The organism is Alcanivorax sp. REN37 (genome assembly GCF_041102775.1).
Classification (GTDB): Bacteria; Pseudomonadota; Gammaproteobacteria; order Pseudomonadales; family Alcanivoracaceae; genus Isoalcanivorax; species Isoalcanivorax beigongshangi.
Window position 1 is genome coordinate 1 of the sequence record NZ_JBGCUO010000002.1, and the last position, 113,172, is coordinate 113,172.

Annotated in this window: 102 protein-coding genes, 1 tRNA gene, 1 other RNA gene and 1 riboswitch (1 of these 105 only partly in view); of the genes, 57 read left to right on the top strand and 47 right to left on the bottom strand. The window is 63.9% G+C overall.

What is annotated here, in order from left to right:
- From AB5I84_RS11715 to qhpG, 5 genes are all read left to right on the top strand, one after another.
- Positions 1-827: AMP-binding protein (locus tag AB5I84_RS11715; protein ID WP_369456091.1), on the top strand; the 827-nt coding region annotated here is incomplete at its 5' end.
- Between the two features lie 241 nt (positions 828-1,068).
- Positions 1,069-2,970 carry a sigma-54-dependent Fis family transcriptional regulator gene (locus AB5I84_RS11720; RefSeq protein ID WP_369456092.1) on the top strand — a complete coding sequence of 634 codons (1,902 nt, stop codon included), beginning with the start codon at positions 1,069-1,071 and terminating at the stop codon, positions 2,968-2,970.
- Complete coding sequence (locus AB5I84_RS11725; protein ID WP_369456093.1) at positions 2,967-4,691, top strand: ABC transporter ATP-binding protein; 1,725 nt, start codon at positions 2,967-2,969, stop codon at positions 4,689-4,691. The genes AB5I84_RS11720 and AB5I84_RS11725 overlap by 4 nt, the downstream gene beginning before the upstream one ends.
- Positions 4,666-5,325, top strand: a complete 660-nt coding sequence (gene qhpE / locus AB5I84_RS11730) for a subtilisin-like serine protease QhpE (RefSeq protein ID WP_369456094.1) — start codon at positions 4,666-4,668, stop codon at positions 5,323-5,325. The genes AB5I84_RS11725 and qhpE overlap by 26 nt, the downstream gene beginning before the upstream one ends.
- A complete protein-coding gene (gene qhpG / locus AB5I84_RS11735) occupies positions 5,322-6,644 on the top strand; it encodes a flavin-dependent monooxygenase QhpG (protein ID WP_369456095.1) in 1,323 nt (440 codons plus the stop codon). Before qhpE ends, qhpG begins: the two co-directional genes overlap by 4 nt.
- A gap of 203 nt (positions 6,645-6,847) precedes the next feature.
- Here the strand turns inward: qhpG and AB5I84_RS11740 are convergent, their stop codons facing one another.
- Entirely contained in the window at positions 6,848-8,338 is a 1,491-nt protein-coding gene (locus AB5I84_RS11740; RefSeq protein WP_369456096.1) for an aldehyde dehydrogenase family protein, read from the bottom strand.
- Positions 8,339-8,797: 459 nt separating this feature from the next.
- Between AB5I84_RS11740 and peaA the strand changes: the two genes are divergently transcribed.
- The 6 genes from peaA (at position 8,798) to AB5I84_RS11770 (ending at position 16,517) form a co-directional block, all read left to right on the top strand.
- Positions 8,798-10,390 carry a quinohemoprotein amine dehydrogenase subunit alpha gene (peaA, locus tag AB5I84_RS11745; protein WP_369456097.1) on the top strand — a complete coding sequence of 531 codons (1,593 nt, stop codon included), beginning with the start codon at positions 8,798-8,800 and terminating at the stop codon, positions 10,388-10,390.
- Between the two features lie 54 nt (positions 10,391-10,444).
- Positions 10,445-11,878: a quinohemoprotein amine dehydrogenase maturation protein gene (gene peaB, locus AB5I84_RS11750; RefSeq protein ID WP_369456098.1), complete on the top strand. Its 1,434-nt coding sequence runs from the start codon at positions 10,445-10,447 to the stop codon at positions 11,876-11,878.
- A 1-nt stretch (position 11,879) separates the two neighbouring features.
- Positions 11,880-12,203, top strand: coding sequence for a quinohemoprotein amine dehydrogenase subunit gamma (gene qhpC, locus AB5I84_RS11755; RefSeq protein WP_369456099.1), 324 nt, complete (start codon positions 11,880-11,882; stop codon positions 12,201-12,203).
- Between the two features lie 21 nt (positions 12,204-12,224).
- On the top strand, positions 12,225-13,352 hold the full coding sequence (peaD, locus tag AB5I84_RS11760; protein WP_369456100.1) for a quinohemoprotein amine dehydrogenase subunit beta: 1,128 nt from the start codon (positions 12,225-12,227) through the stop codon (positions 13,350-13,352).
- Positions 13,353-13,432: 80 nt separating this feature from the next.
- Positions 13,433-14,761 carry an alginate export family protein gene (locus tag AB5I84_RS11765; RefSeq protein ID WP_369456101.1) on the top strand — a complete coding sequence of 443 codons (1,329 nt, stop codon included), beginning with the start codon at positions 13,433-13,435 and terminating at the stop codon, positions 14,759-14,761.
- A 94-nt stretch (positions 14,762-14,855) separates the two neighbouring features.
- Positions 14,856-16,517, top strand: coding sequence for an AMP-binding protein (locus tag AB5I84_RS11770; RefSeq protein WP_369456102.1), 1,662 nt, complete (start codon positions 14,856-14,858; stop codon positions 16,515-16,517).
- 62 nt (positions 16,518-16,579) lie between these two features.
- On the opposite strand, the gene metF is transcribed toward AB5I84_RS11770, so the two are convergent.
- The 6 genes from metF to AB5I84_RS11800 form a co-directional block, all read right to left on the bottom strand.
- Positions 16,580-17,410, bottom strand: coding sequence for a methylenetetrahydrofolate reductase [NAD(P)H] (gene metF, locus AB5I84_RS11775; RefSeq protein WP_369456103.1), 831 nt, complete (start codon positions 17,408-17,410; stop codon positions 16,580-16,582).
- A 47-nt stretch (positions 17,411-17,457) separates the two neighbouring features.
- Entirely contained in the window at positions 17,458-18,825 is a 1,368-nt protein-coding gene (gene ahcY / locus AB5I84_RS11780; protein WP_369456104.1) for an adenosylhomocysteinase, read from the bottom strand.
- Between the two features lie 20 nt (positions 18,826-18,845).
- Positions 18,846-18,912: riboswitch (S-adenosyl-L-homocysteine riboswitch) on the bottom strand.
- Positions 18,913-18,950: 38 nt separating this feature from the next.
- Positions 18,951-20,111 carry a methionine adenosyltransferase gene (metK, locus tag AB5I84_RS11785; RefSeq protein ID WP_369456105.1) on the bottom strand — a complete coding sequence of 387 codons (1,161 nt, stop codon included), beginning with the start codon at positions 20,109-20,111 and terminating at the stop codon, positions 18,951-18,953.
- 32 nt (positions 20,112-20,143) lie between these two features.
- Positions 20,144-21,130, bottom strand: a complete 987-nt coding sequence (locus tag AB5I84_RS11790; RefSeq protein ID WP_369456106.1) for a metalloregulator ArsR/SmtB family transcription factor — start codon at positions 21,128-21,130, stop codon at positions 20,144-20,146.
- Positions 21,131-21,248: 118 nt separating this feature from the next.
- On the bottom strand, positions 21,249-21,827 hold the full coding sequence (locus AB5I84_RS11795) for a PhnA domain-containing protein (RefSeq protein ID WP_369456107.1): 579 nt from the start codon (positions 21,825-21,827) through the stop codon (positions 21,249-21,251).
- A 114-nt stretch (positions 21,828-21,941) separates the two neighbouring features.
- The gene (locus AB5I84_RS11800) at positions 21,942-22,502 is read right to left on the bottom strand and encodes a hypothetical protein (protein ID WP_369456108.1); all 561 of its coding nucleotides are present in this window, start codon (positions 22,500-22,502) and stop codon (positions 21,942-21,944) included.
- Positions 22,503-22,785: 283 nt separating this feature from the next.
- Here AB5I84_RS11800 and AB5I84_RS11805 point away from each other — a divergent pair, with 283 nt between their 5' ends.
- Positions 22,786-23,796, top strand: coding sequence for a DUF481 domain-containing protein (locus AB5I84_RS11805; RefSeq protein WP_369456109.1), 1,011 nt, complete (start codon positions 22,786-22,788; stop codon positions 23,794-23,796).
- A gap of 6 nt (positions 23,797-23,802) precedes the next feature.
- On the opposite strand, the gene AB5I84_RS11810 is transcribed toward AB5I84_RS11805, so the two are convergent.
- Positions 23,803-24,585, bottom strand: a complete 783-nt coding sequence (locus AB5I84_RS11810) for a hypothetical protein (protein WP_369456110.1) — start codon at positions 24,583-24,585, stop codon at positions 23,803-23,805.
- A 227-nt stretch (positions 24,586-24,812) separates the two neighbouring features.
- Here AB5I84_RS11810 and tkt point away from each other — a divergent pair, with 227 nt between their 5' ends.
- From tkt to AB5I84_RS11830, 4 genes are all read left to right on the top strand, one after another.
- Complete coding sequence (tkt, locus tag AB5I84_RS11815) at positions 24,813-26,822, top strand: transketolase (RefSeq protein ID WP_369456111.1); 2,010 nt, start codon at positions 24,813-24,815, stop codon at positions 26,820-26,822.
- Between the two features lie 2 nt (positions 26,823-26,824).
- A complete protein-coding gene (locus AB5I84_RS11820; RefSeq protein WP_369456336.1) occupies positions 26,825-27,832 on the top strand; it encodes a type I glyceraldehyde-3-phosphate dehydrogenase in 1,008 nt (335 codons plus the stop codon).
- A 94-nt stretch (positions 27,833-27,926) separates the two neighbouring features.
- Positions 27,927-29,084 (top strand): phosphoglycerate kinase, encoded by a 1,158-nt coding sequence (locus AB5I84_RS11825; protein ID WP_369456112.1) that lies wholly within the window; start codon positions 27,927-27,929, stop codon positions 29,082-29,084.
- 42 nt (positions 29,085-29,126) lie between these two features.
- A complete protein-coding gene (locus AB5I84_RS11830; protein WP_369456113.1) occupies positions 29,127-29,780 on the top strand; it encodes a 4'-phosphopantetheinyl transferase family protein in 654 nt (217 codons plus the stop codon).
- A 13-nt stretch (positions 29,781-29,793) separates the two neighbouring features.
- Here the strand turns inward: AB5I84_RS11830 and AB5I84_RS11835 are convergent, their stop codons facing one another.
- Positions 29,794-30,132 carry a DMT family transporter gene (locus AB5I84_RS11835; protein WP_369456114.1) on the bottom strand — a complete coding sequence of 113 codons (339 nt, stop codon included), beginning with the start codon at positions 30,130-30,132 and terminating at the stop codon, positions 29,794-29,796.
- 246 nt (positions 30,133-30,378) lie between these two features.
- Here AB5I84_RS11835 and fba point away from each other — a divergent pair, with 246 nt between their 5' ends.
- The 5 genes from fba (at position 30,379) to AB5I84_RS11860 (ending at position 35,727) form a co-directional block, all read left to right on the top strand.
- A complete protein-coding gene (fba, locus tag AB5I84_RS11840) occupies positions 30,379-31,443 on the top strand; it encodes a class II fructose-bisphosphate aldolase (protein WP_369456115.1) in 1,065 nt (354 codons plus the stop codon).
- Between the two features lie 222 nt (positions 31,444-31,665).
- A complete protein-coding gene (locus AB5I84_RS11845; RefSeq protein WP_369456116.1) occupies positions 31,666-33,516 on the top strand; it encodes a DEAD/DEAH box helicase in 1,851 nt (616 codons plus the stop codon).
- Between the two features lie 83 nt (positions 33,517-33,599).
- A complete protein-coding gene (yghU, locus tag AB5I84_RS11850) occupies positions 33,600-34,454 on the top strand; it encodes a glutathione-dependent disulfide-bond oxidoreductase (protein ID WP_369456117.1) in 855 nt (284 codons plus the stop codon).
- A 7-nt stretch (positions 34,455-34,461) separates the two neighbouring features.
- Entirely contained in the window at positions 34,462-35,403 is a 942-nt protein-coding gene (locus AB5I84_RS11855) for an alpha/beta hydrolase (protein WP_369456118.1), read from the top strand.
- A 69-nt stretch (positions 35,404-35,472) separates the two neighbouring features.
- On the top strand, positions 35,473-35,727 hold the full coding sequence (locus tag AB5I84_RS11860; RefSeq protein ID WP_369456119.1) for a hypothetical protein: 255 nt from the start codon (positions 35,473-35,475) through the stop codon (positions 35,725-35,727).
- Between the two features lie 32 nt (positions 35,728-35,759).
- Here the strand turns inward: AB5I84_RS11860 and AB5I84_RS11865 are convergent, their stop codons facing one another.
- The 5 genes from AB5I84_RS11865 to serA all read right to left on the bottom strand — a co-directional run bounded on the left by AB5I84_RS11865 (position 35,760) and on the right by serA (position 40,731).
- Positions 35,760-36,992: a CsgG/HfaB family protein gene (locus AB5I84_RS11865; protein WP_369456120.1), complete on the bottom strand. Its 1,233-nt coding sequence runs from the start codon at positions 36,990-36,992 to the stop codon at positions 35,760-35,762.
- A 50-nt stretch (positions 36,993-37,042) separates the two neighbouring features.
- Positions 37,043-37,630: a penicillin-binding protein activator LpoB gene (lpoB, locus tag AB5I84_RS11870; RefSeq protein WP_369456121.1), complete on the bottom strand. Its 588-nt coding sequence runs from the start codon at positions 37,628-37,630 to the stop codon at positions 37,043-37,045.
- A 40-nt stretch (positions 37,631-37,670) separates the two neighbouring features.
- Positions 37,671-38,063 carry a YcfL family putative periplasmic lipoprotein gene (locus AB5I84_RS11875; RefSeq protein ID WP_369456122.1) on the bottom strand — a complete coding sequence of 131 codons (393 nt, stop codon included), beginning with the start codon at positions 38,061-38,063 and terminating at the stop codon, positions 37,671-37,673.
- Positions 38,060-39,415, bottom strand: a complete 1,356-nt coding sequence (locus tag AB5I84_RS11880) for a COG3014 family protein (RefSeq protein ID WP_369456123.1) — start codon at positions 39,413-39,415, stop codon at positions 38,060-38,062. Before AB5I84_RS11880 ends, AB5I84_RS11875 begins: the two co-directional genes overlap by 4 nt.
- A gap of 86 nt (positions 39,416-39,501) precedes the next feature.
- The gene (gene serA / locus AB5I84_RS11885; protein ID WP_369456124.1) at positions 39,502-40,731 is read right to left on the bottom strand and encodes a phosphoglycerate dehydrogenase; all 1,230 of its coding nucleotides are present in this window, start codon (positions 40,729-40,731) and stop codon (positions 39,502-39,504) included.
- A gap of 133 nt (positions 40,732-40,864) precedes the next feature.
- Between serA and AB5I84_RS11890 the strand changes: the two genes are divergently transcribed.
- On the top strand, positions 40,865-42,256 hold the full coding sequence (locus AB5I84_RS11890; protein WP_369456125.1) for a D-2-hydroxyglutarate dehydrogenase: 1,392 nt from the start codon (positions 40,865-40,867) through the stop codon (positions 42,254-42,256).
- Between the two features lie 12 nt (positions 42,257-42,268).
- Positions 42,269-42,928: a fumarylacetoacetate hydrolase family protein gene (locus AB5I84_RS11895; RefSeq protein ID WP_369456126.1), complete on the top strand. Its 660-nt coding sequence runs from the start codon at positions 42,269-42,271 to the stop codon at positions 42,926-42,928.
- A gap of 168 nt (positions 42,929-43,096) precedes the next feature.
- Here AB5I84_RS11895 and AB5I84_RS11900 read toward each other — a convergent pair whose 3' ends face one another.
- Complete coding sequence (locus AB5I84_RS11900) at positions 43,097-43,954, bottom strand: carboxylate/amino acid/amine transporter (protein WP_369456127.1); 858 nt, start codon at positions 43,952-43,954, stop codon at positions 43,097-43,099.
- 6 nt (positions 43,955-43,960) lie between these two features.
- On the bottom strand, positions 43,961-44,614 hold the full coding sequence (rpiA, locus tag AB5I84_RS11905) for a ribose-5-phosphate isomerase RpiA (RefSeq protein WP_369456128.1): 654 nt from the start codon (positions 44,612-44,614) through the stop codon (positions 43,961-43,963).
- Between the two features lie 137 nt (positions 44,615-44,751).
- On the opposite strand from rpiA, the gene ilvA reads away from it, so the two are divergent.
- Both ilvA and AB5I84_RS11915 read left to right on the top strand, forming a co-directional pair.
- Complete coding sequence (ilvA, locus tag AB5I84_RS11910) at positions 44,752-46,269, top strand: threonine ammonia-lyase, biosynthetic (RefSeq protein WP_369456129.1); 1,518 nt, start codon at positions 44,752-44,754, stop codon at positions 46,267-46,269.
- A gap of 266 nt (positions 46,270-46,535) precedes the next feature.
- Positions 46,536-46,697, top strand: coding sequence for a hypothetical protein (locus tag AB5I84_RS11915; RefSeq protein WP_369456130.1), 162 nt, complete (start codon positions 46,536-46,538; stop codon positions 46,695-46,697).
- On the opposite strand, the gene AB5I84_RS11920 is transcribed toward AB5I84_RS11915, so the two are convergent.
- The 4 genes from AB5I84_RS11920 to AB5I84_RS11935 form a co-directional block, all read right to left on the bottom strand.
- Positions 46,694-47,272, bottom strand: coding sequence for a 5-formyltetrahydrofolate cyclo-ligase (locus AB5I84_RS11920; RefSeq protein WP_369456131.1), 579 nt, complete (start codon positions 47,270-47,272; stop codon positions 46,694-46,696). The genes AB5I84_RS11915 and AB5I84_RS11920 overlap by 4 nt on opposite strands.
- Before the next feature lie 24 nt (positions 47,273-47,296).
- Positions 47,297-47,480: non-coding RNA, 6S RNA (ssrS, locus tag AB5I84_RS11925), on the bottom strand.
- Between the two features lie 44 nt (positions 47,481-47,524).
- Positions 47,525-47,845 carry a cell division protein ZapA gene (locus AB5I84_RS11930; protein WP_369456132.1) on the bottom strand — a complete coding sequence of 107 codons (321 nt, stop codon included), beginning with the start codon at positions 47,843-47,845 and terminating at the stop codon, positions 47,525-47,527.
- The gene (locus tag AB5I84_RS11935; protein ID WP_369456133.1) at positions 47,842-48,054 is read right to left on the bottom strand and encodes a TIGR02449 family protein; all 213 of its coding nucleotides are present in this window, start codon (positions 48,052-48,054) and stop codon (positions 47,842-47,844) included. The genes AB5I84_RS11930 and AB5I84_RS11935 overlap by 4 nt, the downstream gene beginning before the upstream one ends.
- A 173-nt stretch (positions 48,055-48,227) precedes the next feature.
- Between AB5I84_RS11935 and AB5I84_RS11940 the strand changes: the two genes are divergently transcribed.
- From AB5I84_RS11940 to AB5I84_RS11995, 12 genes are all read left to right on the top strand, one after another.
- The gene (locus AB5I84_RS11940; protein ID WP_369456134.1) at positions 48,228-48,821 is read left to right on the top strand and encodes a UPF0149 family protein; all 594 of its coding nucleotides are present in this window, start codon (positions 48,228-48,230) and stop codon (positions 48,819-48,821) included.
- Positions 48,822-48,832: 11 nt separating this feature from the next.
- Entirely contained in the window at positions 48,833-50,161 is a 1,329-nt protein-coding gene (gene pepP / locus AB5I84_RS11945; protein WP_369456135.1) for a Xaa-Pro aminopeptidase, read from the top strand.
- The gene (locus tag AB5I84_RS11950) at positions 50,158-51,348 is read left to right on the top strand and encodes an FAD-dependent monooxygenase (protein WP_369456136.1); all 1,191 of its coding nucleotides are present in this window, start codon (positions 50,158-50,160) and stop codon (positions 51,346-51,348) included. The genes pepP and AB5I84_RS11950 overlap by 4 nt, the downstream gene beginning before the upstream one ends.
- Positions 51,345-52,553: an FAD-dependent monooxygenase gene (locus tag AB5I84_RS11955; RefSeq protein WP_369456137.1), complete on the top strand. Its 1,209-nt coding sequence runs from the start codon at positions 51,345-51,347 to the stop codon at positions 52,551-52,553. The genes AB5I84_RS11950 and AB5I84_RS11955 overlap by 4 nt, the downstream gene beginning before the upstream one ends.
- 88 nt (positions 52,554-52,641) lie before the next feature.
- Positions 52,642-53,655, top strand: a complete 1,014-nt coding sequence (locus AB5I84_RS11960) for an extracellular solute-binding protein (protein WP_369456138.1) — start codon at positions 52,642-52,644, stop codon at positions 53,653-53,655.
- 4 nt (positions 53,656-53,659) lie between these two features.
- Positions 53,660-55,273, top strand: a complete 1,614-nt coding sequence (locus AB5I84_RS11965; RefSeq protein WP_369456139.1) for an ABC transporter permease — start codon at positions 53,660-53,662, stop codon at positions 55,271-55,273.
- 195 nt (positions 55,274-55,468) lie between these two features.
- Positions 55,469-56,812, top strand: a complete 1,344-nt coding sequence (locus tag AB5I84_RS11970) for an OmpP1/FadL family transporter (RefSeq protein WP_369456140.1) — start codon at positions 55,469-55,471, stop codon at positions 56,810-56,812.
- Between the two features lie 10 nt (positions 56,813-56,822).
- On the top strand, positions 56,823-59,804 hold the full coding sequence (locus AB5I84_RS11975; RefSeq protein WP_369456141.1) for an Ig-like domain-containing domain: 2,982 nt from the start codon (positions 56,823-56,825) through the stop codon (positions 59,802-59,804).
- Between the two features lie 294 nt (positions 59,805-60,098).
- Entirely contained in the window at positions 60,099-61,466 is a 1,368-nt protein-coding gene (locus AB5I84_RS11980) for an OmpP1/FadL family transporter (RefSeq protein ID WP_369456142.1), read from the top strand.
- A gap of 16 nt (positions 61,467-61,482) precedes the next feature.
- Positions 61,483-64,632: an Ig-like domain-containing domain gene (locus tag AB5I84_RS11985; RefSeq protein ID WP_369456143.1), complete on the top strand. Its 3,150-nt coding sequence runs from the start codon at positions 61,483-61,485 to the stop codon at positions 64,630-64,632.
- Between the two features lie 138 nt (positions 64,633-64,770).
- Complete coding sequence (gene gcvH / locus AB5I84_RS11990) at positions 64,771-65,160, top strand: glycine cleavage system protein GcvH (protein WP_369456144.1); 390 nt, start codon at positions 64,771-64,773, stop codon at positions 65,158-65,160.
- A gap of 116 nt (positions 65,161-65,276) precedes the next feature.
- Positions 65,277-66,062 carry an enoyl-CoA hydratase gene (locus AB5I84_RS11995; protein WP_369456145.1) on the top strand — a complete coding sequence of 262 codons (786 nt, stop codon included), beginning with the start codon at positions 65,277-65,279 and terminating at the stop codon, positions 66,060-66,062.
- Here AB5I84_RS11995 and AB5I84_RS12000 read toward each other — a convergent pair.
- Positions 66,046-67,128, bottom strand: coding sequence for an imelysin family protein (locus tag AB5I84_RS12000; protein ID WP_369456146.1), 1,083 nt, complete (start codon positions 67,126-67,128; stop codon positions 66,046-66,048). The two genes, AB5I84_RS11995 and AB5I84_RS12000, sit on opposite strands and share 17 nt — an antisense overlap.
- 4 nt (positions 67,129-67,132) lie before the next feature.
- Positions 67,133-67,789: a histidinol-phosphatase gene (locus AB5I84_RS12005; protein WP_369456147.1), complete on the bottom strand. Its 657-nt coding sequence runs from the start codon at positions 67,787-67,789 to the stop codon at positions 67,133-67,135.
- A 124-nt stretch (positions 67,790-67,913) separates the two neighbouring features.
- On the opposite strand from AB5I84_RS12005, the gene AB5I84_RS12010 reads away from it, so the two are divergent.
- From AB5I84_RS12010 to AB5I84_RS12020, 3 genes are all read left to right on the top strand, one after another.
- Entirely contained in the window at positions 67,914-68,423 is a 510-nt protein-coding gene (locus tag AB5I84_RS12010; protein WP_439650215.1) for an RNA pyrophosphohydrolase, read from the top strand.
- A gap of 19 nt (positions 68,424-68,442) precedes the next feature.
- Positions 68,443-70,713 (top strand): phosphoenolpyruvate--protein phosphotransferase, encoded by a 2,271-nt coding sequence (ptsP, locus tag AB5I84_RS12015; protein WP_369456148.1) that lies wholly within the window; start codon positions 68,443-68,445, stop codon positions 70,711-70,713.
- A gap of 126 nt (positions 70,714-70,839) precedes the next feature.
- Positions 70,840-71,514 carry a hypothetical protein gene (locus AB5I84_RS12020; RefSeq protein WP_369456149.1) on the top strand — a complete coding sequence of 225 codons (675 nt, stop codon included), beginning with the start codon at positions 70,840-70,842 and terminating at the stop codon, positions 71,512-71,514.
- Between the two features lie 3 nt (positions 71,515-71,517).
- Here AB5I84_RS12020 and AB5I84_RS12025 read toward each other — a convergent pair whose 3' ends face one another.
- Positions 71,518-72,258 (bottom strand): NRDE family protein, encoded by a 741-nt coding sequence (locus AB5I84_RS12025; protein ID WP_369456150.1) that lies wholly within the window; start codon positions 72,256-72,258, stop codon positions 71,518-71,520.
- 99 nt (positions 72,259-72,357) lie between these two features.
- On the opposite strand from AB5I84_RS12025, the gene AB5I84_RS12030 reads away from it, so the two are divergent.
- From AB5I84_RS12030 to AB5I84_RS12045, 4 genes are read left to right on the top strand one after another with little or no spacing between them, the layout of a single operon-like run.
- Positions 72,358-73,164, top strand: a complete 807-nt coding sequence (locus AB5I84_RS12030) for a sulfite exporter TauE/SafE family protein (protein WP_369456151.1) — start codon at positions 72,358-72,360, stop codon at positions 73,162-73,164.
- A 25-nt stretch (positions 73,165-73,189) separates the two neighbouring features.
- A complete protein-coding gene (gene lgt / locus AB5I84_RS12035; protein ID WP_369456152.1) occupies positions 73,190-73,990 on the top strand; it encodes a prolipoprotein diacylglyceryl transferase in 801 nt (266 codons plus the stop codon).
- Complete coding sequence (locus AB5I84_RS12040; protein WP_369456153.1) at positions 73,987-74,820, top strand: thymidylate synthase; 834 nt, start codon at positions 73,987-73,989, stop codon at positions 74,818-74,820. Before lgt ends, AB5I84_RS12040 begins: the two co-directional genes overlap by 4 nt.
- 10 nt (positions 74,821-74,830) lie before the next feature.
- The gene (locus AB5I84_RS12045) at positions 74,831-75,334 is read left to right on the top strand and encodes a dihydrofolate reductase (RefSeq protein WP_369456154.1); all 504 of its coding nucleotides are present in this window, start codon (positions 74,831-74,833) and stop codon (positions 75,332-75,334) included.
- Between the two features lie 15 nt (positions 75,335-75,349).
- Here AB5I84_RS12045 and AB5I84_RS12050 read toward each other — a convergent pair whose 3' ends face one another.
- Positions 75,350-76,066, bottom strand: coding sequence for a hypothetical protein (locus tag AB5I84_RS12050; RefSeq protein WP_369456155.1), 717 nt, complete (start codon positions 76,064-76,066; stop codon positions 75,350-75,352).
- Between the two features lie 157 nt (positions 76,067-76,223).
- Here AB5I84_RS12050 and AB5I84_RS12055 point away from each other — a divergent pair, with 157 nt between their 5' ends.
- On the top strand, positions 76,224-76,409 hold the full coding sequence (locus tag AB5I84_RS12055; RefSeq protein WP_369456156.1) for a hemin uptake protein HemP: 186 nt from the start codon (positions 76,224-76,226) through the stop codon (positions 76,407-76,409).
- A 177-nt stretch (positions 76,410-76,586) separates the two neighbouring features.
- Positions 76,587-77,606, top strand: a complete 1,020-nt coding sequence (locus tag AB5I84_RS12060) for a hypothetical protein (RefSeq protein WP_369456157.1) — start codon at positions 76,587-76,589, stop codon at positions 77,604-77,606.
- 6 nt (positions 77,607-77,612) lie between these two features.
- Here AB5I84_RS12060 and AB5I84_RS12065 read toward each other — a convergent pair whose 3' ends face one another.
- From AB5I84_RS12065 to dapF, 5 genes are read right to left on the bottom strand one after another with little or no spacing between them, the layout of a single operon-like run.
- Positions 77,613-77,945, bottom strand: a complete 333-nt coding sequence (locus AB5I84_RS12065) for a YqcC family protein (RefSeq protein ID WP_369456158.1) — start codon at positions 77,943-77,945, stop codon at positions 77,613-77,615.
- Positions 77,938-78,645: an HAD family hydrolase gene (locus tag AB5I84_RS12070; RefSeq protein WP_369456159.1), complete on the bottom strand. Its 708-nt coding sequence runs from the start codon at positions 78,643-78,645 to the stop codon at positions 77,938-77,940. Before AB5I84_RS12070 ends, AB5I84_RS12065 begins: the two co-directional genes overlap by 8 nt.
- 23 nt (positions 78,646-78,668) lie before the next feature.
- Complete coding sequence (xerC, locus tag AB5I84_RS12075) at positions 78,669-79,598, bottom strand: tyrosine recombinase XerC (protein WP_439650216.1); 930 nt, start codon at positions 79,596-79,598, stop codon at positions 78,669-78,671.
- 3 nt (positions 79,599-79,601) lie between these two features.
- Positions 79,602-80,312 (bottom strand): DUF484 family protein, encoded by a 711-nt coding sequence (locus tag AB5I84_RS12080; RefSeq protein ID WP_369456160.1) that lies wholly within the window; start codon positions 80,310-80,312, stop codon positions 79,602-79,604.
- A gap of 14 nt (positions 80,313-80,326) precedes the next feature.
- The gene (gene dapF / locus AB5I84_RS12085; RefSeq protein ID WP_369456161.1) at positions 80,327-81,181 is read right to left on the bottom strand and encodes a diaminopimelate epimerase; all 855 of its coding nucleotides are present in this window, start codon (positions 81,179-81,181) and stop codon (positions 80,327-80,329) included.
- 187 nt (positions 81,182-81,368) lie between these two features.
- Here dapF and AB5I84_RS12090 point away from each other — a divergent pair, with 187 nt between their 5' ends.
- Positions 81,369-82,241 (top strand): metal-dependent hydrolase, encoded by an 873-nt coding sequence (locus AB5I84_RS12090; RefSeq protein ID WP_369456162.1) that lies wholly within the window; start codon positions 81,369-81,371, stop codon positions 82,239-82,241.
- Here the strand turns inward: AB5I84_RS12090 and AB5I84_RS12095 are convergent.
- The 7 genes from AB5I84_RS12095 to lptM all read right to left on the bottom strand — a co-directional run bounded on the left by AB5I84_RS12095 (position 82,186) and on the right by lptM (position 90,903).
- Positions 82,186-83,337 carry an AI-2E family transporter gene (locus AB5I84_RS12095; protein ID WP_369456163.1) on the bottom strand — a complete coding sequence of 384 codons (1,152 nt, stop codon included), beginning with the start codon at positions 83,335-83,337 and terminating at the stop codon, positions 82,186-82,188. The two genes, AB5I84_RS12090 and AB5I84_RS12095, sit on opposite strands and share 56 nt — an antisense overlap.
- A gap of 80 nt (positions 83,338-83,417) precedes the next feature.
- Positions 83,418-84,404 (bottom strand): ArsA family ATPase, encoded by a 987-nt coding sequence (locus tag AB5I84_RS12100; protein ID WP_369456164.1) that lies wholly within the window; start codon positions 84,402-84,404, stop codon positions 83,418-83,420.
- Complete coding sequence (locus tag AB5I84_RS12105; protein ID WP_369456165.1) at positions 84,404-84,682, bottom strand: cory-CC-star protein; 279 nt, start codon at positions 84,680-84,682, stop codon at positions 84,404-84,406. Before AB5I84_RS12105 ends, AB5I84_RS12100 begins: the two co-directional genes overlap by 1 nt.
- Positions 84,679-86,343: a carbon starvation CstA family protein gene (locus AB5I84_RS12110; protein WP_369456166.1), complete on the bottom strand. Its 1,665-nt coding sequence runs from the start codon at positions 86,341-86,343 to the stop codon at positions 84,679-84,681. Before AB5I84_RS12110 ends, AB5I84_RS12105 begins: the two co-directional genes overlap by 4 nt.
- Before the next feature lie 120 nt (positions 86,344-86,463).
- Positions 86,464-89,367 carry a DUF748 domain-containing protein gene (locus AB5I84_RS12115; RefSeq protein ID WP_369456167.1) on the bottom strand — a complete coding sequence of 968 codons (2,904 nt, stop codon included), beginning with the start codon at positions 89,365-89,367 and terminating at the stop codon, positions 86,464-86,466.
- Positions 89,368-89,419: 52 nt separating this feature from the next.
- The gene (gene lysA / locus AB5I84_RS12120) at positions 89,420-90,661 is read right to left on the bottom strand and encodes a diaminopimelate decarboxylase (protein WP_369456168.1); all 1,242 of its coding nucleotides are present in this window, start codon (positions 90,659-90,661) and stop codon (positions 89,420-89,422) included.
- Positions 90,662-90,678: 17 nt separating this feature from the next.
- Positions 90,679-90,903 carry an LPS translocon maturation chaperone LptM gene (gene lptM, locus AB5I84_RS12125; protein WP_369456169.1) on the bottom strand — a complete coding sequence of 75 codons (225 nt, stop codon included), beginning with the start codon at positions 90,901-90,903 and terminating at the stop codon, positions 90,679-90,681.
- 182 nt (positions 90,904-91,085) lie between these two features.
- On the opposite strand from lptM, the gene rnk reads away from it, so the two are divergent.
- Complete coding sequence (rnk, locus tag AB5I84_RS12130) at positions 91,086-91,487, top strand: nucleoside diphosphate kinase regulator (RefSeq protein WP_369456170.1); 402 nt, start codon at positions 91,086-91,088, stop codon at positions 91,485-91,487.
- A gap of 62 nt (positions 91,488-91,549) precedes the next feature.
- Here the strand turns inward: rnk and argH are convergent, their stop codons facing one another.
- Positions 91,550-92,932: an argininosuccinate lyase gene (gene argH / locus AB5I84_RS12135; protein ID WP_369456171.1), complete on the bottom strand. Its 1,383-nt coding sequence runs from the start codon at positions 92,930-92,932 to the stop codon at positions 91,550-91,552.
- Positions 92,933-93,061: 129 nt separating this feature from the next.
- Here argH and AB5I84_RS12140 point away from each other — a divergent pair, with 129 nt between their 5' ends.
- From AB5I84_RS12140 to AB5I84_RS12150, 3 genes are all read left to right on the top strand, one after another.
- Entirely contained in the window at positions 93,062-94,108 is a 1,047-nt protein-coding gene (locus AB5I84_RS12140; protein ID WP_369456172.1) for a sensor histidine kinase, read from the top strand.
- A gap of 14 nt (positions 94,109-94,122) precedes the next feature.
- Entirely contained in the window at positions 94,123-94,860 is a 738-nt protein-coding gene (locus AB5I84_RS12145; RefSeq protein WP_369456173.1) for a LytR/AlgR family response regulator transcription factor, read from the top strand.
- Between the two features lie 112 nt (positions 94,861-94,972).
- Positions 94,973-95,395, top strand: a complete 423-nt coding sequence (locus AB5I84_RS12150) for an SRPBCC family protein (protein WP_369456174.1) — start codon at positions 94,973-94,975, stop codon at positions 95,393-95,395.
- A gap of 63 nt (positions 95,396-95,458) precedes the next feature.
- Here the strand turns inward: AB5I84_RS12150 and AB5I84_RS12155 are convergent, their stop codons facing one another.
- From AB5I84_RS12155 to yrfG, 4 genes are all read right to left on the bottom strand, one after another.
- Positions 95,459-97,003 carry a phosphoenolpyruvate carboxykinase gene (locus tag AB5I84_RS12155; protein WP_369456175.1) on the bottom strand — a complete coding sequence of 515 codons (1,545 nt, stop codon included), beginning with the start codon at positions 97,001-97,003 and terminating at the stop codon, positions 95,459-95,461.
- Between the two features lie 209 nt (positions 97,004-97,212).
- Positions 97,213-98,085: an Hsp33 family molecular chaperone HslO gene (gene hslO, locus AB5I84_RS12160; protein WP_369456176.1), complete on the bottom strand. Its 873-nt coding sequence runs from the start codon at positions 98,083-98,085 to the stop codon at positions 97,213-97,215.
- Between the two features lie 17 nt (positions 98,086-98,102).
- Positions 98,103-98,498, bottom strand: a complete 396-nt coding sequence (locus AB5I84_RS12165; protein WP_369456177.1) for an RNA-binding S4 domain-containing protein — start codon at positions 98,496-98,498, stop codon at positions 98,103-98,105.
- A complete protein-coding gene (yrfG, locus tag AB5I84_RS12170) occupies positions 98,491-99,159 on the bottom strand; it encodes a GMP/IMP nucleotidase (protein WP_369456178.1) in 669 nt (222 codons plus the stop codon). The genes AB5I84_RS12165 and yrfG overlap by 8 nt, the downstream gene beginning before the upstream one ends.
- A 50-nt stretch (positions 99,160-99,209) precedes the next feature.
- Between yrfG and nudE the strand changes: the two genes are divergently transcribed.
- From nudE to AB5I84_RS12185, 3 genes are all read left to right on the top strand, one after another.
- Positions 99,210-99,767: an ADP compounds hydrolase NudE gene (nudE, locus tag AB5I84_RS12175; protein ID WP_369456179.1), complete on the top strand. Its 558-nt coding sequence runs from the start codon at positions 99,210-99,212 to the stop codon at positions 99,765-99,767.
- Positions 99,758-100,567 (top strand): 3'(2'),5'-bisphosphate nucleotidase CysQ, encoded by an 810-nt coding sequence (gene cysQ, locus AB5I84_RS12180; protein ID WP_369456180.1) that lies wholly within the window; start codon positions 99,758-99,760, stop codon positions 100,565-100,567. Before nudE ends, cysQ begins: the two co-directional genes overlap by 10 nt.
- Before the next feature lie 607 nt (positions 100,568-101,174).
- Complete coding sequence (locus AB5I84_RS12185) at positions 101,175-102,605, top strand: MDR family MFS transporter (RefSeq protein WP_369456181.1); 1,431 nt, start codon at positions 101,175-101,177, stop codon at positions 102,603-102,605.
- A 9-nt stretch (positions 102,606-102,614) separates the two neighbouring features.
- Here the strand turns inward: AB5I84_RS12185 and AB5I84_RS12190 are convergent, their stop codons facing one another.
- On the bottom strand, positions 102,615-103,229 hold the full coding sequence (locus AB5I84_RS12190; RefSeq protein ID WP_369456182.1) for an HAD family hydrolase: 615 nt from the start codon (positions 103,227-103,229) through the stop codon (positions 102,615-102,617).
- A 258-nt stretch (positions 103,230-103,487) separates the two neighbouring features.
- Between AB5I84_RS12190 and AB5I84_RS12195 the strand changes: the two genes are divergently transcribed.
- Both AB5I84_RS12195 and AB5I84_RS12200 read left to right on the top strand, forming a co-directional pair.
- A complete protein-coding gene (locus tag AB5I84_RS12195; RefSeq protein ID WP_369456183.1) occupies positions 103,488-104,879 on the top strand; it encodes a trimethylamine monooxygenase in 1,392 nt (463 codons plus the stop codon).
- Positions 104,880-105,071: 192 nt separating this feature from the next.
- Complete coding sequence (locus AB5I84_RS12200; protein ID WP_369456184.1) at positions 105,072-106,598, top strand: aminotransferase-like domain-containing protein; 1,527 nt, start codon at positions 105,072-105,074, stop codon at positions 106,596-106,598.
- Positions 106,599-106,604: 6 nt separating this feature from the next.
- On the opposite strand, the gene AB5I84_RS12205 is transcribed toward AB5I84_RS12200, so the two are convergent.
- The gene (locus AB5I84_RS12205) at positions 106,605-108,776 is read right to left on the bottom strand and encodes a hypothetical protein (protein ID WP_369456185.1); all 2,172 of its coding nucleotides are present in this window, start codon (positions 108,774-108,776) and stop codon (positions 106,605-106,607) included.
- 385 nt (positions 108,777-109,161) lie between these two features.
- Between AB5I84_RS12205 and AB5I84_RS12210 the strand changes: the two genes are divergently transcribed.
- Positions 109,162-111,528: a DUF6351 family protein gene (locus AB5I84_RS12210; RefSeq protein ID WP_369456186.1), complete on the top strand. Its 2,367-nt coding sequence runs from the start codon at positions 109,162-109,164 to the stop codon at positions 111,526-111,528.
- 108 nt (positions 111,529-111,636) lie between these two features.
- Here AB5I84_RS12210 and AB5I84_RS12215 read toward each other — a convergent pair.
- The 4 genes from AB5I84_RS12215 to AB5I84_RS12230 form a co-directional block, all read right to left on the bottom strand.
- Positions 111,637-111,712 (bottom strand) — tRNA-Phe (locus AB5I84_RS12215).
- Between the two features lie 55 nt (positions 111,713-111,767).
- Positions 111,768-112,040, bottom strand: coding sequence for an oxidative damage protection protein (locus tag AB5I84_RS12220; protein WP_369456187.1), 273 nt, complete (start codon positions 112,038-112,040; stop codon positions 111,768-111,770).
- Positions 112,041-112,072: 32 nt separating this feature from the next.
- Complete coding sequence (gene mutY, locus AB5I84_RS12225; protein WP_369456188.1) at positions 112,073-113,143, bottom strand: A/G-specific adenine glycosylase; 1,071 nt, start codon at positions 113,141-113,143, stop codon at positions 112,073-112,075.
- Positions 113,140-113,172: the 3' end of an AsmA family protein gene (locus AB5I84_RS12230; RefSeq protein WP_369456189.1), read on the bottom strand. The gene runs 2,202 nt beyond the window's last position; the window shows 33 of its 2,235 coding nt (coding positions 2,203-2,235); its start codon lies off the right edge, out of view — the gene reads right to left on this strand; its stop codon occupies positions 113,140-113,142. Before AB5I84_RS12230 ends, mutY begins: the two co-directional genes overlap by 4 nt.

The window sequence follows — 113,172 nt, forward strand, 5'->3', positions numbered from 1 at the left end:
AAAAAGCGACCGCCTTGTACGGCGTGCCGACCATGTTCATTGCCGAGCTGGACCTGCTGCGCCAGCAGCAGTTCGACCTGTCGACGCTGCGCACCGGCATCATGGCCGGTGCCAACTGCCCGGTGGAGGTCATGCGCCGGGTGATCAGCGAAATGCACATGAGTGAAGTGCAGATCGCCTATGGCATGACTGAGACCAGTCCGGTGTCTACCCAGACCGGCGCCGAGGACCCGTTGGACGTGCGCGTGACCACCGTCGGCCGCACCCAACCGCACCTAGAAACCAAGATCGTTGATGAGTCCGGTTGCATTGTTGCACGCGGCGAAACCGGTGAGCTGTGCACCCGAGGCTACAGCGTGATGCTGGGCTACTGGGCCAATCCGGAGGCCACCGCCGCCGCTATCGACGAAGCGCGCTGGATGCACACCGGCGACCTCGCCACCATGGACGATGACGGCTATGTGCGCATCGTCGGCCGCAGCAAAGACATGATCATTCGTGGCGGCGAGAACGTGTACCCACGTGAGATCGAGGAATACCTGATTGCCCATCCGCAGGTGGCGGACGTGCAGGTGGTGTCGGTGTCCTGCCCGCGCTACGGCGAGGAAATCGTTGCTTGGGTGATGCCGTCTGCGGACCAAGATTTCGACGAAGAAGCGGTGCGCGCCTATTGCCGCGAACGCATGGCGCACTTCAAGGTGCCGCGCTACATCTTCACCATCGACGCATTCCCGATGACGGTGACTGGCAAGATCCAGAAGTTCCGTCTGCGCGAGCTGAGCGAGGAGCGCATCAACGGCTCCGAGCTGTCCCGCGCGGCCATGTGAGCGGCGACCGGCCGGGGGCGCTGACGCGCCGCCGGTCGGCACGCCCGCTCCAGTTAAAGCGCTTGGCGGAACCGCGCCCGAGCAGGTAGATTCGGATCAGTCACCAGTTTCGTCATGCCTCGGCATGGCTTTTTGAACGTGTTATCGCAGCGTTTCGGCGTCTGCGCACCATGACAATAAATACCTGCACCGGATGCCCCGACGGGCTCCGTGGAATTGGCAGCGATTCCGGAGAGCAGCGATGCAAATAAAAACAACGGCCGGCGATGAGCACCGCATCATGCGGGCCCGGGAAGTGGTCCACGCCGATGGCGCGGTACCGGCAGGCAGCCTGCGCGATGCCATTCAGGCCTCGTGGCAGCGCAGCATCAACCACGGCGTGCGCATGAACGCCGGTTGTGAAATCAATGGTGAGCGCCGCTACAGCAGCGACGACCTCTATGAAGCCAACCGCATCTTGGTGGATGCGGCGGTGCCGGTGCTGGAGCAATTGTCCGGCCACCTGCGCCAACGTCCTGAACGCAGCCTGCTGATCCTTGCCAACGCGGAAGCGCGGGTGCTGGCGATCGAAGGCCATTCCAGCACTCATCCGACGTTGCGTGATCTGGCGCCCGGCGTGTGCTGGAGCGAATGCCACCGCGGCACCAACGCCCTTGGCACCGCGCTGGTGGAGCAGAAGCCGACGCTGATCGGTTATGGCGAGCATTTCCTCGATCGGCTCAGCCCGTTCTCCTGCACCGCAGTGCCGATCCGCAAGCCGGACGGCAGTGTGCACGGCGTCATCGACCTGACTCAGATGGGGCCGTTGCCGCAGCCGGAAGACTGGTTCTCACTGCTTAACTTGAGCGCCAATTACATTGAACGGCGGCTGTTCTCGTCCCAGTACGCTGACCATTTGGTGATTGCCTTCCACCCGCGCCAGCAGTACCTGGATTCGTCCTGGCAGGGGCTGTTGGCGTTGGATGATGACGGCCGCATCCTGGCGCTGAATGATCCCGCCTGCCAGTTGTTCGCCCAGAGCCGCGACCACCTGGTGGGCAAGCGCGCCGACCGGTTGGTGGCGGGTTACCGCGATCTGCTCAAGAGCGTGCGGCTGGGCGGCGTTGGCACCTTTGCCACGCCGCGCGGCAGCTTCTTCTACAAGGTGCTGCATGTGCGCCCGTCGCCGCTGCAGGCACCGGTGGCGCGGCCACGGGTGGCCGACAACAGCGATGCGCGCGAGCAGCTGCAGGCGCTGGCCGGTGGCAACAGTAGCTATGCCACCCAACTGCGCATGGCGTCGCGGGCGCTGGCCAACGGTCTGCCGATCCTGCTGCAGGGCGAAACCGGCTCCGGCAAAGAGTGGGTGGCGCGCCGCCTGCACGATGCCAGCCCGCGTGCCGACAAACCGTTCGTGGCAGTGAACTGCGCCGCGATCCCGGAAACCCTGATCGAGTCCGAGCTGTTCGGTTACCGCGATGGCGCTTTCACTGGCGCCCGCCGTGGTGGCATGGTCGGCCGGCTGCAGCAGGCCCATGGCGGCACCCTGTTCCTCGATGAGGTCGGTGACATGCCGCTGGCGCTGCAAGCGCGGTTGCTGCGCGTGCTGCAGGAGCGCCGCGTGGCGCCGCTCGGCGCCGGCGAAGAGCAGGAACTCGACATCACCCTGATCTGCGCCACTCACCGCGATCTCAAGCAGCTGGTCGGCACCGAGCAGTTCCGTGAAGACCTGTACTACCGCGTGCACGGGCTCAGTGTGATGCTGCCGCCGCTGCGCGAGCGCCATGATTTCGATGCCCTGTGCGACACCATCATGGCCACTCATAACGACGCGCCGCCGGCGCTGGATGAGCCGCTGGCAACCTTGCTGCGTGGCTACCACTGGCCTGGCAACCTGCGCCAGTTGGACATGGTGCTGCGCACGGCCTTGGCATTGTGGGAACCGGAAGATGGCCCGCTTGGGCTGATGCACCTGCCGGCCACCACCCGTGCCGAACTGGAGAACGACGACCAGCCGGCTCGTGGCAGCAGCATCCGTGACAGCGAACGCGCCACCATCCGCCAGGCGATGGCGGTGCACCAAGGCAATGTGTCCCGTGCCGCCAAAGCCCTCGATATCAGCCGCGCCACCCTCTACCGCAAGCTCAAACAGCTGGAATCATGATCCTGCGGTGGCTGGCCCGGCTGATTGAGGGCGGTGATCCGGCTGCCCTGGCCTGGTTGTACAGCTTCGTGAAGCCGCATCGGCGCGCCATTGCCGGGCTGCTGGTGTTGTCGCTGGCGGCCTCGGCGCTGGTGCTGGTGCAGCCGTGGCTAATGAAGCTGTTGATCGACGACGGCGTGCTGGCGGGCAGCACCGCCACCTTGGCCGCGGTGGCGCTGGCGATGGTCGGCCTCGGGCTGGTGGGCACCTTGCTGTCCGGTCTCAACCGTTATCTGCACACGCGCCTGTCCGGGCGCGTGCTGTTTTCGCTGCGCGAAGCGGTGTATGGCCATCTGCAACGGCTGTCACCGCGGTTCTATGGCCGTCACCGCATCGGTGATCTGATGACCCGGCTGGACGGCGATGTGGCCGAGATCCAGCGGTTCGCCATTGATGCACTGTTTTCTGCGGTGTCCAGCCTGCTCGGGCTGATCGGCGCGCTGACATTGTTGGTGCTGTTGTCCTGGCAGCTGTCACTGCTGGTGCTGGTGCTGGTGCCGATCGAGCTGGTGTGGCTGCGTTGGATGCGGCGCCGGGTGGAGCGCGAAGCCCGTGCCCTGCGTGAGCGCTCCAGTGATATGTCCTCGTTCCTGGTGGAAACGCTGCCGGCGATGAAGCACGTACAGGGCGCCGGCCGCGAAGCCCATGAGGCCGACCGTTTGCACGGGCTCGGCAACGGCTACATGCAGCAGTTGCTGCGGCTGCAACTGACGGAATTCGCTACTCATGCGGTGCCCGGCACGCTGACTTCCTTCACCCGCGCTGGTGCGTTCTTGATCGGCGGTTACTGGGTGATTCAAGGCCATTGGCAGCTCGGCAGTTTGATGGCGTTTTCCACCTATCTAGGCATGGTGATCGGCCCGGCGCAGAGCCTGCTTGGGCTGTATGTGGCGATCCAGCGCATGACCGTGAGCCTCGGCCGGGTGCGTGAACTGGCGCTGGCGGAACCGGAAGTGACGCTGCCGCCGCAGCCGCAGCCGCTACCCCCGCCCGGGGGCAGACTGGTATTGGAAGCAGTGTCGTTCCAGCACCCGGACCGCCCGCAGATCCTTGATCGCGTCTCGCTGGCGCTGGAACCGGGCAGCAAAACCCTGCTAACCGGACCGTCCGGTACCGGTAAATCCACGCTGATTGATCTGCTGCTGCGCTTTTATGATCCCGACCACGGCCGCATCTGTTACGACGGCGTGGACTTGCGTGAGTTAGACCTGTCGGCCTGGCGTCGACGCGTGGCGCTGGTGAGCCAGGACATCGTGCTGTTCCGTGGCAGCCTGCGCGACAACCTGCGCTACGCCGCCCCGGAAGCCAGCGACGCCGCCTTGGCGGCCGCGGTGGCGGCGGCGCGGCTGGACGACCTGCTCGCCAGCCTGCCGCAGGGCCTCGACAGCCCGCTGGCCGAGCGCGGCCAGCAACTGTCCGGCGGCCAGCGCCAGCGCATCGCCATCGCTCGCGCGCTGCTGCAGGCGCCGGATATTCTGCTGCTCGATGAAGCCACCTCGGCGGTGGATCGCGACACCGAAGCCGCCATCATGGCCGACATTGACCGGCTGTTCGGCCACTGCACGCGGTTGGTGATCAGCCACCGCAGCGTGGCCGGCATGACGCCGGATCAGCAATGGCACTTGGTGGATGGCCGCATTGCCGAAGGAGTGCGCGATGACGCTGTGCTTGGGGCTGATTGATACCGGCGCCCACGCCGAGCAACTGCCGGCGCTGGCCAGTTACCGCCAAGTGCAGCTGACTGATGAAGGCGTGGCGGTGATGTCCGGTGCGGCCGACCTGCGTGGACATGGCAGCCAAATGATCGCCCGATTGCACCAAATCGCCCCGCAATTGCCCTGCCATGTGGTGCAGGTGTTTGACCACCATGGCGCCACCAGCCCATTGCAGGTGGCCACCGCCATCGACCTGCTGGTGGCGGATGGGGTGCGCGTGATCAACCTCAGTCTTGGGCTGCGTCAGGACCGGCCGCTGCTACGCCAAGCCTGCGCCGATGCGGTAGCCGCCGGCGTTGTGCTGTGTGCGGCGATGCCGATGCAGGGCGGACCGGTGTACCCGGCTGCCTATCCCGATGTCATCAGTGTCACCGGCGATGCCCGCTGCGCGCTCACCGAATGGACCTGGTTCCGAGGCCAGCCGGCTGATTTTGGTGCCGCGCCGGCGCGGGCCGGGGCGTCCTTGGCGTGCGCCACCTTCTCGGCGCTGCTGGCGGCACAGTGGGCCGCGCATCCGCACTGGTCACCGGCACAACTGCGCGCCCACTTTGAACAACAGGCCCAGCGCAGCGGTCCCCAGCAGCGCGAGCGGCTGGCATGAGCGGCGGCTTCTCGCGGCCGCTGGCGGCCCATGGGGAGTGCATCGCCGTGCTTGGCGCTGGCCCGGCCGGGGTGATGGCGGCACTGGGTTTGCATCGGCTTGGTTATCCGGTGCAAGTCATCAGCCAGTGGCGCCGGTTCGATGCCATCGAAGGGGTTTCCGCCCGGGTGATGCAGGCGCTGGCGCAGCAGGGGCTGACCCACACGCTGTCGATGGCAGTGCCGGCGGCCGAACGCGAGGTGCATTGGGGCGAGGCCCCGGTGGTGCGCAACCGCGAATTCCTCATTGATCGTCCCCAATTCGATGCTGCATTACGGGCTGATTTAGCCGCCGGCAGCGTGCCGCTACGGGAGGCGCGGGTGCGCCAATTGCACCGATTGGACGCCGGCTGGGACATCGAGCTGGACGACGGCAGTCGGATTGCCGCCAGTCGTATAGTAGACGCCCGTGGCCGCCAAGCGCCGCAGTCTGGCGCGGCCCAGCGCGGCCCGGAAACGGTCAGTTTGCTGTGCCGCTGGCGTGCCACGCCGGGCGCTGCTGCCAGCGCGGTGGAGCGCCGCGACGACGGCTGGACCTGGTTGGCGCGGCTGCCGGATGGCACCTGCTATTGGCAATGGGTCACCGGCGCCCAGTTGCCGGGGCGGGCGGAGCTGCCAGCGTGGTGTGCCGCGGCACGCCAAGCGTCGGCGTTAGCGCGGCGGTTCTTCCCCGAAGATCCCGGCGCGGCGGTGACGGTGCATGCCCGCAGCAGTACCTCGACGCTCAGTGAAGAGGGTTTCGACGGCCGCCTGCTGCGGGTCGGTGATGCTGCCATGGCGGTGGACCCGTTGTCTGGCAACGGTATTTTCCAGTCATTGTCCTCGGCGCTGCAGGCGCCGGCGGTGTTACACACGCTGATCCGTGACCCAAGCCGTGAGGCGCTGGCGCTGGATTTTCATCGTGAGCGGGTACGTCACCTGTTTCTGCGCTTTGCCCGCATGGGCCGCGATTTCTACCGTCAGGCGCCGGCGGTGGGCAGCTTCTGGCCGCCGCGTCAGCAGTGGCCGGACGAGGCGCCGCTGCACTACGATCCGGACCCGTCGCAGCTGCGGGTAGCGGAGCGCCCGGTCCTGGAACACGGTGAAGTGGTGGCGCGGCAGGTGGTGGTGACGGCGGATCAGCCGCTGGGCGTCTGGCACGTGGACGGTGTCGCGTTGGCGCCGCTGGTGGCGGCCTTGCCACAGCAGTCACTGCGTCAGGTGTTGACCGAGCAGGTGCCGCAGGCGTCTTGGCAGGCGGTGGGGCAGTGGTTCTTGAGCCAGGGCGTGCCGCTGGACTGAGGCCGTCGATCACGTTGTAGACAATCATCGCCGGGGTGCCCGGCAACCCTTCTTGTGTGTCTCATTGCGTGACAGCACGCGGCGGCGCTGTGCCTGGGCGGCGGGCAGAAAAAAGCCCGCAGAGGAGCGGGCATCAATGGGCAGAAAAAGCAGCGGGGACCCAAAACGGAGAGAGAACCGGCCCCCGCCGGCTGCGTTACCCGTTACAGATTGATCAGCACAGATTTCAGTTCGGTGTAGTGCTCGATGGCGTCTTGGCCCATCTCGCGACCGACGCCGCTCATTTTGTAGCCGCCAAACGGCAGCGACGGATCCAGCGCGCTGTGGCAGTTGACCCACACTGAGCCGGACTTAATGCGCGGAATCATGCGGTGCACTTTGCCCAGATCGTTGGACCAGATGCTGGCGCCAAGGCCGAACGGGCTGTCGTTGGCCATGCGGATCACTTCGTCGATGTCGTCGAACGGTTGCGCCACCAGCACTGGGCCGAAGATTTCTTCTTGCACCAGCGGGCAGGCTTGGTCGACGTCGGTGATGACGGTGGGCTGCACAAAGTAACCGGGGCCGAACTGCTCACCGCCGCAGGCAATGGTGGCGCCCATTTCCTGGCCCATTTCGATGTAGCGGAACACCCGCGCCTGCTGCTTGGCAGACACCAGCGGGCCCATGTCGACGCTGGCGTCGAGGCCGCTGCCCAGCTTCATGCTGTTAGCGATGCCGGAGATGTCGGCGATCACACGGTCGAAGTGCTTGCGGTGCACGTACAGGCGCGAACCGGCACAGCACACCTGGCCGTGGTTGAAGAAGATGGCGTTGGCGGCACCGGCGGCGGCGGTTTCCAGGTTGGCGTCTTCCAGCACGATGGTCGGGGATTTGCCGCCCAGCTCCAGTGTCACGCGGGTCATGTTGTCCATCGCCGCTTTGCCGATCAGCTTGCCGATTTCGGTGGAGCCGGTGAAGGTCAGTTTGTCCACCAACGGGTGGGCAGACAGCGCTGCGCCGGCAACGGCGCCAGAACCCGTCACCACGTTGAAGACACCGGCCGGGAAGCCAGCTTCCAGCATCAGTTCGCCCAACTTCATCGCTGACAGCGGGGTCTCATCGGCCGGTTTGATCACCATGGTGCAGCCAGTGGCCAGCGCCGGGGCCAGCTTCCAGCACGCCAGCAGCAGCGGGAAGTTCCACGCCACAATGGCGCCGACCACGCCCACCGCTTCGCGGGACACATAGCCGTGGAACTGCGCATCCGGCATCAACGGCAGTGACGGGCTCACCGTCAGGCCGTGAATCTTAGTGGCCCAGCCGGCCATGTAGCGGATGTAGTCGATGCACAGCTGCACGTCCATGATGCGCGCGATGTGGGCGCTCTTGCCGTTGTTCATGCATTCGATTTCGGCCAGCAGCTGACCGTCGCGTTCCATCAGGTCGGCGAGCTTGAGCATCAGGTTCTGGCGCTCACGGGGGCGCATGCGGCTCCACTCGGAGTCGTCGAAGGTCGCCCGCGCCATGCGCACTGCCCGCTCCACGTCCTGCGCGTCGCCCGCCGGCACCTGGGTCAGCACGTCGCCCGTGGCCGGGTTGTGCAGCGCCATGGTCTGGCCGCTTTGCGCGTCGCACCATTGATCGCCGATCAGCATTTTGTGTGCGCGCTGCAGGAACGCCTGGGTGGCGGGGTGCAAAGAAAGGTCGGACATGATTCTTCTCGCTCTTTGTTTTTTGGAATAGGGAGAGTCACGGCCTAGCTGTAGCAACCCCTGTGCCAGCTTTGTACTTTCGGCCGAAAGCCGCGCATCGCGGCACTTGTCGCTGGACAGCCGGAAAAAATACCGGGCGGTATGTAGCAATCTGAAACAGCGGTGAGAAAGGCGGTGGACAGCGCTGCCGCCAGCAACCGCCGGGGGCGACGTGAGACTGGGTGTTTCGGATTGAGCCATTTGAGCGCCGAAAAACCACTTTCGATTCGGCTTTGTTTAGGTAACTAATTGATTTTAAAAGCATGTGTGGCGGAATTTTAACACTGGCACGGGTTTCGCATTGTCGACAACGAATCGCTCGCTAGCAGTGTGGCGAGCACTCCGCAGACCGGCCCGCTGACCCAGGCCCCTGCGGCGACGAATAACAAACAAGACACAGCGCAAAGAGGTCCGACATTCATGAACAACATCACGCAGCGCTTCTTCAACCGATGCTTGGCGGCCACTGCGGCAGCTGTGCTCGGTCTCTTTGGTGTTGCCGCCCAGGCTGCGCCTGCCAACCCCGAAACCCTGATCCGCCAGAATTGCGTCGGCTGTCACCAGCCGGAAGGCGAAAACAGCTGGAGCCGCATCAGCCACCAGCGCAAGACCCCGGAAGGCTGGTTGATGACCATCGCGCGCATGCAAAGCGCCCATGGTCTGCGCATCTCTGACGAAGACCGCCGCACGCTGGTGAAGTACCTGGCTGACCGCCAGGGCATGGCACCGGAAGAAACCGCTGACGTGCGCTACGCACTGGAGCGCCGCCTGAACGATTACGAGCCGCTGAAAGACGACGAGCACATTGGCGACATGTGTGCCCGTTGCCACTCCGGCGCGCGCGTGGTGATGCAGGGCCGCGACGAGAAGGAGTGGGAGCACCTGATCCACACCCACCTCGGCCTGTGGGCATCGCTTGAATACCAAGCGCTGTCCCGTGACCGCGACTGGCTGCCGATCGCTCTCAACGAAACCCTGCCGCACTTGGCGCAGCGTCTGCCGTTCCAGACCGCGGCCTGGGATCAGTGGATGAAAGCGCGTCCGGCTGCAGACCAGTTCAACGGCCGTTGGTCGTTCGCTGGGCACTACACCGGCGCCGGCGACATCTCCGGCACCATGACCGTTGAGCACACCGGCAACGACCTGTTCCGCGTGGTGGTCGATGGCCGCTACGACAACGGTCGTGCGTTCCGCGGTGAAGGCCAAGGCATTCTCTACAACGGCCACGAATGGCGCGCCAACGTCACCATCGATGACGTGGTCATGCGTCAGGTGCTGGTGGCCACGCCGGAAGGCATGACCGGCCGCATGTTCGAGCGCGACCGTGATGAACGCGGCCTCGACTTCGCCGCCGCCCGCGACAACCAGCGCACCTTGCTGGCGGTGTTCCCGGAGTACATCAAAGCCGGCGCCGAACAGGAGCTGACCATCGTGGGTGCCGGCATGAACGGCCGCCCGAACCTGGGTCGCCACATCCGCGTGCTGGATGTGATCGAGCAAACCCCGGAGCGCGTGCGCGTGCGGGTGCGTGCTGACGACAAAGTCGCCATCGGTCCGCGTGACATCAAAGTGGGCCGCGCCAGCGGTGCCAGCGTTGCCGTCTACCGTGACATTCAGTCTGTGCGCGTGGTGCCGGAATACGCAGTGGCCCGCATCGGCGGCAACGGCAGCCCCACCGAGAAAGTGGAAGGCCGCTTCGACGCCGAGGCCTGGGCGGTGGCTGCTGACGGCTCCGAGTTCCGCGTCGGTGTGATGCCGGCGACCTGGAGCGTGGCGCCGTTCGACGAAGCCGCTGCCAAGCTGGAAGACGTGAAGTTTGCCGGCCGCCTGAATGCCCAAACTGGCGTGTTCGACCCGGCGGTAGCCGGCCCGAACCCGGAGCGTCCGATGATGGCCAACAACGTCGGCAACCTGAGCATCACGGCCCGTGTGAAAGACGGTGAGCGCGAAGTGAGCGGCGACGGCCAACTGATCGTCTCGGTACAGCGCTGGGTAATCCCGCCGATTCCGTGACCGTTGCTTCAAGCGTGAGTGAATAATCACAACAAACATCACTACGAGGCTGATATGGGTGCAAAACTGAATGTCGTCGAACACAACCTCCACGAGGTGCGTATCGATGCCGCGCGGATGCTGTTCCACGTGCCCAGCTCCTCGCTGTTCGCCAGTGACGAACTGACTCAGGGCATCCTTGATGCCCTGCGCCAGAACCCGACCACCCGCGAACAGCTGGCCGCTGACCTGGGCGTGCAGTTTGCTGGGCAGGACATTGAGCAGGCGCTGCGCGACCTGCTGGCACTGGAAGTGGTCAGCGATGGTTCGCCGCTGAGTCCTGACGTACCGGCCAAACGGGTCGAGCGCACCGCGCTCGACACCGTGGTGCTGAACGTCAACACCGGCTGCAACCTGAGCTGCACCTACTGCTACAAGGAAGACCTCGATACCCCGTCTGCCGGGCGCAAGATGGAGTTCGACACTGCGGTGGCATCAGTGGAGATGCTGCTGAAGGAATCGCCGGACGCCGAACGCTACACCGTGGTGTTCTTCGGCGGCGAACCGCTCAGCAACAAAAAGCTGATCGAAAAAATGGTGGATTACTGCGAGCAGCGCTTCACCGCGCTGGGCAAAGCGTGGGACTTCATCATGACCACCAACGCTACGTTGCTGGATGAGAAAACCATCGACTACTTGGACCGGCACCGGTTCGGGTTGTCGATCAGCATGGATGGTCCCAAGGCAATCCACGACAAGAACCGCATCACCGTGGGCGGCCAGGGCACCTACGACGTGGTGCGCCGGAAAGCAGAGATGCTGCTCCAGCGCTACCGCAGCCGGCCGATCGGTGCGCGTGTCACGCTGACCCGTGGCACCACCGATGTGGTGCGCATCTGGGACCACCTGTTCAACGAACTGGGCTTTGCCGAAGTGGGCTTTGCACCGGTGACCTCTGGGGACATCAGCAGCTTCAACCTGACCTCGGAAGAGTTGGTGGAGGTATTCGCTAATCTCAAAACGCTCGGCCAACGCTATCTGGAAGCGGCCCTGCGCAATGAGAATATCGGCTTCTCCAACCTCCACCAGCTGATCACTGATCTGCATGAAGGGCACAAGAAATCGCTGCCCTGTGGCGCCGGCCTGAAGATGCTGGCGGTGGACCACGCAGGGGAACTCAACCTGTGCCATCGGTTCACCGGCTCCTCCTTGCCGACGTTCGGCAACGTGACTGAAGGCACGCTGGACCGTGACGGCCTGCACGACTTCCTGTCGCAGCGGCTGGACCGTTCCAACACCGGTTGCGAGACCTGCCGGATTCGCAACCTGTGCTCTGGCGGTTGCTACCACGAAAGCTATGCCCGTTTCGGCGACCCGGCTCATCCGAGCTACCACTACTGCGAACTGATGAGGGATTGGGTGGATTTCGGCATCGATGTGTACAGCCGCATCATCCAGCACAACCCGGAGTTCATCGACCGCTACATCACCCCGCGAAAGGTGCACTGATATGAAACATCTCAAACCTTTGAACAAGAAAGCACTGCGCATGGAGCAGGCCGCGCAGGAAGATCGGGTGCAGGAAGTTGTCGCCCTGAACACCATCGTTGGCTGCACCACCACCGTTGACCCAGGCTGGGAAGTGGACGCGTTCGGCAGCGTCACCGGTCTGTGCCAACCGATGGAAGCCGACCTCTACGGTTGCGCTGACCCGTGCTGGTGGCCGGCGCAGGTGCCTGACCTGATGAGCATCAACCCGGACTGGAACGCGCAGTCGATCAACTCTGATCGTGACTGGCGCACCTTGGACACGGTGTTCCCGAACGACAAGTGAGCGCGTAACGAGGATTTGGATATGCTGAAAAATAAAAAAATCGCAGCGGTTGCGCTGACCGCGCTGCTCACTCTGGGCAGCGCCGCCGCCACCGCCGCAGATACATCTGCCCGCAAGTTGATCCGCGGCCACGAATACCTGGCCATCGCCAACGCGCCGAGCAACCTGACGGTGATCGACGTCAAGACCGACAAGGTGTTCAAAGAGTGTGAGATGCCGGACCGCTTTGGCCCGGGCACCATGTTCATCTCGCCGGACAAGACCCGTGCCTACGTGTTGAACAACCACTTCACCACCGTTTACGGGGTGGAGCTGGATACCTGCAAAACGGTGTTCAAGGCAGATCTGAACATCAATCCGGGTGAGCGCGTGCGCTCCATGTTCTCCTTTACCGTTAGCGCTGACGGCAAGGAAATCTACGCCGTTGCTAACCCGACCAAGGTAAACCTGGACCACTATGTGGTGCAGCAGCCGCGCCTGCAGGTGTACAGCACCGATGCCGGCCTGGATGCCAAACCGATCCGCGTGTTCCCGGCGCCGCGCCAGCTGTACATCATGCAAGCCGCTGATGATGGCTCACTGTTCGTGGCCGGCCCGGACTTCTACAAGGTCAACGTACAGACCGGTGAGTTCACCAAGGTGCTGGACGGCCGCAGCTGGGACCGCCCGGGCTACAGCGATCCGGACGTGCTCTACTTCTGGCCCAACCAGCAGCCGAACCGTGATTTCTCCATTCTCTGGACCGCCGCCAAGTACAACGACGACAGCGAAAGCCTGGACAACGCCGAGTTCAAATACGGTTTCTTCAACATGAACATGAAGACCGGCGAAACCGAAACCGTGGAGTTTGCCACCCTCACCGAGGTGTACTTCACCGGCCTGCGTTCCCAGCATGACCGCAACATCATGTACGGGGTGCTCAACCGTCTGACCAAGTACGACATTGCCAAGCAGGAGCTGCTGGCGGCGCAGGAGTTGGACCACACCTACTACGCCATCGCCCTCAGCCATGACGGCAAGAAGATCTACCTGGCCGGTACCTTCAACGATATCGGTGTGCACGATGCCGATACGCTGGCCAAAATTGCCCGCATCGATTTGCCGGGCGGTGACATGGGTATTGCCAACCCGCAGGTGTTCATCCGCTGATGACCCCCGGCACCGGGCGTTGCCCGGTGCCGGCTTGCGCCACCGAAACGCCAAAAAAATAACAGCCAATGAGGCAAGCCATGCGCAATCTGCTTAATGCCGGCGCGCGTCTGGGACTGGTGGGTGCCGCTCTGGCCACCCTGCCGGCCGCGGTCCACGCCTATACCCTTTTTGAAGAAGACCAGGACTACGTCCAGGTGGATCTGTCTGCCATCGGCGGCACCTTCCACAGTGAAAAAACCTACGCCACTGCCGGCGGCACCCAACCGGGCTCTCTGAGCTGGCAGGAAGGCTATGCCCATTACGGCCTCAGTGCCGGCCGTGCCCTCGGCGGCAGCCTGCTGGAAGGGCGCCTGTCGGCGGTGAGTTCCGCCACTTGGGGCGACGGTGATGCCGCCGGCTTCAGTACCGGCGATGAAAGCCGCACCCGCATTGAAGATGCTTATCTGCGCTGGAGTTCCGGTGACCTGATCCCCTGGCTTGGCGACAACGGCTTGGTGGTCAGCGCCGGCCGCCAGACGCTCAGCCTCGGCGACGGTTTCCTGCTCGGCGGTGATCTGGTCAGCATGGGGCGCGGCCTCGGCCGCCACTTCGACCGTGGCGGCGCCTACTATCTGGCTGGCCGCAGTGCCTTCGATCAGACCGCCACCATCAGCCTTGGCGGTGACCAAGGCTTCCGTGGCGACCTGATGTGGCTGAAATCCGACAACCGCTTCCAGGGGCGGCCGGAATTCGCCATCGCCAATCTTGAACACGTCAGCGATTACGGCACCGTCGGTTTCAGCTACCTGCGCGGCCTGTCGGTGAACCGCGCCGACGCCCTTGCCATGGGTGTGCAAGACCGTGACGGCATGAACGTCTATTCGCTGCGCGCGCAGGGTAACGCGGGCGTCGAGAACCTGTTCCTGTCCGCTGAAGCGGTGTTCCAAGACACCGACAACGAGCAAGAACACGCTTGGTACGCGGAAGTGGGCTGGACCTTCGCTGACATGCCCGGCACGCCAAGCCTGAACTACCGCTACAGCCGCTTCTCGAAAGACTACGACCCGCTGTTTTACGCGTTCAGCCGGGGCTTCGGCACCTGGTTCCAGGGTGAAGTGGCCGGCAACTACGCCGGGCCGTTCAGCACCAACACCGACGTCCATCACCTGAACCTGCTGGTGCAGGCGCATGAGAAAGTGGCGGTGGGTGTGGCGGGCTTTGCCTTCAACACGCTCGACAAGCGCCTCGGTGATATGGGCGGCCGTGAACTCGACCTGTACCTGTCCTGGGATGTGATGCAGGGCGTCACGCTGATCCCGTTGGTGGGTATCTACACCCCCGATGAGGACGTCAGCAACGGCGGGAACCAACTCGGTGACGCCGGCACCAATCTGTACGGGCAGCTGATGCTGTCGCTGTCCTTCTGACCGTTGGCGGTGCCGGCAATCCTTCCGGTACCGCTGCACAGCACGCCGGGCCTGGTCCGGCGTGCTGCCGTGAATGCCTGCTGGAGGAATAATAATGACAGTCTCCAAACCGAGCGAATCCTTTGCTGTGGAGGCCTATCAGGCCGCCTGGGACGGCTTTGACCTGGAGGCACTCAAAGCGCTGTTTGACGGTGATTTCGACGCCGGCATCAATGCCTGCATTGAGTGTTGTGACCGCTATGCGGTGGGTGACAAAGTGGCGCTGGATTGGACCGGCGCTGACGGCCGGCGTGAGCTGTTCACGTTTGCTCAACTGAAGGCGGCCTCAGCGCAGTTCGCCAACTACCTGACCGATCTGGGTATCGGCCCTGGCGACGTAGTGGCAGGTCTGTTGCCGCGCACCCCAGAGCTGGTGGTGACCATCCTCGGCACCTGGCGCGCGGGCGCGGTGTATCAACCGCTGTTCACTGCCTTCGGCGGCAAAGCGATCGAGCATCGCCTTGGCATCAGCCGCGCGAAACTGGTGGTCACCGACCGCATCAACCGGCCCAAGCTGGACGAGGTGACGGTGGAGCAGCCGCCGCGCATCCTGCGCGTGGCGCCGCTGGGCGAACCGGCCAACGGCTATGCCGATCCGATTTTCCACCGCGAGCTGTCTGAGCGCAGCGACCGTTTCGAGCCGGTGCTGCGCAACGCCGATGACCTGTTCCTGCTGATGTCCACTTCCGGCACCACCGGGCTGCCCAAGGGCGTGCCGGTGCCGCTGTTCGCGTTGGCGGCGTTCCGCGCCTACATGAAGGACGCCGTGGGTCTGAATCCGGACGATACGTTCTGGAACATCGCCGATCCGGGCTGGGCATACGGGCTGTACTACGGCATCACCGGGCCGCTCTCCATGGGCTGCACCACGCTGCTGCTGGATGCCCCGTTCACGGTGGAAAGCGCCTACAACTTCATCCGCGAGCGTGGCGTCACCAACCTTGCCGGTGCCCCCACGGCGTACCGCCTGCTGATGGCAGCCGGCCCGGAGGCAGCGGCTGCGGTGAAAGGCCATCTGCGGGTGGTGAGCAGCGCCGGTGAGCCGCTTAACGCGGAGGTGTTCCGCTGGTTCCGTGAGCACCTGGATGCGCCGATTTACGATCATTACGGCCAGACTGAAACCGGCATGGTGGTGAACAACCACCACCGCTTGGAGCACTCGGTACGCGGCGGTTCTGCCGGTTTCGCCATGCCCGGCTACCGGGTGGCGGTGCTGGACGAGCAGGATCAAGAGTTGCCGGCTGGCAAGCCCGGCATCCTTGCGGTGGACATCGCCAAGTCGCCGATTCTGTGGTTCACCGGCTACTGGCAGAAAGACACCCCGGCGCTGCGCAACGGCTATTACCTCACCGGTGACACCGTGATGCTGGAACAGGACGGCAGCATCAGCTTTGTTGGCCGCTCTGATGACATCATCACCTCGTCCGGCTACCGCATTGGCCCGTTCGATGTGGAAAGCGCATTGATCGAGCATCCGGCGGTGATGGAAGCGGCGGTCATCGGCAAGCCGGACCCGGAGCGTACCGAGATCGTCAAAGCCTTTATCGTGCTCAACAAGGGTTTTGACGCCAGCGATGCGCTGTCGGAAGAGCTGGCTCAGTACGTGAAGAAGCGCATGTCGGCGCACGCCTACCCGCGCGAAATTACCTTTATGGACAGCCTGCCGAAAACGCCGTCCGGCAAAGTGCAGCGTTTTATGCTGCGCGAACAGGCCTGATGATCTGATTCGCCGGTACAAAAAAGCGGGAGCATGCTCCCGCTTTTTTGTTACCGCCGTAGTTACAGCCCCAGGCGGTCCAGAATCGCCAGCGTTGGCGCGGCCTGATTCATGGTGTAGAAGTGCAGCCCCGGTGCACCCATGGCCAGCAGCCGTTCGCACAGCTTGGTGACCACTTCGGTGCCAAACTCTTTCACCGCTGCTTCATCGTCCTTGAGGTCGTTGAGTTTGCTCACCAGCCAGCGCGGCACATCAGCGCCGCAGCTATGGGAAAAGCGCAGCAGGTTGGCAACGTTCAGAATCGGCATGATGCCGGGGTACACCGGTGCCTCGCAGCCCTGTTTGCGCAGCGCATCCAGGTAGAAGCCATAAGCGTCGGTGTTGTAGAAATATTGGGTCAGGCCATTGTTGGCGCCGGCGTCGATCTTGCGTTTGAAGTGCGCAATATCGTCGTCAAAACTGCGCGCCTGCGGATGCATTTCTGGGTACGCCGCCACTTCCATTTCGAAATGTTCGCCGCTGTGCTCGCGCACCAGTCGCACCAGGTCGTCGGCAAAGCGCAGTTCGCTCTGGGCATAGCCCATGCCCGAAGGCAGGTCGCCGCGCAGCACCACCAGTCGGCGTACTCCCTGATCGCGATAGTGATCCAGCAGTCCCCGCAGTTCGTCGCGGGTCTGGCCGATGCAGCTCAGGTGTGGCGCGGTGTCCGGGTGATGCTCGCGCAGTGCGTCGATGGTACGCAAGGTATTGTCACGGGTGGATCCGCCGGCACCGTAGGTGCAGGAGAAAAACATCGGGTTGCGAGCCAAAAGCTGCTGCTGGACGCCAAGTAATTTTTGCAAACCGTCAGCGGTTTTCGGCGGGAAAAATTCAAAACTGATGCGTTGGGACATCTCGCTTCCTCACGACAGGGCGCGGCCGGTAGGCCGCGCCGGTGGCGTCAGTACTTGTATTGGTCTGGCTTGAACGGGCCGTCGACGGTGACGCCGATGTAACGCGCCTGATCGTCGGTCAAGCGCGTGATCACGCCGCCGAAGCCTTCCACCATGTAGCGCGCCACTTCTTCGTCGAGGTGCTTGGGCAGCACTTCCACGCGCAGCAGTTCCGCTTGTTCTGCGGCGCTGCGTGAGGCAAACGCCTGCTCGAACAGGTGGATCTGCGCCAGCACCTGGTTGGCGAACGAACCGTCCATGATGCGGCTGGGGTGGCCGGTGGCGTTGCCGAGGTTGACCAGGCGGCCTTCGGACAGCAGCAGCAGGAAGTCGTTGCGGTCTTTGTTGCGCCAGATTTTGTGCACCTGCGGCTTCACCTCTTCCCACTCCCAAGTGCGGCGCAGGAAGGCGGTGTCGATTTCATTATCGAAGTGGCCGATGTTGCACACCACCGCGCCCGGTTTCAGCGCGCGCAGCATGTGCTCGTCGCACACATTGACGTTGCCGGTGGTGGTCACCAGCAGATCGATCTGACCCAGCAGGGTGGCATCCACGCCCTCAGCGTTGCCGGTGTTATGGCCGCCACGGTAAGCGCTGACTACTTCGTAGCCGTCCATGCAGGCCTGCATGGCGCAGATCGGGTCGATCTCGGTCACCCGCACGATCATGCCTTCTTGGCGCAGCGATTGGGCCGAGCCCTTGCCCACGTCACCGTAGCCAATCACCAGCGCTTTCTTGCCGGACAGCAGGTGGTCAGTGCCGCGCTTGATGGCGTCGTTGAGCGAGTGGCGGCAACCGTATTTGTTGTCGTTCTTGCTCTTGGTGACCGAGTCGTTGACGTTGATGGCAGGCACTTTCAGGGTGCCGGCTTTGAGCATTTCGTAGAGGCGGTGCACACCGGTGGTGGTTTCTTCGGTGACGCCGTGGATGTTGGCCAGCATGTCCGGGTAGTGCTCGTGGATGTGCGCGGTCAGGTCGCCGCCGTCATCCAGAATCATGTTGGCATCCCACAGCGCGCCCTCGCCGTCGCGGCAGGTCTGTTCGATGCACCAGATGTATTCTTCCTCGGTCTCGCCTTTCCAGGCGAACACCGGCACGCCGGCGGCGGCGATGGCCGCAGCGGCGTGGTCTTGGGTGGAGAAGATGTTGCAGCTCGACCAGCGCACTTCTGCGCCCAGCGCCACCAGCGTCTCGATCAGTACCGCGGTCTGGATGGTCATGTGGATGCAGCCGATGATGCGGGCGCCCTTGAGCGGCTGGTCGGCACGGTATTTTTCGCGGATCGCCATCAACGCCGGCATTTCGGTTTCGGCGATCTGGATTTCCTTGCGGCCCCAATCAGCCAGGGTGATGTCAGCGACTTTGTAGTCGGCCATGGTCAGTCTCCATTCGGGTGAGCGAATGGGCGCCGTTGTTGATGTGCCGAGCCTCGCGGGGTGTCCGCTGCAGCGCCCCTCGGCCAAAACAGGTGCGGGCGGCCACAGGGCCGCCCGCAGCGGGATTAGAGGCCGGCAGCGGCGCGCAGGGCAGCGGCTTTGTCGGTCTTTTCCCAGGTGAAGGTGTCGCCGTCGCGGCCGAAGTGGCCGTAGGCGGCGGTGGCGCGGTAGATCGGCCGGCGCAGGTCGAGCATCTCGATGATGCCGCGCGGACGCAGGTCGAAGTGCTCACGCACCAGCTGCACGATCACCTCTTCGGCCACGGTGTGGGTGCCGAAGGTGTTGATGGAGATGGAGGTCGGCTCGGCCACACCGATGGCATAGCTGACTTGGATCTCGCAGCGTGACGCCAGACCGGCGGCGACGATGTTCTTCGCCACGTAACGGCCAGCGTAGGCGGCGGAACGGTCCACCTTGGTCGGATCTTTGCCGGAGAACGCACCGCCACCGTGACGCGCCATGCCGCCGTAGGTGTCGACGATGATTTTGCGCCCGGTCAGGCCGCAGTCACCCATCGGGCCGCCGATGATGAACTGGCCGGTGGGGTTGATGTGGAAACGGGTGCCCTCGTGCAGCCACTCTTTCGGCAGCACCGGCAGCAGGATTTCCGCCATCACCGCGTCTTGCAGGTCTTTCAGCGCGATGTCCGGCGCATGCTGGGTGGACAGTACTACGGCATCCACCGCCACCGGCTTGCCGTTTTCGTAGCGCAGCGTGACCTGGCTTTTGGCGTCCGGGCGCAACCACGGCAGCACGCCGTTCTTGCGCAGTTCCGCCTGGCGCTCCACCAGACGGTGGGAGTAGTAAATCGGCGCCGGCATCAGCGTCTCGGTTTCGTCGGTGGCGTAGCCGAACATCAGGCCCTGGTCCCCGGCGCCGATTTCTTTGTCTTCTTTTTCGTCCACGCCCATGGCGATGTCCGGGCTCTGTTTGCCGATGGCGTTGAGCACCGCACAGCTGGCGCCGTCGAAACCGACGTCGGAGCTGTCGTAGCCGATGTCCAGGATCACCTGACGCACCACGTCTTCCAGGTCCACGTAGGTGCTGGTGGTGACTTCACCGGCCACCACCGCCATGCCGGTTTTCACCAGCGTTTCCACCGCCACGCGGGCGTAGGGGTCGTCCTTGATGATGGCATCCAGGACCGCGTCTGAAATCTGGTCCGCCATCTTGTCCGGATGGCCTTCGGACACGGATTCAGAAGTGAAGATGTTGTATTCGCTCATGGTGCGCGGGCTCCCGACAAAGGGGGTTGAGGTCAATGAGTGTGATCGTCCGGGTGCACGAAACTGAGCACCTGGGTTTGGAAACCATTGCGCTGGGCCAAGTATTGCGACTCCAGCAGTACCAGCCCGGCGCGTTGTGCCCAGGCAATTAATTCGTCTTCATCAAAGCCCTGCCACAGATCGCCGCAGCGGGTCCGGGTCCAGGACTGCTCGTGGCGGCACAGCTCCGACACCAGCAGTACACCGCCGCGCCGCAGCCGCCGCGCCGCGCGCAGCAGCGCTTCGGCGGGTGCCGGCAGGTGATGCAGCACCATGTTCATCACCACCGCATCGAACTGGCGCGGCGGCGCGGCATCGGGCCAGTCGCCCTGCAGCAGGGTGATGCCACTGTGACCGGCCACCTGTTGGCGGGCTTGGGCCAACATGCCGGCCGCGTTGTCGAGCCCGATCACGTGCTCGAACTGCTGGGCCAGCCAGCCGAGGAAGCGGCCATCACCGGGTCCGACTTCCAGCGCTTCGGCGCCGCCATCTGGGCAGGCGCGGCGAATCATTTCCGCTGCCAGCTCGCCGTAGTCGTCGAGGTCGACGATTTCGTCCATCGGCGCACCGCTGGCCGCCAGCTGCTGGAAGAACAGGCGGCTCTGGGCGGCGCGGCGCTGCTCGATCACATCCAGTCGGGCCGCCAGTTCTGGCTCCAGCGTTTGCTCGTCCAACTGCGCCAACAGCGTGCGCTGCAGATCACCGCTGGCATCCGCCGGTGGCAGCCCGCGGCGGTAGAACACGGTAGTGCCCTCGCGGCGGTTACTGACCCAGTGCTCGCGCGCCAGCAGCTTAAGGTGGTGGCTCATGCCGGACTGGGTGGTGTCCAACAGCTCGGTGAGCTCCTGTACCGCAAAGCTGTTGTAGCCCAGCAGCTGCAGGATCTGCAGTCGCAACGGGTCAGCGGTGGCCTTGAGCTGGCGCGCCAGCGCTGCCAGCGACACCGGTTCCGGCCGGTCAAGGGCGGCGGGCGAGGTCATAGGGCGCGCAGTGTACGGACTAACTGGCCCTATATCAAAGTTTTTTGATATAGCTTTGACGGCGGGTTGGCGGCCACAAAAAAGGCGCCCGCAGGCGCCTTCGGAAGGGCGGCGGTGGTCAGCCGGATTTCTTCACGAATTGAGTCAGGATGACGATGCGTTGACCGTCCACCCGGCCTTCGATGTGGGCCGCGTTGTCGGGGTCGAGATGAATGTTGCGTACGTGGGTGCCACGCTTGGCCACCAAACTGGAGCCCTTCACGTTCAGGTCTTTAATCAGGGTGACGCTGTCGCCTTCCAGCAACTCGACCCCGTTGCAATCGCGGTGCACCTCGCCCGGCTGCTCGTCGTTGCTGGCGCTGCCGGCTTTGGCCCAGGCCAGTAGCGCGTCATCCAGGTAGAGCATGTCGAGCAGGTCTTGGGCCCAGCTTTCGCTGCTCGCGAGGCGGCTTAATTGTTGCCACGCGAGTACCTGAACCGCCGGGGTTGGGCTCCACATGCTGTCGTTAAGGCAGTGCCAGTGGTGCACGTCCAGCGGCTGGCTGCCGTCGAGTTGGTCAGCGCACAGGCTGCAAAGATGGACGACGGCGTCGGCATCGGTGGCGTCGCGCGGGGGCACGGCAACCAGGCGCAGGTTCTCCTTGCCGGTGCACAATTCGCACTGGCCTTGGCTGCGGGCGGCAATGGTTTGTTCCACGGTTAGAAACCCTCCCTATAAAAGAGTGGGAGAGTATAACGGATTGCTATGGATGACGGGTGTAGCGGGTGCGGTGGAGAGGGCCCCGCCTAGGCAGGCGGGGCCGGGTCTTGCTTAGAAGTGCAGGCGGCCGCCGATTTCCAGCAGTACGCCGTCGGCTTCGGTCGGGATCGACACGCCGCCGATGAAGGAGAAGCGCTCGCTGGTGCGGTAGTTGGCTTCCAAGGCGATCAGCAGTTCGTCGTCGTCTTTCACGCCTTTCATGCCGGACAGCGCGGTTTTCTCGGTGTCGTACACGTCAGACATGTAGCGCAGGGCGCCGCGTACTTGCAGTTGGTCGTTGAGGGACATGCGGGCACCCACTTCCAGCAGCGGGTTGATGCCGTCGTTGCTGTCCATCAGACCGAACTCACCGTACAGGTGCAGGGTGTCGCTCATCGGCGCGATCAGGCCGACGGTGCCGGTGCGCAGGTCGTAGATGCCGCCGTCTTGGGCCGTCACGTACACCTGGTCATTGATGCGGAAGGAACCTTTGATCTGCCATTTGTTGGCATCCTGGCCGGTCAGGACCTGGTAGGAACCTTGCAGGTAGGTGTAGTCGAATTTGTCGGCAACGGCGAGGGTCGGCAGTGCGCAGAAGGCGGCAGCAGCCACCAGAGCTGAACGAATTTTCATGGCATAGGTCCTTTTAGATCACCAAGCTGCGAATTGTCTAAGGGCGCAGAAACCCTGGGAAAATGCATCCCGCCAGCGCAGGATGCGCGCATACTATCCCAGCGGTAAAGGGGGCGGGTAGGCAGGTTTTACAGGCACAGTCCGGATTTGTGAAAAGATTTACCTTTTTAATGTTTTTTCGCGGAATTTTTTCCCACAAAGCGGCTGAACGCCATTCATTAGAGTGATTGCCATCTGCCCTGTGTGGTTCATAATCGGCGCTCGTTTGAGTCTCTGTGCCGTCATGCGCCTGCACCCATTTGCCGCCATTTTGTTGGGATTGTCGTTGCTGTCACCGCCGGTGATGGCCGATACCGTTTGGCTGCGCAACGGCGACATCCTGTCCGGCGTGGTGCGGCTGCTCGACAGCGGCAAGGTGCTGCTGGAAACCGATCACTCCGGCACCGTCAGCATTTTGGTGCGCACCATCCAGACCATGGAAACCTCGTCGCCGATGATTGTCCGCCAGCAAGCCTGGGGCGGCAGCTACCGCGTGCACTTGCGGCCGGCGGAGCCGGGCAAGGTAGCGTTGGTGGATGAGGGCGAGCCGTTCGTGGTGGAACTCAGCAGCCTGTACCGGATGATGCCGGAGCGCGGCACGTTGGAAGACTGGATGTGGACTGGTCATCTGGATCTGTCATTTGATCTGGAGCAGGCCGAAAGCAACATCGACGATCGCGATCTGACGTTGGTGAACAACTTACGTTATGACCGCTGGCGCCAGCGCTTCGCCGCCGAGTACAACCGGAAGACCAAGGACGAGAAGCGCACCAAGGACAACTACCAGTTGAGCTACACGGTGGACTATTTCCTCGGTGAGCGGTTGTTCTGGCAGGGTCAGGCGCAGTATCTGCGTGACGAGGTCGAGGCAGTGTCGCAGCGGCGCACGCTCGGTACCGGGCCCGGTGTGCAGCTGTGGGACAACGAAGTTGGCGCGCTGTCGCTGGCGGCGCTGGTGAACCACGACGCTTATCACTTCAAAGAAGCCAACCCCTCAGAAAGCGCCTCGCTGTCTGTGAAGTGGGATTACAGCCGCTTCCTGAGCGCCAAGACCATCAGCCTGTTCAATCGCGGTGAAGTTGGCCTGCCGCTGGGCGGGGCAGTGTCAGAGAAGCTGTATGTCCAGCTGGGGCTGCGGTTCAAGGTCACCAGTTGGGCGACCCTGAACCTGAAAACCGAGTGGGACCGGGTATCAGGCAACGCCGGGGATGTGAATGCCCGGCGCTACACGCTGGGCTTTGGCGTCGCCTGGTAGCCGCGCTCAGCGACGGGTGTTGCGGGTGCCCTTCTCGGCCTCGCGCTTGCCGTCATCCGTGTCCTCGGCGTCGTTGACCTTGCGGATCGCTGGGTTGACGCCGTCCACCGACAGGTCCTCGACCACTGGCGGGGCCGTTTTGGTGACCACCGGGCGAATGCCATCAACGGGATCTTCAATGTAGGGCTGTGACACATAGCCTTCCGGCGCCGACTTGGTGACCACCGGGCGGATGCCATCTTCTGGATCATCGATAAAGGGCGGCGACACGTAACCCTCGGGTGCCTGCTTAGTGGCCACCGGGTTGATGCCATCAGCCGGGCCTTCATCATCTTCCAGGTACGGCGGGCTGACGTAGCCCTCCGGTGCGGTCTTGGTGACCGGCGCGTTAGACGGGCCTTCCACACCGAACAGCTCCCACGGCGTCGGCAGCGTTGGGAACAAGTCGCCACCCTGCAGCCGCTCCAGCAGCGGACCGGCTTGCACTGCCGCGGCCACCAGTACCAGCCACAGCAAAGACCACAGCACCGTCATCACCCGTGAGAAGGCGGAGTGGCCGTTGCGCAGCAGCGCCCAGCCGAACACCACTGGTGCCACCACGATACCGAGCAGCAATAACGGGCTGACAAAGCGACCGCTGCTGGTGCCGAGGAAGGTGGAGCCGGCGCCAGCGGCTGCGGCGTGGTGGCCGGCCGGGGCGCGGGCCGGGTTGGGGTGGCCACAGTGGGGGCAGGCATAAGCCAGCGGGCTCATGGGCTGGCGGCAATGCTGGCAGCGTGTGTCGGTCATCAAGTCCTCTCCCGGTCGCAACCTGGGGTCTGCAAGAAAAGCGCAAGCATACCGCAGGGCGCTGGACTGTGCTGTGCCGATGTGCAGGGTTGTGGCGGCGGTCGCGGTGTATCGGGAGGTTTGCCGCCGGCGGGCGGGTGCGCGACAATAGCGCCCCTTCAAAGCCCGGCCCCGCCTCCCCGAGGGTGCCCCCTATATTAATGCGATACACAGGTTAGGAGATCGCCATGTCCGCCCCTTCACCCGCCCCGCGCGAGTTGGCCAACGCAATTCGTGCGCTGAGCATGGATGCCGTGCAGCAGGCCAATTCCGGCCACCCCGGCGCCCCCATGGGCATGGCGGACATGGCCGAAGTGCTGTGGCGTGGTTTCATGAAGCACAATCCGGCTAACCCGCAGTGGTTCAACCGTGACCGCTTCGTGCTGTCCAACGGCCATGGCTCCATGCTGCTCTACAGCCTGCTGCACCTGACCGGCTACCCGCTGTCGCTGGATGACCTGAAGAACTTCCGTCAGCTTGGCAGCCCCACCGCTGGCCACCCGGAATACCACGACTGCCCCGGCGTCGAGACCACCACCGGTCCGCTTGGGCAGGGCATTGCCAACGCTGTGGGCATGGCGCTGGCGGAAAAAATGATGGCCGCCCAGTTTAACCGTGACGACTGCGAGGTGGTGGATCACTACACCTATTGCTTCCTCGGCGACGGTTGCATGATGGAGGGCATCTCCCACGAAGTGTGCTCGCTGGCCGGCACCCTCGGCCTCGGCAAGTTGATTGCCTTCTATGACGACAACGGCATCTCCATCGATGGCCAGGTGCAGGGCTGGTTCACCGACGACACCGTGGAGCGGTTCCGCGCCTACGGCTGGCAGGTGATCGCCGACGTTGACGGCCACGACGCCGCTGCGCTGCACCAGGCGGTGCTGACCGCCCGTGCCAACACCGAACAACCGACCTTGATTTGCTGCAAGACTGTGATTGGCTTCGGCTCGCCCAACAAGCAGGGCAGCGAAGACAGTCACGGCGCGCCGCTGGGCCACGACGAAATCGCGCTGGCCAAGGACACGCTGGGCTGGGAATACGGTCCGTTCGAAATCCCCGAGCACGTGTACACCGCTTGGGATGCCCGCACCGCCGGCGCCAACGCAGAAGCTGAATGGAATGCCCTGGTGGCCCGTTACGCTGAGCAGCATCCACAGCTGGCGGCTGAGTTCGAACGCCGCATCAGCGGTGCGCTGCCGGACGGTTTCAGCGCCGCCGCCGATGCCTTCATCCAGAGCTGCCAAGACAGCATGGAAAAGGTGGCCACCCGCAAGGCCAGCCAGAACACCCTCGATGCCTACGGCCCGCTGCTGCCGGAACTGGTGGGCGGCTCCGCTGATCTCGGCGGCTCCAACAACACCGTGTGGAAAGGCTGTAAGGCGGTGAGTGCGGCGGATGCCAGCGGCAATTACCTGCACTACGGCGTGCGCGAGTTCGGCATGACCGCGGTGATGAACGGCATGCAGCTGCACGGCGGCTTGCGCCCCTACGGCGGCACTTTCCTGATGTTCATGGAATACGCCCGCAACGCGGTGCGCATGGCGGCGCTGATGAAGCAGCCGACGGTGCTGGTATACACCCACGACTCCATCGGCCTCGGCGAAGACGGCCCCACCCACCAGCCGGTGGAGCAGATCGCCAACCTGCGCCTGACCCCGAATCTGTCCACCTGGCGTCCCTGTGACACGGTGGAATCCGCGGTGGCCTGGAAAGCCGCGCTGGAGCGCCAAGACGGCCCCACCGCACTGATCTTCAGCCGCCAGAACCTGCCGTGCATGGCGCGCGACGCCGACACCCTCGGCAACGTCGCCCGTGGCGGCTATGTGCTGAGCCAAACCGGCAGCGGTGCCCCGGATGCGATCATCATTGCCACCGGTTCCGAAGTGGAGCTGGCGATGGCCGCGGCGGCGCAACTCGGTGAGCAGGGCCGCAATGTGCGCGTGGTGTCGATGCCGGCCACCGATGTGTTCCTGGCCCAGGACGTTGCTTACCGCGACGCCGTACTGCCGCCGGCGGTACGTGCTCGGGTAGCGGTGGAAGCCGGAATTGCCGATTACTGGTTCCGCTTCGTCGGCCTCGATGGTCGCGTGGTGGGCATGCACGGGTTTGGTGCTTCAGCACCGGCGGCAGACCTGTACCGTCACTTCAACATCACTGCTGAGGCAGTGGTGGCTGCGGTTTCCGAACTGCTTTGACGATGCGCGTCGCGCTCAACGGCTACGGGCGCATCGGCCGGTCTTTCCTGCGGGCGCTGCTGGATCGCAGCGCCGAAGGCGGTTGGTCGCTGCCGTTTGAGCTGGTGGCCATCAATGATCTCGGGCGGCCGCAGGACCTGCTGTACCTGACTCAATACGATTCCACCCATGGCCGCGCCGGCACGCCGGCGGCGCTGGTGGATGGGTGTCTGCAGGTCGGCCCGTTGGCGCCAAAGCTGCTGTGCGAACCTTCGCCAGCGGCGTTGCCGTGGCGCGAGCTGGAGGTCGATCTGGTGCTGGAGTGCACCGGGGTCTGGCGCGGGCGCGAAGGCGCCGGGCAGCATCTGCACGCCGGGGCGCAGCGGGTGATCATCGGCGCGGTACCGTTCGAGCCGGTGGATGCCCTCACCGTTTACGGCATCAACCACAGTGAGTTGGGTGATGCGCGTATCCTGTCGGCGGCGTCGTGCACCACCCACGCCATTGCGCCGTTGCTGCTGGCGCTGCACCAAGCGTGGCAGGTGGAGCAGGTGATCATGACCGAGGTGCACGCCTACACCTCGGACCAGACCCTGCTCGACCATGTGCACCGCGACCCGCGCCGCGGCCGGGCGGCGGCACAGAACATCGTGCCGACCACTTCCAGCGCCATCGGCGCCATCCAGCAAGTACTGCCGTGGCTGGCCGGCCGTATCAGCGGGGGTTCGATCCGGGTGCCGACATTGAACGTGGCGATGGTCGACCTGACGCTGAAGTTGGCACAGACGCCGAGCGTGGACGCGGTCAACGCGTTGTTTGCCGCGCGCGCGGGGGACGCTCCTTGGCAGATTGGCTACAATGACGCGCCGCTGGTGAGCGTGGATTTCAACCATCGCGCCGAATCGGTGATTTTCGACGCCACTCAGACCGAGATCCAGGGCGATCTGGTACGGGTGGTGGGCTGGTATGACAACGAGTGGGGCTATGCCCAACGCTTGTTGGATCTGGTCAGCCACTTGAGCGGCGCTTGAACGCCGACTGATGTTATCCAACGCGCCGCTGCCGGATCGGGAGCGGCGTTATTGTTCGTCACAGAGAACCCCGCTGCGGGCATCGAGGAACCAAATGGCCATTGTGCGCATGACGGATTTGGACCTGAAAGGCAAACGCGTCCTGATCCGCGAAGATCTCAACGTGCCGGTGAAAGACGGCAAGGTGACCAGCGACGCCCGCATCCGCGCGGCGCTGCCGACCCTCCAGCACGCGCTCGACGCCGGTGCTCGGGTGATGGTGATGTCCCACCTCGGCCGCCCGGAAGAAGGCGTGTTCGATCAAGCTGCGTCGCTGCAGCCGGTGGCAGAGCACCTGGCCGGCCTGCTCGGCCGCGAGGTGCCGCTGGTGCGTGACTGGCTGGACGGCGTCGAGGTGGGCGAAGGTCAGCTGGTGCTGTGCGAGAACGTGCGCTTTAACCGTGGTGAAAAGAAAGACGACGAAGCGCTGTCACGTAAAATGGCCGCCCTGTGCGACATCTTCGTGATGGATGCATTCGGCACCGCCCACCGCGCCCAAGCATCCACCCACGGCGTCGCCAAGTTCGCGCCGGTAGCTTGCGCCGGCCCGCTGTTGGCGGCGGAGTTGGACGCCCTCGGCCAAGCATTGGCGGCACCGGCCAAGCCGCTGGTCGCCATCGTCGGGGGTTCAAAAGTGTCCACCAAACTGGAAGTGCTGGAGTCGCTGGCGGACAAGGTGGACCAGCTGGTGGTCGGCGGTGGCATTGCCAACACTTTCTTGGCTGCCGCCGGCTTGCCGGTGGGCAAGTCGCTGTACGAAGCCGACCTGCTCGACGCGGCGCGCAAAATTGCGGCCAAAGTGCACATCCCGCTGCCGGTGGACGTGGTGGTCGCCACTGAGTTCTCCGCGGATGCGGAAGCCACCGTCAAGGCGGTGGAAGACGTGGCCGAGGACGACATGATCCTCGACGTTGGCCCCAAAACCGCCCACATCTTTGCGGCGCTGATGAAAGAAGCCCGCACCATCGTCTGGAACGGTCCGGTGGGCGTATTCGAGTTCGATCAGTTCGGCGGCGGCACCCAGGAAATGGCGGAAGCCATTGCTGACAGCGATGCGTTTTCCATTGCCGGTGGTGGCGATACGCTGGCGGCGGTGGACAAGTACGGCATTGCAGACCGGGTGTCTTACATCTCCACCGGTGGGGGTGCCTTCTTGGAGTTCCTCGAAGGCAAAACCCTGCCGGCGGTGGCGATGTTGGAAAGTCGCGGCTGAGCAGCATGGAAAGGCGGCCTCCGGGCCGCCTTTTTTGTGGCCATGAATGAACCCCTGACCCACCGCGCCGCTTGGCCATTGGAGCTGTCCGCTGTCGGCCAGCAACGCCTGCTCGATCAAGGGCTGGTGCTGCCGGCGACGCTCGACAAGGCGGTGCTGAAACGGCGAGTGGAATATCTGGCCGGCCGCTATGCGGCACGGGCGGCACTGGCCAGCGCTGGTTTACCGGCACAGGTGCCAGGCAGCGGCAGTGGCGGTGAGCCGCTGTGGCCAGCGGGCGTGTGCGGCAGCATCAGCCACGGCGCCGGCCAAGCGGTGGCGCGGGTGACGCGGGCGCCGGTGCGTGGTCTCGGAGTCGACCGCGAAGCCTGGCTGACGCCGCTGCGGGCGGCACGGGTGGTGAGCGCCGTGGCGCAACCGGCTGAGCGCGCGCTGCGGCCGCGCGCGCTCAGCGAAGCAGAGTTCGTCACCCGGCTGTTCTCGGCCAAGGAAACCCTGTTCAAGGCGCTTTATCCGAGCGTGCGCCGCTATCTCGGCTTCGCCACCTCGACGCTGGTGGAGATCGATGCCGCCGGCTGCCGGCTCGGCTTCACTCTGGCGCCGACGCTACAGCAGAGCGTGCAGGCGCCGGCGCTGTGGTGGGTGCAGGCCGCGGCCGATGCCGACGGCATCGAATGCTGGACCTGGCTGCCCTGACCTCGTGCCTCGCTCAGGATGAGGTGCCGCCGATGTTGGAGAACAGGTTGATCACCACCACCCCGGCGACGATCAACCCCATGCCGATCAAATCTGGCAGTCGCGGCACCTGGTGATAGATCACCAGTGCAATCAGCGTCACCAGCACGATGCCCACGCCGGACCAGATCGCATAGGCGAGGCCCACTGGCACCGTTTTGAGGGTGATGCTGAGGAAATAGAACGCGGTGGCGTAGGCGGACAGCGTCAGCACTGTGGGACCGAGCCGCGTGAAGGACTCTGACGCCTTCAACGCACTGGTGCCAATGACTTCAAACAGGATTGCTGCGGCAAGGAAATTGAGGTCTTTCATGTAGCACCCGCACCTGAGCCCGGACATGGGAGCCACTACCCTAGGGGATGCCTTTCCACGTTGCCGTGACAACTTAATAAACATTGGATAAATCGGTGTGCGCGCCGCATTTGCTCGCCACCGGCCCTTGTTTCACAATAGCGCCCCAGAATTTGCCCGCGGCCACGCCCAGCGCTGACGGGACATCCCGCTGGCTGCGGGAACACGGATACCGGGCCTTCAGAAACCCTTCATGGAGCACACCACATGGCACTCATCAGCCTGCGCCAGATGCTGGATCACGCCGCAGAATTCGGTTACGGCATCCCAGCCTTCAACGTCAACAACCTGGAACAGATGCGCGCCATCATGGAAGCTGCGGACCAGACCGATTCGCCGGTGATCGTGCAGGCCTCGGCCGGCGCCCGCAAATACGCCGGTGCGCCCTTCCTGCGTCACCTGATCCTGGCGGCGGTGGAAGAATTCCCGCACATCCCGGTGGTGATGCACCAAGACCACGGCACCAGCCCGGCGGTGTGCCAGCGCTCGATCCAGCTCGGCTTTTCCTCAGTGATGATGGACGGCTCACTGGGCGAAGACGGCAAGACGCCGATGGATTACGACTACAACGTACGCGTCACCCAAACCACCGTGGCCATGGCCCACGCCTGCGGCGTGTCGGTGGAAGGTGAACTGGGCTGCCTTGGCTCGCTGGAAACCGGGCAGGCCGGCGAAGAAGATGGCATCGGTGCGGAAGGCACGCTGGACATGGACCAGATGCTGACCGACCCGGAAGAAGCCGCTGATTTCGTTAAGGCCACCAAAGTGGACGCGCTGGCGATTGCCATCGGCACCAGCCACGGCGCCTACAAGTTCACCCGCCCGCCCACCGGTGACATTCTTGCCATCGACCGCATCAAGGCAATTCACGAGCGTATTCCCGATACCCACTTGGTGATGCACGGTTCCTCCTCGGTGCCGCAAGAATGGCTGAAAGTGATCAACGAATTCGGCGGTGAAATTCCGGAAACCTACGGCGTGCCGGTGGAAGAAATCCAGGAAGGCATCAAGTACGGCGTGCGCAAGGTCAACATCGACACCGACCTGCGCTTGGCCAGCACCGGTGCCATCCGTCGCTTCCTGGCGCAGAACAAATCCGAGTTCGATCCGCGCAAGTACCTGGCAGTCTCTACCCAGGCGATGAAGGACATCTGCCTGGCGCGTTATGAAGCGTTCGGCGCTGCCGGCATGGCCAGCAAGATCAAGCCGATCTCGCTGGAGGCCATGTTCGAGCGTTACGCCCGTGGTGAATTGGACCCGCGCGTGAAGTGATTAAAAAGGCCCGCTTCGGCGGGCTTTTTTATGCCCAACTTTCGCCACTCGAGCACCTTCTTGGTTGCCAACCGCCGGCGGACTGGCAGTTGGCACCCGAGGCGCCACCTCCGGCCTTGCCGATTGTGACCAAGGCTCCAAAATAGCACCCCAAGGAAGGAACCGATCTGAGGCGCGAAAAGGGGTTTCGCGCACAGCGGTTTGGGGAAAGGAGCAACAACCATGGCGCAACTGTTTCCGTTGCGCTCGGCGTGCCGGTTTGACACGTCGGGGGAGCGGCGCTTGGCCGAGCGCTTGGAGAAAAAGCTCGGGGCGGATTATCTCTGCTGGTACAACGCCCCAGTCGGGGCCAATGGACTACAGCCGGATTTCGTTATCGCGCACCCGGAACGTGGGTTGCTGGTGCTGGAGGTCAAGGATTGGCGGCTGGACACCATCCGCCGCATGGACCAAGACAGCGCTACTTTATTGGTGCCGGAAGGCGAGGTCGTGGTCTCCCACCCACTGCGGCAAGCGCGCAAATACGCCACCGAGCTGGTGTCTGCATTGCAACGTGACACGCTATTGCGCCAGTCCGAGGGCCTTTACGCGGGTCGACTGGCGGTACCGTTCGGCTGGGCAGTGGTGTTCACCCGTATGACCCGGCGCCAGTTCGAGCAGACCGATCTGCACGAAGTGCTGCCTCCAGAACGGGTGCTGTTCCAAGATGAAATGCTGGAATCAGTCTCCGACGATGAGTTCGCCGATCGCATCGACGCGCTATTCCCGGCGCCGTTTCCGTGTCGCCTCAGTGGCGAGCAGATCGACCGCATCCGTTATCACCTTTATCCGGAAGTGCGTATCAGCAGCGCGCCGGGTCAGTTTGGGTTGTTCGACAACCACCAAGATGCGTTGCCGTCGTTGATCAGGGTGATGGACCTGCAGCAGGAGCAATTGGCACGTTCGCTGGGCGATGGACACCGTGTAATCCACGGTGTCGCCGGCTCCGGCAAGACTATGATCCTCGCCTACCGCTGTATTCACCTAGCGGCTGCGGCTAAAAAGCCGATTTTGGTGCTGTCTTACAGCCGGGCGCTGGCTGGCCGGCTGGAGCAGATGATGGCAGAGCGGGGGCTGGCGGAGACCGTGCAGGTGCGCAGGTTCCTCGCCTGGTGCCATGAGCTGCTACGGACCCATGGGGTGGCGCTGCCGACCGAGCGTGGCCAAGCGTTCTATGCCGCCTTGGTGGCGGCAGTGGAAGCGGCACTGGAATCCGGCGAGATACCGCGCGGACAGTACAGCGCGGTATTGATAGATGAGGGGCATGACTTTGCGCCGGAGTGGTTCCGCATTGCGGTACAGATGGTCGACCCGGATACCGACTCGCTGCTGGTGCTCTATGACGATGCGCAGACGCTCTACGGCAACTTGCGTCGCCGCGACTTCAGCTTCGCCAGTGTCGGTATCCAGGCCCAGGGTCGCACTACCATTCTGCGGCTCAACTATCGCAACACGCTGGAAGTGCTGTCGGTGGCGCGAGCGCTGGCGACGGGGGCACTGCGTGCCGAACAGAGCTCCGACGATGGTGTGCCGCTGATCGCCCCAGAAAGCGCCGGCCGGCGTGGTCCGTTGCCGAAGTTGCTGGTGCTGGACAGCGAGTGGCAGCAGTGGCACAGCCTCGTTGAACAGCTGCAGGACGCCGCCGCTCATGGTCGCCGCTGGAGCGAGATGGCGGTGTTGTACCGCCATGCCAGTGATGCGGTGGCCATCGAACGGGCACTCGGCGCCGCCGACATTCCGTTCATCTCTGGTCGCGCGAGTCGAACGCGGGATCGGCTGTTTGGTAGCGAAGACCAAGTCAAAGTAGTGAGCATGCATTCCAGTAAGGGCTTGGAGTTCCCGCTGGTGGTGATTCCGTCGCTGCATATTCTGCCGGCGGCCGGCGAGGATGAGTTGCTGGAAGAGCGGCTGCTGTACGTGGCCATGACCCGGGCACTGGAAAGCCTAGTACTGCTGGCCACCGCCGCCACCGCGTTGACGGAGCGGGTCGGGCAGGCGGTGGAGCAGGTGCAGCGGGCGTTGGCGGAGGCGTGACCCGGTCGCTCCGCCGCGAGGGAGCGCGTAAGCTGTCGCGTGATCGGATTGCCCCGTCTACGACAGCCAGAGCGAGAGTACCGATGAGCCAAGACGTCTATACCCCACCCCGAGTTTGGACTTGGGAGCCCGGCAACGGTGGCCGGTTCGCCAACATCAACCGGCCGGTGGCCGGGGCCACTCACGAGGCCGAGTTGCCGGTGGGCACGCACCCGCTGCAGCTGTATTCGCTGGCTACGCCCAATGGCGTCAAAGTCACGGTGATGCTGGAAGAACTGCTGGAGGCCGGTCATGCCGGGGCGGAATACGATGCTTGGCTGATCCGTATCCAAGACGGCGATCAGTTCGGTAGCGGCTTTGTCGCGGTGAACCCGAACTCGAAAATTCCAGCGTTGTTGGATCGCAGCGGTACCGAGCCGGTGCGGGTGTTTGAATCCGGCCACATCCTGCTGTACTTGGCCGAGAAGTTTGGCGCGTTTGTGCCGCAGCAAGCGGCGGCGCGCACCGAATGTTTGAACTGGCTGTTTTGGCAGATGGCCAGCGCGCCGATCCTCGGCGGCGGCTTCGGCCATTTCTACGCCTACGCACCGGAAAAATACCGCTACCCGATTGACCGTTACACCATGGAAGTGAAGCGCCAGCTGGATGTGTTGGACCGCAATCTGGCCGAGCGCCGCTTTGTGGCAGGCGACCAATACACCATCGCCGACATGGCGATCTGGCCCTGGTATGGCGGGGTGGCGTCGAACGAAGTGTATGAAGCGGCAGAGTTCCTCGATGCCAGCGGTTACACCCATGTGCAGCGCTGGCTGACGGAGATTGCCGAACGTCCGGCGGTGCAGCGTGGCCGCCGCGTAAACCGGGTGTGGGGTGACGAGGCCGAGCAATTGGCCGAGCGTCACAGCGCTGCCGACTTCCAGCAGCCTGCGGTGGAGTAAACCGTCAATGGAGGGGATGCCATTCCAGCCGGTGTTATTGCAGCAAGGCTGGGCGCCGTTCGACTGGGCGCAGCCGCCCCGCGGTGATGCTCAGGCGCAGGCATATTTCGGTTACTACGGCATCGACTTCGAACAGCGCCAGCCGCAACTGGAGCACGGTTTCGGCTATGTCGATGCCGCCGGTTTCCGGATTGCAGTACACAGTTGGCGGCCGCCGTCAGCGCGCGGCACGGTGTGGGTGGTGCACGGTTATTTCGATCACGTGGGACTGTATCGCCATGTGATCGGCGCGCTGCTGGCGGCCGGATGGGCGGTGGTGGCGTTTGACCTGCCCGGCCACGGGCTATCGTCCGGCGCGCGGGCGGTGATCACTGATTTCGATCTCTACCAACAGGTGCTCAATCACTGTTTGGCCGGCGCGGCCGGGCATTTCCCTGGGCCCTGGCATGCGGTGGGGCAGAGCACCGGCGGCGCTATTCTGATGCAGCGTCTGCTGGCTCCCGATGATCCATTTGACCAAGTGGTGCTGCTGGCGCCGCTGGTGCGCCCGCTGGGATACCGCACTGCCAGCTGGCTGCACCGGTTAGTGGGGCCGTTCCGGCGCTTTATTCGGCGAGTGTTCACCGCCAACTCCAATGATCCTGAGTTTCTGCATTTCCTCGCCGAGCTGGACCCGCTGCAGCCGCGGGCCATTTCGGTGCAGTGGTTCGGCGCTCTGCGCCGCTGGGTTCCGCGGTTTGAGGCACTGACGCCGGTGGCGCGGCCACTGTGGCTGGTGCAGGGCGATATGGATGACACCGTCGACTGGCGCTACAACTTGGCGATGGTGGAAACCAAGTTCCCCGCGCTCAAGGTGGTGATGCTGGAGGGGGCACGCCATCAATTGGCGAACGAGTCGGAGCGCTATCGCGCCCGCATCCGGCAGGTCTTCCACGACGCGTTCGCTTGACGCTTTTTTACACACTGTCGACTGCCGGCGGCGTTAGCCTCAAGGGTCTCAACACCAAGGAGGTGCGCGATGAATACACCGCAATGGTTACGCATGATCAGTGTGATGGGGATGGCGGCGCTGGCGTCAGGACAAGCCAATGCCAAGATCGCCGAGGCAGAACTGACGCGTGAGGAGCGCGCCACCCGTGATGCCTACAGCCGCATTTACTCCGGTGAGGCCCGTTTGCATGCCGCCGATCAGGATACGCTGGTGCGCCAGGCGGTAGCGGAACGTCAGCAGCAGGAAGCAGAGCAGCTGCAACGACGGCAGCAGCAAGACTGAGGTGCCGGGCAGGCCCGGCACCCCGTCGGGCGTTACCAGCTCAGTGGCGCTTCAGAGGACCCCGGAGTGTCGCGGCGTGGCCGTGACTCCGGACGGTTGTCCAGCGGACGCAGCACCGATTCGGCGCTGAAACTGTCCAACTCCCCTTCCACCAGCTTGGCAATGCTGTATTGCGGCTGCACCGTAGTGACTTCTACTTGTGCCACCACCGGGCCATCCACATTCAGGCTACGGCCGGTTTCGCGGTCATTGAGGGCGCGGCCGGGGCCGTGCACTGCCAGTCGAGCGCCTTCCTTGACCGCGGCACCGCCTTGGCTGAGGAAGATTTGTTCGGCTGAAACGATATCCAGCACCCGCAGCGGGTAGATCACACCGAGGGTAGCGGCAACGATGGCGTCACTGCCGCGCTCGTACAGCTCGCGGATCTCGAAGTCGCGGTGATCCGGGCGCACATCCAGCGCTAGGGTGTCAGACCACATGATTTTCTGGGTCGCCACTTCGATGATCTGGAAGGCAGCTTCCAGCCGCAGCATGCCGTCATTGACGCGCGCGCCGTAAAACTCGCGGCGGGCCAGTGGTGAATCGCCCACTTGGTGGATGCGCCCCACCAGCATCAGGTCGGCACCGGCCACAGCACCCAACCGGCTGGCGTCGGTGGCGCTGACCAAGTCGGAACGCAGTAGCGCCACTTCCGAGGCGAATTCAGCGCCGTAATCACGGTTGATCACCGAGAACCGCTGCGATTGGGTGAAGGCCCGTTGCAGTGACTCCTGCAGCCGTTGGCTGGCGTCCACGCCGCGGATCTGCTGACCGTGGGCGGGGTAATTGCTCTGCGAGATGCGGAATGGCATCACCGCCAGCGTGTAGCGTTTGTCGTCAGCGCCGGTGAACGACTCGAACTTGGGCACCGTGACTTTCAGGCGCACGGCCCACGGGGTGTCGCCCTTGCCGGGAGTGACGCTGAGCACTTCGTAGCTCTTCACCCAGCCTTTGGAATCGCTGTAGATGTCATGGCGCACGCCGAGCGTGGCCACGGCCAGATCGGAGCGCAGCGTGGCGGTATGTTGCAGATCCAGTTGCAGCGTGCGTTCGGTGCCGACTTCAACACCGCGTACTTGCTGGACTGCTTCCACCAGGGCGCCGGTGACAGCTTTGAGGTAACTGTCGCCATAACCTTGGGTGGTGCGCTCCACATCGACCATGCGCGCTTGCGCGGTCAGGGGCAGGGCCAGCAACAACAACAGTGAGCAGAGGATGTGTCTCATGGCGTTCTCCGCGGATGGTAAAAGCGGGCCCGAGGGCCCGCCGTGGTGCATCACTTGCCGAACAGGCTGCGTGACTTGGTCTTGCGGATTTCTTTCTCGCTGGCCCATTCCATGATGCCGGTTTCCAGGTTCATCAGGTTCAGGGTGAACTTGTAGTAGACGTCGCGGGTATTGCCGCTGCGCTTGGTGATGCTGGTCAGCGCGCCATACAACATGTACTCAGCACCGATCTGGCGGCCCATGGCCACGGCGGTGGCCGGATCGACCATGCCGGACTGGCTTTGGAAGTCGAACTGCTGGCGCACGCGCTCCACCACGTTCATGTCGACAAAGCGGAACTTACCGGACTGGATCAGCTTGGTGCGGATGCTGTCGGTGACGTTTTCGGTGTCGATGTGCTCGGTGGTGCGGTTCTGTACCTGGTCGACGAACACTACCGGGCGGCGCTGCATGGTCATCTGCACCACCGGCGGGAACGCCAGCAGGTCATCGACCATCTGGTTGGCAATCATCTGCAGGTCGGTGGAGCCGAAGTCCACCGTCAGGGTTTCGGCGGCGGTGGAATCGCCGTATTGGACTTGAGAGCAGCCGCCGATCAACAGGGCGGACGACAGCAGGATGGTCATCACTACACGCATGGAATATCTCCTTGTTCAGAATCGGTTACCGGCCGTGCGCTTATTCAGCGCGCAGCCAGACTTCAAAGCGAGCGGCAGCGGGGTTCGGCGCCAGGCCCTGCAGGCGGGTTTCGCCCTTGCCAGCTACGACCTGCGGCCGCCACGGCTCGCCTTGCTGCTGGATTTCAAAGCCGTTGGCGTCGTACCAGCGGAATTTGTACTGGTAGCTGACGGTGAACGACGACTTGTTGCGCAGCGTCACCTGGGCTCGCAGAACGTTGCCGGCCAGCGCGCGCTGGACGTTGTCGATCTCGAATTTGTTGGACAGGGATGAGGTCTCGTAGCGCACGGAAGCCACATCTTCAACAGCCAGTGGCTCCTCCACCGGTTTGTTGGCACAGCCAGCGGTCAGCAGTGCACCCAGCACAAGAGGAAGCAGGGCATAGCGTTTCATCGTCGATTCTCCAGAGTGGGCAGGACAGTCACGTGCAGCGCGCCGGTATCAATCACGCGCACCAGGGTGGTACCTCCGGCGGTTACGGGCACGTCCACTGACGTACTGCTGCCCATCCCTGCCAGCGTTAGAGCCTGGGTGCCGGCCGGCAGTTCCAGCCGGGCGACCTGGGCGTTGGCCGGCAACGTCAGCCAGCTGCGCAGGTCCGCTTGTTCGGACACCAGGTTGTAGATTTGGGTGGCGAGGCCGGCGAATACGCCGCCTTTGTCGTTGGCCAACTTTTGCGTTTCGTACTTGGCCTTGGCGCGCAGCGTTTGGCGCAGCAGCATGCCCGGCACCTGCTCTTTGAGCGCACGCGCGGCGAGGCCGTCGAAGCGCGCGATCACGGCGGTAGTGGCGTGGCCGGCGCCGCTGATCTGCAGCGGACGCGGTTCCGGCGCGTTGCCGGCGTAGGTGGGGAACGCCACCGCGAAATAGCCGTGCACAGTGGGGATCGGCAGACTGATTTGCTGGCGTGCCGGGATATAGCCCTGCTCATAGGCGATCACCACCTGGCCGCTGCCGCTGGCGGCACGATAGCGGCCAGTCTGGCGGGCTGTGAGGCGGCGAATGTCGGCCTCCAGCAGCGGATGGCGCGGCATGATCTCGTAGGCTTTCTTGAAGTCCACGGTGGCATCGTTGAATTGCCCGGTTCCCTCGCGGAACACCCCAGCGAGGTAATAGAAGTAGGCATTTTGGATGCTGTTGCGCACCGAGGAAGCCGCCGAGTTAAGGCCGCCAAGCTGGGAATCCAGGTCGTTGGCGGACGGACTGCCTTCCTTTTCGGCCTCGGCTTCAGCCTTGGCGATGCGCTTGTCGTTGCGCACTTCGGCGTTGCGTTGCTCTTGGGTCAGGCGTCGGAATTCCACCGCCGCGCCGGACAAGTCGCCGTGCTGCCAGAAGTTCAATGCTTGGAAACCGTGCAACGCGATGCGCTCGTACTCGTAACCGGAGTAGGCCATAGCGTTGTCGTTGGACAGGGTGGTACTAAGACCGCCGGCCAAGGCGCCGGCGCTGATCAGCGCCTTGTCGTCTTGGGCGAGGTAGAGATCAATAGCGCGCTCGAACGCCTGCTGACTGCTATCGACCAAGCCGCCAATCTGGGCTACTCGGCCCTGCTCTTGCAGGTACAGCAGACCGTCTTTGCTGTCGGTTTTCTTTTCCAGCGTGGCGACCAGCTCTTGTGCCTGCTGGCTACTGAGGGTTGCACTGCGCCATTGCTGGGCCTGCGAGGGATACGGCTTGAACAGCGAACTGGTCGCACAGCCGGACAGCGCCAAGGCAGAGATCAGCACACAAGCAGTTCGACGCATGGACGGCATTCCCGTTGCAGTCATGGGGCGCGGAATACAGGGGGTGGCCACATATCCCTTGGCCACCGCCCTGGCTGCCATAAATATCAGAACAAGACGCGCGTGCGAATGGTTCCGTCGATGTTTTGGAGTTTTTCCCGCGCCAAGGCGCTGGACGCCTTGTCCACATCGATGACTACGTAGCCGATATCCGCATTGGTTTGCAGGAACTGCGACACGATATTGATGCCGTTGTCGGAGAACACCTGGTTGATCTGGCTCAGCACGCCCGGCACGTTGCGGTGGATGTGCAGCAGACGGTGGTTTTGCGGATGTTCCGGCAGCGCCACTTCCGGGAAGTTGACCGAGGACAGGGTGGAGCCGTTGTCGGAGTAGCGCACCAGCTTCTCGGCCACTTCGCCGCCGATGTTCTCCTGCGCTTCCTGGGTGGAGCCGCCCACGTGCGGAGTCAGGATCACGTTGTCGAACTCACGCAGCGGCGACAGGAATTCGTCGTCGTTGGATTTCGGCTCTTCCGGGAACACGTCGATGGCGGCGCCCAGCAGGTGGCCGTCTTTCAGCGCTGCCGCGAGGGCCTCAATATCGACCACCTTGCCGCGCGCGGCGTTGATCAGGTAGCTGCGCGGCTTCATCTTGCGAATCTGCTCTTCGCCGATCATCCAGCGAGTGCTGGGCAGGTCCGGTACGTGCAGGGTGACGACGTCAGACATGCCAAGCAGCTCATCCAGGCTATGCACCTGGGTGGCGTTGCCGAGCGGCAGCTTGGTGATGGTGTCGTAGAAGTACACCTTCATGCCCATCGCTTCGGCCAGCACGCTGACTTGGGCACCAATGTTGCCGTAGCCGACAATGCCGAGCGTCTTGCCGCGCACTTCGTAGCTGTCCTTGGCGGATTTCAGCCAGCCGCCACGGTGGCAGGAGGCGTTCCGCTCCGGCACGCCGCGCATCAGCATGATCGCTTCCGCCACCACCAGTTCGGCAACCGAGCGGGTGTTGGAGTAGGGCGCGTTGAACACCGGGATACCGCGCGTCAAGGCGGCAGTCAGGTCCACTTGGTTGGTACCGATGCAGAAGCAGCCGATCGCCATCAGCTTCTCGGCACTGTCGATCACCTCGGCGGTGAGCTGGGTGCGGGAGCGGATGCCGACCACGTGGGCATCACGGATCTTCTGCTTGAGTTCGTCGCCGGACAGCGCGCCCTTCAGCAGTTCAATGTTGGTGTAGCCATTTTGCGTGAAGGTAGCCACTGCAGATTCGTGGATGCCCTCCAACAGGAGAATGCGAATCTTGTCCTTTTCGAGCGACGTCTTGGGCATGGGGCGAGGTCCGGTACCAGTGTGAAGTAAAAGAAGGCGCGTATGGTAACATAGCGCGCCTTCGGTGTGAGCCGTTCCCGGCTCCCCGGTACAACCCCTCTTACCCACCGCCTCCTGCCCCGTGGAGACACCCATGAGTCACACCGCCATTGCCGAATTGTTCCTGCCGTTGCTGGGCCCGCAGCGCTGTCTGACCGATGCCGACAGCGCCCAGCGCTATGGCGTGGACTGGACCAAAGTGTGGGCGCCGGCGCCCTCTTTGGTGCTGCTGCCGGAGACGGTGGAGGAAGTGCAGGAAATCGTGCGCATCGCTAACGCCGAAGGGCTGGCGCTGGTGCCGTCCGGCGGCCGCACCGGGCTGTCTGCCGCGGCGGTGGCGGCTAACGGCGAGGTGGTGGTGGCGTTTGACCGCATGAACAAGGTGTTGCACTTCGATCCGCTGGACCGCGCGGTGACGGTGCAGCCGGGCATCATCACCCAGCAATTGCAGGAGTTTGCTGAGCAGAATGACCTGTTCTACCCGGTCGACTTCGCCAGCGCCGGTTCCAGCCAAATTGGCGGCAATATTGGCACCAATGCCGGCGGTATCAAGGTGATCCGCTATGGTATGACCCGCGACTGGATCACCGGCCTGAAAGTAGTCACCGGCAAGGGTGATCTGCTGGACCTGAACAAGGGCCTGATCAAGAACGCCACCGGCTACGATTTCCGCCATCTGTTCACCGGGGCCGAGGGCACCTTGGGCTTGGTGGTGGAAGCCACGGTGAAGTTGGCGCGTCGCCCGCGCGACTTGACGGTACTGGTGCTGGGCGTGCCGGGCTTCGATGAAGTCATGAAGGTGCTGCATACCTTCCAGCTCGATATCGATCTGACCGCGTTCGAATTCTTCTCTGAAAAAGCCATGGGCCACGTGCTGGCCCACGGCGTACCGCGGCCGTTCGACACCGTGGCGCCGTTCTACTGCCTGCTGGAGTTCGAGCAGTTGTCCGAGCAAGTTGGTGAACGCGCTATGGAGCTGTTCGAGAAGTGCGTCGAGGCAGGCTGGGTGATTGATGGCGTCATGAGCCAGTCACTGGCCCAGCTTGACCAGCTGTGGCAGCTGCGGGAGCGCATTTCCGAAAGCATCGCGCCGTTTACGCCCTACAAGAACGACATCTCGGTCACTGTGTCCAAGGTGCCGGCGTTTGTGCAGGAAGTGGACGCGGTGGTGCAACGGGAGTACCCGGATTTCGAAATCGTTTGGTTCGGGCATATCGGTGACGGCAACATGCACCTCAACATCCTCAAGCCGGCGGAGCTGGCCAAAGAAGTGTTCTTCGAGCGCTGCAACAACGTATCGCGCTGGGTGTTCGAGATCGTGCAGCGTTACAACGGTTCGATCTCCGCCGAGCACGGCGTGGGTATGACCAAGAAGCCGTATTTGGGCTATTCGCGTTCGGCCGAGGAAATTGGCTACATGCGTGCCGTGAAGCAGCTGTTCGATCCCAATAATGTGATGAACCCCGGCAAGCTGTTCGACCTGTAAAAGGAGCCTGCGATGTACCAGCACCACTGGATGGATGGCACCCCGATCGACCTGCCGCTAGGCAAGGCGGTGTGCGTGGGTCGCAATTACGCCGAACACGCCCGCGAACTGGGCAACGAGGTACCGGAACAGCCGCTGTTGTTCATGAAGCCCTCCACTGCGCTGTGCGATCTGGCGGCGCCGCTGGTGTTGCCGAAAGATCAGGGCGAGGTGCACCACGAGGTAGAAATCGTGGTGCTGATCGGAGAAACCCTGCGCAACGCCAACGCTGAGCAGGCCCATGCCGCCATCGTCGGTTACGGCATTGGTCTCGACCTGACGCTACGGGATGTGCAGAGCGAACTGAAGGCCAAGGGCCAGCCCTGGGAAAAAGCCAAGGCGTTTGATGGTTCCGCGGCGTTGTCCGGCTTTGTTTATGCGCCGGGTGTGTCCACCCGCCAGAACTTATCGTTGTTCTTGGAAGTGAATGACAGCCTGCGCCAGCAGGGCCATACCGGGCAGATGCTGTTCCCAATTTTCCCGCTGGTGGCCGAGATCAGCCGCCACTTCACCCTGCTGCCCGGCGATGTGGTGTTCACTGGCACCCCGGCCGGCGTCGGGCCGTTGGTGGCCGGCGACCGCTTCTCAGCGCGGCTCGGTAACTTCATGGTGGTCAACGGGCAGGTGCAGTAACGCGCCAGTCCGGTGCGCTTTCGGGCTGCGGCGGGGCAATGATCAGGTCGGTTTTCGGAGCCGTGCAGCGGCGCTGCGGGAGTGGGCGCTTCGATGGCGTCACGTTCCAGTGGTTCCGCCCACCTTGTCAGACTTGCTGGTGCACCGGTGCGCAAGGTGGAATGTCCGTCAGCGCGCCGGCACTGCTCCACGGCGGTTGATCCACAGCGACGCCACAATCAGGCCACCGCCGAACAGCAGCCGTCCCAGGTCCGCATCCAATTGCCAAATCAGCGCATTCAGCGCCAGCCCTACCGGTACCGTGAGGTTGTTCATCACCGCCAGCGTGCCGGCATCGACGCGGGTGGCGCCCTTGTTCCACCAGAATTGTCCGAGCGCGGTGGCCACCAACCCCATCCACAGCAGCGTCCACCACTGGGCGGCGGTGTGCGGCAGCTGCTCGCTATTACCCAGCAGCAGCCAGGCCGGCAGCACTACCACCAGTGCGCCGAGGAAGAAGTAACCGAAGCTGCGTGACAGCGGCAGCTCCAGTTTGGTTTTGCGCATCTGGTGGCGGTACAGCACTTGGCCGGCCGCGAAGGTACCGTTGGCCAGCTGCAGCAGCAGGAAACCTCGCAGATAGTCGCCGCTGAGACCGTCATAGCGGATCACCACGGCACCCAGCACCGCTACCGCCGCCGCCAGCAGCGCCCACGGGCGGAAACGCCGCTGCAGGGCATCATCAATCAGGGTGACGTGCAGCGGGGTCAGCACCGTGAACAGCAACACCTCGGCCACCGTCAGCACGCGGAAGCTCAGGTACAGGCACACATAGGTGATGCCAAATTGCAGCGCGCCGGCCAGTGCGATCCATAGCGCCAGCCGTGGCGGCACCCCGCGAATGCGGGTGAGCGGTAGGAAGACCGCGCCGGCCAGCAGCACACGGGTCAGCACCGCGAAGTAGCTGTCGACCTGGCCCGCCAGCACTACCCCGATCAGGTTGAATGAGAACGCCCAGATCAGGGTGACTAGCAGCAGGTGGCCCATCGGCGATCAGTAGCGGCGCACGCCGTCGCGGCCGCCCACCAGCACCACGTCCGCCGGACGCAGCGCAAACAGACCGTTGGTGACCACGCCCACCAACTGGTTGATGTCGGTTTCCATTTTCAGCGGCCGGCCGAGGTCGATGTGGTGCACATCGAGGATCAGGTTGCCGTTGTCGGTGACGAAGCCGTCGCGGTAACGCGGTTGGCCGCCGAGGCCGGCCAGTTTGCGGGCCACCAGCGAGCGCGCCATCGGGATCACTTCCACCGGCAGCGGGAAGGCGCCGAGCACGTCCACACACTTGCTCTCGTCGACAATGCAGATGAATTGGTCGGCCACCGCCGCCACGATCTTCTCGCGCGTCAGCGCGCCGCCGCCGCCTTTGATCATCTCGCGGTGCTTATTCACTTCGTCAGCACCGTCCACGTACACCGGCAGCCGGTCCACTTGGTTGAGGTCGAACACCTCGATGCCGTGGCTGCGCAGGCGCTCGGCAGTGGCCTCAGAGCTGGCCACGGCGCCACGGATTTGGTGCTTGCGGGTAGCGAGGGCGTCGATGAAGTAGTTGGCGGTGCTGCCGGTGCCAACGCCGACAATGGCGTCAGGTTCGATAAATGACAGTGCCGCCTCGGCAGCGGCCTGTTTTTGTGCGTTCTGGTCCATGAGGGTGCCCACTGGGAAGGATCGGCACAGTATAGGCAAGCGACCCGGCGGCGGCCACGGGCGGCGGCGGTGGACGCTGCCGCAGCGCCGCCGTACCATCGTTTGCCTTCCCTCGCTGTACGCCGAAGAGCCCCTCGATGCCTGATCGTTACGTGAAGATGATCCTCCAGTCCCGCGTCTATGACGTGGCCGTGGAATCCCCGCTGCAGGACGCGCCGTTGTTGTCGCGCCGGTTGGGCAACAAGGTGCTGCTCAAGCGTGAAGACCTGCAGCCGGTGTTCTCCTTCAAGCTGCGCGGCGCCTACAACAAGATTGCTTCGCTGTCGCCGTCCCAGCGCGAGCGCGGGGTGATCTGTGCGTCCGCCGGCAACCACGCTCAGGGCGTGGCAATGGCGGCCAAGCAGCTCGGTATTAAGTCGGTGATCGTGATGCCGCGTACCACGCCGGACATCAAGGTGCGCTCGGTGCGTGAGCGTGGTGGCCGTGTGGTGCTGCATGGCGACAGCTTCGATGAGGCGCTGGCCCATGCCGAGGAACTGACCGAGAAAGAAGGCTACAGCTTCGTCCACCCCTACGACGATCCGTTTGTCATTGCCGGGCAAGGTACGGTAGCGATGGAGCTGCTGCACCAGCATCCGGCCGACATTACCGCGGTGTTCATTCCGGTGGGCGGTGGTGGTTTGGCGGCCGGCATGGCGGCTTACCTGAAATACGTGCGCCCGGAAATCAAGGTGTTCGGCGTTGAAGCCGAAGACGCTGCCTGCCTGAAGGCTGCGCTGGATCGTAAGCGGCGGGTGGAGCTGGCAGAAGTGGGCCTGTTCGCGGACGGCGTGGCGGTGCGGCAGATCGGCAAGGAAACCTTCCGCGTGCTGCGCCAGAGCTTGGATGGCGTGCTGACGTGCACCACTGATGAAATCTGCGCGGCGGTGAAAGACACCTTCGAGGACACCCGCGCGGTGCCGGAGCCGTCCGGGGCGCTGGCGCTGGCGGGCATGAAGAAGTGGGTGCAGCAGGAAGGCATCGAGGGCGCCACGTTGGTGGCGATCCAGAGCGGTGCCAACGTCAACTTCGACCGCCTGCGCCATATTGCCGAGCGTGCCGAGCTGGGTGAGCAGCGCGAGGCGATCCTCGGCGTCACCATTCCGGAAAAGCCGGGCAGCTTCCGCCAGTTCTGCCAGGCCATCGGTCGCCGCGCTATCACCGAGTTCAATTACCGTTACCGCGATCAGGCCGAGGCCCATGTCTTTGTCGGCGTGCAGATTGTGCCCGGCAGCGATGATCTAGCGTCGTTAGTCAGTTCATTGGGCGACAAAGGTTACGGGGTGGTGGATATGAGCCAGAACGAAATGGCCAAGCTGCACATCCGCCACATGGTCGGCGGCCATGCGCCCAACTCCGGCGTTAATGAAGTGCTGTGCCGGGTGGAATTCCCGGAGCGGCCCGGTGCGCTGCTGAAATTCCTGATGTCATTGGGCGGGCGCTGGAACATCAGCCTGTTCCATTACCGCAACCACGGCGCGGCCTATGGCCGAGTGCTGGTAGGCTTCCAAGTGCCTAAGGGCGAGATGAAGGAATTCCGCGACGACGCCCAACATTTCCCCTATCCGGTGGTGATCGAGACGGACAATCCGGCCTACGAGCTGTTCCTCAATTGAGCCCCGTTCAGGCCCCGCCACGGTGGGGTCTGGCGGTTTCAGTGCTCAGATACAAAAATAAACGTCAATATCATGACATCCGGTGTTGACTTTTGTTTACATCTTGGTCAGTTTTTGACCGCGCGCTGACGGGCTGAAAAACGCCGGTCCGGTCTGTCTTTCAGACTGATTTGCGCAACGTTATCGACAGGGACTGAGAAGCCATCAGGACGGTGGCTTCCGATGCCGTTCAAGCCGTTGCAGAGTATGGCTGGGGAAACCAACAGATGAAGAAAAAGCCTGACGCCTTGGTGTTGTTGGCGGTGGTATTTGGACTGGGCGTGCTGGTCAGTAGTTTGACCTATGGCGGCAGCAACCCACGACTGGATGAAGTGGCAGCCACCATGGGCATGGCCGCAACCAGTGGTGACCGCGACAACCTGCGTTAATCGGTGATCACCGCATCCAGTGGTTGGTCCCAAGCGGCCGTGGGCAGCTCGGGCACCTGCTGGAAGCGGTATCCCACCCCCACCAGCCGTGGCCGTCGCGGCTGCCGGAGCAGCCGGGCCAGTGCTCGGTCATAGAAGCCTCCGCCCATCCCCAATCGCTGGCCATGGCCGTCAAAGGCCACCAGTGGAATCAGCAGCAGATCCAGACTCCAAAGTAAGGCCGTCGGCTGGTCCGGTGCCGGCTCGTCGATGCCGTAGCGGTTGGCCACCAGCGCTTGGTCCGGCTGCCAGCGGGCGAAATGCATGTGGCCGGCATGCAGCCGGTCGAGGCGTGGCAGGAACAGTTGCCGAGGCGGACCGCTGCGGGCCCACAGCGTGGCGTCGAGTTCGCCATCGCTGGGCAGATACAGACCTACCCGGCGACTGCCGTGTAATAAAAGTTGGGAGCGCAAGTGGCGCGCCAGCCGCGCGGCGGCACGCCGGCGCTGGCTGTCACTGAGGGCGCGACGGCGGTCGCGCATCTGGCGGCGCAGCGCGCGACGCTCGGCAAGCAGGGTAAATTGCGGGTCGGACATGGCGCTGCGCTGGCAATGAATAAGGTGTTCCCCGACTGTGCCGCTGCGTGGCTTGGCCCTTGAACCCTGCGGTTCAAGGTGGAGACGTCAGGCGTTTCTTCAGGCTTTCCGCCGTAGCGGACATGCACACAGACCCGCCATATTCGCCCCCGGGGGTGAAAACATCGGCTCAGGGACATCGCCTGGCTGGCGAACACTCCAGGGAACACCGGCGCAGTATAGCAGTAGCACCGGCCCGGGGTGGAGGGGCAATCAGGATTCGTTATCGGGACGTTGGCGCTGGCGGTGAGCGTCGAGCTCTTCGTCTACTTTCTGCAGCAGCCGCGACAGCCGGTCGTTGGCGTTGTTGCTGGCGACCAGCGAGTGGGAGGTTTGTAGCAGTTCGTGGGACAGGTTGAGCGCTGCCATCACCGCGATGCGCTCCAGACCGATGACGTTGGCATCGCGCACCTGGCGCAGCCGCTCATCGAGAAAACGGGCAGCCCGCAACAGGCTGTCGCGCTCACCGGGCGGACAGGAAACACGGTATTCCTTGTCCAGCAGGTGCACGACCACGGACGACACTTCACTCATGAATCCTGCTCCAGGGACTTCAGGCGGCTGATGATGGCTTCGATTTTGGACTTGGCGAGGTCGTTCTGCTTGAGCAGGGCGGCGCGTTCGTCCAGCAGCCACTGTTCGCGTTGGCGCAGGGCGTGGTTCTCTTCACGCAGACGGGCGCTGAGGCCGACCAGCTGTTCGACGCGGGCTTCAAGGTCCCGCAGGAGGTCGTCCGATCTCATGGCAAAACTCGCAAAGTTTACCTAAGGTTAGCCCCGCCTCCGGCCGCTGTCCTTGCGCCCGTTCAAAAACGTTCACAGCGTCGGAAACCCGTCTGTACTATAGAGACCGCCCAAATACCGGTCAACGGAGCCGATCGGGTGCTCAAATCCCCGTATTCAATGGAGTTCTGCTGATGTCCCAGGCCGCTGCCGACCACTTCGATTCGTTGTCCGATGCGCTGGTGCGCGCCGCCGTGCGCCACAGTCCAGCGGAGCTGCACGGCGTTATTTGCGGGCTGCTCAGCACCGGTCACGGCAGTCAGGACGCCGAACTGCTCGGCATGCTCGCCGCCCATGTGGAACTGGCTGCCGGTTGGGAGGCCGACACCGGCCGCCAACTGTTGGCGCTGCGCGACCTGACCCGCGACGGTTTCACCGCCGAGGGCCTGGAACTGCAACTGGTGTTGCCGGAAGAGGACAGCGGTTTGAGCGAGCGCATCGCTGCGCTGGGGCAATGGTGTGAAGGTTTCTTGGTTGGCTTCGGTACCGGCAGTGCCGGTGTGCGTGACAGCGACTTAGCACCGGGTTTGCAGGAAGCGTTGTCCGATATTGCCGCGATCAGTCAGATCGGCGCGCCGGATGAAGATGACGAAGAAGACGCACAGATGTTTGAGCAGGTGGCTGAACACTGCCGTCTGGCCGCGCTGATGGTATTTACCGAATTGGCGCTGGCGGCACGCCAGCAGGAGGCCGCACCGGCCCCGGCTGTTCCCCCTGTGACCCACTGAAGGAGTCCAGCATGTTGATGCCGCGTGAGGAGTTCGCCCGCCGTCGCCGTGAGTTGATGGCGCAGATGGTCCCCGACAGCATCGCCATCCTGCCGGCGGCGCCGGTGCGCACCCGCAACCGCGATGCTGAATACCCCTACCGTCAAGACAGCGACTTCTGGTACCTGTCCGGTTTTGGCGAGCCGGAAGCGGTGATGGTGCTGCTGCCTGGCCGCGCCCACGGCGAATACGTGATGTTCTGCCGCGAACGTGACCGCGCCATGGAAATCTGGAACGGCTACCGCTCCGGCCCGGAAGGGGTGGTGGCGGATTTCGACGCCGATGATGCGTTCCCGATCGCCGACATCGACGACATCCTGCCGGGCCTATTGGAAGGGCGCGAACGGGTCTACTACGACCTCGGCCGCGACGCTGATTTCGATCGCCAAGTGATGGGCTGGGTCAACACCTTGCGGGCCAAGGTGCGCAGCGGCGCCCATCCGCCCGGCGAATTTGTGGCGCTGACTCATCTGCTGCATGACATGCGCCTCTATAAGAGTGAGGCAGAGCTGGCGGTGATGCGCCGGGCGGGGGAGATCTCCGCGCAGGCCCACGTGCGTGCCATGCGCGCGGTGCGGCCGGGTATGTTCGAATATCAGTTGGAAGCTGAATACCTGCACGAATTCATGCGCCACGGCGCCCGTGCGCCAGCGTACAGCACCATTGTTGGCGGCGGCGCCAACGGGTGCATTCTGCATTACGTCGATAACAACCAGCCGCTGCGCAATGGCGATCTGGTGCTGGTGGATGCCGGCTGCGAGCTGGAGTGCTACGCCAGCGACATCACCCGTACGTTCCCGGTGAACGGCCGTTTCAGCGGCGAGCAGCGGGCATTGTACGAAGTGGTGCTGGCATCCCAGTACGCGGCGATTGAGCAGTCGCGGCCGGGTTGTCACTGGAACCGCCCCCACGAAGCCGCGGTGCGGGTGCTGACCGACGGGCTGCTGTCGCTGGGGCTGTTGCGTGGCGAGTTGAACGAATTGATCGAAACCGACGCCTACCGGCCGTTCTACATGCACCGCACCGGCCATTGGCTGGGGCTGGATGTTCATGACGTGGGTGACTACCGAGTGGCGGACCAGTGGCGTGAGCTGGAGCCGGGCATGGTGCTGACGGTGGAGCCGGGCCTGTACGTGGCGCCGGATGACACCAACGTGGAAGCCCGCTGGCGCGGTATCGGCATTCGTATTGAAGATGATGTGGCGATCACCGCTACTGGCTGTGAGAACCTGACCAGCGGCGTACCGAAGACGGTCGACGACATCGAAGCGCTGATGCGCGACCGGCCGGTGGCGTCGTGACGGCGCCGCGCTCGGTGCCGGTGGCGATTGTTGGTGGTGGCATGGCTGGCCTGCTGCTGGCGCTGCTGCTGCGCCAAGCGGGCCAGCGGCAGGTGCTGCTGCTGGAAACCACGCCGCTACAGGATGATGGTTTGCCGCTGGCGCCGTCCTTCGACGCGCGCAGTACCGCGCTGTCGGCGGGCACCTTGCAGGTGTTCGACCAGCTCGGTCTGCGTGAGACGCTGCTGGAGCAAGCTGAACCGATCCTCAGTGTCGATGTGTCGCGCAAATCCCGTCTTGGCCAAGTGCGTATTAACGCAGCGGAAGAAGGCCTGCCGATGTTAGGTGCCGTGACCGAAAATCGCTGGCTCGGCCGGGTGCTGCTGGCAGCGGTGGCGCGCGTCGGTGGTATCGAGTTGCGTGCCCCGTGCGCGGTGCGCAATGCCCGCCGCCAGCCGGACGGTTATCTGATCGAGACCGAGCAGGGCGAGTCGATCCACTGCCGCTTGTTGGTGGCCGCCGATGGCGCCCATTCCCGGGTGCGGCAGGCCTTTGGTTTGGATGCGCGCCACCAAGACACCGGCCACGAGGCCATCTTTGCCAATATCGAATTACAGCGGGACCATGGCGGCGTCGCTTGGGAACGGTTCCTTGATGCCGGCCCGATGGCGTTGCTACCACTGCCCGGCCGCCGCATGGCGCTGGTGTGGACCGGCACCCAACGCCGCATGGCGCCGCTGCTGGAGTGTCCGTCAGAGCAGTTCATCGCCGCGCTGCAGGACGACTTCGGCATCGACCGGCTGGGGCCGATCGCGCGCATCGGCAGCCGCCACCGCTACCCGCTGGTGCTCACCCATGCCATCGGTCAGGTGGTGCCGTTTGGCGTGGTGGTGGGCAACGCCGCCCATACTCTGCATCCGGTGGCGGGGCAGGGCTTCAACCTCAGCGTGCGCGATCTAGCTCTGCTGGCGCAGACCGTCGGTGACAGTGACACGCCGGGGGCGTTGACCGGTTTGCAGCGCTATCACGCCGCCCGTGCTGCCGATCAGCAGCAGATCGTGCAGGCGTCGCGGTTGTTGCCGGAACTGTTTCGCGCCACCTGGGGGCCATTTGCCCACAGCCGCCAGCTCGGGTTGGTGGCCATGGATCTGTGGCCGCGTCTGCGCAGTGGCTTTGCCGCCCGCGCCATGGGAGTCCAGCACGCATGAACGATCAAATCTGGGATGTGGTGATTGTCGGCGGTGGCATGGCCGGCGGCCTGATGGCGGCAGCGCTGCTCGACAGCGGTCTGCGCGTGCAGCTGCTGGACGCCGCGCCGCCGCCGCAGCCGCCCACCGGCTTGATCCGCCCGCGAGTATCCGCGCTCACCGAGGCCAGCGTGCGCATGCTGCGCCGGCTCGGCGTGGAGCCGCTGCTGGCGGCGGATCGGATGCTGCCCTACCAGAGCATGCAGGTGTGGGACGGCGATGGCACTGGCCAGGTGGATTTCCATGCCCGTGATGCCGGCGCCGAGGCGCTGGGCTGGATGGTGGAGAACGATGCGGTAGTGGCGGCGTTGTACCAGCGCGTGGCGCCGCAGCTGCCGTGGCGGGTGGCGACCTCGGTGGTTGATCTGCAGCGCCATGCGCTGGGTTGGCAAATCACCTTGGCCGATGGTGAAACCCTAGTGACGCGACTGCTGGTTGGCGCTGATGGCGCCCATTCCAGTGTCCGCGACCGGCTCGGTATTGCCGGCACCCCGCGTCCCAGCGGGCATTGGGCGGTGGTCGGCACCATCGCCACCGAATTGCCCCACGGTGCCTGTGCGCGCCAACGTTTCATCGACAGCGGGCCGTTGGCGTTGCTGCCGATGGGCGGTGCTGACGCGCCCTGCTCAATTGTCTGGTCCACCTCGGAAGCGGACGCCAAGCGATTGGCGGCGCTGCCGGAGGCGGCGTTCAACCAGGCGCTGACATTGGCCAGTGAAGGGGTGCTCGGGGCGCTGTCGATCCAAGGTCCGCGCGGCTGTTTCCCGATCATCGAGCGCCACGCCAGCAGCTATGTGGGCCGCCACGCGGCGCTGATTGGCGATGCTGCCCATGTGGTGCACCCGCTGGCGGGACAGGGCATCAACCTAGGTATGCTGGATGCCGCGGTGCTGGCAGAGGAGCTGCTGCGTGCCCACGCGCGCGGTCTGCCGCTGTCATCGCCAGCGACGCTGGCGCGCTACGAGCGCCGCCGGCGTGGCCATAACCTGCTGATGCAGCAGTCCTTCCATGGCCTCAAGTGGTTGTTCGAGCAACCGGCGCTGCCGCTGCGGCTGCTGCGCAATCTGGGGCTGCGCGGCGTGCAGCAGGCGCCGCCGTTGAAACAGTTCTTTGTCCAGCAGGCACTCGGCCGACGCGGCGACCTGCCGGCGCTGGCGCGGGCTTGATTGGGGCGCAGTGTCTCGTAGACAATGCGTCTCGTTCTTATTCCGGTGCCGATCGGCACCGCCTGCGAGATCCGTCTGGAGTGTTCCCATGAAAGCCTGGATGACCGCCGGCGCCCTGGCGCTGGCCACCCTGATGACCGCCTGTGACAGCGGCCCGACCACTCCGGAAGTGGTGGTGTACACCTCCCGCGGTGACCACCTGATCAAGCCCGTGTTTGATGCTTACACCGCCGAAACCGGCGTGCGCGTGCGCTACATCACCGATAACGATGCGGCGCTGCTGACTCGGCTTGAGTCCGAAGGGGCCCAGTCACCGGCCGACCTGCTGATCACCGTCGATGCGGGCAATCTGTGGCAGGCCGCCGAGCGGGGCCTGCTGCAGCCGGTGGACAACGCTGAGCTGAAGCGCGCGGTACCCGCCCACCTGCGCGATTCGGAATTGCGTTGGTTCGGTGAAACCGTGCGTGCGCGCACGCTGGTGTACGCCACCGAGCGGGTGCAGCCCGAGCAGCTATCCACCTATGAAGCGTTGGCAGAGCCAGAGTGGCAGGGCCGCTTGTGCCTGCGCACCTCGAAGAAGGTCTACAACCAGTCGCTGGTGGCGACCCTGATCGAGCGCCTGGGCGAGCCGGAAGCAGAGCGCGTAGTGCGCGGCTGGATCAGCAACTTGGCCACCGACGTGTTCGCCAACGATAACGCTGTGATGGACGCCATCGCCGCCGGCCAATGTGATGTCGGCATCGTCAACACCTACTATTTCGGCCGCATGCTGCGTGACAAACCGACGCTGCCGCTGAAGCTGTTCTGGGCCAACCAGGGCGACGGTGAAAGTGGCGTGCATGTGAACATTTCCGGGGCCGGTGTTACCGCCCATGCGCCGCATCGCGATGAGGCCGAGAAACTGATGGTGTGGATGTCGCAGCGCCAGGCCCAAAGCCTGCTGGCGGACGGCAACTTGGAATATCCGGTCAATCCAGACGTGCCGGCGGCCGCCGAGGTGCAGGCCTGGGGTCACTTCCGCGCTGACAACCTGAACGTGGAAGTGGCGGGTCAGCGGCAGGTGGATGCCGTGAAGCTGATGGACCGCGCGGGATACCGTTGAGTTGATGGCTTTCAGCAGCTGGCGGCAGGCGCTGATCCAGCGTTTGCCGGCGCTGCTGGTCGGCGCCTTAGCGCTGGTGGTGCTGGCCCCGATGCTGGTGCTGGCGCTGGCCTGGCGCGGCGACGAGTCCGAGGTCTGGCAGCACCTGGCCGACACCGTGTTGTGGACACTGGCCGGCAACACCTTGCTGTTACTGGTGGGTGTCGGGCTGGGTGTGCTGCTGCTCGGCGTGGGGCTGGCGTGGCTGGTCAGTACGCAGGAATTCCCTGGCCGCCGCTTCTTCGATTGGGCGTTGTTGTTGCCGCTGGCAATGCCGGCCTATGTGCTGGCGTTCGTCGCGGTGGACTTGCTGGACTATTCCGGCCCGCTGCAGAGCTTGCTGCGCAGTGCTTGGCCTGATTTCAGCGGACTCAATGTGCGCCGGGCGCCATTGGTGATCCTCACTTTGTCGTTGGTGCTCTACCCCTACGTTTATATGCTCGCGCGCACCGCCTTCCTGGCGCAGGGTCGCACTTTGCTGGAGCAGGCGCGGCTATTGGGGCTGCGCCCGCGTCAGGCGTTCTGGCGGGTGGCGCTGCCGATGGCGCGGCCGGCGATTGTGGCCGGCTTGGCGCTGGCGCTGATGGAAGCGCTGGCTGATTTCGGCGCGGTCTCCGTGTTCAACTTCGATACCCTCACCACCGCCATCTACAAAAGCTGGTATGGCCTGTTCAACCTCAACGCGGCCGCGCAACTGGCGTCACTGCTGCTGGTGCTGGTGTTGATGTTGCTCGGGCTGGAAGCTGCTGCCCGTGGCCGCGCCCGCTATGCCGAGGGCAGCAGCCGGCCATCCCAGCGCCGGCGTTTGCCGGGCGCGTGGCCATGGCTGCTGACACTGCTGGCGGCGCTGGTGTTTGCGGCGGCGTTCGCAGTGCCGCTCGGCCGTCTGTTGTACTGGGTGGCCACCAGTGCTTGGCGCGATTTGGACCAGCGCTATGTGGGGCTGGTGGGGCGTACGTTGATGCTCGGTGCTGGCGCGGCGGCGGTCACGGTAACGCTGGCATTGTTGATGGGGTATGTGCGCCGCCATCGCGCGCGGCGTTGGGTGCCGGCAGCAGTGCGTATAGCGACACTGGGCTATGCATTGCCGGGTTCGGTGCTGGCGGTGGGTATCGTGATGAGCTTCAGCGCGCTGGATCGTAGCGTGCACCAGTGGTTCGGCATCGGCCCGCTGCTGATGGGCGGGGTGCTGGCATTGGTGCTGGCCTATGTGGTGCGCTTTCTAGCGGTGGCCCATGGCAGTGTCGATGCTGCTTTTGAGCGGGTGCGGCCACGCTTGGTGGACGCCGCGCGCGTGCTCGGCGCCTCGCCGTGGCAGGTGGTGCGGCGGGTCTATGTGCCGCTGCTGACACCGGGCTTGCTGGCGGCGTTTCTGCTGGTGCTGATCGATGTGATGAAGGAAATGCCCGCCACGCTGCTGCTGCGCCCGTTCGGTTGGGACACATTGTCAGTGCGCATTTACGAGATGACCGCCGAGGGCGAGTGGGCGCGGGCAGCGCTGCCGTCGCTGACGTTGGTGCTGGTGGGGTTACTGCCGGTGTACTTACTGATGCGGCGAATTCGCCAAGCCAACCGGTGACGATAGTCCCATCTTGATGGGGCGTTATGAGACACAAGTCTGTTTTACGGTGTGTTTTACATTTGCACTCACGCCAACCTTGTCCGTTCCTGCCACCATTTTTATTGCATAAACGCCCGCGCTCGCGGGCGTTCTGCTTTGCGTCCGCCAGCACCTTGGCCACGCAACAATAACAACGAAAGCAGGAGCTTCATGATGTCTCGTTCGTTCCGTTTGTGGGCCACTCTGTGTGCCTTGCCGGGGTTGTGTGCCATGCCGATGGCGCATGCAAACATGGGTAACACCGCTTCCACCTATGGCGTGCTGCCGAGCGATATCGCCTCGGCTCAAGCGCTGTCGCTGTTCAACAGTCAGGTATCGGCCACCTACTACAACCCGGCTTATCTGGCCCGTGATGATCGCGGCGAGCTGACCGTTGGCCTGTTCCACGCCGAGCACTCACTGGAAGCACGCAGCTTGGGCGGTCCGGATCCGATCCAACGCAGCGGCGGCAACGTGCTCAATGACGACCCCTCGCAGCAAATCCTGGTCGGCATGAAAACCAACCTGACCTCGATGACGCGCTACAACAAACCGCTGTACCTAGGCTTCATGGCCGGCGTGGAGCGGTTCGGCAAAGAGATGCTGGCGTTCGATGCCACCACCTCGCGCGCCGGCCAGTTCTTCAATTACGGCCGCCAGCCGCTGTTCCTCAACCTCGGCGGCGCCATGAACGCGTGGCGCGGTATCGACCTGGGCGCGTCACTGCGGGTGACGCTGCACGCCAACGCCAACCTCGATACCTACTCCAACTTGGCCGGCGAGACCCAGTACGAGTCGCTGCAGGTGGACGCTAAGCCGGTGGTGCGGCCCATTTTGGGCGTCAACGTAAACTGGGGTGAAACGCTGCGTCCGGACCAGCGCAGCTGGCTGGATGGGCTGGAAACCGCGTTTTCCTACCGCGGCTACTCCAACACCCGCACCAAGGTGAATGCCAATGCCATCATTCCCGGTGTCATTGCCTCGCCGGGCCTGCAGCTGGCGATCGCCACGCTGGATTCGTTCCAACCGGATATCTACGCGCTCGGCGTGCAATACCGCTTCGACCGCCTGCGGGTGGGGGTCACCGGTGAGCTGCAGCGCTGGTCGCGGCTGGAGAAAGAGTTCGAGCATGACACCCTGCGCGACCAGGCCAACCTACGCTTCAAAGATGTGGTGATCCCGCGCATTGGCGCCAGCTACGCGCTCAATGATGTGTTCACGCTGACCACCGGTTTGGCGTTTGAATCTTCGGCACTGAAGAGCGATCGCTCGCTGGACGTGAATTACCTCGACAACGATCGCTATGTGCTCGGCGTCGGTCTGTCGGCGGAATTCAAGAACGCGCCGGTGTTCGCTTACCCGCTGCGAGTGGATGTCGGTTATCAGCACCACTTCCTCAAGGACCGTGAGTTCGAGCTGACCACCAGCGATCCCACCGTGGCCGGCAACCCCTATGAGCGCGTGCGCAGTGGCGGTGATGTGGACGTGTTCGCGCTGTCGATGACGATGAAGTTCTGAGGTGGCGACGATGACCAAATCAATGATGGCAGTGGCCCGCAGTGCCGGGTTGGTGCTGGCGGTGGCGGCGCTGGCCGCCTGCGGCGGCGGCAGCAAGCAGCGTACCTCGGTGCCGCCGCCCGCCGGCAGTCTCGAATACAGCTTTCCCTACAGCGGCCAGACTGATGTCCAGCTGGCGACACCGCTGGTGCTGAGATTTAGCGACCCGCTGGCGGCCAGTCAGGATCCCGCTGCGGTGACGTTGAAAGGTGCCGACGGCAAGTCGGTGCCAGTGACCGCCCGTTTCAGCGGCGACCGCCGGGCGCTGGTGTTGCAGCCGCAATTGCCGCTGCAGCCGGCGCAGACGTACCGCGTCACCAGCACGCCGTTGCAGGGTGACAGTGGCGGTTTGGCGTTTCCCGCTGACGGCCTGTCGTTCCGCACCACCACGGTGCCCACCGGACACGGCCCCGGCGAGCAATTGGACGGCGACTTCCGCGTCGCCTCGTTGGTGCCGGACGGCGAACGCTTCCAAGTCACCGATATGAGCACCTTGCGGATGACTCTGTCGCAGCCGCTGGACCCGGCAACGGCGGTTTATGGCACCACGATCAAGTTGCTCGACGCCGCCGGTGCGCTGGTGCCGGCGACGCTGTTGGTGCGTGACCGGGGGCTGGTCATTGACCCGGATGACGACCTTGAAGCCGGCAGCGATTATCGCCTGCAACTGACCAACGCGCTGCGTAGCCGCACCGGCGCTGCCTTGCCTGCTTATGAGCGGACGCTGGCGGTGGCGATGACGGAACCGCGCTCGGTGCTGGGCACCCACCTGCGCGATTCGGAGGGCGGGCAGTTGCTGTCGCCGTTGAGCGACCAGATCATCAACCACATTCCGCTGCTGGCGCTGTTGCTGGGCGATGACACTGGCACTGATGTGACCGCCGATCTGGCGGTGGAACTGGGCTACACCGTGCACGCGCCGGATTCGGTGCCGCTGCGGTTGCGGCGCGGTACCGTGCTGACCGGCACTAATGCCCCGATCGTCGTCGGCGGTGGCGTGCCGGCCGGGTTTGAATCCGGTGAAGTGACGATCCAACTGCTCACCGACGCCACCGGTTACATGGTGCCGAACGGCTATAGCAAGCGCTCGGATTCGCCGCAGTGGGTACACCTGCTGATGGACGTGGCGATGAGCACCGAGCACCCGGAGGTGAACGCCGGGCTCAACCAGACGTTGCTGAATGTGGAGCTGGTGGGCACCGCGATCCGCGAAGGGGATCGGTTGGTGATTCAAGCGCTGAGCATGGTGACGCCGCAGGTGCTGGGGCTGGAAACCGCTGCCGGGCTGTTGTCGTTCAGCATCGACGCCAATGATGAGCAGGGCCAGACCGAACCGCAGCCGCCATCAGCGCTGCCGTCGCCATCGCTGCAAAGCTGGACGCCGGGCGAGCAACTGGGCCAGGTGGTGCCGGGCGACCCGATGGTGTTGGTGTTCACCAACCCGCTGGCGGCCGACACCGTAGCCGAAGGCATTCGGGTGGAACGCAATGGCGTACTGGATGAGGACGCCTCGGTGCGGGTGGATGGTGCCTCAGTGATCATCCGTCCCGGTGGCTTTGGCTTGCGCCATGGCGAGCATTATCTGGTGCAGATCAGCGACCGGCTGACCAACGTGATGGGCGAGCCGGCGGTGCCGGAAACCCTGGACGTGACCTTGCCGGCCTACGCCAGTGGCGACCGTTCTCCGCTGGTGCTGACCAGCTATCCTGGCTTCCCGTGCCCGACGGTGCCGGGCTCCATGGATGTCGCCGGGAATCTGCAGGGCACCTGTGTGACACCGAAAGATTGGCCAGCCGGTGACCAACCGCCGCTGGCGACCTTGCCCGCCAATCGCCCGATCAAAGTGCGGGTGTCGCAGAACCTCGACCCGGCGTCAGTGGTGTTGGGAGAAGCCTGTGGTGAGGGCACCTTGCGGGTAGAGCGCATCGACGAACAGGGCCAATGCCTTGGCGTGGTACCGGGCCGGGTCCAACTGGCGGCGCGCAAGCTGGAGTTCGTGCCGGCGCAACCCTGGCAGGACGGCGAGCTGTACCGCTACACGCTGGCCTCCGCCGCCAGCAATGCCCAGTGCGGCAGCAACGCCATCTGTGCTGATTTCGGCGCACCGCTGCAAACGGCAATGCTGCAGACCAATGGCGACCTGGCCGGCGGCCCAGAGCTGGCGATTCCGTTCCGTGGCGGTGCCTATAGCGCGGCGGTGGCGCTGCCACTGGCCAACCTGCCGACCCAGGACGTGAACAGCAACTTCCGCATTGACGGCAATGAAACCAAAGCCCCGCAGGCCGCGGATGGCAGCTACCCGGTGCCGCCTAACGCGGTGCGTCTGGAGGGCAACGGCGGTGCCGGGCTGGTGTCCCAAGTGAACGTCGGTTGCGGCTTCAGCGTGCTGGGCAAGCCCGAAAGCTGCCCCCAAGAGCCGTTCATCTACCTGACCGGGGCCTTGGATGTGGACGTGGCAGGCTGGGATGAGGCGGCGCAGGCAGTGCGCGTGGACATTTGGCCGACCCAGCTGCTGACCACCTCGGTGCCGGTGGTGGCGCGCGCTGCGATTCTCAACTTGGAGATCGATACCGAGCCCATGGTGATGCGGATCCGTTATGCCGAAGATGCCAACGGCCAGCGGTCGCAGCCCGTGACAGCGTGGATCAAGTCGGGAGCCGACGGTCTGCCGGAGTTGGAACTGGAGCTGGATCTGTTACTGGATGCGCCGGGGCTGACGCCACCGTTGAGCTTGTCGCATGACCTCAAGTCGTACCCACTGAACGGTCTGAAGTTGCGCGGGCCGGTGCGCTTCCTGCCTGATGGACGCGCGCAGATTAGCCTTGTTAGCGAGTCCGAACTGAATATTCATGTGGACATGTACAACGGCGCCGGCTCCCTTGCAAAAGCCTATCTAAAACTGCCCATGGGCGGCGTGAATCTCACCTATATCAACGCTCCATTGCCCCACTGAAATCGGTGCATACGCCAATACTGCGGCGCCTTAACGGCGCCGCAGTTTGGATCAAGATGAGGGGTGATAAGTTATAAGGCTATGGAGATCAGCAAGTTATAGTTTTATACCCTGCGATTCTCTGGCGTATCAGTACAAAAAACAATCTGGTACTTACGAACCATTTCACAAGTTCACATAAAAGCTACTTTTTTCATGAATTAGCCGCTGATTCCCAGCGTGCCCCGTGCGACTCTCCGCCCCTGACCGCGTCTCCGCGGCAATCATAATAATGATATTCAGGAGAGACTCCTCATGCCGGTTCCGCTCCCTTTCCGTCTGCGCCCCGCTGTTCGTCGTCCGGGACAATGGTGGCCTTTGCTGGCCTGCGCGCTACCCCTCGCTATGACCTCGGCCCACGCCAACATGGGCAACACCGCGACCACGTACGGCTTGCTGCCGGCGGACGTGGGTACTGCGCAAGGCTTGTCGCTGTTCAACAGCCAAGTGTCTGCCACTTACTACAACCCGGCGTACCTGGCCGCCGACCCGCGCGGTGAGCTGACGGCGGGTTTCCTCCACGCAGACCACGAATTGCGTGTGAACAGCCTGGGCGGTGCCCAGGCGCCGATCCGCGATGGCAAAGTGCTGGACGACACGCCGTCCCAGCAGGTGCTGATCGGCATGAAAACCAACATCGGTTCGCTGACCAAATACGACATGCCGATGTACCTCGGCTTCATGGCCGGCATTGAGAAATACGGCCAGGAAATGATGGCCTTCAACTCGCAGACCTCCAGCGGTGGCCAGTTCTTCAACTACGGCCGTCAGCCGCTGTTCCTGGCCATCGGTGGTGCCGCCAACCTGTGGCGCGGCGTGGATGTGGGCGCGTCGCTGCGGGTGACGCTGCATGCCAACGCCAGCATGCGCACCAACAGCACCCTTGCCGGCGACACCTCCCACGAGAATCTGGACGTGAGCGCCAAGCCGGTGATGCGTCCGATCGTGGGCATGAACGTGCGTTGGGGCGAAACCTTCTGTACGTCCACCCCATGCTGGGCGGACGCGTTCGAGACTGCGCTGGTCTATAAGGGCTACTCCAACACCCGCACCAAGGTGGATGCCACCGCCATCATCGATCAGGTGATCGCGGCGCCGGGCCTGAATTTGGCGCTGCAGACGCTGGATTCGTTCCAGCCGGAAATCATCTCCGCCGGCATGCTCTACAAAATGGGCCCGGCACGGCTGGCGCTGTCCGCCGAGTTCCAACGCTGGTCGCGGCTGGGCCGCGAGCTGGAGCGCGACACGCTCAAGGACCAAGCCAACCTGAGCTTCGATGACATCGTCATTCCGCGTATCGGCCTCGACTTCAAAGTGCTCGACGAGCTGACGCTGATGACCGGCGTGGCGTGGGAAAAATCGCCGCTCAAGGGCCGTGAGTCCCTCGACGTGAACTACTTCGACAACGACCGCGTGGTCCTCGGGATCGGCGCCAGCTTGGAAGTGAAGAACCCGCCGGTGTTCGCGTTCCCGATGCGACTCGATGTCGGCTACCAGTACCACATGCTGAAAAAGCGTGAATTTGACCTGTCACGCAGCGACAGCCAGATCAATCCGGTGGAAACCATCTCCGCAGAAGGCGATGTGCACGTGTTCACCGGCTCTGTGACGCTGAAGTTCTGAGGCGAGGTACAACGACATGATGGCAATCACACGACGCGTTGCGCCGCTGTTGGCACTCAGTCTGGTACTGGGTGCCTGCGGTGGCAGCGACAAGCAGAAAGTGACCGAGGTGCCGCTGATCCCCGGCGGCGAGCTGGTCTACAGCTACCCTGACCGCGACCAGACCGGCGTTTCCACCTTTGCGCCGGTAGTGGTGCATTTCTCTAAACCAGTGGCGGCCGGCCAGCCGATCACTGACAGCGAAGTTTCATTGCGTGACGCTCAGGGCAATTTGGTGCCGGTGGCGCACCGTCTCGCCGGCGACGGCCGTAGCGTGGTGCTGCATCCGCACGCCGCGCTGGCGTTCAATAGTGAGTACCGCGTCAAGATTGACGGCCTCAACAGCGCGGAAGGCACCCTGGTAGTGCCGGACGGCGGCTTCAGCTTCCGCACCCGCGCCGCCCAGTACGGCCCGCGTGACCAGCAGCAGGGCAGTGCTGATTTCGCGATGACGCGCATGTTCCCTGATGGCCAGCAGCTGGACATCGTCGACATGACCACCTTCCGCTTCCAATTCAGCCAGCCGATCGACACCGAGCAATTTGCCTACGGTGACACCGTGAAGCTGACGGACGGCACCGGCAAGCTGGTACCGGCGGTGGCGCTGGCCAAGGGTCCGTATCTGACCATCGACCCGCAGCAGGACCTGACGCCGGGCAAGCGCTACGTGCTTACTTTCGGCAACCTGACCAGCACCTACGGCACCGCGCTGGCGGCGCCGTTTGGCAGCAAGCGTAGCTTCGAGTTCACGCCGAAAATGTCCGGTCCCCGTGACCTGATGGCGCTGCGGGCACCGAACACCGGGCAGCCGTCGATCCTCACCGGCGACCTGATGAACATGGTGCCAGTGAAATCAGTACTGCTGGGTGATGACACCGAGTCAGCGCAGGAAGGCGATGTCTATACCGAACTCGGCTATGCGCCGCTGTTCGAGAACGACATCCTGCCGGTGCGCTTGCCGCGTGGTGGCATGCTCACCGGCGGCGCGCTGGACGTCTTGGTGGGCGGCCACGTGCCGGCCGGTTTCGATTCCGGTGCGGTACGGGTGCAGTTCATCACCGACGCCACCGGCTACCTGCTGCCGAACCCGCACACTCGCCTGTCAGAAGCGCCGCGCCAACTGCGCATGTTTATGGACGTGGCCATCGTCACCGATGACGCGCGCGCTAACGCGGCCTTCAACCAGGACATCCTGCACATGGAACTGGTGGGCATGGCGATCGTGAAGGATGGCGTGCTGGTGGCAGATGCCGTCACCGTGGTGGAAAACGATGTGCTCGGCGTGGAGTACGCCCACGGCACGCTGAGCTTCCACATGGAGTCTTACCGGGATCCCAAGGACGCGCCCGCGCAACCGCAGGACACCACCCCGCCGCAGCTGCTGTCGTGGCTGCCGGGTCCGGGGGCACTGGAAAGCAACCCGACGCCAGAATCGTTGGAAAAAAGCCTCGCCATGCGGCCCGGCGATCCGATCGTGCTCAACTTCACCGAGCCGCTGGAACCGAACTCGCTGACCCGCAACGTCACCCTGCGCAAGAGCGATGGCAGCAGCCTGCCGGTGGAGATCCGCCGTGACGGTGCTGCGGTGGTGATCCGCGCCGGTCTCGAGCTGAGCGAAAGCTACACGCTGGAACTGGACGGTGGCATTACCGACCTGGCCGGCAACGCGCTGGCGGCGCAAACGCTGCGCTTTGACATGCCGCTGGCGGCCGCTGGTGGCCAGGTGTCGCCGTTCGTGATCGGCTCCTACCCAGGCTTCCCCTGCGTGCTGGAAGAAACCCGTCTGCGTGATGGCGTGGTCGGTTCCTGCAAAGGCACCAACAGCCGCGAGGACCGGTTGCCGATGCCGTACATGCCGTCTGACCGCCCGATCGTGGTGCGTTTCTCGCAACCGGTGAATCCAGACAGCGTGCTGCTCGGCACCACCTTCAAGGTGTTCAAGGTGGCCGAAGACGGTACTCCGGTGAGCGGCAGCGACGTGGATGGCGACCTGACCGTCAAGGGTCGTGAGATGCGCTTCATGCCGGCCCAGCGCTGGGATGAAGGAGCGCTGTACGCCTACGAACTGGTTTCCAACGGCAATGCGCGCAGCGATCAGTGCAACCCGAGCAGCGCCATCTGCGGCGCCAACGGCCTGCCGCTGAAAACCGAGCTGTTTGCCCAGTCGGCTGATAAAGCGCCGCCGATGAACGGCGGTGGTGCGGTCATGCGCATCTACTTCACTGGCGCTGAGCCGGTGCCGTGGGTGTTCCAGGGGCTCGACAACCTGCCGACCGCCGACATCAACGGCAATGCCAAGTGGGATGACGGCGAAGGCAGCGCCTACAACGATCCGCTGTACCTGCATAACAGCGCGCGGGTGCAAGTGACGGGCGTGGGTGGCTCGGTGGCCAAGGCGTCACTGGGCTGCGACATCGGCAAGACCTGCCCGGAGCGTCATTACATCTATCAGACCGGTGGCCTGATGGCGGATGTGGTGGGCTTCATTTCCGCCGAGGAACTGGCTAACGATCCCAACCCGGCTTATGGGCGCATTCCCCAGGAAGTGCTGGATAACGGCGGCATTCTGGTATGGCTGTACCCGACCGTGATCCAGTCCACTGACCTGACCGTGTACACCGAGACCACCCTAGGCGGTATTGCCAAGAGTGGGCCGGCGCCGACTGGGCCGCAGTACATGCGAATGCGTTCCACCTGTGATGGTCGTGCACCTCAGGATGGCAGACCGGAACCGCAACACTCGCAGCGTAACGAGCGCCGTTGCGGGCCCGGCGAGCATGGTCTGATTCCAAGCTGGATCGTCGACACCGGCGAAGGCGAGCCGCAGTACCTGTCGGTGCTGGACCTGTACCTGGACTCTCCGCAACTGGAGCCGAAGGTCTGGCTGCTGGGCTTCATCGAAAGCAAGTTGGCGCACAACCAACTGGGCTACGGCTTCAGCCTGGATCTGAAAGGGCCGCTGCGCTTCTACGATGATGGCCGCATGCAGATCATTCAGGTCAACCGCGACGCGGTGCCGCTGAAAGTGGATTTGTTGGCACTCGGTTTCCTCGAAGCCAACGTTGATCTGGAAATCCCCGCCCAGGCGGTGAACCTGAACTACATGTCCCGACCGGCGAAACACTGAGCCGTCCCTGACGCCACCCGGCCTGCGCCGGGTGGCGTTTTTTTTGTGCCGCCTTCAGCGGTGGTTGCAGGTAGAATCCCGCCGCAGATGGGTGGCCGATGCCGCCCGCCCCGAGTCTGAGTCAAGGAGCCTGTGACCATGAGCGAACTGCGTGCCGAGCTGCGCTATGCCGATACCCACGAGTGGATCCGTCTGGAAGATGACGGCACCGCCTATGTCGGCATCACCGATCATGCCCAACAAGCCATGGGCGATCTGGTCTACGTGGAAACCCCGGATCTGGACAGCGAACTGGAAGCCGGCGCCGAAGCCGGTGCGGTGGAGTCAGTGAAGGCTGCCTCCGACATTTACGCGCCGGTGGCCGGCACTGTGGTGGCGGTCAACGACGCGCTGGAAGACACCCCGGAGCTGGTCAACCAAGACCCCTACGGTGACGGTTGGCTGTTCCGCCTGCGTATCAACGATGCCGCCGAGCTGGAGCAGTTGCTCAGCGCTGACGAGTATCAGGCGCGCCTCGACGATCACTGACCGGCAGTGACACGCACGGTTACGTTCCGGTCCTACGGTGGCGCAGCTGCGGCTCGCTATACTGGGCCGCTTGATTCCCCGGGCCCGCGAGGCGGGCCTACCGCCAGGAGTTTCCCATGACCATTTCCTCATCCTGCGCCGACATTGCCATTGAGCAGCGCGGCCAGGTTCTGGAGCTGCACATGCAGCGTCCGGAGCGCAAAAACGCCCTGACCCATGCCATGTACACCGCCCTTAATGCGGCGTTGCGGGCTGCCGATGAAGACAGCTCGGTGCGGGTGGTACTGATCACCGGTACGGACGATTGCTTCACCGCCGGCAATGACATGAGCGACTTCCTGCAGCACCCGCCGTCCGGCCCGGACGCGCCGGTGATGCAGTTCCTTGAGCTGCTGCGCACCTTCCGCAAGCCGCTGGTGGCCGCGGTGAACGGTGCCGCGATTGGCGTCGGCACCACCATGCTGCTGCATTGTGATCTGGTGTATTGCGGCCGCAGCGCGCGCCTGCAGATGCCGTTCGTGAGCCTGGGGTTGTGCCCGGAAGCCGGCTCCAGCTTCCTGCTGGCGCAGGCGATTGGTCCGGCCAAGGCCGCCGAATTGCTGCTGCTGGCGGAAACCATCACCGGTGAACGGGCGTTGGAACTGGGCATTGCCAATGGCGTGTGTGACGACGCTAACTACTTGGCCAAGGCGCGCGGCGCCGCCGAGCGACTGGCGGCGATGCCGCCGGCATCAGTGCGGCTGACCAAGGAATTGATGCGCGCGCCCCATGCCGAGGTATTGGCCGCGCAGATGGCCCGTGAAGGCGCAGAGTTCGTGCAGCGGCTGACGTCCCCGGAAGCACGCGAAGCGATGACCGCTTTCGTCGAGAAACGCGCGCCGGACTTCAGCCGTTTCGACTGAGCGCTGACGCGCGGCCCGGCGGCCGCATCAGCAAGGCCCCCAGGGCGGCATAGTCCTGGGGCGCCTGCTGCCATTGCTTGGACAGCTGGGCGGCAAACACCGGCGCCGTTTGTTCCAGAACCGCCCACAGGGCCTGGCTCGCTTCGCTGTCGCGGTCGAGCCAAAACGCCAGTGTTTGTTGGTGACTGTGCTCGATCAGGGCGCGGCTTTCAGCCGCTAAGTAGTGGCCGCTGAACAGATCGGCAGCGGCGTCGAGGGAACCGGCCCGTGCCAGCCGCACACTGGTGCGGCCGAGTGCTCTGACCAGCGCGCCGACATGGTGGGCACTTTCTTCTTCCTGCAATACCGGCCGGGTCAGCTCGCGCAGGTCATCCAGCAGGATCCGTGACACCACCGTCAGATAGCTGCGGCGCCGGTTCTCCGGTCGTTCCGATACTGGCCCCTGGTGACTGGGCAGACTTTCGGTGACCGCGCGGAAATCCTGCGGTTGACGCGGACTGTCCGCCAATCCGAACAGCAGCAACTGCACCACTTGGAAGCCGACGCTGACTTCGGTGGCGTCGGTGATGTTCTGCTGTGCCAACAGGGTGCGGCGGTCCATGGTCAGCGACACGTCGTAGATGATGCCGCTCTCGGGCCAGCCGGGGACGTAATCCACATAGCCGGGCAGCAGCGGCCAGCGATCGGTCTGTTGCAGCACCGCTTCCAACTCTGGCTCTAACTGCGCCTGAGTGGCGAGCAGTGGCCAGGCTTGGTTGTAGGCGCGGTAACTGTCTTCCCACGCTGCACGGGCGGCGGCCAGCTGCGCGGCATCTGGCTGCGCTAGCAGGCGCTCCAGCGCCGCCTGCAACGGTGCCATCTGTTGGTGCAGTGCTGCCAGCACTTCGCTGCGCGCATTGCGGAATGCACGATCAGCTACTGCCAGTTCTGCGTCAGCGCTTTCCACCGCCGCCGCAGCTGGGCGCGGCAGCGGTGGTTCCGACGCGGTGGGCGCCGGCGGATCGCAGGCCGCCAGCCATGCCAGCGGCAGCAGGGCGACCCAGCGCAAACCGGAGTGAGCCCTCATCGCTTTAGTCGCGCAGGCTGATCACGGACCAGCCCCGTTCATTGGCCACGGCACGCAAGTGATCGTCCGGGTCTACCGCCACCGGATGATCGACCACTTCCAGCAGCGGCAGGTCGTTGCGTGAGTCGCTGTAGAACCAAGCGCCGTCCAGCGTGTGGTCGGTGGTGGCCAGCCAGGCGTTGAGGTTGTGAATCTTACCGTCCTGGAAGCACGGCACGCCGACGATCTCGCCAGTGTAGCGGCCGTCGCGCAGTTCAGACTCGGTGGCCAGCATGTGATCAACACCCAGCAGTTCTGCGATTGGCGCGGTCACAAAGTCGTTGGTGGCGGTGATGATCAGCAGGAAGTGGCCTTGCTCACGGTGCCATTGCAGCAGTGCGCTGGCTTTCGGCAGCAGGATTTTGCTCAACTCATCGCGCATGAACTCGGCGCGCCATTGGTGCAGTTGTTCCAGCGGGTGCTGGGTCAGCACCGCCATGGCGAAGCGCAGGTAGGCCATCTGGTCCAGGCTGCCGTTCAGGTAGTCCTGGTAGAACTGATCATTGCGGGCTTTGTAGTCGCCGGCGTCGATAATGCCGCGGGCCACCAAGTAGTCGCCCCACAGGTGATCCGAGTCGCCGCCGATCAGGGTGTTGTCCAGATCGAAAATTGCGAGAGTCATGAGCAGGCTCCAAGGGTCTCAAAAGGCCGATGACAAAAAGCGGCCGCTAGAATAGCAGAGCAAGTGCGTTGATTGGGTACGGCTCGGCAAGGTTTAATGGGCCGGTGATCAGGCAGGCAGGACCATGACGGGCATTATTGATGAACAGGGCTTTCGACTGAATGTCGGCATCATCATTGTCGACGCTGGAGGCCGCGTGTTCTGGGGCCGTCGAGTGGGCCGCCGTGACGCTTGGCAGTTCCCCCAGGGCGGCATGATGCCGGGTGAAACCCCGGAGCAGACGCTCTATCGCGAGCTGGAAGAAGAAGTCGGATTGCGTCCCGGGGATGTGGAAATCCTTGCCAGCACCCGTGGTTGGCTTAGCTACCGCTTACCGCGCCGTTTCATGCGTCGACACGTGGAAGTGGGCCAGCGTCAGTGCATTGGCCAGCGGCAGAAATGGTTCCTGCTGCGGCTGGTGGGGAATGAGGATCGCATCGACCTGGCGCGCAGCGAGACGCCAGAATTCCAAGCTTGGCGCTGGGTGAGCTACTGGTACCCGATCCGCAAGGTGGTGCACTTCAAACGCGGCGTCTATGCGCGGGCGTTGAAGGAATTGGCACCGATCGCCAAGCGAGAAATGCCCTCGAACTGACTCTGCCAAGGCCAGGCTGATGCTCGACACCCTCCGTCGAATCGTGCAGGAAGTGAACAGCGCTGCGGATCTAAAAGATGCGCTGGAGCTGATGACGCGCCGTGTGCGCGATGCCATGGGCACCGAAGTCTGTTCGATCTACCTGCTCGATGCCCAAGAGCAACGCTATGTGCTGATGGCTTCGGAAGGCTTGAAGCGGGAAGCGGTTGGCTGCGTCAGCCTCGGTGCCACCGAAGGGCTGGTGGGGCTGGTGGGCATGCGCGAAGAGCCGGTTAACCTCGAGGATGCGTTCTCGCATCCGAAATTCCTCTACCTTGCCGAAACCGGCGAGGATCCGTTCCACGCCTTCCTTGGTGTCCCGGTGATGAACCAGGGCAAGGTACTCGGCGTGCTGGTGGTGCAGCAGCGCGACAACCGCCGCTTCGACCAGAGTGAAGAAGCGTTTTTGGTAACCCTGTCTGCGCAGCTGTCGGCAGTGGTGGCCCATGCCCGCGCCAATGGTTCCATCGAAGCGCTGGCGCGCAAAGCCGCGCCGAACAGCACCGCCATCTACGAAGGTTTGGTCGGCGCCAGCGGTGCTGCCATCGGCACTGCAGTGTTGCTGTTCCCGCCGGCAGACCTGGCGGCGGTGCCAGACCGGGAAGCGGAAGACATCGAAGCTGAAGTGGCGCTGCTGGAATCGGCGTTGGTGCGCGTGCGTGCCGACGTGCGCGCGCTGTCGGAACGCGCGCGCGGCCGGCTCGGCGATGCCGAACAGGAGTTGTTCGAAGTGTATTTGCGCATGCTCGACAAGCATGCGCTGGCCGGCGAAATCGTCGCCAGCATCCGTGAAGGGCATTGGGCTCAAGGTGCCCTGCGCACCGTCATCGACACCCACGTGCGCGCGTTCGAGATGATGGATGACGATTACCTGCGCGAGCGAGCCGCGGATGTGCGTGATCTTGGCCGCCGGGTGCTGGCGGAGCTGCAAAGCCGCAATCGCCGGCCCCAAGCGTTTCCCGACAACGCCATCCTGATGGGCGAAGAAATCACTCCCACCATGCTGCTGGAAGTGCCGCAAAGCCGGGTGGCAGGCATTGCCACCATCCAGGGTTCGCGCAACTCGCACATGGCCATTTTGGCGCGCGCGATGGGCATCCCGACGGTGGTGGCGCCGAGCCTGCCGCTCAAGCAGCTGGATGGCCGTGAGCTGATCGTCGATGGTTTTCGTGGCCGGGTGATTGCCAATCCGCCGGCGGAGCTGCGCCACCAGTTTCAAGTGATCATCGACGAAGAACGCACGTTGATGGCGGGGCTGGAAAAGTTGCGTGAGCTGCCGGCGGAAACCCGCGACGGCCAGCGTATCGCACTGCAGGTGAACACCGGTTTGTTCACCGATATCAGCCGTTCCTTGCAGCGCGGCGCGGAAGGCGTCGGCCTGTACCGCACCGAAATCCCGTTCATGATCCGCGACCGCTTCCCGTCCGAGGAAGAGCAGCAACGCATCTACCGCGAACAGTTGCAGTCGTTTGCGCCGCATCCGGTCACCATGCGCACGCTGGACGTGGGCGGTGACAAGGCGCTGCCCTATTTTCCCATTGTTGAGGACAACCCGTTCCTCGGCTGGCGCGGCATCCGCGTCACGCTCGACCACCCGGAAATCTTCACCACCCAACTGCGCGCCATGCTGCGTGCTAGCGAGGGGTTGGACAATCTGCGCATCCTGCTGCCGATGGTGAGCTCGGTGTTTGAGGTGGAAGAGGCGCAGCAGCTGATCCACCGCGCTTGGCTGGAAGTGTGTGAAGAAGGCGCCGACATTCTGCTGCCGCCGGTGGGCGCGATGATCGAAGTGCCGGCGGCGGTCTACCAAGCGCGAGCGTTGGCACAGCGGGTCGATTTTCTGTCGGTGGGCACCAACGACCTGACCCAGTACCTGCTGGCGGTGGACCGCAATAACCGCCGCGTGGCCGACCTCTACAACTTCTACCATCCGGCGGTGCTGCATGCGCTGGCGCAGATCGTCGCCGCCGCCGCCGCCGAAGGCAAACCGGTGTCGGTATGCGGCGAAATGGCCGGCGATCCGGGCACCGCCTTGCTGTTGGTGGCGATGGGGGTGGAAGTGCTGTCAATGAACGCGCCCAACTTGCTCAAGGTGAAGGCGGCGATCCGCAATGTTGCCCGCAGCGATCTCGAGCAACTGCTGGCCGAGGTGCTGCAGATGGACAACGGCGAGGTGATCGAGGCTTACGTGGCGCTGCAGCTGGAACGTGCGGGGCTGGAAGAGCTGCTGGGCAAGCGCGTCGTGGCGTGAGCAGTTGCCGCAGTGACAGTCGTCGGGGTGGTATGCGGCCTATGGGCCGGCGCAGGGCAGTGGCTATCATCGGCGTCCTCTGAGCGGCCCTTCGGCCGTCCCCCGATCCGAGACAGGAAGCAGACAATGCAAGACGTGGTGGCGATTCCGGCAAGCCCGGAGCTGGTGCGCAGCACCGAACAATTTCTCACTGCTGTGGCCAACCGCGGCAACGGCGCTGACGCCTTCATCGACCTGGTGGACCAGCTGACCAACACGCTGTTGAGCCTGTTCCTGGAAGAGCCGGCAAAAATGGCGCGGCTCACCAGTGGCCAACAGAAAGTGATCGATTTCGCGGTCGGCACCGCCGGCAAGGCATCGCATATGCTGACGCGCCAAATCTACAAGAAAACCACCAACGAAGAATTTGCGCCGATCGTGCGCAACATCGAAGCCATGTACTGGCGCGCCAGTGACGAGAACGACCAACAAGCGATGATCGCGCTGCCGGTGGACGCCGGCTTTGCCGCTGACTTCCGTCGCGCTACCGACGCCAGTGTCAGCGGTAACGGCCGCGAGGTGGTGGACCTGACCGTGGATGTGATGGGCCGCTTCATCGACATGATCCTCGATCGCCTGTTCCTGGAGCAGACCCGCCACGTGAAGATCGGCTTCGTCACCAAGAAAGCGCTGGATCTGGGCGTGGAAGGCAGTCGCAAGGCGCTGCACAGCGTGACCAGCAAAGTGCTGCACGGCCTCAGCAACGATGAGCTGGCCGGCTATATGACCCACTTCGGCCAGGTGCTGCGCCAGCGCGCCTGAGCGTCAGTGGCGGCTGTCGCTGCTGCCTAGTGCAGCGCCGGCCGCGTCCCAACGCTGTTCCACCATCTGCGGTGAGCCGGTCGCCGGCAGCCAGACCAGGCTGCTGGCGCGGGTACCGTAGTGCGGTGCGTTGATGAAGATCGGCGCCACCATGCGTTCCACCTCCAGTGCCACCCCAGTGGCGGGCAACGCGGCATCGTCCGGTTGGTGGCGGTCTTGCAGCAGCGCCGCCAGCGCCTGCGCATCGCCGCCTTCGGCCAGTACCTGCGTCAGCGCCTGTGTGCCGCGCACCACCTTCGGCCAGGGCTCATCCAGTTGCCCGTTGCACAATCCGTGGATGCCCGGCGCCAGCGGCTGCGGCGCGGCGCCGCGGTTGTTCAGGTGCCAAAGGCTGTCACGGTCCCCCACTAGCAGGTTAAAGCCGCCGTATTGGTCGCCGTCACGCGCGACCTGCTCGGCATAGGCCTGCGGTGACGCTGTGCCTTGCAGGAAACTCAGCGGCAGGTCACCGCGGGAACGGGGAGCCGGCGCGATGTCGCCATCGCGGAAGTTGGTGACGGCGGCGAACCGGCCGCTGAGGTGGATGCCGAGCCAGGTGCCGCCGGCGCGTAAATCGAGACCGCAAAAGATGTCGCCGCGCCAGCGAGCGGCCTCGGTGGGGCGGCCATGGAATTCATCGCGGTTGGCGGCGGCCACCAACGGCCAGCGGGGGTCGGCCTGCCAGGCCAGGAAAATCACGCACATCGAGTTGTCTCCGCAGGCAGCCCGCCAGCGCCGCGGTGAAAGGGCGTTATGCGGGCAAAACTGCGTTAGCATAGCAGCCCGGCCAACATGGAGCGTCTGATGAGTTTTGAATACCTGCCGGCCTATCTGGGCCTTGGCGTGATCGCGGGCTTGCTCGGCGGTGCATTGGGATTGGGTGGGGGCGTGGTACTGGTTCCCGGTTTGTTGTTGATCCTGCATTGGATGGGGGTGCCGATTGATGTGGCCACCCAAACAGCGGTGGCCACCTCACTGGCGACCATCGTGCTGACGTCCACCAGCGCCATTCGTGCGCACCACAGCAAAGGCAACGTGCGTTGGGAAATCGTTTCTAAACTGGCCGTCGGCATTCTGCTCGGCGCCTTCGCCGGCGCCTTCGTCGCCGACTGGCTGTCGGGCCCGCTGTTGGCACAATTGTTTGGCGGCTTTGCGGTGCTGGTAGCGCTGCAGATGCTGTTCAGCAGCACCCGTCCGGAAGATCCAGCGGCGGTGGAACGGTTGCCCGGCCCGGTGGGTCTGACCGCCTGTGGCGGCATCATTGGGGTGCTGTCGAGCCTGTTTGGCATCGGCGGCGGCTCGCTGACGGTGCCGATGCTCAACGCCTTCAAAGTGCCGATGCGCCAAGCGGTGGCAGTGTCGTCCGCGTGCGGCTTCCCGATTGCGGTGGCCGGTTGTACCGGCTTTATCATCGCCGGCTGGGGTGATGCGCGGTTGCCCACCGGCAGCTTTGGTTATGTGTTCCTGCCCGCGGCGCTGGGCATTGGCATTGCCAGCTACCCGATGGCCAAAGTCGGCGCGCAACTGGCGACGCTGCTGCCGGCGGCGACGCTGAAACGCGTGTTCGCATTGCTGCTGGTGATCATCGGCGTGCGCTTGGCGCTGGGCTGAACGGAAACCGTTTGAGGACAGTGTGATGTTGCAATATCCGCAGATCGATCCGGTGGCGCTGTCGCTGGGCCCGCTCAAAGTGCACTGGTATGGGCTGATGTATCTGATCGGCTTCGTGCTGGCGTGGTACTTGGGCATGCGCCGCGCGCGCCGGCCAGGCAGTGGCTGGACGCCGCAGCAGGTGGGCGACCTGATCTTCTACGGTGCGTTGGGGGTGATCCTCGGCGGCCGCATCGGTTACATGCTGTTCTACGGCGGCCACAAGCTGGCCGCCGATCCGCTCTATCTGTTCCGGTTGTGGGAAGGCGGCATGTCGTTCCACGGCGGGGCCATCGGGGTGCTGCTGGCGCTGGCGCTGTTCGCGCGCAAAACCGGCAAACGCTACTTCGAGGTCACCGACTTCGGTGTGCCGCTGGTGCCGCTCGGCCTGCTGGCCGGCCGCATCGGTAACTTCATCAACGGTGAGCTGTGGGGGCGTGCCACTGACGTGCCCTGGGGCATGGTGTTTCCGGCCGATGCCGCGCAACTGGTGCGCCATCCTTCCCAGCTGTACCAAGCCACCCTGGAAGGGCTGCTGCTGTTCCTGCTGCTGTGGTTCTATTCTCGCCGGCCACGTCCGTTGGCGTCGGTCACCGGCCTATTTGGGGTCGGTTATGGCATGGCCCGCATCATCGGGGAATTCTTCCGCCAGCCGGATGCCTACCCCGGCTTCATCGCCGGCGGTTGGTTGACCATGGGCATGCTGTTGAGTCTGCCGATGGTGCTGCTCGGCATCGCCATGATGGTGTGGGGTTATCGCAATCATCCGCAGGGGGCGCGGGCATGAAACAGTACCTTGATCTGCTGCGCCATGTGCGCGACCACGGCGTCGACAAGAGCGATCGCACCGGCACCGGCACGCGCGCGGTGTTCGGTTACCAGATGCGTTTCGACCTGGCCGATGGCTTCCCGGTGTTAACCACCAAGAAGTTGCACCTGAAGTCGATCATCCACGAACTGCTGTGGTTTTTGGCCGGCGACACCAACATCGGCTACTTGCAGCAGAACGGCGTCTCGATCTGGAATGAATGGGCCACCGCTGACGGCGAGCTGGGGCCGGTGTATGGCGCCCAATGGCGCAGCTGGACCGGCGCCGATGGCCGCGTGGTGGACCAAATCAGCGATGTGCTGGCAGAGATCCGCCGCAATCCGGACTCGCGTCGGTTGGTCGTGTCCGCGTGGAACCCGTCGCTGCTGCCGGACCCGTCGCTGAGCCCGGTGGCCAACGCGGAAGCCGGCCGCCAAGCGCTGCCGCCGTGCCACTGCCTGTTCCAGTTTTATGTGGCGGACGGCAAGTTGTCTTGCCAGCTGTATCAGCGCTCCGGCGATATCTTCCTCGGCGTGCCGTTCAATATCGCCTCCTATGCGTTGCTGACGGTGATGATGGCGCAGGTCTGTGGCCTGCAGCCGGGCGAGTTCGTGCACACGCTGGGCGATGCGCACCTGTACTCGAATCACTTCGAACAGGCGGACCTGCAGCTGTCGCGCACGCCGGGCCCGCTGCCCCAGCTGCGGTTGAATCCGGATGTGACCGATTTGTTCGCGTTCCGCTTCGAAGACATCGAGCTGCTGGACTACGCACCGGCGGCCCATATCAAGGCCCCGGTGGCTATTTGAGGAGAGCGCCATGCGTCGTGCATTGATGGTGGCCCGTGCCCGCAATGGCTGCATCGGGCGTGACAATAAGCTGCCTTGGTACCTGCCCAACGATCTCAAGTACTTCAAGCAGGTCACGTTCGGTAAGCCGGTGGTGATGGGGCGCAAGACCTGGGAATCGCTGAAGGGGCCGTTGCCGGGGCGCACCAACATCGTCATCAGCCGCCAGCCGGATTATGTGGCCGAGGGCGCGCGGGTGGTCGAGAGCTTGGACGCAGCGCTGCTGCTGGCGGACCAGATTGCAGTGATTGACGGGTCCGAGGAAGTGATTGTGATGGGCGGGGCCGAGATCTACCGATTGGCGCTGCCACAGATGGAGCGGCTCTATATCACCGAGGTGCATGCCGACGTGGACGGCGATGCCTTCTTTCCGGAACTGCCAGCGGGGCAGTGGCTGGAGCAAGCGCGCGAGGACTTCAGCGCTGAGGGCCCCAATCCCTACGATTACAGCTTTGTGGTCTACCGGCGCCGGTAGGCGCCGGCTGCGGTATCAGGACGGCTCCGGCTCGCGCGGCAGCAGGCCGTAGAAGCGGAACAGCACGATCGTCACCAGCGCCGCCAGCAACGCGCTTGGCACACTGGCCAGTAGATAGGCCGGCAGAGTTTGGCCGAACACCCCATCCGCCATCGCCATCAGGCCGGCGGACGCGCCTTTCACCACCAATTGCGACAGCATCAACGCCAACACCAACTCGCCTTGCACCGGCGCCGTGCGGCGCCAGGCCTGCTGTACCGCGGTCAGCGGCAGCGTACCTTCCAGCACCACGATGAACGGCGCGATGCTCACCCGGCAGTACCACCAGAACGTGATCATCAGCCCCAGCGGCATGCCCACCGAGGTCGGCACCAGTGACAGCCCGATGCTTAGCACCAGAATCGGCGGCATCACCATCAGCACGTAGGCACCGGCCAACGGCAGCAGTTTGCGCAGCGCCACCGTCAGGCAATCCACCACCGGGCGCGCGCGGCCGGCTTGCAGCGCCGCCAGTTGGCTGATCAGCGCGGCGTCCGCCAGCGGCAGCAGCAACAGACTCAGCACCATCGACAGCTGGTTGAACTGCACCTGCTCGCCATCCACCGACAGCAGCGGTCCGGACAGACCCAGTACCAGCGCTTCGGCCAGCGCGAATGGCAGCGTCACCCATAGCAGCGTGCGCAGGTTGTGGCGCCAGAAGAACCAGGATTCGCGGAAACGTTGCATCAGCATGGCGGGGAACAACTCGTTGCACAGAATGAAGAGGCGATTGTACTGGCGGGGGGCTGTTCGTGCAGCCACGGGGGGTGGATACAAAAAAATTGTCAGTAGGTGCTTGACGGATTCTCTTCTGCAAATAATAATCGTTCTCATTCAAAGGGAGAGCCCCATGACTGCACCAGCCACCACTGTTACTCGCCCCCGCCCCCGTCGTGAACGCTTACTGACAGTGCGTGACGGACGCGTGAGCAGCCGTCAGTTGCTGAACGAGGATGGGCTGCTGTGGATTCGTCACGGCGATGGGCTCTACCAGCTGCGGCAAACCGCCAGCGGTAAATTGATTCTTACCAAGTAACGTTCTCGGGGCGCCCGGTGGGTCAGCACCGGGCGGGCGGCACTGGCAGGGTGCCCAACCAGTTCGCTGGTACCTGCCACTTGTTTCTCCCCTGACGGACCAGCCAGCCGACGCCAGCCAATCCGACACTATGCGACCCAAGGGTCGCCGCGCTGATGACGGAACCAGGAGGCGGATATGGTGAATGTGCTGTTGTCCTCCCCGGCGAGGACGCCGTGGTCGACGGAACTGACTCAATGTGTCCAGGCACTGGGTGACCGGGTCGTGCGTTTGCGGGAGATGTCATCAGAGCGCTTGGGTGCGGTCATGCGGATGGGTCCGCTGCGCATCACCGGCTGCAACGATGTCGCCAAGCTGACACTGACGGCGCCGCCGGACGGCGTGCATGTCAGCCCGGCGTCCGATGTGGTGCGTTGGCAGCAGTCGCCGTTCGCGCTGGATTTATTCTCAAGACACTTTGCGTTGGTTTTTGCAGTGGTGGCGCCGGTCGAATCCTGGTCGGCGCACACCCTGCTCTTTTTTTCCCGTTTCGGGGTGTTGTTGTACCAGGTTCAGGTTGGGGCAGTGGCGGAGTTTGAGCAGCTCGTCAGTCAGTGCGCCCACCCGGACCAACTGCCACCGCGGCTGGATGCCGCACCGTGGTCGGAGGTGTCGTCGATGCGGGTGGATGTGACGACGTTGGAGCAGGACTGGTCGCGGTTGCGTGAGCCGGGGGATTTCGATGCGCTGCTGCGTCGCCACGGCATCCGCCGCTTGCGGGCTTACCGCAAGGTGCGCGACAAGTTTGCCCGGGCGGTGAGCCTGGACAGCGTACCGGCACTGCTGATGTTGGCAGCGGCGCGCCACACGCCGCTCACCATCAGCTGCAGCAACGCCGCTGGTGTGCTGAGGCACCAAGGACGGGTGCCGCTGGCGGCCGGCGCCGGGCCACAGCTATGGCTGGGGCAGGGCGCCATGTCGCTGGCGCTGGATCTGCGACAAGTGGCGTCGGTGTGGCGGGTGCGCAAACCCACCTGTGCCGGCATCGTTACCACGGTGGAGTTGTTCAACGGCGTGGATGAGCGGGTGTTGACGCTCAGCAGCGGCCGCCATTTCGGCCGCTGGGAGTTACCCAGTTGGCGTGCATTGCTGGCCGATTGCCTGCTGCCGCCAGAACAGCACGGACGCTGTTGGCCACAGGCGGCGGAGGGCGCCTGAGTCGCCTCAGCTCGGCGCGCGGAACAGTGCGTCGATGCGCACCAGCACGGCAATGATCGGCGCCGCGGTCGCGCCCTGTTCCTTCATTGATTCCTCCGCCATCGGCGCCACGGCACAGGTCTCTGGCAGTGGCAGCCGGCCGTCCAACAAGGCGCGGAAGCGCGCGATCAGTACCCACTGCAACCATTCATGGAACGCCATGCGGTCGGCGGCGAACGGCAGCGTGCTCTCGAACGCCTCCGGCGCCGGCGGCCGCGCCTGCCATAGGGTGGCGCGCGCCAGTTCCTGTTCCAGTTCGGTCAGCAGCGCGGCCAGTGTGTGCCGTTGCAGCTCAGACATCGAGTTGCTCCAACAGCGCCGGCAGGTCGGCAAACGACCTCAGCGTCGGGGTGTCGGCCGGCAGCGGCTCTGGCCACGGCATCTCCAGCAGGTTCGCCCACACCGCATCAAAGCCCTGGCTGCGTGCGGCCAGCACGTCATCGTTGGGGTGATCGCCGATGTGCACCACTTGGTCGGCCCGTACCTTGGCCGATGCCAGTGCCGCCAAGAAGATCGGCGCATCGGGCTTGCCGCGGCCGATGCTCTCCGAGGAGTGCTGGAAGCCGAACAGGTGATCGAGGCCGATGCGCGCCAAGCTGGCGTTGCCGTTGGTGAGGGCACCGATTTGGTAGCGGCCGGCGAGTTGTTCAAGTGTGGGTACGACATCCGGAAACAGGGTCACTTGCTGGCGCGCCTCAAGAAACACCTCGAAGGCATCTGCAGCCCAGCGCCGTGCTTCAGGCTCACCGTAGCCGGCTTGCTTGAGGCCCTCCACCAAGGTGTCGCGGCGTAACGCGCTGAGGTTGTGGTGGTAATCCGGGTGCGCTGCCATCAGCTGGTCGCGCAGTGCGGCTTGGCTGGCGCGGGTGAGCGTGTCAGCGAGCGCTGGATCGCGCTCCAGTAGCCAGTCGCGGGTGGTCTGTTCGGCTTGGCGGATGACCGCGTCCACCGGCCACAGGGTGTTGTCGAGATCGAAAGTGATCAGCTTTAACCGAGCCATGTCATCTCCATGGGCAACGCCGATCAGGCGTCGTCTTCGCTGGCATCATCGCGGCGCTTGGCACGCGGGTGGGCGGCATCATAGACCTGAGCCAGGTGCTGAAAATCCAGATGGGTGTAGATCTGGGTGGTGGACAAGTTGGCGTGGCCGAGCAGTTCCTGCACTGCACGCAGGTCGCCACTGGATTCCAGCAGGTGGGTGGCGAACGAGTGGCGCAGCATGTGCGGATGCAGGCGCTGGTCGAGGCCGTGCTCGCGCGCCTGCGCGGCCAACCGTGTCTGCACCATGCGCGGGTGAATGCGGCGGCCGCGCCGGCCCAGGAACAGGGCGCTGTCGTCGGCATCAGCGAGGTGCTGCGGGCGGCGCTGGCGCCAAGCCCGCAGCGCTGCAATCGCTGGTTTGCCGATCGGCAGGTCGCGGGTACGGCGGCCTTTGCCAAGCACGCGCACGCTGGCGTCCTGCCAGTCGATGTGATGGACATCCAGCCCCACCAACTCTGACAGCCGCAGGCCGGAGGAATAAAACAGTTCCATCATGGCGCGGTCTTGGCAGGCCCACGGGTCGTCCGGTGGCAGCGGCGGATCAAGCAGCCGTGCCACGCCATCCGGGTCCAGCGTGCGCGGCAGCCGGCGCGGGCTGCGTGGCGGGCGAATATCCAATGCCGGGTTGTCGCGGCACAGCCCCTCGCTGACCAGCCAGTGGTAGAGCCCGCGCAGCGACGACAGCAAGCGCCCGAGGCTGCTGCCGCCCAAACCTTGCCGGTGCAGCTGGGCCACCAGCTGCCGCACGTGCTGGGCGTGCAGGTCGGACCAGTGCTGTAGGCCCTGCTCGGTCATCCAGGCCATCACCTTTTCCAGGTCACGGCGGTAATGGGTGACGGTGTGCGGCGACAGCCGCCGCACGTCCTGCAGCCGCTGCAGATACAGCGCCAGCTCCGGCTGCAAGGTGACCACCGCTCAGGCGCGCCGTGCCGGCAGCCGCGGATGGTGGCGCAGCAGTTCGTGCAGGCGGCGGCTGAGCACATCGCCGATGTGGCTGATGAACAGCGTATCCAGCGAACTGCGGAAGTGGTGGGCATCTTCGCTGCCGATCGCCAGCAGTCCTTGGCGGCCGTTGAACTCCAACGGCACCATGGCGGCGGACTTCACTTTGTCGGCATTGGCGCCGAACAGCTCTTGAAGCTCTTCGTCACGCAGCACACCGCAGACAGTGTTGCCGCTGCGCAGCAGGCTCTGCAGTGCAGTGTGTTGGTCTTCGGCGGCGAGACAGCGCACCTGACGGCGCAACTCGCCGGTCAAGGCTAAGTCGCGGTCGTACACCAGCAGCTGCACCGCATCGGCGGCAAAGTCGCGTTTCAGCTGTTGCAGCAGCGCCGGCAGCAAGGTTTCCAGCGTGCGCGCTTCCACCAGCGCCAGCACCAGTTGGCGCGTCTTTTCGAACAGTTGATCGTTGTCGCGCGCAACCGCCACCAGGCCGTTAAGGCGTTCACGCATCTCTTGGTTGCGTTCGCGCAGGATCTGCGCCTGGCGCTCCAGCAGCGACACGGCAGAGCCGCGCGGGTCCGGCAGTGACATCAGCTCCAGCAGATCGGGACGGGCGTGGAAGAAATCAGGGTGGTCGCGCAGGTAGCTGACTACCTGTTCGCGGCTCAGGGCGGTATCGGTCATCGGCCTCTCCATGGTCATGGGCACACCGGGTCGGGGTAGGGCAGCACACCGTCGTACACCGCACAGGCGGGCCCGGTCATGGTGATGTGAGTGCCGGCGTAATGAATCTGCAGCGTGCCACCGGGCAGCTGCACACTGACGCTGTCGTCGAGCAGGCCGCGGCGCTGGCCACAGACCACCGCGGCACAGGCGCCGGAGCCGCAGGCACGGGTTTCGCCAACGCCGCGTTCGAACACGCGCAGGCGGATGTGGCTGCGGTCGATGATCTGCATGAAGCCGACGTTGACCTGCTCTGGGAAGCGTTCGTGCTGGGACAGCAACGGGCCCACCTCGGCCACCGGTGCTTGGTCGACGTTTTCCACCAGCAGCACGCAGTGGGGGTTACCGAGCCCCACCGCAGACACCTCGTGCGCGTTGGTGCCGGCCACGATCAAGTAGCTGTCGGCTTCCGCTTTGGCGACAAACGGGATTTGGTCGAGCTGCCAGCGCGGGGCACCCATGTCGACACTGATCAAACCATCGTCGGTGATGCGCAGCTGCATCTGGCCACTGTGGGTTTCTAGCCGCAGCGTGTGGCCGTCGAACAGGCCTTTGTCGCGCACGAAGCGTGCCACACAGCGGGCGCCGTTGCCGCACTGGCCCACTTCAGTGCCGTCGGCATTGAAAATGCGGTAGCAGAAATCGGCATCGCCGTGGGCTGGCTGGATCAGCAGCAACTGGTCGAAACCGACGCCGGTATGGCGGTCAGCAAGGCGTGCCAAGACATCGGACGGCCACGGCGGACCGGTCTCCGGCAGCGTCTGGCTGACGCCGTCGAGCACCATGAAGTCGTTGCCAAGACCGTGCATCTTGGTGAACTGGATGGACATCGAAACTCCGTGGATCGGGCAGGCAGGGGCTCATTGTAGGGCGTCGCCAGAGCTGCGACCACTGGCAGCGTGGCCTGTTTTGAATGGCTTATTTGGCACGGACGCACCTCAACTTGGGCCGCGGGTTTGGCGACACTCTTCGCCACTGTGCCGATACCGCGCCCCGTTAACCTGCAGGAGTGCTGCTATGACTGCCAAAGTCCAAGGTCTCAACCGCCGTACCAATCAGAGTGACATCCAGCCGCGCCGGCTGGGTCTGGAATTCGACACCGCCATCCCGCGCTACTGGTTTGATGGCGACCAGTTCAAGACCGTGCTGCTGGCGGCGCTGTCTTGCACCTTCCCGGAAGGCGAGCGCTTCTTCGTGCGTTCGGTGCGGCATTTCCAGCCGCAGCTCACCGACACCATGCTGAAGGAAGAAGTGAAAGGCTTTATCGGCCAAGAAGCGCACCACGGCAATGAGCACGACGCCTTCAATGCGTTTTTGGAGCAACACGGCATGCCGGCGTCGAAGGTGTCGCGCTTCGTGCTCGACGGCCTCAAGCTGCAAAGCAAGTGGCTGTCACCGGAACGACAATTGGCCAAGACCTGCGCGCTGGAGCATTTCACCGCCATGCTGGCGGAAGCCATCCTTGAAGACGAACAGCTGCTGGCCGGCATGGACGAGCGCGTGTTGCCGCTATGGCTGTGGCACGCGGTGGAAGAAAGTGAGCACAAATCGGTGGCGTTCGACGTCTATGCCGACCAAGTCGGCCGCTATGGCCTGCGGGTGTCGGAAATGGCGATCACCACACTGGAGTTCATTGGTTTCACCGCGCTGCATTACTGGCAACTGCGCGGCGGCATGGACGATGCCACTGACTGGCGCTCGGTACGCAATGGCTACCGCTGGCTGGTGGGCAAAGGCGGTTTGCTGCGCCGCCTGGCGCCGGCTTATCTGTCCTACTACCGGCGCGACTTCCACCCGTCCCAGCGCGATAGCCGCAGCCTGCGCGATGCCGGCCTCAAGCGTCTGGCGGCAATGCTGAAACGTCCGGAGTTGTTGGAGCCGGCGGCGTAAGCGCCGCTTCTGGCTGTGACTCGGCCTCCGGCGGCAGCGTTGCCGCCGGGGACGGATCACGGAATTCATTCAGCGACAGATCCCACACCGCAATGAAGAACGCGGCCACCAGTGGGCCGAGCACAAAGCCGCTGATGCCCAGCAGCGTGATCCCGCCCAGCGTGGTGACCAGAATCGCGTAATCCGGCAACTGGGTTTTCTGACCCACCAGCCGCGGCCGCAGCAGGTTGTCCGCCAACCCGATCGGGCCGACCCCGAACGCCACCAGCAGGATGCCCTGCCACAGCTGACCGGTCAGCAGGAAGTACACCGCCACCGGCGTCCAGATCAGCGCCGCGCCCACCGCCGGCAACAGCGACAGCAGCGCCATCAGCGCCCCCCACAGCAGCGCGCCCTGAATATCCAGAATCCAAAAAATAAAGCCGCCCAACGCGCCCTGAATCAGCGCGATCAGCACGTTGCCCTTCATGGTGGCGCGCACCACTTCGCCGAATTTGCGGAACAGCCGGGTCTTGTGTTCTTCACTGAGTGGCACCGCATCGCTGATGCGGCGCGCCAGCTGGTGGCCATCGCGCAGGAAGAAGAACAGCAGGTACAGCATGACGCCGAATTTGACGATGAAGCCGAACGAGAACTGGCCAATGTTCACCGCGTTGCGCGCTAGATAGGCACTACTGGACGACACCGTGTTGCGGATGCCTTCGCGCACCTCCACCACGTTGATGCCGAGATCTGCGGCATGTTGGCGCAGCGACGGCGCTGCCTCTTGAATGCGGTCCACATAGCGGCCGAAGTCGAGTTTGCCGCTTTGAATCAGCTCGAACAGCACGCGGCCTTCCTGCAGCAGTGCCAGCGCCATGGTCAGCAGCGGAATGATCGCCACCACAATGCACACCACCAGCGTCAGCAAGCTGGCTAGGGTTGGGCGGCGAGGCATGCGGGCGCGTACCCGGTTTTGCAGCGGCATGAACATGATGGCGAAGATCGCCGCCCACAGGATCGGGCTAAAGAACGGCGCGATGATGGCGAAGAATGCCAGCGACACAGCAATCAACAGCACGATGAAAGAGCGGCTTTGCACCTTTTCGGTGGTCACGGACACGTCCTCTGGCGGCATGAGTTCGGATTCTCGTTGTTGCACTGCGCTTGCTGCAACCGTTTGCCGGCTGGGCAAGGTTAAAAGTGTGTTGCCAGCGCGCGCAGTGCCGGTAAGCCGACGATGTCTTCGGCCGCCCAAGGTAATCGGTGGCGCGGCAGCTGGCCGAGGCGGCGCTCCAGTTCGGCCAGCTGACGGGCCTCACTGTGGCGACGCCCGCGCAGGAAGGGGTCATCGCTGCCGGTGGGCAGCAGTCGGTTCACCACCAGTCCGGCCAGCGGAACCTCGGCCGCCTGCAATGCCTGCGCCGCCCGTTCGGTTTCCAGGAGGGGCAAGCGCTCTGCGGTGAGCACCAGCAGGAACGCGGTGTTGGCGGCGTCAGACAACCGGCGCCGGGTGCGCCGCAGCAGTGCTTGGCGGGCCGCCAGTCGTGCTTTCAGGGCGCCATCCCGGTCGCTGTCCGGTGCCGGTTGTTGCAGCGGCCGGTCCAGTTCGGCGCCCGGCGACAAGTGAGCCAGCACAGCGCCAAGCCGTTCGGCGCGCTGGTTGTGGCGCAGCAAGCCATCGGTCCAGGCCGCCATCATTTCCGGCAGTTGCAGCAGGCGCAGGGTATGGCCGGTGGGGGCGGTATCGAGCACCAGCAGGTCATGCTGCTGTTCTTGGTCGAGCAATTGCGCCACCCGCTCCAGCAGCGCCGCTTCCTGGGCGCCGGGGCTGTCTGCCGACAACATCAGCTGTCGGCGCAGTTCACCGAGTTGCTGTGGGCGGGCAAAGCGCGCCATGTGCGCCAGCACGTCTTCCAGGTAATCCCGTGCGGCTTGGTCCGGATCAATTTCCAGCAGCTGCAGTCGCTCAGTGACTGGGCGCAGCGCCGGCGATGGCGCGACACCGAAGGCATCGCTGAGGCTGTGGGCCGGGTCGGTGGAGACCACCAGCGTGCGGCGCCCCTGATCCGCCGCCGCTAGCGCGAGGCTGGCGGCAACTGTGGTTTTGCCGACACCGCCTTTGCCGCCCACCAGCAGCAGCCGGCGCTCACGCAACAGGGCGGGCAGGTCCAGCGTGGGCATCAGCAGCAGCGGAACTGGTCGAGCGGTGAATGCGCCATGCCCTGGCGTCGATGCCAGTCGTGGAAGCGCTCCAGCAGCAGCGGCTGCAGTTCCAAGGTGTGCCAGGTGGCGGGGTTGGGGATGCCCATCATTTCGGCAAATACCAGCAGCATGAACAGGTCTTCCTCATCGCGGCGGGCGGCGGCAATGGCGCGCCGGTAGGGCGCGTTGTAGTACTCCGCGCCGAACGCCTCGGCGCGGCGGTACCAATGGGTGATGCGTTGCCACAGGGGCGTCATGGCGCCACCTGCCGACTACGGCGCAGCGCTGCCACGCATTCCAACGCCACCAACACCGCCGCCACCAGCACCACGCTGCCGAGGCCGAACAGGAACCAGTTCTTGTCGATGAAGAAGCTGCGCAGTTGCAGCAGCAAACCGAGCAGCGTCATCACCAGCAGGAACGCCAGTGGGATGGCGGTGTAGCGCGCGGGTCGCTGGCGCTGGATCAGCATCAGCGTGATGACGAGCAGGGTGAGTCCGGCCAACAGTTGGTTGGTGGTGCCGAATAGCGGCCAGATCAGCAGGCCGCCGGAGCCGTCGGCGCCGCCGGCGCCAAACGCCAGCACCAGGCAGGTGCCCACCGCCAGCAGCGTGGCGGGCAGTGCTTTGCCCATCCATTTGATCTGATAGATCTCGCCCCATTCTTGGAAAATGTAGCGTTGCAACCGCAGCCCGGTGTCCATGGTGGTGCCAGCAAACAGCGCGGCCATTACCGTCAGCATGGTGGCGGAGACCTCGGCACTGATGCCGATGCCCTGTTCCAGAATGCGTGCGCCGCCGTTGACGAACGCCGCCTCGCCACCCTGACCGAAGGCGTGGTACACCGCTTGCCAATCGGCCAACGAGGCAAAACCGGCGGTGGCGAGAATGATCGACGCCAGCGACAACGCCCCCTCACCAATACCGCCGAAGTAACCGACAAAGCGGGCATCGGTTTCCCGTGCCAACTGCTTGGAGGTGGTGCCGGACGCCACCAGCCCGTGGAAACCGGAGATCGCGCCGCAGGCAATGGTGACGAACAGCAGCGGAATCAGTGAGGGCGTACCCGGTGGTAAATCGGTGTTGAGTGCCGGCGCCACGATGGCCGGATTGACGATCAGCACCGCGGCGTAGATCAGGATCAGGCCGACGAACAATTGCAGGCCGTTGATGTAGTCACGCGGCTGCAGCAGCATCCACACCGGTAGCACTGACGCAATGGCGGCGTACAGGAACAGCAGCAAAATCCAGCTGGCGTTGGCGGACAGACCGAAGGTGGAATCCGGCAGTGACACCGGCACCTGCGGGCCGACGTAGATCAGCGCATAAAGCGCGATCACGCCCAGCACGGACACCAGCCCCAGCGGCAGCAGCCGGCGGTAGATCAGTTGGCCGATCACTAGCGCCACAGCGATGGCGCCCCACACCGGCACCACGGCGCCGGGGTTGCCCACCAGCAGCCGCGCAATCACCACGCCAAACACGGCGTTGACCATCAGCAGCACCAGGAAGATGACGATCATGAACAGGCTGCGAGCACGGCGGCCGACCACATCACCGGTGAGCGCGCCCACCGATTTGGCGCGATTACGCACGCTGGCCCAGATCGCGCCCATGTCGTGCACGCCGGCAAAGAAGATGGTGCCGAACACTACCCACAGGAACGCTGGCAGCCAGCCCCAGATCACCGCAATGGCGGGGCCGACAATGGGGGCGGCGCCGGCCACCGAGGTGAAGTGGTGGCCCCACAGCACAAAGCGGTTGGTGGGCACGAAGTCGATGCCGTCTTCGAATTCGTGCGCTGGTGTGCGGAAGTCCGGGTCCAGCTTGAAGATGCGTTGGGCGATGAAGCGTGAATAGAACAGATAGCCGAGGGCCATGCCGGCCAGGCCAAGCAGAAGCAGCACAATAGCGCTCATGGGGACTCCTTTCGCTGTCACTGAGCGGCTGCGTCGGGGCTGTATCGGGACACCGGTGCCGGCCGCGCCACCCCGGCGCCGGTCTCCCGCATGCTGCCTCAATCCGTCAGCGCTGTCTTGTCAGCGGCTGCTCAACGTGAGCGCCACCCGTGGTGCATCCGCCGCAGCCAGTTTGGCGCTGCTTTGCTGCAGCCGCTCGCCGGCGATGCCGTATTGGTCCATCAGCAGCGTTTTCACCTGTTGCGCGCGCTGCTGCGCAAGGTTCAGCAGCAGGTCGTCGTTGACGGCAGTCTGCAGGTGCGCGGCCAAGGCGTCGAAGGCGGCGCGCACTTGGGTATCGCGGCCGCTGTCGCTGTCGTCCGGCAACAGCGCTTGCGGGTCGGCATCCAGTTCGCGTTGATAGCGGCGCAGCACCCGACGTTGGAAGCCGCTATCGCTGGCGGCGGTGTCGAGCTCGGCCCAGTTGCGGCCTTCCAAGTCGCGGCCCAGCCATTCGGCGCTCAGCGCTAGTCGGTCTGCGTCGCCGGCTTGGCCCTCCAGCGTCAACATCAGTTGTGGGCGCTGTTCTAAAGCTTTGGCAAGGTCTGCCAGTTGGCGCTCGGTGTCGGCATTGGGTGCCGCCGCGCCGGCGCTAAACGGCACTTGCTCCAGGTCACTGCCGCCGACCAGGCCGGCCAGTACTGACAGTGGCGAGGTGGCGGCGCGCACGAGGATGTTGGTCAGCGCCTTGAGCACAATGCCGCGTACGCTCACCGACGGATCACTGAGGTCGCCGGCCGCTTTCACGGGCAGTTCGATCAGGTCATGGCGGTCGCGAATCACGGACAGCCCAAGCTTGATCGGCACATTCAACGCGTCTGGGCTGTTGACCCGGTCGCCGAGGAAGAACTTCAGCGCTTTGACCTGAGTTTGGCTGTCGAGCCGGGTGCCGTCGACGGTCAGGGTGCTGTCCAGCGACAGCTGTCCGGTATCCGTGGTGTAGCCCAGATATTGGCCAGTGAATGGCGTCAGGCTGGTCATGTCATAGCCTTGCAGGCGCGTGGTCAGCTGTGCCGTTGGCTGCGCCGCCAGCGGTGACAGAGTGCCCTGTACCGACAGCGGCGCGTGGTCATCAACGCGGCCCTGCAGCGCCACCTGCACCGGCCGGCGGCCGTCGCTGTCGAGCTGGCGCAGGCTGCCCTGCAGGCGCGTCAGGGCGACCGAGAAATTGGGGCTCATGGAGCGGTCCAAGTAGCGCGCGCGGGAGTTGTCGAACGCGATCTCTTCGATCTGTACCTGCCAGGGTGCGCCGCTGTCGCTGGCGTTGGTGCTGCCGCTGTCACGCAGGATGCGGTCGGCGGGGTTGCGGCCATCGGGGCTGATGCGCGCTTGCACATCCAGGCCGCTGATACCGATGCGCGCCAGCGCCAGGCGCTGAGCAGCAAGGTCCAAGCTGAGCCCGGACAGGGTCAGCTGTTTCAGCGCCAGCAGTGGCAGTCGGCCCTGCTCCAACAGCGCCAGATCGTTGATGCGGGCGTCGCCGCGCAACGTCACTTGCAGCGGTTCGCCATCTGCCAGCTTCAGCGTCCATTTGCCCTCGGCGGTGCCGGATTGCAGCGCGGCATCCAGATGCGGTGCCAGCCAGGGTTGCAGGGTGGTTACTGGCAACGCCTCCAGCGCCAGTGACAAGTCGGTGCTGAACGGCACCAGCGTGCCGCCACCTTCAGCGCTGACGCTGCCGCCGCCGTCCAGTGCCAGCTTGGCCGCCAGGGTGAAGGGTTCCGCTGCGCCTACGACGAGGTTGCCGAGCGTGACATCGATCGGTGCCAGCGACAGCGCCGCCGGCTCGGCCAAGGTGTGGTCGGTGAGCGCCACCGCTCCCTGCTGTAACTGCAGGGATGCCAGCGTCAGCGTCCATTCCCGTTCCGGTGCGGCATCACTGCGCTCGTCCGCCGGGGTCACCTGTACCACTGCCACTTTCTCGTCTTCCGGCAGTTCGATCGGGGTGAACAGCGTCACCAGATCCAGCCCTTGCTGTTGCAGGCGTGCCACCAGGCGCGGTTGCTCCAGCGCCAACTCGGTGGCGGCGACGCGCTGTTCCAGCGTGTCCACGGTGATGCCGCTGAGCGCCAGGCGCGGCAGCGCCAGCACGGTCAACTGCTGCTCCGGGTCGTCCAAGCGCAGCCGGTTGAGCGTCAACTGGCCATCCTGCAACTGGATGCGCAGCGGATCGCTGCCGTCCACTTGGTAGCGGGTATCCAGATCGAGGCTGCCTTCCGCCAGTGTGAAGCGTAGTTGGTGGCGCAGCAGTTCTGCGAACGGCGCCAGCTCCACATTGCGCAGCGTCAGTTGGCCATCGGCCTGGAATGGATCAAGCAGGAAGCGGCCCTGCCAGTCGAGGCTGCCGCCGCCGGGGCTGGTGATCGCCAATTGATAGCTGTTGTCGTCGCCATCGCTGGCGGCGCGAGTAGAAAAGTCGTGGATCACGAAGCTGACCGGGCTCAGTTCCACCTTGTCTTCACCGCCGTAGGCGCGGTCGATGAAATGCACGCCGCCGTCGGCTACTTCGATGCGCGCCACTGACAGCGGCGGCAATTTCACCGGCGCGGCCGGCTCGTCGCTGGCGTCCGGGTCGTCGGCGAAGCGCTCCAACAGGTCAGCAAAGTTGAACTGCCCGCGCTGCAGCTGGGTGACGGTGACGCGCGGCGTGGTCAGCACCAAGCTTTTGAAGTGCCAGCTGCGGCGCAGCAGCGAGCTAAGCTGGAAGTTGACCTCCAGACCGTCGAATGCCACGAACGGGGTGCCGTCCGGATCGTGCAGGGCAAATTCCTGCGCCCGGGCGGACAAGGTAAACGGGTTAATGTCCAGTGCCGTGAGGCTGACATCGCGGCCGGTGGCAGCGCCCAGTTCCTCGATCAGCGTGCGCTGCAGCCAGGGCGCCAGCACCCAAGCGGTCAGTGCCGCGTACAGCAGATAAAGGACCGCGACAATCAGCGCGATACGGGTGCTGCGGCGACTGCTGCGCCAGCGTTGGGACAGGGACATGGGGCCTCCGGCGGCCTGAAAAGGCCCGCCGGGGCGGGCCGGATGCTGACGGTCAGGGCAGCAAGGATTCCAGTCGCAACTGGTCTTCGTAGGTCTCACGCGCGCGCACCACGTGGGCGCGGTCACCGTCGACCATTACTTCAGCCGGACGGTTGCGGGTGTTGTAGTTGCTGGCCATCACGAAACCATAGGCGCCGGCGGAGCGCATGGCGAGCAGGTCGCCGGGCTCCAGCGCCAACTCCCGGTCTTTGCCGAGGAAGTCGCCGGTCTCGCACACCGGACCCACCACGTCCCAGACCTGGCTGGCGCTGGAGCGTGGCGCCACCGGCACGATGTCCTGCCAAGCGTCGTAGAGGCTGGGGCGGATCATGTCGTTCATAGCGCCGTCGATGATGGCAAAGTTCTTGTGGTCGGCCGGCTTCAGGTACAGCACCTCGGTCACGAACAGCCCAGCATTGGCGGCAATGGCCCGGCCCGGCTCGATGTGTACGGCGAGGTCCGCCGGCACCTGTTGCAGCAGCGCACGCACGTAGTCGCCTGGGCTGGACGGGTTCTCGTCCCGGTAGCGCACGCCGAGGCCGCCGCCAAGATCGACGTGGCGCAGCGTGATGCCGTCCTGGCGCAGGGTGTCGATCAGCGCCATGACGCGGCCGGCGGCGTCTTCAAACGGCGCCAGCGTGGTCAGCTGGCTGCCGATGTGGCAGTCGACGCCGAGGATCTCGATGTGCGCCAGCGTGGCGGCATGGCGGTACAGCGCCGGTGCCACGGCGATGTCGACACCGAACTTGTTGTCCTTGAGGCCGGTGGAGATATAGGGGTGGGTCTGGGCATCCACATCCGGGTTGACGCGGATCGACACCGGCGCCCGCAGGCCCAGCTCGCCGGCGGTGCGGTTGAGCACTTCCAGTTCGGCGGCGGATTCCACGTTAAAGCAGTGGATCCCGGCGCGCAGCGCGGTGGCCATCTCGCTGGCGGTCTTGCCGACCCCAGAGAACACCACTTTGGCCGGATCACCGCCGGCGCGCAGCACCCGCTCCAGCTCGCCTTCGGACACGATGTCGAAGCCGGCGCCGAGGCGGGCCAGCACGTTCAGCACGGCGAGGTTGGAGTTGGCCTTCACCGCATAACAGACCTGGTGCGGGTGATCGCCGAAGGCGTCAGCGAAGGCCCGGTACTGGGCTTCCAGCATGGCGCGGGAGTACACATACAGCGGTGTGCCGAAGCGGCGTGCCAATTCGGCCACCGGGACCTTCTCGGCGTGCAGTTGTCCGTCGTGATACTGGAACGGTTCCATGGCGTAATCCTGGGCGGTCAGTGTTGATCGGCGTCGTCGTCAGGCGCGGCGGCGGCCGGCTCGCGCTGGTCGGAGCTGGGCGAGTCAGCGTCTGCGTCCGGTTCAGCGGCGCGTTGGCCGCCGAACAAGGTGCGTGACGGGCGGGCATCGGCGTCGTCGGCGAAATACAGGGCACCGCTCTGGCCGCAGCCGGTGAGGGCGGCGGCAGCCAGCAGGGCCAGTAGTGGAAACAGGCGGTTCATGGCGCGCTCCGGTGCGGGTGGCAGCGCGGTCGGCCGCCGGAAAAGCGCCCATTATAGCGGCTTGCAGCCGTTGCCACGATCACTTGAGAAAAATCTCCCGAGGCTTAATATCAGGTCGGATCAGGCGGCGCATTTGTGCCGCCTTTTGTTTGCTTGCCGCAAGGCAATGGAGAGAGAAAAACGTGTCGAACAAACCGCCGATCACTGTATCGCGCCTGGATGCCCAACGGCTCGAGGCGTTGTTGAGTCGCGCTCCTGACAGCGACGTGGTGGACGCACTGGAGCAAGAGTTGCTGCGTGCCACCTTGGTGCCGGCCGCTGAGATGCCGGACACGGTGGTGACCATGAACTCGCGCGTGAAGTGCCGCGAGGAAGTGGGCGGCCGTGAGTACACCCTGACGCTGGTGTACCCGGACGAAGCCGGGCCGTCCAAGGTGTCGGTGCTGGCGCCGGTGGGCGCGGCGCTGCTGGGGCTGTCGGTGGGGCAATCCATCGACTGGCCGGGTCCGGGTGGTAAGCCGCTGCGGATGAAAATCCTCGAGCTGGAGTACCAGCCGGAAGCGGCCGGTGACCGCGAGCTGTAATGCTCCTGCGGAAACAAAAACGGCGCCTCAAGGCGCCGTTTTTGTGAGGGCTGCGGACCGGCTCAGAGCTGGCCGCGGGCCCGTGCCACAGCGTCACGCACCTGTTCTGGCGCGGTGCCGCCGATGTGGTTGCGGGCGCTGACCGAGCCTTCCAGCGTCAGCACGTCAAACACGTCTTCATCGATCTGGTCACTGAAGGTGCGCAGTTCGGTGATGCTCATGTCGGACAGGTCTTTCTTTTCTGCGACGCCGTAGGCCACGGCCTTGCCGACGATCTCGTGTGCGTCACGGAAAGCGATGCCCTTGCGCACCAGGTAGTCAGCCAGGTCGGTGGCGGTGGCGAAACCGCGCCGTGCCGCCTCGCGCATCACTTCACGGTTCGGTTCCAGCGCCGGCACCATGTCGGCAAAGGCGCGCAGCGAGCCGTGCAGGGTATCGACGGCATCGAACAGCGGTTCTTTGTCTTCCTGGTTGTCTTTGTTGTAAGCCAGCGGCTGGCTCTTCATCAGCGTTAGCAGCGCGATCAGGTGGCCGTTGACGCGGCCGGTCTTGCCGCGCACCAGCTCTGGCACGTCCGGGTTTTTCTTCTGCGGCATGATCGAACTGCCGGTGCAGAAGCGGTCGGGCAGGTTGATGAATTGGAACTGCGCCGAGGTCCACAGCACCAGTTCTTCGCTCATGCGTGACAGGTGGGTCATGCACAGCGCTGCCAGTGCGCAGAATTCGATGGCGAAGTCGCGGTCGCTGACGCCGTCGAGGGAGTTGTAGCACACCTCGTCAAAGCCCAGCAGCTCGCGGGTGCGCTCGCGGTTAATCGGGTAGGTGGTGCCGGCCAGCGCAGCGGAGCCCAGCGGCATGCGGTTGACGCGGCGGCGGCAGTCGGCCAGCCGCTCGCGGTCGCGGCGCAGCATCTCGAACCAAGCCAACAGGTGGTGGCCGAAGGTCACCGGCTGCGCAGTCTGCAGGTGGGTGAAGCCGGGCATGATGGTGGCGGCTTCGCGCTCGGCCAGTCCCAGCAGCCCCTGCATCAAGCGCAGCAATTCGGCGTCGATCAGGTCGATGTGGTCGCGCAGCCAGAGGCGGATGTCGGTGGCCACTTGGTCGTTGCGGCTGCGCCCGGTGTGCAGTTTCTTACCGGTGATGCCGATGCGGTCGGTGAGCCGTGCTTCGATGTTCATGTGCACGTCTTCCAGTGCCACCGACCACTCGAAGTTGCCCTGTTCGATGTCCTGCTTGATGGCGCCGAGGCCGTCAATGATGGCGTCGCGTTCGGCGTTGGTGAGCACACCCACTTCCGCCAGCATGGTGGCATGGGCGATGGAGCCACGGATGTCCTGCGCGTACATGCGCTGGTCGAAACTCACACTCGCGGTAAACTCTTGCACAAACTGATCGACGGACTCGCTGAAGCGGCCGCCCCAGAGCTTGTTCTGCTTGTCACTCATGGCACGCAATCCTGAACTGCCGGTGGTCGGGAAGGCGCGCAGTATAACAGAGCTCGGCGGCCGGTCGTGCATGGTTGGGGGGCAACCGGTGCGACGGCGGGCGGGCTCGCAGAGGGGGAATCCACGCCGATGAAGGCGCTTGATAAAACCATGCCGATAGCGGGCTTTGTGCCGGACCTGTGTGAGCCGCGTCGCTTGTTGGTAGTGGTGCTGGCGGCGCAGATGATGGCCGTGCTGCTGACGCTGGCGGGCACGTATTACGACGGCTTCAGCTTCGGCCGTTTAGCGCTGATTTCTTTCTTCATGCAGTGGGTGGCGCTGACCGCCACCGGCCTGCTGTGCCTGATGCGCCATCGTTTAAACCGCTTGCACCCGGCTTGGGGCGCCTGTGCGGTGGTGGTGGTCGTGGTCGGCACCACGCTGATTTACAGCGCTCTCAGCGAAGTGCTGTTGGCGCGCATCGTGCCGTCGTTTCAGCGCACCCGCGACCTGTGGGGCGGCCACCTGTGGGTGAATGTGACCATGGCGGCGATCATGACCAGCACTGTGATGCGCTACTTCTATGTGTCTGAGCAGCTGCGCGCGGAGGAGAAGATCGCGCTGCAGTCGCGCATCCAGGCGCTGCAATCGCGCATCCGGCCGCATTTCTTGTTCAACAGCATGAATATCATTGCCAGCCTAATTGCGGTGGACCCGGATGCGGCGGAGCTGGCGGTAGAAGACCTGTCGCGGCTGTTTCGCGCCAGCCTGCGTGAGAGCGGCGCGCAGGTATCGCTGGAAGAAGAGCTGGATCTGTGCCGGCGTTATGTACGCATTGAGCAGCTGCGCATGGGCGCGCGGCTGCAAATGCGATGGGAGGTGGACATTGATCCAAAAACCGCTTTAATCCCGTTGTTGACGTTGCAGCCGCTGCTCGAGAATGCCATCTACCACGGCATCCAGCCACGACCCGACGGGGGGGAAGTGGTGCTGCGGGTGGGCGCCAGCGGAACCGAACTGGTATACCAGTTGATCAATCCGCTGCCGCTGGGCAAGGTCAATAGCAGTGCTGGCAACCGCATGGCGTTGGACAACATCCGCCAGCGGCTGGCAGCTCTATACGGAAAACGCGCCCGCCTGGATGTGGACGCGGATAATAACGAGTACCGGGTGACCCTGCGTTACCCGCGTACCTAAAGGGGGCAGCAAGCATGCGTGTACTGGTCTGTGATGACGAACAGCTGGCGCGGGACCGGCTGGTACGTCTAGTCGATACAATGGATGGCATCGAGCTGGTGGCGCAGGCCGCCAACGGCCGTGAGGCGGTGGAAGTCGCCCGGCACATGCGGCCGGATGTGGTGCTGATGGATATCCGCATGCCGGGCATGGATGGTTTTGAGGCCGCCCAAGCACTGGCCGGCACCGAGGTGCCGCCGGCACTGATCTTCTGCACCGCCTATGAGGACCACGCGCTGGAAGCGTTCCGCGCTCAGGCACTGGATTACCTGCTCAAGCCGGTCAGCCGCGACGAACTGGGGGCGGCACTGGAGCGTGCTCGCAGCTGGAATGGTCGCCGTCCGGCCACAGCGACAACGGTGGAAGCGACCGCCAGTGACCGTCGCAATCACATCAGTGCCCGCACTCACCGTGGCATCGAGCTGGTACCGGTGCAGGACATTCGCTATTTCCTCGCCGACCAGAAATACATCACCGTGCGCCACGGCAGCGGTGAAGTGCTGATCGATGAAACCCTGAAAGACTTGGAAACCGAGTTCGATGACCTGTTCGTGCGCGTGCATCGCAACGCGTTGGCGGCATTGAAGTACATCGAAAGTCTGGAACAGGTGCCGAACGGCCACCATCAGCTGCGTTTGCGCGGTGTGGCGGATGCGTTGGTGGTGAGTCGCCGGCATGTGGCGGGCTTGCGGCGCTTGATGCAGCGCTTGTAATGGCCTGACGGGCCAATCCGCGGCGGCGCTTTGGCCCGGCGCCACCTAGGCAGCGGCAGTGCGAGCAGTCACAGTAATGGGCTGTTGTTTGCCTGATGTGAGTGATCTCCCCATGTCTTCCCCCCGCGTCAATATTGAGCACATCTTTGCCGCCCCGCGTGAGCAGGTTTTTGCGTTCTTTGCGGTGCATGAAAATCTCGAAACTATCTTCGTGCCGGCCCGTATCCGCCGCATCCGTGATGGCTCCGACAGCCCAGATGGCCTCGGTTCAGTGCGCCGCATGAAGCTGCCGTTGATCCCGGCATTTGAAGAAACCATCACCGCGCTGGAGCCAAACTCGCGCATCGAATACCGCATTACCCGTGGCACGCCGCTGAATCATCACCTCGGCATTCTGCGTTTCACCGACACCCCGAGCGGCACTCGCCTGCACTACACCATCGAACTGGAAAGCGCGATTCCGGGTGTGGCGGCAGCGGTTGGTTTCGGGCTGACCCAAGGCATCAAGCGAGGTCTCAGCAAGCTCAAGTTCTGAGCTGACGCGGACCCACAAAAAAGCCCGGCATTGCCGGGCTTTTTTGTGGCCGTTACAGACCGCTTAGAGCTGCGGGCCGGCGGCACGGATGTCGGCAGAGACATCGGCGTACTTGTCGGCGAAGTTGGCCTGGAACTGGGTGGCCAGATCGCGCGCGCGTGCTTCGTACTCGGCTTTGTCCGCCCAGGTGTTCTGCGGGATCAGCAGGTTCGGGTCAACCCCCGGTACCACCTTCGGCACCTCAAGATTGAGGATGTCGATGTGGGTGGTGTCCGCGTTGTCCAGCTCGCCGGACAGAATCGCGTTGATCACGCCACGGGTGGTGGGGATGCTGAAGCGCTCGCCAACGCCGTAGGGGCCGCCGGTCCAGCCGGTGTTGACCAGGTACACGTGGGAGTCGAATTCGTCCACACGCTTCATCAGCAGCTCGGCGTATTCGCCGGCACGGCGCGGGAAGAACGGTGCGCCGAAGCAGGTGGAGAAGGTGCTCTTAATGCCACCGCCAGACCCCATTTCAGTGGAGCCCACCAGCGCGGTGTAACCGCTCAGGAAATGGTAGGCGGCCGCTTCGCGGGACAGCTTGGACACTGGCGGCAGTACGCCGGTCAGGTCGCAGGTGAGGAAGATGATGTGCTTCGGCTCGCCGGCTTGGTTCTCGATCACGCGCTTGTCGACGTTCTCGAGCGGGTAGGCGGCGCGGGTGTTCTGGGTTTTGGACACGTCGGCATAGTCGGCGACGCGGGTGTCTTCGTCCAGCACCACGTTTTCCAGCACGGCACCGAATTTGATGGCGTTCCAGATTACTGGTTCGTTCTTCTGCGACAGGTCGATGCACTTGGCGTAGCAGCCGCCTTCGATGTTGAACACCACATCCTTGCCCCAGCCGTGCTCGTCGTCACCAATCAGGTAGCGATCCGGGTCGGCGGACAGGGTGGTTTTGCCGGTGCCGGACAGGCCGAAGAACAGTGCCACGCCGCCGTCTTCGCCAACGTTGGCGGAGCAGTGCATCGGCAGCACGTCTTTTTCCGGCAGCAGGAAGTTCTGCACCGCGAACATGGCTTTCTTCATTTCACCGGCGTAGCGCATGCCAGCGATCAGCACCCGGCGCTGGGCGAACTGGAAGATCACGCAGCCGTCGGAGTTGGTGCCGTCGCGCTCCGGGTCGCACTGGAAGTTCACTGCGTGCAGCACTTCCCATTGTTCGCGGCCGGCCGGGTTGAAGGTGTCCGGGCGGATGAACAGCACATTGGCGAACAGGTTATGCCAAGCGCTCTGGGTGGTGACTTTAACCGGGATGTAGTGCTCGGCGGCGGCGCCTACATGCAGGTGGGATACGAACTGCTCGCTGCCGGCGACGAACGCGGACACGCGTTCCCACAGAGCGTCGAACTTGGCCGCGTCGAACGGACGGTTGACCGGGCCCCAGTGGATCTTGGCGCTGGTGGTGGCTTCGTCGACGATGAAACGGTCCATCGGTGAGCGCCCGGTACGGTGACCGGTTTCGCATACCAAGGCGCCATTGCTGGCGAGGACACCTTCTTGGCGTTGCAGGGCAATTTCGACCAGACGGGCGGGAGTCAGATCAGTGAATACGGTGGCTTGGGTCATGGCAGTTCCTGGGCGTCTAACGTGGCAAGGGCCAAAAAACAGACCGACCGGAACATCTGCATGCCCGGCCGCATCGGTAAGTCGCGAGTCTCTGGTCCAGGAGGACGCCGTAAAACGGACACGCGGCGCCGCAGGACCGCCGGGGCCCGGTGAAGGCCACCGGCAGGCGCGCGATTATGACAGAACTGCTGCCCCGGCGCGAGCGCCGCTCAGGCTTGGCCTTGCGTCAGCTCATGCACCAGCGCGGCCAGATCGACGGCGTCGAACACCTCTTCCCGGCCACAGAAATCGCAGCTGACACGGGCTTCTCCGAGCTCGTCGAGTACATTGCGCAGCTCGCCGGCGCCCAGTGACAGCAGGGTGTTCTGTACTTTTTGCCGAGAGCAGGTGCAACCAAAGGCGACCGGCGTTGGCGCGGCCAGCTCCGGCGGCTGCTCGTGGTAGAGCCGGTGCAGCATGGTGGTCATCGGCAGGTCGAGCATTTCTTCCAGCGTCAGGGTATTGGCCAGCGCCACCGCGTGGTCCCAGGCGGCAGCGTTGTGCTCGCGGTCGGCGATGCGGTCCGGCAGCCGTTGCAGCAGCAGGCCGGCGGCGTGGCCGTTGCCGGCGGCCAGCCACAGGCGGCTGGGCAGCTGTTCGGACTGGCTGAAGTAGTCTTCCAGGCAGCTGGCCAGCGAGTCGCCCTCCAGCGGCACCAGACCTTGGTACTGGTTGCCTTTTTCCGGGCGGATGGTGATCGCCATCATGCCGTCGCCCAGCAACGCCGGCAGCGGCGCGGCGTCGTTGCCGAGCTCGTCGGCGTAGCGCGCCATGGCCCGCACTTGGCTGTCGTGGGTGCATTCCGCCAGCAACAGTGTGATCGGGCCGTCGCCCTGGGCTTGCAGGCTCAGGCGGCCTTCGAATTTGAGCGTGCCGGTGAGCAGCGTCACCGCCGCCAGCGCTTCGCCGAGCAGGCCCTGCACCAGCATCGGGTCGTTGCGTGCGCCCAGTGCCTGGGCGTAGCTGCCCTGCAGGCGCACCATCTCGCCACGGATGTCACTGTCGGGGAAGAAAAAACGTTGGCGCTGGTCGTAATCGGCCATGGCGGGCTCCAAAGGCATCAGGGGGCGTTGCGGTCGCGGAAGCGCTGCAGATCGCGGCGTTCCTTCTTGCTGGGGCGGTGGTCGGCGTGCACCTGCCCCTGCCACGCCAGGCGGCGGTCAGCGGCGGCCTGGGTGCGGGCGGCCATGCTGTCGTCGGTTTCGGCATAAAGCAAGGCCGCCAGCGGCGCGCCGAGGCGTTTCTCGGACAGCCCGATGACCTGTACTTCCCAGGTTTCCTCGCCGCGCGGGGTGACGATGTGTTGGCCCACGCGCACGGCCCGGCTTGGCTTCACGCGCTGGCCATCGAGCCGCACCCGGCCGCCTTCCACGGCCTGTTGGGCGAGGCTGCGGGTCTTGAAGAAGCGCGCGGCCCACAGCCATTTGTCGATGCGTACGCTGTCTGATTCAGTCATGGGGCATCACGTCGTCGAAGCGGTCGATGTAGGGGAATGGATCGGTATCGTTGCGCGCCGGCTGGCTGGAATCCGGGTGCAGAATGCTCCACAGATGGCCGATGCCGTATTCGGCGGCGGACGCCAACACCGGCAGCGAGTCATCGACAAACAGCGTGCGCTGGGGATCGAACGGATGCTGGCGCTGCAGTTGCTGCCAGAAAGCTTGCTCTTCTTTCGGGTGGCGGTAGTCGTGGCTCGATACCAGCACATCGAAATAGCGGTCGAGTCCGGTGCGCGCCACTTTCAGGTTGAGCGCATCGCGGTGGGCGTTGGTGACCATCACCACTTGGCGCGGACTGGCGTGCAGTTGCTGCAGAAACGCCTCGGCGCCGGGCCGGTAGCCGATGCCGGCGGCAGCCTCAGCCTTGAGTGCTGCAATGTCCAGCTTCAGCTCGTGGGACCAGAAGTCGAGGCAATACCAGTTCAGCGTGCCTTGGTGGCGAGCGATCCATTTCTCAATCACCGCCAGTGCGTCCAGCTCGCCGAGGCCGTTGGCGGCGCCGTAGGCCAGCGGCACCCGCCGCTGCCAGAAATCATTGTCGAAGGCCAGGTCGAGCAAGGTGCCGTCCATGTCCAACAGCACGGTGTCGATGGCGGCCCAATTCGGGGTCCGTTTCACGGTAAGCTACGCCCTTTGAATCATTCGCCGGTCAAGGAGAGGGGGGCAGTATGCAGCAGAAACCGGAAATTCTCGAAACCCGGTTGGTGGCCCGCAGCCGCTTGTTCGGGGTCGAATCGATGCAGCTGCGCTTCGCCAATGGTGTCGAACGCACCTACGAGCGGCTGCGCACGCCGCCCATTCCGGCGGTGATGGTGGTGCCGATGCTGGACGCCGACACCGTGGTGATGATCCGCGAGTACTGCGCCGGGGTGGAGGACTATCTAATCACCTTGCCGAAAGGCGCCCTCGATGCCGGTGAGGACTGGCGCGAGGCGGGCAACCGCGAGCTACAGGAAGAAGTGGGCTACGCCGCCGGGCACCTGGAAAAGCTGAAAACCTTCTCGTTGTCGCCGGGTTACATGGGTCACCACATCCACGCGGTGCTGGCGTGGGACCTGAAACCGTCGAGCCTGCCCGGCGATGAGCCGGAGCCGTTGGAAGTACTGACCTGGAAATTGTCGGAGCTGGAGGCGCTGCTGGAACGCGACGATTGCACCGAGGCGCGGGTGATTGCTGCGCTCTACATGGCGCGCGAACGGCTGGCGGAGGTACGTCCATGGGGTTGAGTGAGTGGCTGGCGCCGCTGCAGCAATTGGCGCAGCAGGCGGCGGCGGAGATCATGGCGGTCTACCGCCGTGGTGAGGTGGCGGTGACCGATAAGGCTGATGCGTCGCCGCTCACCGAGGCGGACCTGCGTGCCCACCGAGTGATCGCTGCCGGTTTGCAGGCGCTCACTCCGGGGATCCCTGTGTTGTCTGAGGAATCGGCGTTGCAGCCGTGGGCGGAGCGTCGGCAGTGGTCGCGATTCTGGTTGGTGGACCCGCTCGATGGGACCCGCGAGTTCGTTTCTCGCAGTGGTGAGTTCACCGTCAATATCGCCTTGATCGAGGGCGGCCAGCCGGTGTTGGGGGTGGTGCAGGTGCCGGTCACCGGGGCGCTGTATTACGGCGGCCCGACGCTGGGCGCCTGGTGCCGTGAGCAGGGCGTTGAACGGCGCCTGCATACGCGCCTGCCGCAGGCGCCGGTGCGGTTGGTGGCCAGCCGCCGCAGTGGGCTGGATGCCATGGCACAACTGGAGCAGGCGCTGGCGCGCGAGTTCGGAGCGGTGGAACGGGTGGCGCAAAGCTCCTCACTGAAACTGTGCGAAGTGGCGCAGGGCAGTGCCGACCTATACCCGCGGCTGGGGCCCACTTCCGAATGGGATACCGCCGCCGGCCATGCGGTGCTGCTCGGCGCTGGCGGCTGCGTGCTGCAACCGGACTTCTCGCCGCTGATGTACCACAAGCAGGACATCCTCAATCCCCATTTCCTGGCACTGGGCAGTGATCCAGCACGTTGGGCATTCCTGCGGCCGCTGCTGGCCTGAGCGGGCGTTCGGCAGTGGCCGATGCCGAACGGCGTGGGCCGCTGCCGCCATTTTGGTGGCAAGCCAGACCAGCCGGAGCCCGCTTCAAGTCCAATTGATACGCGGTCCAGACGCAAGCCAAGCTAAAGTGAGATCCAGCGCCCATCCAAACTAGGGGCCGCCTAAACCAGCCGGAATCGGAGCCGGAGCCGAAGCCCCAGTCCCCAGCCCCAGCCCCAGCCCCAGTCCCAGTCCAAGCCCCAGTCCAAGCCCCAGTCCAAGCCCGAGCCCGAGCCCGAGCCCGAGCCCGAGCCCAAGCCCAAGCCCAAGCCCAAGCCCAGGCCCAGGCCCAAATCTAGGCCAGGCCCAAGCCAAGCAGGGATCGGCTCACAATGGCCGGCCGGCTACCGGTGCGCCCACCCGTGCCGAGCGCCTGCGGCATGTGCGTCGGCGTAGTCTGGCATCTTGGCTTTAAATGGAATCTAGTTTTGTTTTAAGGTGTCTGCTCAGCAAGCGACCCATTGCAGCGGTACGTTTCGGCCATTGAGCGTGGCCGGAAGCGCGCGGCACACTGGGTGGCCAGCCTGGTGGTGCATCCGGCGCCACCGCGGCCGTAACAGGAGAATCCGTGTCGAGCTCGCACCTAGAGGCGCTCAGCGCCCGCTACGGCAGTCATTACAAATGGCTCGCCACTTGCACCGCGATGGTCGGCACCATGGCGATGTCGATGTCGTCCACCATCGTCAACGTGGCGTTGCCGGACATCATGGCCGATTTCGGTATCAGCTATGCCAGCGTGCAATGGGTGTCCACCGCATTTCTCGCCAGCATGACGGTGGGAATGCTGGTGAATGCCTGGTGCGTGGACCGCTTCGGGTTGCGCCGCACTTATTTGGTGGCGTTGCTGGCTTATTTGGTGGCGAGCCTTGCCGGTGGCCTGGCACCGACGTTCGAGACGCTGGTGGCGGCGCGCGCGCTGCAGGGGATTACCGCCGGGCTGGTGCAGCCGCTGGCGCTGCTGATCATTTACCAAGTGTTCCCGGTGCAGGAGCGCGGCGCTGCGATTGGCGTGTATGGCATGGGCGTGATTCTCGGGCCCACGGTGGGGCCGCTGGTGGGCGGCGCCATGGTCGATTGGATCAACTGGCGCGCGGTGTTCTTCATCATCATGCCGGTGGTGGTGGTGGCTGGCTTCATGGCGCGCCGCTACCTGGCGCGGCCGGGCGATGAATTGCGCCGCCGCAGTTTGGATGTGCCGGGACTGTTGTTGCTGGCGGCTTGGATTACGGCCCTGTTGTGGGCAATCACCAATGGCCCGCGGCTGGGTTGGCATGACGTTCAGGTGTTGGCGGCGGCGACGATCGGCGTGGTGTTGCTGCTGGTGTTCGTGTTGTTTGAGCGCGGCCGGCCGGCGCCGCTGATGACGTTGGCGGTGTTCCGCTATCCCGGTTTTGCCGCCGCGTTTGTGTTGGCGCTGCTGACCGGTGCGGGCCTGTTTTCGCTGGTGTACCTGTTGCCGCTGCAGGTGCAGACCATTCAGGGCTTCAGTTCCACCACCGCCGGATTGCTGATGATGCCGGCGGGCTTGGCCATGAGCCTGGTGTATCCCGGCATCGGCCGCATGGCCGACCGTTACGATGTGCTGTGCCTCGTGGGCATCGGGCTGGTGCTGACTGCACTGTCTTGTGTGCTACTGGGTTGGTACGTGGAGTCTGAGCTGTTCTGGTTGCTGGCGTTCTGGGCCATTGTCAGTCGCATTGGCGTGGCGTTCCTGATGCCGCCGGTGGTGGTCGGGGCGTTAAAAATGCTACCGGCGTCGTTGATCAATCAGGGCGCTGGCATCATCAGTTTTGCGCGCCAGTTCGGCGGCGCCCTGGGCATCGCGCTGGCGTCGGTGCTGCTGCAACAGAGCCAGCCCCTGTTGCCGGGTACAGCGGTGGTGGACCCACATGCGCTGGCGTACCGCGATGCCTACTGGGTGTTTGCGCTGTTGTTCGTGCTCGGCTGGTTGCCAGCGGTGGCGATGCGGCGCGGGTTCCGCGCGGCACCGCCAGCCTGAAGGTTGGCGTCAGCCAAGCCGTTTGATCAATTCCGCCAGGCTGTGCAGGGCATCGTCGCTGCGCAGTTTGCCGCTGCGGTCCAGCTGCAGGCTGCGGATACCGAGACGGCGTGGACCTTCCACATCTTCTTTCCAGCGACTGCCCAGCCACAGCAATTCGTGCTCGGCCACATCGAGCCGTCGGCACAGCTGCTGATACATCTGCGGGGCGGGCTTGAGCACGCCTTCGGCAAATGACCACACCATGGCATCCGGCTGCTGCGGCAGGCAGTCCACCAGCGCGCTGTCGAGCACCGAGGCGTTGCTGCACAGTCCCCAGCGAATGTCGGCTTGTTGCAACGCAGCGAGCAGTTGCGCTGCATCACCACGGCAAGCGCCGGCTGCCAACCACTCAGCGCTGCACTGTTGCAGTTGCTGCCATTGCTCCGGCGCCCATGTCAGGGCCTGTTGTTCTGCCAGGGCAGCAAGATTGAGCGGCGCAGTGAGCGGCCGCCGGCGGGTGCTGGCCGAGGGCGGCGCGCCGGCTGCGCTGCAGTGGTTCCAGAACGCATCGAGTGGATGTTGTTGCTGCACCGGAGCCAGCAAATCAGCGATATCGAAGGCAACAGCTTTCCAGGGAAACATGGCATGTCCTGCGTCAATCCATAGACCGTCATCATTGGTTGCCCGGAGCGGCAAACAATGAATGCACAAAGCTGACATCTTCGCAGTCAACATAATTTTGCGCAGCTGATTTTTTCGAAGTTTTTGCCTATTTGCAAAGTGATAACAAGGCGTTGCAGAGGAAAAGAACGGGCGTTCCGCAACTTCTCCAGTTTGAGAATGGCGTCGCATATAGGGTAGGGTTCCGCTCGCTTCTGCCAATCAATGGAGGAATGTGTCGTGACTTTTCGCGTCGCTATTATCGGTGCCGGCCCCAGTGGTCTGGCCCAGCTGCGGGCCTTCGAGGCCGCTCGCCAGGCGGGTTACAAAGACCTGCCGGAGATCGTGTGTTACGAGAAACAGAACGACCTGGGCGGCATGTGGAACTACACCTGGCGCACTGGTTTGGACAAGAATGGCGAGCCCGTACATGGCAGCATGTACCGCTATCTCTGGTCAAACGGACCGAAAGAGTGTCTGGAGTTTGCGGACTACAGTTTTGATGAACATTTCGGACGTCCGATTCCGTCTTATCCGCCGCGCGCGGTGCTGAAAGACTACATCATGGGTCGCATTGAGAAAGATAACCTGCGTTCGTTGATCCGCTTCGAGTGTGCAGCACGCTGGATCACCTGGGATGAAGACACCCAGCAGTTTTCAGTGACGGTTACCAATCACCAGACCGGTGAGCAAGAAACCAGCGAGTTTGATTATGTGGTCGTCGCGACCGGCCATTTTTCCACGCCGAACGTCCCCTATTTCGACGGCGTCGAAAAGTTTCCGGGGCGGGTACTGCATGCCCATGATTTCCGTGACGCACGTGAGTTCGAAGGCCAGGATGTACTGCTGATCGGCAGCAGCTATTCGGCGGAGGACATCGGGTCGCAGTGCTTCAAGTACGGTGCTCGCAGCGTCACCCTCAGCCACCGTTCCAAACCGCTCGGCTTTGACTGGCCGGAGGGCATGGAGGAACGTCCGCTGCTGGAGCGTCTGGACGATGACGAGGCGGTGTTCAGTGACGGCACCCGCAAGCGCATTGATGCGCTGATCCTGTGCACCGGCTACTTGTATGCGTTTCCGTTCTTGCCAGAAGAGCTGCAACTGAAGACCGGCAACTGCCTGTACCCGGACCAGCTCTACAAGGGCATCGTATTCGAGGACAACCCGCGGCTGCTGTATCTCGGCATGCAGGACCAGTACTTCACCTTCAACATGTTTGATGCGCAAGCGTGGTTTGCCCGCGATGTCATGCTCGGACGCATTGCGCTGCCGGACGCTGCGGCGCGCCGCCAGCACATGGACTCTTGGCTGGCCCGTCACGGCGCGCTCGATGGCGCCAATGACGATATCGACTTCCAGGCCGATTACATCCGCGACTTGATGGATGCCACCGATTACCCGGATTTCCCGGTGGAGAAGCAGGGGGCATTGTTCAAGCAGTGGCTGGATGATAAGCGGCACGACATCATGGGCTTCCGCAACCGCAGCTATTGCTCAACCATGACCGGCACCCAGGCCCCGTGCCTGCCGCGTCCGTGGCTGGAGATCATGGATGACTCGCTGCAGAGTTTCTTGAAGTTGGAGTTCACGCCCGCGCAGGAAGAGCCGGCGCGCAAGGCATCCAACGCCTGACCCTCAGGACTGAAAGCATCGCCCGGCCCATTGGCCGGGCTCACTTCGCGCCGCGTTCTGTCATAAGCGGCGCTTCTCCTTGCCCATTTGATCAGCGCGCCCTGCACTGAAATCGTTGCGTTCACCGGGCTCGTTGTGGCATCAGTCGTTAAGCTGCAGTGCTTGCCCTGGAGCGCCTAGCCGATCGCTAGGATGGGCAATGTTCTTGGCGTGCTCGATGAAGTCGCCCTCGCTGGCGCAGATAACGCGCTCAGGCTGCACCAAGATAACAACAACAAGGGAGCAGACGTGTCTGGAGACCTGTTTCTTTATCAGCGCATCAGTCGCCGACTGCTGGAGCAAATCCATTCCGGAGCCTGGGCGGTGGGAGATCGGCTGCCGTCGGTGCGTCATCTGAGCAAGCTGTTTGGCGTCAGCGTCAACACCGTGATGCAGTGCTACCGCCAGCTGGAGGCGGATGGGTATTTGGAGATCCGGCCCCAGTCAGGGGTGTTCGTGCGTAGGGCGGATGCGGACGGCATGCCGTCACCGGAGGACAGTCGTTACCCATTGCTGCCGGTAGAAGTGTCGCTCAGTGAACAGGTATTGCGTTACATGGCGCTGCATGCGCGCAATGACGTGGTACGGCTTGGTATCGCTTTACCCGGTGCAGAGGTGTTACCGGTGGCGCGGGTGATGTCGGTGCTGCGGGACGTCACCCGGCGGCAACCGTTGGAAGCTTGGGACTACTTGCATCCCAATGTGCACAACCCGCTCAGCCACCAGTTGGCGCGGCGTAGTCTTGCGTTTGAGCAGCCTTACGCAGCGGACGACATCATCATCACCAATGGTTGTATGGAGGCGCTGACACTGGCGCTGCGCAGCGTCAGCAAGCCCGGCGATGCAATAGCCGTGGAGTCGCCCACTTATTATGGGACTTTGCTGCTACTGGAAGCCCATCAGCGGCGGGTGGTGGAAGTGCCAGCCCATCCTGAGGACGGCATCAGCCTCAGCGCTTTGGAGCAGGTGTTTCAGCAAAAACGGGTAGCAGCCTGCATGGTGGCCACCAATGCGCAGAACCCGCTCGGCTTCACCATGTCGGCGGCACGTAAGCAGGCATTGGTGGCGCTGTCGGCGCGCTATGGTGTGCCGTTGATCGAAAATGATGTATGGGGCGACACCGTGTTCAACGAGGGCGACGGTGTGCCGGCCAAAGCCTGGGATAGCGAGGGCCTGGTGCTGTACTGCAATTCATTTTCTAAGACATTGATGCCGGGATTGCGGCTAGGGTGGGCAGTGGGAGGGCGTTTCCACCGTCGCCTGCTGGAACTGAAGCAACTCAGTACCATTACCTCCCCTTCCCTGTCGCAGCTGGCCATGGGGCGGATGCTGGAAAGCGGAGCTTACAGCCAGCACCTCCGTGAGCTGCGTTCTGCCTTGCGCAGCCAAGTGGTCGCGATGACGGCATTGATCGCCGCGGCATTCCCTGCTGGCACCCACATTTCCCGACCCAGTGGCGGCTGCGTGTTGTGGCTGCGGCTGCCGCCTGGGGTAGATGGCGACACGCTGTTCTTGGAGGCGGAGCGCGCCGGCATTCATGTTTTCCCCGGCGCGGTGTTTTCTGCCATGGCGGACTATCGGAATTATTTGCGCATCAATGCCGGCAATCCGGTCAGTGACAGCGTGCGGGCGGCGGTGGTCCAGCTCGGTCATCTGGCGACCGAGCTGGCCAAGGGGTGAAGCGCGTTATTGTCGCGTCAGTCCGGTGTGGTCGTAACTGCGGCAGATGTCGTCGCCACAGACATCAATGACCATGCTGTCGGGCTGTAGGAAGGCACTTTTTTGAGCTTGCGCCGCCGGCGTTCGGCGTGGGCTCTCGTGGGGGTCAAGACCATATCCCGTGGCCTGGGTGGGGCCGATGTTGCCGTGCGGCGGCAGCGCATTGCCACGCTGGCCATCATGAGCGCCGGAGTCCCAGACCGTGAATCCATGTCCCGCATGGGGGTAGTTAAGATCGTCAATCTGGAAATAGCGATTGCGGTCAGGATGGTCGCCTAGCCGGCGAGTGGGCTCGTGTAATGGCGCTCCAATAGTGCGTGCCATGATTTCTGCGCTCCATTGGGTCACCAAGTGATCACCCAGCGCGCCTTGCAGCAGCAGCCGTTTGTCGGCGCGGGTATTGGGCAGCGGGTGGCCGGCGAAGTGGCTCAGGTAGCCGTTGTTTTCGGCGCGGTCCCACAGCATCTGCATCAGCGCAAACACTAGGCTCTGGTCCAGCGGGTCGGGATAGGCCGGATATAGCATGATGCCAAACCGTTCGGCGAAGGGGCCGAAGCGCTGCAACAGCAGGCTGTAGTTGGCGCCGGGCACACCCAGAACCCCTTTGTGGATGTTCGGCGCCGTGGCGACCAGTGCCCCGCCGACAATGCCGCCTTGGCTGTTGCCGTCGAAGTACACCTCATCCAGATCAGTGCGGAAGATAATATTGCCTTGGTGCTGGAACGCCGGATGTGATGCAAAGCCCTGCGGATGGCGCAGTAGCTCGGCAAGGAACATAAAGTTAAGAATCCCCTGCTGGCTGCGGTCGTTCATCATCGGCAGGTTGCTGATATCTGCTAGCACGCTGGGGACAACACCGCTTTCCACATCGAAGCGCGACATGCCAATCCAGTCAGTGGCGCAGTACAGCATGTTGTGATCGTAGGCCATCTCCCACAGCGCATTGCTGCGGAACTCGCCGCCCGGTCCTTCGCCAAACAAGCCGTGACCGTAGACCGCCGGTCGCGCCGGATGGGTCTGGCTGCTGGGGTCATCGAAGTTCGCCACCGTAGCTTCTGACACTTGGCAGCGGAAACGCGCTGAAATCTGATCACTGTCCGGATTCACCTGTGGCAACGCATCAATGTCCGTGCTGCCGTAATGGAAGCGGCCGCCCGGTGCGCCGCCCGGGCTGGTGAGGTAGTTCGGCACTTGGAACGTGCCGACGATTCCGCGGCTAAAGGAGCCGCGCTTCTGGCCGTCTATTTCCTCACTCACGCTGGTAACGGTAAACACCGGCGCATTGCCGCCCAAGCGTGCAAAGGCGTCGTCACGGATGTGCAGCAAGCGGCCGGTGATGTTGGCTTGGCTGGCGACGGTGAAATCCCAAGCCAGCACCAGCGACTCCCGTGCAATGCCGTGACGCTGCAGGCGTGCAAACAGCTCTTCCATGGCCGGACGGCGCTGTTCGTAGATCGGTTCGCCAGTGCGCAGTCGGTCGCGGTAGGCGCGGAACAGTGCTGAGGGAGCCATCAACTCGCCATCCTTATCGCGCAGGTTGCGTAGCGCGACGATGTAGCGATGGCCTTCTTTAAAGTTGCGGGCCGGCCGGATCATCAATGATTGCCGTTGGGGATCATTGGCGGTGGCGTCAAGCTCTGCCCAGACCAGCTGCCGCTCGCCGCTGTCGGCGTCGATCACGACGATAGGGGCGTCATCGGTGAGAGCGACGCTTAGATCGTCCAACGCCGGCGCGCCGCTTTGTACCAAGTCGATGCCGGGGAGATGCGCCAACAGCATGGCGCCGGGGGAGAAGCCGTCGTTGCGGTTCCACTCCTGTGGGGCCATTGGCGATGGGCTGGTGGGGAGCCCCGGAATGCCAGTGGGCTGCGCGACCGGCAGGGCCTCTGCATGCAGGTTCAGGCGCCGCCCGGTAGCGCTGTGAGCGTCGGCAACAGTGTAGTAGTCGTTGGGAAAAGGGTAGAGGCAGTGCCCGGTTTGGAGTGGGTCGCAGTATTGGGCTTGCGCCGGATCAAGCTCGGAAAGATCCACCTGCGCGCCGCGGGCGGGTGTCGAAGATGAGCCGCCGCACCCGGTTAGCAGCAGGCTGGTGGCCATGGTGCTGGCGACCGCCAGTGGCAAGAGACGGAATCTAGACATAGTGACTGTACTCCCAAAGCAGTCCGGCCGGTTCGGGGCCGCTGTTGTTGTTCTGATTCTGCAGCGCCAGTCTAGTCAGCTAACGCCAGCAGCTGACAGGTACAGTTGGCCAGGAAAGTGCCGATACAGTTCTTTTCAGTCCGTCTGCTATTGCCAAATGTGCACTTGGATGGGTCAGGAAAAAGCGACTTTTAAATGCTGTACATACAGCCGTAGTTTCGAAAATTCACGTTGCCTGTTTCGTTAAGTAACCATTCTTTGGTGCCGACAAACTGTTCCAGAATATTGCTGCAATCTGTGCCTGTTTCGCTCTCTACTGCCAGCCTATCGTTTTAAGAAAAAAGGCAAGCATTGCCGCATAACAACAATTATGAGGAGAGCGAGCATGAGGTTATCCATTGGCGCGAAACTGCTGTTGGCAGCGGGTTTTCTGATCTTGGCGGGGTGCGGCAGTTCGTCGGACTCTGCCCGCCGGCCCCCACCCGCGTTGCAACTGGAGGTGGTGTCTAGCGCACCGGAGTGGGTCAGTGGCGGCGACGTGCGCATCGCCCTAGAAGGCGATGCGGCGCTGCTCGACCAAGTGAGCTTGAAGCTGAACGGCGAGCAAGCGGTGGCGCGCTGGCAGACCGACAGTGGCGGCCGACGTGAAGGCCTGGTGGAGGGGCTTGTGATTGGCGACAACCTGCTGCACGTAGAGCACCCTCGCCATGGTGTTTTGGCATCCACAGTATTGGTCAACCACCCGATTACAGGGCCGATGTTTTCCGGTCCGCAGCAGCAACCGTTTGTGTGCATGACGGTGCATGAGCTGGGCCGCCAACCGCTGGTCGATGAGGGGGTCAGCGAAGGCTTTCCGGTCGAGGACGAAGCCGGAAATGTGGTCGGCTACAGTCGCAACTGCTCGATCGAGCCGTTCACCGAATATTGGTACCGCACCACCGCTAATAGCTATGCCAAGCTGCCGGCCGACGGTTCACGACCGGCTGACTTAGCGACCACCGAGCTGCTCGACGGTACCGTGGTTGATTTTGTAGTGCGGTGGGAGCGCGGCACCATCAACCGCTTCATTTACAGCTATGCCATGTTGACCACGCTGGAGCAGGCGCGCGAGCGGCCCGAGGCGTTGGACACTGATCTGTGGAACGGGCGTCTGCTGTATCGTTTCCAGGGCGGTGTCGGAGTGGGCCACAGCCAAGGCCGCTTGGACTACAACCGCCGTGCTCTACACCCGGAAGTGTTGGGGCTTGGTTATGCCATCGCCTACTCCACTGGCAATCGCACTGGCGAACATTACAACCTTGAGCTGGGGGGTGAGACCGCCTTGATGGTGAAGGAGCACTTCATCAAGCGCTACGGCAAGCCGCTCTACACGGTGGGCTTGGGGGAATCTGGCGGGGGTATTCAGCAATACATTTATGCGCAGAACTTTCCTGGGCTGATTGATGCTGGCGTGCCGGTTCAGGCGTACACCGACATGGTGACCCAGACTATTCACATTGGTGATTGCGAGTTGCTGGAGCATTACATGGATTACACCGATGCGGACAACAGCAAGTGGCACCACACACCCAACCGCTCGCTGCTGGTGGGGTTACATGCTACCGACAATGTTCCCGACCCGATGGCCGCGGCCAAACAAATGCTCAATCAGCTGACCGGCAGCAATTACGGCATTGCGCCGGGTTCCACCGAGTGCATTGAATCCTGGCGCGGGCTGACGCCACTGGCGTTGAACCCGCTGTTTGGCTCGGTGCGTGAGCAGCAGAAAATGCACCCGCCCGGGATCATGGACAGCGTGCGCTGGGGCCATACGGAAGACTTGATCAATATCTACGGCGTTGACGGCAGTGGTCATGCGCGTTCGTTGTTCGATAACGTCGGCGTGCAGTATGGCCTGCAATCGTTTCTGGCCGGACACATCACTGCAGACGAGTTCCTAGACCTCAATGCGCGCGTGGGTGGCTGGAAACACCCTGCAGAAATGGTCCAAGAAGGCTTTCCCTTCATCAACAGCAGCATCAGCTATCTGCAGCAGAATCCGGATGATTTCGATCCCTGGAGTCGTCGCAACATGAACTTGAGTGCTGATGGGGGCATTACTCCCGCCCCCCGTACCGAGGGCGACCTGCTTGCCATGAACGCCGCTTATCAGTCGGGCCAGGTGTTCCGGGGTGAGGCAGAGATTCCGCTGATCGATTGGCGCCCGTATCTGGAAGAGGTGCTCGACATGCACAACGTGCACCAGTCATTTGCGTTGCGTCAGCGCATGCTCGACGGCGTCGGTCACCATGACAACCAGATCATTTGGTTTACCGATGCGCGCGGTACCGAGGACAACGCGTTTGACCAAACGCCGATGGCGTTGGCGGTGATTGACGAGTGGATGGATAACATTCGCCGGCATCCGCAGCGCAGCATCAGTGACAACAAGCCGGCCTCGGCGCAGGACAGTTGTTTTGACAGCGCTGGCCAGCTGATCGCAGCCGGAGAGCAGGTATGGAATGGCGTGCTCGACAGTCACGAAGAAGGGGCGTGCACCGCGGTATTCCCGCTGTACACCACTTCGCGCATGGTGGCCGGAGCGCCGATTCAGGGCAATTACTTCAAGTGTGCGTTGAAGCCGGTGGAGGTGGCTTTGGCTGACGGTACCTATGGCGATTGGCAGCCTGACGGCGCGCAGATGGCTCGGCTGAAGCAGATCTTTGCCGACGGCGTCTGTGACTACAGCAAGCCGGACCAAGGGCGGCCCTGATCGCGGCAGGAGTGGGAGCGCAATCCTGCGCCACCGCCATGAAATCCAGACACAAAAAAGCCCAGACAATGCTGGGCTTTTTTGCTGACCGTTGAAGCAGGTCGTATGTGGTGCCCGGAGGCGGAATCGAACCACCGACACGGGGATTTTCAATCCCCTGCTCTACCAACTGAGCTATCCGGGCGAGAAGAGGGCGCTATTAAAGCCGCTCATTGTGCCGTCGTCAAGGCACCCGGCGATCAAGATGAGGGCGGTACGTAACCTTCTGCGCGATCGTAGGGTTCGTTGTTCAGAAAGTGCTCGCGTTGCACGTCCAGGTAGCTGCGTGTGTTGGGGTCCATCACGTTCAGGTGTTTCTCATTGATCAGCCGGGTCTGCTCGGCCAGCCATTCCTGCCATGCTTTTAGCGATACCTCGGCAAACAGTTTTTCTCCCTGCGCACCAGGGAACGGTGGCCGCGGCAGGCCTTCGAGTTGTTGCTGGTATTTGCGGCAGAACACGGTACGGCTCATGGAAACTCCTCGCAGTCAGGGAAGCCGGCGCACTATAGCATGCGTGGCGTGTGCGGCTGGCCGAGGCCTGCCAGCAGTTTCGACATCGGTGCCGCCAGTCCCAGTGCGCCGGGATCGGTTGGGTCCACCCAGCGGTGATCGGCGCCGGCGTCGAGGTGGCCGGTGACCGGCAGCACCACCGGCGTGATGTCGAGATGGAAATGGCTGAAGGTGTGGCGAAAGCCATCCAAAGCGGCGGCGATACCCGGCGTCAGCCCCAGCGAGGTGGCCAATTCAGCGGCCTGTTCCGGGGTGGCCACTTCCGGGAAACACCAGAGTCCGCCCCAGATGCCGGACGGTGGTCGCTGCACCAACAGCACCTGTTGTTGCTGTTGCAGCATCACGAGTGTGGTCTGGCGCACTGGCAGTGTTTTGCGCGGTTTCGGCGTCGGGTACTGTTCTGGCCGGCCACCGGCGTGGGCGCGGCAATGCGCCACCACCGGGCAGCGTGGGCAATCCGGACGCCGGCTGGTGCACAGCGTGGCGCCCAGATCCATCATCACTTGGGTGTAAGCGCCGACCCGCTCGCTCGGTGTCAGCAGCTCAGCGACTTGCCATAGCTGCTGTTCCACCGCGCGCGTACCGGGCCAGCCGTCTATGGCGCACAGCCGGGTGAGCACCCGTTTGACGTTGCCATCTAGGATCGGCGCACGAACGCCCATCGATAGGCTGACAATGGCACCGGCGGTGGAGCGGCCGATGCCGGACAGCTGCATCAAGCCTTCCACCGTGTCGGGAAACTCGCCGCCGAACTCGGTCACCACTTGCTGGGCCGCTCGGTGCAGGTTGCGAGCGCGGGCGTAATAGCCGAGCCCGGTCCACAGGTGCAGCACCTCGTCCAGCGGCGCCGCCGCCAGCGATTGCACCTCTGGGAAGCGCGCCATGAAACGTTCGAAATAGGGAATGACGGTGGCTACCTGGGTCTGCTGGAGCATGATCTCCGAAATCCAGACCCGGTAGGGCGTCACCGCCTGTTGCCACGGCAGCTCGGTGCGGCCGTGCTGGTCATACCAATCCAGCACGGCGCGTTGGAAGCTGGCCGGTGCCAGCGGCAACAGGGTCATCGGCGCAGCAGGCCTTCCAGAGCGCCGCG

Bases quoted from the DNA above. Each gene is read 5' to 3' on its own strand.
- AB5I84_RS11720 (WP_369456092.1), top strand. From the start codon at position 1,069: ATGCAAATAAAAACAACGGCCGGCGATGAGCACCGCATCATGCGGGCC.
- AB5I84_RS11725 (WP_369456093.1), top strand. From the start codon at position 2,967: ATGATCCTGCGGTGGCTGGCCCGGCTGATTGAGGGCGGTGATCCGGCT.
- qhpE (WP_369456094.1), top strand. From the start codon at position 4,666: ATGACGCTGTGCTTGGGGCTGATTGATACCGGCGCCCACGCCGAGCAA.
- qhpG (WP_369456095.1), top strand. From the start codon at position 5,322: ATGAGCGGCGGCTTCTCGCGGCCGCTGGCGGCCCATGGGGAGTGCATC.
- AB5I84_RS11740 (WP_369456096.1), bottom strand. From the start codon at position 8,338: ATGTCCGACCTTTCTTTGCACCCCGCCACCCAGGCGTTCCTGCAGCGC.
- peaA (WP_369456097.1), top strand. From the start codon at position 8,798: ATGAACAACATCACGCAGCGCTTCTTCAACCGATGCTTGGCGGCCACT.
- peaB (WP_369456098.1), top strand. From the start codon at position 10,445: ATGGGTGCAAAACTGAATGTCGTCGAACACAACCTCCACGAGGTGCGT.
- qhpC (WP_369456099.1), top strand. From the start codon at position 11,880: ATGAAACATCTCAAACCTTTGAACAAGAAAGCACTGCGCATGGAGCAG.
- peaD (WP_369456100.1), top strand. From the start codon at position 12,225: ATGCTGAAAAATAAAAAAATCGCAGCGGTTGCGCTGACCGCGCTGCTC.
- AB5I84_RS11765 (WP_369456101.1), top strand. From the start codon at position 13,433: ATGCGCAATCTGCTTAATGCCGGCGCGCGTCTGGGACTGGTGGGTGCC.
- AB5I84_RS11770 (WP_369456102.1), top strand. From the start codon at position 14,856: ATGACAGTCTCCAAACCGAGCGAATCCTTTGCTGTGGAGGCCTATCAG.
- metF (WP_369456103.1), bottom strand. From the start codon at position 17,410: ATGTCCCAACGCATCAGTTTTGAATTTTTCCCGCCGAAAACCGCTGAC.
- ahcY (WP_369456104.1), bottom strand. From the start codon at position 18,825: ATGGCCGACTACAAAGTCGCTGACATCACCCTGGCTGATTGGGGCCGC.
- metK (WP_369456105.1), bottom strand. From the start codon at position 20,111: ATGAGCGAATACAACATCTTCACTTCTGAATCCGTGTCCGAAGGCCAT.
- AB5I84_RS11790 (WP_369456106.1), bottom strand. From the start codon at position 21,130: ATGACCTCGCCCGCCGCCCTTGACCGGCCGGAACCGGTGTCGCTGGCA.
- AB5I84_RS11800 (WP_369456108.1), bottom strand. From the start codon at position 22,502: ATGAAAATTCGTTCAGCTCTGGTGGCTGCTGCCGCCTTCTGCGCACTG.
- AB5I84_RS11805 (WP_369456109.1), top strand. From the start codon at position 22,786: ATGCGCCTGCACCCATTTGCCGCCATTTTGTTGGGATTGTCGTTGCTG.
- AB5I84_RS11810 (WP_369456110.1), bottom strand. From the start codon at position 24,585: ATGACCGACACACGCTGCCAGCATTGCCGCCAGCCCATGAGCCCGCTG.
- tkt (WP_369456111.1), top strand. From the start codon at position 24,813: ATGTCCGCCCCTTCACCCGCCCCGCGCGAGTTGGCCAACGCAATTCGT.
- AB5I84_RS11820 (WP_369456336.1), top strand. From the start codon at position 26,825: ATGCGCGTCGCGCTCAACGGCTACGGGCGCATCGGCCGGTCTTTCCTG.
- AB5I84_RS11825 (WP_369456112.1), top strand. From the start codon at position 27,927: ATGGCCATTGTGCGCATGACGGATTTGGACCTGAAAGGCAAACGCGTC.
- AB5I84_RS11830 (WP_369456113.1), top strand. From the start codon at position 29,127: ATGAATGAACCCCTGACCCACCGCGCCGCTTGGCCATTGGAGCTGTCC.
- AB5I84_RS11835 (WP_369456114.1), bottom strand. From the start codon at position 30,132: ATGAAAGACCTCAATTTCCTTGCCGCAGCAATCCTGTTTGAAGTCATT.
- fba (WP_369456115.1), top strand. From the start codon at position 30,379: ATGGCACTCATCAGCCTGCGCCAGATGCTGGATCACGCCGCAGAATTC.
- AB5I84_RS11845 (WP_369456116.1), top strand. From the start codon at position 31,666: ATGGCGCAACTGTTTCCGTTGCGCTCGGCGTGCCGGTTTGACACGTCG.
- yghU (WP_369456117.1), top strand. From the start codon at position 33,600: ATGAGCCAAGACGTCTATACCCCACCCCGAGTTTGGACTTGGGAGCCC.
- AB5I84_RS11855 (WP_369456118.1), top strand. From the start codon at position 34,462: ATGGAGGGGATGCCATTCCAGCCGGTGTTATTGCAGCAAGGCTGGGCG.
- AB5I84_RS11860 (WP_369456119.1), top strand. From the start codon at position 35,473: ATGAATACACCGCAATGGTTACGCATGATCAGTGTGATGGGGATGGCG.
- AB5I84_RS11865 (WP_369456120.1), bottom strand. From the start codon at position 36,992: ATGAGACACATCCTCTGCTCACTGTTGTTGTTGCTGGCCCTGCCCCTG.
- lpoB (WP_369456121.1), bottom strand. From the start codon at position 37,630: ATGCGTGTAGTGATGACCATCCTGCTGTCGTCCGCCCTGTTGATCGGC.
- AB5I84_RS11875 (WP_369456122.1), bottom strand. From the start codon at position 38,063: ATGAAACGCTATGCCCTGCTTCCTCTTGTGCTGGGTGCACTGCTGACC.
- AB5I84_RS11880 (WP_369456123.1), bottom strand. From the start codon at position 39,415: ATGCGTCGAACTGCTTGTGTGCTGATCTCTGCCTTGGCGCTGTCCGGC.
- serA (WP_369456124.1), bottom strand. From the start codon at position 40,731: ATGCCCAAGACGTCGCTCGAAAAGGACAAGATTCGCATTCTCCTGTTG.
- AB5I84_RS11890 (WP_369456125.1), top strand. From the start codon at position 40,865: ATGAGTCACACCGCCATTGCCGAATTGTTCCTGCCGTTGCTGGGCCCG.
- AB5I84_RS11895 (WP_369456126.1), top strand. From the start codon at position 42,269: ATGTACCAGCACCACTGGATGGATGGCACCCCGATCGACCTGCCGCTA.
- AB5I84_RS11900 (WP_369456127.1), bottom strand. From the start codon at position 43,954: ATGGGCCACCTGCTGCTAGTCACCCTGATCTGGGCGTTCTCATTCAAC.
- rpiA (WP_369456128.1), bottom strand. From the start codon at position 44,614: ATGGACCAGAACGCACAAAAACAGGCCGCTGCCGAGGCGGCACTGTCA.
- ilvA (WP_369456129.1), top strand. From the start codon at position 44,752: ATGCCTGATCGTTACGTGAAGATGATCCTCCAGTCCCGCGTCTATGAC.
- AB5I84_RS11915 (WP_369456130.1), top strand. From the start codon at position 46,536: ATGAAGAAAAAGCCTGACGCCTTGGTGTTGTTGGCGGTGGTATTTGGA.
- AB5I84_RS11920 (WP_369456131.1), bottom strand. From the start codon at position 47,272: ATGTCCGACCCGCAATTTACCCTGCTTGCCGAGCGTCGCGCGCTGCGC.
- AB5I84_RS11930 (WP_369456132.1), bottom strand. From the start codon at position 47,845: ATGAGTGAAGTGTCGTCCGTGGTCGTGCACCTGCTGGACAAGGAATAC.
- AB5I84_RS11935 (WP_369456133.1), bottom strand. From the start codon at position 48,054: ATGAGATCGGACGACCTCCTGCGGGACCTTGAAGCCCGCGTCGAACAG.
- AB5I84_RS11940 (WP_369456134.1), top strand. From the start codon at position 48,228: ATGTCCCAGGCCGCTGCCGACCACTTCGATTCGTTGTCCGATGCGCTG.
- pepP (WP_369456135.1), top strand. From the start codon at position 48,833: ATGTTGATGCCGCGTGAGGAGTTCGCCCGCCGTCGCCGTGAGTTGATG.
- AB5I84_RS11955 (WP_369456137.1), top strand. From the start codon at position 51,345: ATGAACGATCAAATCTGGGATGTGGTGATTGTCGGCGGTGGCATGGCC.
- AB5I84_RS11960 (WP_369456138.1), top strand. From the start codon at position 52,642: ATGAAAGCCTGGATGACCGCCGGCGCCCTGGCGCTGGCCACCCTGATG.
- AB5I84_RS11965 (WP_369456139.1), top strand. From the start codon at position 53,660: ATGGCTTTCAGCAGCTGGCGGCAGGCGCTGATCCAGCGTTTGCCGGCG.
- AB5I84_RS11970 (WP_369456140.1), top strand. From the start codon at position 55,469: ATGTCTCGTTCGTTCCGTTTGTGGGCCACTCTGTGTGCCTTGCCGGGG.
- AB5I84_RS11975 (WP_369456141.1), top strand. From the start codon at position 56,823: ATGACCAAATCAATGATGGCAGTGGCCCGCAGTGCCGGGTTGGTGCTG.
- AB5I84_RS11980 (WP_369456142.1), top strand. From the start codon at position 60,099: ATGCCGGTTCCGCTCCCTTTCCGTCTGCGCCCCGCTGTTCGTCGTCCG.
- AB5I84_RS11985 (WP_369456143.1), top strand. From the start codon at position 61,483: ATGATGGCAATCACACGACGCGTTGCGCCGCTGTTGGCACTCAGTCTG.
- gcvH (WP_369456144.1), top strand. From the start codon at position 64,771: ATGAGCGAACTGCGTGCCGAGCTGCGCTATGCCGATACCCACGAGTGG.
- AB5I84_RS11995 (WP_369456145.1), top strand. From the start codon at position 65,277: ATGACCATTTCCTCATCCTGCGCCGACATTGCCATTGAGCAGCGCGGC.
- AB5I84_RS12000 (WP_369456146.1), bottom strand. From the start codon at position 67,128: ATGAGGGCTCACTCCGGTTTGCGCTGGGTCGCCCTGCTGCCGCTGGCA.
- AB5I84_RS12005 (WP_369456147.1), bottom strand. From the start codon at position 67,789: ATGACTCTCGCAATTTTCGATCTGGACAACACCCTGATCGGCGGCGAC.
- AB5I84_RS12010 (WP_439650215.1), top strand. From the start codon at position 67,914: ATGACGGGCATTATTGATGAACAGGGCTTTCGACTGAATGTCGGCATC.
- ptsP (WP_369456148.1), top strand. From the start codon at position 68,443: ATGCTCGACACCCTCCGTCGAATCGTGCAGGAAGTGAACAGCGCTGCG.
- AB5I84_RS12020 (WP_369456149.1), top strand. From the start codon at position 70,840: ATGCAAGACGTGGTGGCGATTCCGGCAAGCCCGGAGCTGGTGCGCAGC.
- AB5I84_RS12025 (WP_369456150.1), bottom strand. From the start codon at position 72,258: ATGTGCGTGATTTTCCTGGCCTGGCAGGCCGACCCCCGCTGGCCGTTG.
- AB5I84_RS12030 (WP_369456151.1), top strand. From the start codon at position 72,358: ATGAGTTTTGAATACCTGCCGGCCTATCTGGGCCTTGGCGTGATCGCG.
- lgt (WP_369456152.1), top strand. From the start codon at position 73,190: ATGTTGCAATATCCGCAGATCGATCCGGTGGCGCTGTCGCTGGGCCCG.
- AB5I84_RS12040 (WP_369456153.1), top strand. From the start codon at position 73,987: ATGAAACAGTACCTTGATCTGCTGCGCCATGTGCGCGACCACGGCGTC.
- AB5I84_RS12045 (WP_369456154.1), top strand. From the start codon at position 74,831: ATGCGTCGTGCATTGATGGTGGCCCGTGCCCGCAATGGCTGCATCGGG.
- AB5I84_RS12050 (WP_369456155.1), bottom strand. From the start codon at position 76,066: ATGCTGATGCAACGTTTCCGCGAATCCTGGTTCTTCTGGCGCCACAAC.
- AB5I84_RS12055 (WP_369456156.1), top strand. From the start codon at position 76,224: ATGACTGCACCAGCCACCACTGTTACTCGCCCCCGCCCCCGTCGTGAA.
- AB5I84_RS12060 (WP_369456157.1), top strand. From the start codon at position 76,587: ATGGTGAATGTGCTGTTGTCCTCCCCGGCGAGGACGCCGTGGTCGACG.
- AB5I84_RS12065 (WP_369456158.1), bottom strand. From the start codon at position 77,945: ATGTCTGAGCTGCAACGGCACACACTGGCCGCGCTGCTGACCGAACTG.
- AB5I84_RS12070 (WP_369456159.1), bottom strand. From the start codon at position 78,645: ATGGCTCGGTTAAAGCTGATCACTTTCGATCTCGACAACACCCTGTGG.
- AB5I84_RS12080 (WP_369456160.1), bottom strand. From the start codon at position 80,312: ATGACCGATACCGCCCTGAGCCGCGAACAGGTAGTCAGCTACCTGCGC.
- dapF (WP_369456161.1), bottom strand. From the start codon at position 81,181: ATGTCCATCCAGTTCACCAAGATGCACGGTCTTGGCAACGACTTCATG.
- AB5I84_RS12090 (WP_369456162.1), top strand. From the start codon at position 81,369: ATGACTGCCAAAGTCCAAGGTCTCAACCGCCGTACCAATCAGAGTGAC.
- AB5I84_RS12100 (WP_369456164.1), bottom strand. From the start codon at position 84,404: ATGCCCACGCTGGACCTGCCCGCCCTGTTGCGTGAGCGCCGGCTGCTG.
- AB5I84_RS12105 (WP_369456165.1), bottom strand. From the start codon at position 84,682: ATGACGCCCCTGTGGCAACGCATCACCCATTGGTACCGCCGCGCCGAG.
- AB5I84_RS12110 (WP_369456166.1), bottom strand. From the start codon at position 86,343: ATGAGCGCTATTGTGCTGCTTCTGCTTGGCCTGGCCGGCATGGCCCTC.
- AB5I84_RS12115 (WP_369456167.1), bottom strand. From the start codon at position 89,367: ATGTCCCTGTCCCAACGCTGGCGCAGCAGTCGCCGCAGCACCCGTATC.
- lysA (WP_369456168.1), bottom strand. From the start codon at position 90,661: ATGGAACCGTTCCAGTATCACGACGGACAACTGCACGCCGAGAAGGTC.
- lptM (WP_369456169.1), bottom strand. From the start codon at position 90,903: ATGAACCGCCTGTTTCCACTACTGGCCCTGCTGGCTGCCGCCGCCCTC.
- argH (WP_369456171.1), bottom strand. From the start codon at position 92,932: ATGAGTGACAAGCAGAACAAGCTCTGGGGCGGCCGCTTCAGCGAGTCC.
- AB5I84_RS12140 (WP_369456172.1), top strand. From the start codon at position 93,062: ATGAAGGCGCTTGATAAAACCATGCCGATAGCGGGCTTTGTGCCGGAC.
- AB5I84_RS12145 (WP_369456173.1), top strand. From the start codon at position 94,123: ATGCGTGTACTGGTCTGTGATGACGAACAGCTGGCGCGGGACCGGCTG.
- AB5I84_RS12150 (WP_369456174.1), top strand. From the start codon at position 94,973: ATGTCTTCCCCCCGCGTCAATATTGAGCACATCTTTGCCGCCCCGCGT.
- AB5I84_RS12155 (WP_369456175.1), bottom strand. From the start codon at position 97,003: ATGACCCAAGCCACCGTATTCACTGATCTGACTCCCGCCCGTCTGGTC.
- hslO (WP_369456176.1), bottom strand. From the start codon at position 98,085: ATGGCCGATTACGACCAGCGCCAACGTTTTTTCTTCCCCGACAGTGAC.
- AB5I84_RS12165 (WP_369456177.1), bottom strand. From the start codon at position 98,498: ATGACTGAATCAGACAGCGTACGCATCGACAAATGGCTGTGGGCCGCG.
- nudE (WP_369456179.1), top strand. From the start codon at position 99,210: ATGCAGCAGAAACCGGAAATTCTCGAAACCCGGTTGGTGGCCCGCAGC.
- cysQ (WP_369456180.1), top strand. From the start codon at position 99,758: ATGGGGTTGAGTGAGTGGCTGGCGCCGCTGCAGCAATTGGCGCAGCAG.
- AB5I84_RS12190 (WP_369456182.1), bottom strand. From the start codon at position 103,229: ATGTTTCCCTGGAAAGCTGTTGCCTTCGATATCGCTGATTTGCTGGCT.
- AB5I84_RS12200 (WP_369456184.1), top strand. From the start codon at position 105,072: ATGGGCAATGTTCTTGGCGTGCTCGATGAAGTCGCCCTCGCTGGCGCA.
- AB5I84_RS12205 (WP_369456185.1), bottom strand. From the start codon at position 108,776: ATGTCTAGATTCCGTCTCTTGCCACTGGCGGTCGCCAGCACCATGGCC.
- AB5I84_RS12210 (WP_369456186.1), top strand. From the start codon at position 109,162: ATGAGGTTATCCATTGGCGCGAAACTGCTGTTGGCAGCGGGTTTTCTG.
- AB5I84_RS12220 (WP_369456187.1), bottom strand. From the start codon at position 112,040: ATGAGCCGTACCGTGTTCTGCCGCAAATACCAGCAACAACTCGAAGGC.
- mutY (WP_369456188.1), bottom strand. From the start codon at position 113,143: ATGACCCTGTTGCCGCTGGCACCGGCCAGCTTCCAACGCGCCGTGCTG.